This window comes from Kineococcus gynurae (assembly GCF_042433995.1).
In the GTDB taxonomy this organism is placed as follows: domain Bacteria; phylum Actinomycetota; class Actinomycetes; order Actinomycetales; family Kineococcaceae; genus Kineococcus; species Kineococcus gynurae.
Genome location: NZ_JBHLUI010000008.1, coordinates 111,820 through 203,640, shown reverse-complemented (window position 1 = coordinate 203,640; position 91,821 = coordinate 111,820). Strand labels below are relative to the sequence as shown.

Below are 91,821 nucleotides of genomic sequence, written 5' to 3'. Positions count from 1 at the left end.
CCCCCGCACCCCACCCCCGCACCCCACCCCCGCACCCCACCCCCGCCCCCCACCCCACCCTCCTCCTCCCCCCTCTCCTCCCGTGATCAAGGAATCCATTCCTTGATCACGGGGAGGTGGGGGGGTGGAGGAGGGCCGGAGGGGGGAGGGCGGGGTCGCCCAGGTGGGCGTGGACCCGGGTGGCGTCGGGCGCTCCGGCGACGGCGAGCCGGAACGCGTCGACGGCCCACCGCCGTTCCTCCCGGTCGGCCCCGCGCAGCGGCAGCGGTCGGGGCAGCGCGGGTTCGTCCACCCGGACCACGGCCGACCCGGTAGCCGCGCGCGCGGCGATCTCGTCGCGCAGGGCGAGGGCGACCTGGGCGGCCGTGTCGGCCACCGGCAGGTCGTCGCGGACGAAGGAGCGGGCCAGCATCGTCACGGGACCGGTCAGCCACTCCTCCACCGGTCGCTCCGCGGGCCCGGACGCGGGCGCGGGTCGCGCGACGTCGCCGAACAGGATCGGCGGGCGGACGTCGTCAGAGCCGTGGCCGCGGACCCATCCGTGCTCGGTGAGCGCGACCCCGTCGAGGCTCGCGGCGGTGCGACGGACGCGCTCGTCCACCCCGGCCTCCCCGGCCACCCCGGCCTCCCCGGGCACGACCGCGTCGATCCCCAGGTGCTCCCGCAGCCACCGGTCCGGCCCCGGGTCCGCGGCGATGCGCCGCAGCGCCCCCACCCCCCGCCGCCGTGCGTCGGGACCGAGCCCGGCGACCCGCGCGCGGACCTCAGGACGGTGACCGCCGGCGCCGGTGGCGCGGTCGGCCCGGGCGGCGGCGGAGGCCTCGAGGGCGGCCGCGGCCGACCCGCGGTCGCGCAACGCCTCCCCCAGCAGCACCACCTCCGACACCTTCTGGTCGGCGAAGGCCAGCCGGCGACGCAGCTGCGGGTCCAGGTCGACCTCGTCGGCCACGTCGTGCGGGACGTGGAGCAACGAGGTCGAGGTGCCCGCGACGACCCGGGGGTGCCCGGTCGGCTGCAACGCGGCGAGGGCCTGCAGCCCCCGCAGGGCGGGGCCGAGGTCGGTGGTCCAGACGTTCTCCCCGTCCACGACCCCGCCGACCAGGACCTTGTCGGCGAGGCCCGCGAGGTCCCCGGCCGGGGCCGGGACCGACCCGCGCACGAGGTCGAGCGCGACGCCCGCGACCCCGGTGGCGGCGAGGTCGGCCAGGGAACCGCCGGGGTCACCGTGGGGGACGGCGACCAGGAGCTGCACCCCGCCCGTGGCGGCGAGCCGGTCGTAGGTCGCCCGGACCGCGGCGGAGAGCTCGGCGGCGTCCGTCCCGGCGGTGGCGGGGGCGGCGAGCCCGGGTTCGTCCAGCTGCACCCAGTCCGCCCCGGCCGCCGCGAACGACTGCAGCGCGACGGCGTAGGCCTCGACCAGTTCGGGCAGCCGTTCCCACGGCCGGCGGTCCCCCGCGGGAGCGCCCGCCGGGGCACCGGCCCGGGCCAGCAGCAGGAACGTGAGCGGCCCGACGAGGACGGGCCGGGTCAGGTACCCGTCGGTCAGGGCCTCGGCGAACTCCCGGACCGCGCGGTCGTCGACGAAGCGGAACCGGGTCGCCGGGGTGATCTCGGGCACGACGTGACGCCGGCCCCGGCCGGCCCCCGGGACCGTCCGCAGCGGGGTCCTGACCCCGCGACCGCGGGCGAGGACGTCGAGGCCGACCAGGTCGACCGACCCGTCCGAGGCGAGCACGTCGGCGCAGCGGGCGGGGACGGCACCGAACGCGACCACGGCGTCCAGCACGGGGTCGTGGCTGGAGAACGCCTGCGGGATCGAGGAGTCGTGGGCGGGCAGCCCCCGGGCGTTCATCCGGCGCCGGGCCCGGGCGCGCACCGCGGCGAGCGCGGCCTCGGTCGCGGCGACGTCGGCCCGCCCAGCGCGCAGCGCGGCCAGCGCGGCCGTGGTCTCGCGGCGGGCCCCGATGCTCGGGTAGCCGAGCACGGTGGCTCGCCACGGGCGGGCGGCGGGACCCGGGACGGGCCCGCCCCTCACCGGACGCCGGCCAGGCGGGCGGAACCGGAACGGATCCGTTCGACCAGGGCGACGGCCGTGGCCGAGGAGTTCGAGGGGTAGACGTGCAGCCCCGGGGCCCCGGCGTCGAGCAGCTCGCGGGCGAGCTCGGCGGCCACCCGCACGGCCAGGCGGCGCCGTCGCGCCGGGGAGGGGTCGTCCCCCAGCCGGGCCAGCAGCCCCGCGGGGGCGGGGACCCCGGTGAGCTGCTGCAGGCGCAGCAACCGCGCCGGGTCGTCCACGGCGGTGATGCCGGGCAGCACGGGGATGGTGACGCCGGCCAGCCGGGCCCGGTCCACGAAGGCCGTCCACTCCTCGGCCCGGTAACCGACCTGGGCGACGGCGAACCGGGCCCCCGCCTCCTGCTTGGCCCGCAACGCGGCCAGGTCTCCCGGGCGGCGCGAGGAGGGGAAGGCCGGGACGGCGATGCTGAGCGGTCCCTCGTCCACCGGTCGCGAACCCCCGCGCAGCGCCAGCCGCCGCCGCTCGACCACCTGCAGGACCTCGACGAGGTCGCAGCCGCGCAGCACCGGGTCGGACGGCTCGCCGAGGGGCGCACCCGCCGGGTCGCCGCGCAGGACGAGGACGTCCCGGATCCCGCTCTCGAGGATCTCCGCCCCGGCCGCCACGACCTGCGCGCGGCTGGAGCCGACGCAGGTGAGGTGGGCCATCGCCGTGACGGGGGTGCTGCGCCGGACGTGGCGGAGCAACCCCGCCGCCGCGGCCCGGGTCGCACCCCCCGCCCGGCAGGTCACCGAGAAGAAGTCCGGGGACGTGGCGGCGAGCTCGGAGACCGTGCGGCCCAACGCCTCGGCCGCGGCCTGCGACCGGGGCGGGAAGAGTTCGAAACTGATGGTCGGGCGCGGCCCGCCGACCCGGGCGGCCAGCGTCATCGCGCGGCCCCCGAAGGGTTCCGGGAAGGACGGGGTGCAGCACGCATCGTGAACTCCATCGGCCTGGCGTTAGCACCCTCGCCCGGGCTCGGGGGGTTGCTGCGGCGTCGTCGAGCCAGGACTCTCGGCCGCTCTGGATGGTGCGCCGACCCTAGCCGCCGTCCCGGGCATCCGACAACCGTGATCGCGCCCCGCGAAGGAACCCGACCGACCGGCCCGTCGCCCGGGCGCTCGGCGCCCGCCCGACTATCCTCACAACCCTCACAGCTACGACCCAGGTTCACCCGGGTCGCACCCGACGAGGAGGTCACGTGAGCAGTTCCTGGTCCGGCACCGGCGATCCGCCCCCCGGCACGGGCCCCGGGCCCGAACCCGCCCCCGCGTCCCCGTCCGGGGCGCTCGAGGGGGCCCGCAGCTACGAGGAGGTCCAGGCCTCCCCCGAGTTCGCCGCCCTGCGCCGTCGCTTCCGGCGGGTCGTCTTCCCGCTCTCGGCGTTGTTCCTGGCCTGGTACGCGGCCTACGTCCTGCTGGCCGACTACGCCCACGACTTCATGGGGATCCGCCTCGGCGGCAGCAACATCACCGTCGGGCTGCTGTTCGGCTTCGGCCAGTTCGCCTCGACGTTCATCATCACGACGATCTACGTGCGCTGGGCCAACAAGCGCTTCGACCCCGCCGCCGACGAGCTGCGCCACCGCATCGAGGGGACCCCGTGACCAGCAGCAGCCTCGTGACCAGCGCCCTGGCCACCGCGACCGTCCCCGCCGGCGGCGACGTCGGGGAACCGGTCGTCAACATCGCCATCTTCGGCGCGTTCGTCGCCATCACCCTGACCGTGGTGCTGCGGGCCAGCCGCAACAACCGCAGCGCGGCCGACTTCTACGCCGGGGGACGCGCGTTCAGCGGCCGGCAGAACGGCATCGCCATCGCCGGGGACTACCTCTCGGCCGCGAGTTTCCTCGGCATCGCCGGGGCCATCGCGATCTACGGCTACGACGGCTTCCTCTACTCGATCGGGTTCCTGGTCGCCTGGTTGGTGGCCCTGCTCCTGGTCGCGGAACTGCTGCGCAACACCGGGCGGTTCACGATGGCCGACGTCCTGAGCTTCCGGCTCAAGGAACGGCCGGTCCGGATGGCCGCGGCGATCTCGACGCTCACCGTGTCCTTCTTCTACCTGCTGGCCCAGATGGCCGGCGCGGGCGGCCTGGTCGCCCTGCTGCTGGGCATCGACGGGCGGGCCGGGCAGAACCTGGTGATCGCGATCGTGGGCGCGCTCATGGTCGTCTACGTGCTGATCGGCGGGATGAAGGGCACCACCTGGGTGCAGATCATCAAGGCGGTCATGCTGGTGACCGGGGCCGGCGTGATGACCGTCTGGGTGCTGGCCCAGTACGGGTTCAACCTCTCCGACCTGATCGGCGCCGCCGTCGCCGCCCCGGGTTCGGCCGGCGAGGCGCTGGTGGAACCGGGCGGGCAGTACGGGGCCACCGAGATCTCGAAGCTGAACTTCCTGTCCCTGGCGCTGGCCCTGGTCCTGGGGACGGCGGGGCTGCCGCACGTGCTCATGCGGTTCTACACCGTGCCGAGCTCGCGCGAGGCCCGCCGCAGCGTGGTCTGGGCGATCTGGATCATCGGGATCTTCTACCTGTTCACGCTCGTCATCGGCTACGGCGCCGGCGCGATCGTGGGTCCGGACGCGATCCGGGGCGCACCGGGCCGGGTGAACTCCGCGGCCCCGCTGCTCGCCTACCAGCTCGGCGGGCCGGTCCTGCTGGGCATCATCGCCGCCGTCGCGTTCGCGACCATCCTCGCCGTGGTCGCGGGGCTGGCCATCACGGCCAGCGCCTCCTTCGCCCACGACATCTACGCCAGCGTCATCAAGAAGGGTGAGGTCTCGGCCAACGCCGAGGTGCGGATCGCGCGCATCACGATCGTGGTGATCGGGGCCGTCGCCATCGTCGGGGGGATGCTGGCCAACGGGCAGAACGTGGCCTTCCTCGTCGCCCTGGCGTTCGCGGTGGCGGCGAGCGCGAACCTGCCGACGATCCTCTACTCGCTGTTCTGGCGCCGGTTCACCACCCGCGGCGCCCTGTGGAGCATCTACGGCGGGTTGATCTCCTGCATCACCCTGATCGCGTTCTCCCCCGTCGTCTCCGGCAAGGTCGACCCGGCGACGGGGGCGAGCCTGTCGATGATCACCGACCCCTCGGTGGACTTCTCCTGGTTCCCGCTGGAGAACCCGGGGCTGGTCTCGATCCCGCTGGCCTTCCTGCTGGGGTGGTTGGGATCGGTGACGTCCAAGGAGACCGGCAACGAGAAGCGGGCCGCCGAGATGGAGGTCCGCAGCCTGACCGGGGCCGGGGCCGAGAAGGCCGTCGAGCACTGAATCGGGCCGGCCCCGACGGCCGGACGCGACGGAGGGCCGGGTGACCCGCACGGGTCACCCGGCCCTCCCGCGTCCGGCGGCGGTTGCGCTCAGTTGCAGCGCGAGACGGGGATCGCGGTCGCGGTGTCGGCGAAGGTGTTCGTCGCGAAGCTCACCGAACGCGGCGCCAGGGCCGGGCCGTACTTGGCCGTGTGGCCGAACTTGTTGCCGGTGAAGGTCACCGAACCCAGGTTCGCGCTGCACTTGATGTTGACGGTGTACATGCCGCCGTCGAAGTAGTTCCCCTCGATGACGACCTTGTCCAGCAGCTGCTGGCCGGTCTCGGTGCCGAACTGCAGGGCCGAGTTCGCGTTGACCAGGCCGTCGGCCGGGTCGGGCATGAAGGTGTTGCGCCGCAGCACGATGCCGACCCCGGAGGTGGACTGGGCCGCGTCGGTGTGGACGGAGTCGTCCCGCACGAGGCTGTGGACGTAGCTGTCCTCGATCAGCACGTCGTTGCCCAGCCGGGGCCCGTCGAAGGTGCCGTGGACGTTCACGCGGCGCAGGGTGTAGTCCGACCAGCCGATCGCGATGGTGGTGCTGGCCCGGCCGTCGATCTCGGAGTCCTCGAGGACGAACCGGGGCGCGTCGCGCAGGGTGACGGCGAGAGGGGCTCCGGCGCAGCGGATCCGGGACTTGCGGATGGTCACGTCGGCCGCCGTGACGGTGACGCAGCCGGTGATGTCGAGGTTCTGCACGACCGTCCCCGGGGTGGAGACGACCAGGTCGCCGCTGGGGGTGAGGGTGGTGCCGACCGGGACGCCGGTGGTGTTCAGGGTCGGGAACCCGGCCGGGATGCCGGTGTCCAACGGGACGACCTTGAAGGACTTGTAGACCGTCTGCACGAGGTACTTGCCGCGGTACAGCCTGGCGGTCAACGTGATCGAGCCGGACAGGCCGCGCAGGTCGACCTCGCCGGTCCCGCGGTAGGTCGCGTCGTTCCCGGTGGTGATGGTGCCGATCTGCCCGCGGACGACGTCGCTCACCAGGTAGGTGCCGCGGTCGAACGCGACGGAGGTGATCGTGGTGATGTCCTCGCCGTCGGCGGGGATGCTGGCCTTGTTGACCGTGACGCCGTTCCAGGACATCCAGGGACTGATGGCGGCCTGGGCGGGGACCGCGACCAGGACCGAGACCAGGAGAGCGGCGAGCGCGGCCACGACGGCGGCGAACGCGGGGACCGCCGGGACACGGGCGGGGCGGATGGCGGTGGGGGGGACCGTCGACGCGCGCATCGGGAACCTCCAGGTCGGGAACGGAACGGGTCTGTCTCCCTACCTGCATCGGTGCGGACCACCCGGCTACTGTCTGCGCCCCGCGGGTACTGGCGAACGGGTGAGGCCGGACTACGGACCGCGAGCCCCTCCCCCGCAGCCGGACCGGGAACGTCACGGGGGGACCCTGGTCCCGGTCAACGAGCGCAGGGTCCCCCGGTGCCGTTCCCCCGGTGCCGTTCCCCCGGTCCCGTTCCCCCGGTTGGGGGCCGCTCAGCGCCGGGCGGCGAGGACCGCCTCGTAGAGCTCGCGGCGCGACACCCCGGTGGCCGCGGCCACCTCGGCGGTGGCGTCCTTGAGCCGGGTCCCGGCGGCGGCGAGCTCCTGCACCCGGGCCACCAGGTCGGCGACCGCCGGGACGGGGGCCTCGGGCGCTCCGCCGACGACGAGGCACACCTCCCCGCGCACCTCCTGCCCGCGCACGCGCTCCGCGAGCGCCCCCAACGGTTCGCGGACGACCTCCTCGTAGGTCTTGGTGAGCTCCCGGCAGAGCGCGGCGGGACGGTCGGCGCCGAACGCCTCGGCCATCGCGGCCAGGGTCGCCGCGGTCCGGTGCGGGGACTCGAAGAAGACCATGGTCCGCCGTTCCCCGGCGAGGGCCGCGAAGGTGCGGGTGCGCTCGCCGGGCCGACGCGGGCAGAACCCCTCGAAGGTGAACCGGTCGCTCGGCAGCGCCGAGAGGGCCAGGGCGGTCAGCACGGCGGACGGGCCCGGGACGGCGGTGACCCGCAGCCCGGCCTCGGCGCAGGCCCGCACCAGGCGGTAGCCCGGGTCGGAGACCGAGGGCATCCCCGCGTCGGTGACGAGCAGGACCGTGCGCCCGGCGGCGATCTCGGCCGTGAGGTCGGCGACGCGCGCCTCCTCGTTGTGCTCGTGGCAGCTCATGACCCGTCCGCGCGGGGCCACCCCGACGGCGGCGCAGAGCCGGCGCAGCCGACGGGTGTCCTCGGCCGCCACGACGTCGGCCGTGGCCAGCAGCTCGACCAGCCGGGGCGAGGCGTCGCGGACGTTCCCGATCGGGGTGCCGGCCAGGACCAGGGCCGCGCCGACCCCCGCGCCGGCCGGAGCCGCGTCCTCGGGATCCTCGGGCCGGTCGTCGGGCGCGTCGGGGTGGTGCAGGTCGGGGTCGTCGGGGTGGTCGGGCACCCGCCCACCCTGCCGTACTCCCCGCTCCCTCCGCCCCTCCCGCCCGCCACCTCCGCCCCCGGCGGGGACCCCCCACCTACGATGCGCGGGTGAGCGTCACTCCTCGGAACCCTGCGTGAGCGCCGCGCTCGCCCCCGCGAGCCGGGGGGCCGACCCCTGGCGCGTGCGGCTGCTCGGGCCCCGCAGCGAGATCGACGTGGAGGGGCGGTTGCGGGGGTGGGTGCCCCTGCTCGTCGTGACCGCGGTGGCCGGTGTCCTGCGCTTCTGGCACCTCGGGCGCCCGCACCAGCTCGTCTTCGACGAGACCTACTACGTCAAGCAGGCCTACTCGCTCCTGCTGCACGGCGTCGAGCGGCGCAACGACGGTGCCCTGTCGAGTCCGGACGCGCTGTTCACCGCGGGCACCCCGGACGTCTTCGGCACGACCGGCGACTTCGTCGTCCACCCCTCGGTCGGCAAGTGGATGATCGCCGTCGGGGAGTGGTTGTTCGGCATCGACTCCTCCTTCGGCTGGCGCTTCAGCGCCGCGCTCGTCGGGACGCTGTCCGTGCTGCTGCTGGGCCGCGTCGCCCGTCGGCTGTTCCGCTCCACGCTGCTCGGGGTGACCGCGGCCGTGCTGCTGACCTTCGAGGGGCAGCACCTGGTCGAGAGCCGCACGAGCCTGCTCGACATCTTCCTCATGTGGTGGGTGCTGGTGGCCTTCGCCTGCCTGCTGATCGACCGTGACCAGGCCCGCGACCGGTTGGCCCGGCGGCTCGCCGCGGCCGGACCGCGCGGGACGGGCGGTTTCGGGCCGCGGCTGGGGATGCGGTGGTGGCGGCTGGCCGCCGGGGTGTCGCTGGGGCTGGCCTGCGGGGTGAAGTGGTCGGGCGTCTACGTGCTCGCCGTGTTCGGGATCATGACCGTGCTCTGGGACGCCTCCGCGCGCCGGGCGGTCGGCATCCGGGCCTGGCCCGGGGCGACGGTCGAACGCGACGGGATCGGCGCGTTCCTGGTCATGGTCCCGGTGGCCGTGGCGGTCTACGTGTCGACCTGGGCCGGCTGGTTCGCCAGCCGGGAGGGGTACCTGCGCCAGTGGGGGGCCGAGCACCCGGCCTCGGGCGTCGCCGGTCTCGTCCCGGACGCGCTGCGCAGCCTCTGGCACTACCACGCCGAGGCCTACGCCTTCCACGTCGGGCTGTCCTCACCGCACCCCTACTCCGCGAACCCCTGGACGTGGCTGGTCCAGGGCCGCCCGACCTCGTTCTTCTACGAGAAGAAGGTCGAGGGCCAGGACGGCTGCCTCGTCCAGGAATGCTCCAAGGCGATCACATCGCTCGGCACCCCCCTGCTCTGGTGGGCGGCGGTGCTCGCCCTCGTCCTGGTGGTCTTCTGCTGGGCCTTCCGCCGCGACTGGCGCGCCGGCGCGATCCTGGCCGGGCTCGGCGCCTGCTACCTGCCCTGGTTCCAGTACCAGCACCGGACGATCTTCACCTTCTACGCGGTCGTCTTCGTCCCGTTCGTGGTGCTGGCCCTGACCTACGCGATCGGCGTCCTGCTCGGCCCCGACCCGCGCACCGCCCTGGGCGGGCCCGCGACGACGGACGGGGGCATCCCGGTGGCGGGCCTGCGGGGGGCGGCCTACCGCGCCGCGGTGCGCCGGCGACGCTGGGGCGCGGCGGGCGCCGGTCTCCTCCTGGTCGCCATCGTGGCCTGCTTCTGGTTCTTCTGGCCGATCTGGACCGCGCAGGTCATCCCGCACGCCGACTGGTCGCGGCGGATGTGGTTGCCGAGCTGGGTCTGAGCGGGTCCCGGCCCGGTCCGTGGGACCGGTCCACCGGGCCCGCGGCGGAGCCGGTCGCGGCCGCACGAAGCGGCTGGTCACGGCGGCGCGGAGGTGTCGAGACCGCCGGGCACCCGGTCCGACGGACGAGCACGTCCGTGCCGGATGTCCCCGCGTTCACCACCCTTCGTGACGACTTCGCGCAGGGTCGGTGACCTCGGTGTGACATTCCGCGCGTGACAGCTACGTACCGCGTTCAGTACAGTGCTCGCTGTCACAGGTTGCTCCCTTCGGGCGGCCGCGAAAGACGAGGACGGCTCATGACCGCATTGCTCGTTGCCAATGACGGCGGCCATCTCATGCAACTCAAGACCCTGGCCTCCCGCCTGCCCCTGGGCGACGGGTTCCACTGGGTGACCGTGCCGACCCCGCAGTCGGAGTCGCTGCTCGCGGGCGAGGACGTCACCTGGGTCCACCCCGGGCCGACCCGCGACCTGCGCGCCGCCGCCCGCAACGCCCTCCTCGCCGCCCCCCTCTTCCGCCGCCGCCGGATCTCCGCGGTGGTCAGCACCGGTTCCAGCCTCGCGGTCTCGGTCATCCCCCAGGCCCGGCTGCGGGGGCTGCCCGCCTACTACATCGAGAGCGCCACCCGGACCCACGGTCCGTCGCTGTCCGGACGGATGCTGGCCGCCGTCCCCGGCGTCGAGCTCTACACCCAGAACGCCGCCTGGCAGTCGAAGAAGTGGAAGTACGCGGGGTCGGTCTTCGACGGCTGGCAGTCGCGCGCCGAGGAGTCCGGCCCGCCGGTCAAGAAGGTCGTCGTCACCCTCGGCACGTCGCGCACCTACGGCTTCCGCCGCCTCGTCGAGCGGCTCGCGCCCCTGCTGGCCGACACCGGCGCCGAGGTCCTGTGGCAGACCGGGGTGACCGACGTCTCCGGCCTCCCCATCCAGCAGGCCCGCAAGGCCGTCCCCGCCGCGGAGCTGTCGGCCGCCATGCGCGAGGCCGACGTCGTCATCGCCCACGCCGGCACCGGCGCGGCGCTCGAGGCCCTCCAGGCGGGCAAACTGCCCATCCTCGTCCCGCGGCGCGTCGAGCACGACGAGCACGTCGACGACCACCAGGACCAGATCGCGACCATGCTCCGCTCGCGGGGCCTGGCCATCGTGCGCGAGGCCGACACCATCGACCTGCGCGACCTGGACCGGGCGGCCAGCAACGTCGTCGAACTGCGCGGCGACGCCCTCCCGCTCGCGCTCTGAACCCGGCCGGGGACGACCCGGAACCGGCCGCACCGACGCGAGGAGGCCGGCCACCGGAGGGGAGCCGGCCTCCTCGGCGGGCCTCTCCGGTGCGTGACCCCCACCGGGGAACCGTCGTCTTCCGACCAGCAGGTCCTCGCCACCGACGAAGAACGCCCCCCGGGAGACCCGGGGGGCGTTCCTTCGCGGGGCCGGAACTCAGGCCAGCGCGGCCCGCTGCAGCAGCGGGCGCCACCAGGACTCGTTCTCCCGGTACCAGGTGATCGTCTCGGCCAGGCCCTCCTCGAACGTGTGCCGCGGCGCGTACCCGAGTTCGGCGGAGATCTTGCCGATGTCGACCGAGTACCGGCGGTCGTGACCCTTGCGGTCCTCGACCGGACGGACGCGTTCCCACCCGACCCCGAACGCCTCGAGGATCTTGGCGGTCAGTTCCTTGTTGGTCAGTTCCGTTCCGCCACCGATGTTGTAGATCTCCCCCGGGCGCCCGCCCTCGACGACCAGCTGGATACCCCGGCAGTGGTCGTCGACGTGCAGCCAGTCGCGGATGTTCCCGCCGTCGCCGTAGAGGGGGACGGTGCCCCCCTGCATCAACGAGGTGATGAACAGCGGCATCACCTTCTCGGGGAACTGGTAGGGCCCGTAGTTGTTGGAGCAGCGCGTGATGCACACCGGCAACCCGTGGGTGCGGTGGAACGCCCGGGCCAGCAGGTCGCTGGAGGCCTTCGACGCGGAGTAGGGGCTGTTCGGCTCCAGCGGACGGTCCTCGGTCCAGCTGCCCTCGTCGATCGATCCGTAGACCTCGTCGGTGCTGACGTGGACGAACTTCGAGACACCCTGCCGCAGAGCGGAATCCAGCAGGACCTGGGTACCCAGCACGTTCGTCGTGACGAAACCGCCGGCCCCGGCGATCGACCGGTCGACGTGGGACTCCGCGGCGAAGTGGACGACCACGTCGGCCTCCGCGACCAGGGGTTCGACGTCGCCCGGCTCGCAGATGTCACCCTGGACGAAGCGCAGCCGCGGGTCGTCGGCGACCGGGTCGAGGTTGGCCCGGTTGCCCGCGTAGGTCAGTGCGTCCAGGACCGTGAGCGAGTCGACCTCGGCGGTCCCGATCGAGGAGTCCAGGACGGACCGCACGTAATGACTGCCGATGAAACCCGCTCCACCCGTGACCAGAAGTCTCATGGGGCAGAAGTTTAGTGGTCTTTGCGGTAGAACGGGGCCATGCGTGGAATCATCCTGGCCGGCGGTTCCGGGACCCGACTGCACCCCATCACCCGGGGCATCAGCAAGCAGCTCGTCCCGGTCTACGACAAGCCGATGATCTACTACCCGCTCTCCACCCTCATGCTGGCCGGCATCCGCGAGGTGCTCGTCATCACCACGCCCCACGACGCCCCCGGTTTCGAACGGCTGCTGGGCGACGGGTCCCAGCTCGGGGTCTCGCTGTCCTGGGCCCAGCAACCCTCCCCCGACGGGTTGGCCCAGGCGTTCGTCATCGGCAAGGACTTCATCGGCGACGAACCCGTGGCCCTGGTGCTCGGCGACAACATCTTCTACGGCCCCGGGCTCGGCACCCGGCTGCGCCGGTTCCAGAACCTGAGCGGCGGGGCCGTCTTCGCCTACTGGGTGGCGAACCCGGGTGACTACGGGGTCGTCGAGTTCGACGCCGACGGCCGGGCGCTGTCCCTGGAGGAGAAGCCCACCCACCCCAAGAGCTCCTACGCCGTGCCGGGTCTCTACTTCTACGACAACGACGTGGTGGACATCGCGGCCGGGTTGCGCCCGTCCCCGCGGGGCGAGCTCGAGATCACCGACGTCAACTCGACCTACCTGGCGCGCGGTGACCTGCACGTCGAGGTGCTGCCCCGGGGCACGGCCTGGCTGGACACCGGGACCTTCGACCAGATGCTCGCGGCCGGCAACTACGTCAGCACCCTCGAGGCGCGACAGGGGCTCAAGATCGGCTGCCCGGAGGAGATCGCCTGGCGCCAGGGCTGGCTGAGCGACGAGGAGCTCGAGGAGCGAGCGGCGACGCTGGCCAAGTCCGGCTACGGGCAGTACCTGCGCACCATCCTGAGCCAGCCCCGCTGACCCGCCCCCGGGTCGGGACGCCGGCGTCGGGTCGGCGGGCGTCGAGTCAGCGGGCGTCGGCGAGCACCGCCGGTGCGGCCGCCGCCCAGCGCTCCCGCCAGTCGCCGACCGGGTCGACGCCCGCCGCGCGCAGCGAACCGTGGTCGAGCACCGAGTAGGCCGGGCGCGGGGCGGGGCGGACGAACTCCGCGCTCGTCGTCGCCGACAGCTCGACCGCGTCCAACCCCGCGGCGGCGAGCACGGCCCCGGCGAACTCGAACCAGCTCGCCGCCCCCCCCGAGGTCGCGTGGTAGGCCCCGGACGGCGCCGACCGGTCGACGAGGTCGGTGAGGATGCGGGCGACGTCGACCGTCCAGGTGGGCTGACCGAACTGGTCGTCGACCACCGAGAGCGCCCCGCGCTGCCCGCCGGCCCGGGCGATGGTCTTGGGGAAGCAACCGCCGTGCTCGCCGTAGAGCCAGGCCGTGCGCACGACGAGGGCGTCGGCCCCGGAGGCGCGCACCGCCCACTCCCCGGCCGCCTTGGTGCGGCCGTAGGCGCTGCGCGGGGCCTGGGGGGCCTCGGCGTCGTAGGGACGGTCGGCCGCGCCGTCGAAGACGTAGTCGGTGGAGACGTGCAGCAGGCGGGCCCCGGCCGCCGCCGCGCCCAGCGCCACGTTCCACGCCCCCTGGGCGTTGACCGCGAACGCGGCCGCCTCCTCGGTCTCGGCCGCGTCGACCGCGGTGTGGGCGGCGCAGTTCACGACGACGTCGCTGCCCCGCAGTCGCTCCCGGCAGTCCGCGAGCGACGTGACGTCGAGGTCGGCCCGGCCGAGCGCCGCCACGTCGTCCCCCCGCGCGGCGAGCCGGGCCACGACGTCACGACCGAGCATCCCGCCCGCACCCACGACCGACCAGCGCATCCGAACTCCCCCGTCGTCCCCACGTCTGTCCCGCCGGGACCACCCGTCGCGGTCCCCTCGGCACCACCGTAGGACCTGCGTCACGCCCCTTGTGTCCGTTCCGTCGCGCACCGCTACCGTCGAGTCATGCACGAACTCCCCGTCGAAGGCGCCTTCGAGTTCACCCCCCGGCAGTTCGGGGACGACCGCGGCATGTTCCTGGAGTGGTTCCGGGGTGGGCAGTTCCTCGACGCCACCGGCCAGCACCTCGCCCTGGCCCAGGCGAACTGCTCGGTGTCGGCCGCCGGCGTCCTGCGCGGTGTGCACTTCGCCGACGTCCCGCCGGGACAGGCCAAGTACGTGACCTGCGTGGCCGGCGCGGTGCTCGACGTCGTCGTCGACCTCCGGGTCGGCTCACCCACCTTCGGGCGCACCGAGTCGGTGCTGCTGGACGACGTGGACCGCCGGACCGTGTACCTCTCCGAGGGCCTGGGGCACGCGTTCCTCTCCCTGGCCGACGGGTCGACCGTCGTCTACCTGTGCAGCGAGGGCTACGCCCCGGAGCGTGAGCACGGCATCCATCCGCTGGACCCGGAGCTCGGCATCGAGTGGCCGACCGTGGGTCGCGACGGGCAGAAGCTGGAGTACGAGCTGTCGGCCAAGGACGCGGAGGCGCCGACCCTGGCCCAGGCCCAGGCCGACGGGCTGCTGCCGGACTACGCGGCCTGCCTGGCCTACCGGCGTTCGCTGCGCAACACCCCCTCGCCCCGGCACTGACCCGGGCCCCGGCCGCCGCACGGGCCGCCGACGGCGGGGTCGAAGCCAGCCACGGGGAGTCACCGATGGCCTACCCTCGGCCCATGCCGTTGCGCCTGGCCGTGCTCTTCGCCGGTGACCTCACCGACCCGACCGTCCGCTCCGGCACCCCCTACGGGGTCGTCCAGGGGCTGCGGTCGTGGGACGTGGACGTCGTCACCGTCGACACGACCCTCGACCCGCGACTGGAGAAGGGCCTGGCCCTCGGCCTGTCCCCGCTGCACCGCGGCCCGGGCCGGACCGGGTCGTTCACGAGCCGGGTGAAGAACGGCTACAGCGCCGCGCACGCGGGCGCCCACCTGGCCCAATTGCACAGCCGGGTCGGGCAGCGCCGGCTCGACGCGGCGGTCCGGGCGGGCGCGTCGGGTGCGGGTCCGATCGACGGGGTGGTCGTGCTGGGGGCGGGCTACCGGGTCCGGACCGACCTGCCGCACGTGGTCTACGACGACATGACCGTCGCCCAGGCGACCCGCTACCCCTACCGCAACTGGTCCTCGATGCGGCCCGCCGACGTCGCGGCCCGGCTGCGGATGCAGCGCGAGGTGTACCGGGCGGCGACGACGTGCTGCATGACCAGCAGCTGGGCCGCGGACTCCGCCGAGCAGGACTTCGGGGTGCCCGGCGAGCGGGTCGTGGTGGTGGGGGCCGGGACGCACGAGACCCCGCGCACCCCCGAACGCGACTTCTCCACCCCGCGGTTCCTGTTCGTGGGCCTGGACTTCGCGCGCAAGAACGGTCCGCGGGTCCTGGAGTGCTTCGCCCGCGTCCGCGAGCAGTTCCCCGACGCCACCCTCGACGTCGTCGGCGGGCACCCCCCCATCTCGGCCCCCGGGGTCCGCACCCACGGCCGCATCCCGCGCAGCACCCCCGAGGGCCGCGCGAAGCTGCAGGCGATCTACGACGCCTCCACCTGCTTCGTCATGCCGTCGCTGTACGAGCCCGCCGGGGTCGTGTTCACCGAGGCCGCCGCGTCGGGGCTGCCGAGCATCGGCGGGTCCAACGGGGGGTCGGCCGACTTCATCGGCGACGGCGGGGTCGTCGTCGACCCGACGTCCACCGAGGCCGTGCTGGCCGCCATGCTGCGCTTCTGCGACCCCGCGACGGCCCGCGCGACCGGGGCCCGGGCCGCCGCCCGCTCCCCCCTGTTCACCTGGACCGCGCTGGCGGGACGGTTGCTGCGCGGTCTGCACCTGGACCCGGGCACGGGTTCCGCCCCCGCGGTGGACCTCGCCCACGGCCCCGCGTCCGCCGCCACCCACGACGCCGCCCACGACCCCGCCCACGACCCCGCCCACGACGCCGCTTCCGCCGGCCTCCCGGCCTACCTCCCCCGCCACCCCCGCACCGGCACCCCCGCCCCCGTCACCACCTGACCCGAGACACCCCGCCCCCCAGCCCGCGAGTCCCGTCCCTCCCTCCTCGCTCCCCGTGATCAAGGAATTTCGCCCTCCCGTCCTGCACCGGGCGCGCCGCACGAGCGGGACGACCGCGACGAATTCCTTGATCACGGGGAAGAGGCGGGCGGGCGGGAAGCGGGTGGGAGAGCAGGGGCAGGTCGGCGGACGGGGTAGCGGACGGGGTAGCGGACGGGGTCAGGGGGTGGGGGCGGCGAGGGCCAGCAGCTCGGCGGCCCGGTGGTCCCAGGTGTTGGCGGCGGCGTAGGCGGTGCGCCGGGCGCGGTGCTCCGCCGGTTCGGCGAGGGCCTCCTCGACGGCCTCGGCGAGTTCGCGCGAGGGCAGACGGAAGTGCACCAGCCCCGCGGGGAACTCCCCGAGGGCCGGGCACCCGGTCGCGGCGATCGGGGTGCCGGCCCGGAAGTAGTCCCAGATCTTCAGGGGTGAGGCGAACTCCTGCCACGGGTCGTCGACGTAGGGGACGAGGGTGACGTCCATCGCCTCCGTCCAGGCGCCGAGCTCGGTGTTCGCGACGGCGGGCAGCAGGTGCACGTTGGGGCGGGCGGCCAGGGCGTCCAGCGCGACGCGGGCCGGCCCCTGCAGGCGCGGGCTGACCGGGCCGATGAGCAACAACGACCCCTCGGGGTGCTGCTCGGCCACCGCGGCCAGGGCGGCGAGGTCCCAGCGGGCGTCGATCCGCCCGACCGCCCCCAGCAGCGGACGCGGCAGCCCGGCCAGCGGCGCCGGGACCGGCGCGGTCCCCGGCACCGGGCCCGCGGCGCGCAGCGAGCCGTGGCGCAGCAGGCGCGCGTCCACCCCCTCCTCGGCCACCCGTCGCTGCAGGCGCGTGGAGATGGCGCAGACCACGTCGGCGCGGGCCCAGGTGCGGCGCTGCCGTTCCAGGATCGTCTCGGCCGACAGGCCCGTGAGGTGGGCCCCGGCGGCGAGCCAGTCCTTGACGACGGCGACCGTGCGGGCCCCCACCGGGATCTCGGTCGACTCGTCGAAGGCCGCGCACGTCACCACCAGTCCGATGTCGTACCCGCCGGCCCGGATCGCCCGCCGCACCTGCAACCGCCGCCAGGGGGCCGAGACCCGGCGCGCCCACCGGTTCTCCTTGGGCGGCAACGAGGTCGTGCGCAGGACGGTGACGTCGCCCCCGCCCTCGACGCGACGGCGGGGGTCGAGCACGAGACCCACCGCGCTGCGCAGGGCCGCGAGCCCCGAGGCCCGCCGGAACGGCGTGAGCAGGCTGAAGGCCGGGTCGACGAACAGCACCCGGACGCGCCGTCCGTCCACCTCGACCCGACCCAGCGCGTCGCTGAGGAAGTGCTCGGTGAGCCAGGTCTCGTCCCACGGACTGCTGCCGTAGACGAGGACATCCCGGGTCGGCGACGAAGAGTGACTCGGCACGCGCGCAGTGTCGCACGGTGCCTCCGAGCGGGTGGGCCGCTGTGCGACGATGCCGCCATGCCCCGGTCCGTGGACGTCATCGTGCCGGTCAAGGACGACCCCCGGGTCGCCGACTGCGTCCGCGCCCTGCTGGCCCAGGACCACCCGGCGGACCTGGTGACCATCTACGTCGCCGACAACGGTTCGGCCGCCCCGCCGCGGCACCTGGAGTCGTTGTCCCCCCGCGTCGTGGTGCTCGAGGAGCCCCGTCCGGGTTCCTACGCCGCCCGCAACGCGGCCCTGCGCACGGCGGACGGGGACGTGGTCGCGTTCACCGACTCCGACTGCCTGCCCGACCCGTCCTGGCTCTCCGAGGCCGTGCGGGCGCTGGACTCCGGGGTGGACGTGGTGGCCGGCCACGTCGAGGTCTACCCCCGCGACGCCCGTCGACCCCACCCCGTCGAGGCGTTCGAGATGCTCAACGCGTTCCGCCAGGACCGCAGCGCCGCCCAGGGGTGGGCCGTCACGGCCAACGTGGTCGTCCCCCGCACCGTGCTGGACGAGGTCGGGGAGTTCAACGCCGACCTGCCCTCGGGGGGCGACGCCGAGTGGTGCCACCGGGCGGTCGCGGCCGGGCACCCCCCGGTCTACGTCCCCTCCGCGGTCGTCCGCCACCCCGCCCGCGGGTCCTACACCGAGGCCTGGACGAAACTCCGCCGGGTCGCCGACGGTCGCCGACGCCGGGTCGCCCTGGGGGAGAACCCGCCCGGGGGCCTGTCCGTGCGCAGTTTCACCCCGCCCCTCGGTTCGGCGGCCCGCGCCGTGCGGACGGCGAAACTCCGCACGCCGCGGGCCAAGGCGGCCTACGTGGTCGGGGCGTTCTGGATGACCTACGCCCGCGTGGGCGCCGCCCTGCACCGGGGCTGACGTGCCCGGCGCGGACGTGCTCGACCTGCACCGCGAGCGCCACCGGCGCCGGCGCGACCTGCGGGCGCTGCCCGCCCTGCTCGTCGAGGCCGTCCGGTTGTGCCGACGGGCCGCACCCCGGGAGTTCGCCCTCACGCTCGGGCTGCAACTGCTGGGGGCCACGTTGCTCGGGGTGCAGGTCCTCGTCGGACGCTGGGCGCTGCAGGAGATCCTGGCCGGCGACGGCAAGGCGGGGACGGACCTGCGCGGCGCGGTCGCGCCGTTGGCCCTGCTCGCCGCGGTCGCGCTGGTCGGCAGTTTCTCCGGCGCGATCCGGCAGCAACGGCTGCGGTTGCTCGGTGAACTCGTGCAACGCGCCATCTGGGCCCGGCTGCTGGACGTCAGCACGACGGTGGACCTGACCACCTATGAGGACGCCCGGTTCTACGACCGGCTGCAACGCGTGACCACGAACGCGATCTCGCGTCCCCTGGCGGTCGCGCAGGGACTGGTCGGGATCGTGGGCGGTTCCGTCGGGGCGGTCGGTCTCGGCGTCTCCCTGTGGATCATCTCCCCCGTGCTGCTGCCGCTGCTCGTGCTCGCCGCGGTCCCGCTGTTCCTCCTCTCAAGGAGGGGTGGGCGCACCGAGTTCGCGTTCGCACTGGCCCAGACCCCGGCCTTCCGGGTCCGCGACTATCTGCGCCAGACCCTGACCGGGCGCGACGACGCCAAGGAGGTCCGCGCCTACGGCCTCGAGGAACCCCTCCGCCGTCGCTACGACGGCCTCTACGACGACTACGTGGGTGCCCTGCGCGCCCAGGTCCGCACCCGCATCCGGTTGGCCCTGCTCGGCAACGGCCTGACCGCGCTGACGGTCGCCCTCACCCTCGGCGGGTTGTTGCTGCTGGTCGGCCGGGGAACCCTCGACCTGGCCGACGCGGGGGCGGCCGGGGTTGCGATCCCGTTGCTGGGCAGCCGGTTGCAGCAGCTCGTCACCGGGGCCGGGAACGTCGCCGAATCCGGGTTGTTCCTCGAGGACCTGCAGGCGTTCCTGGCCATCGCCCCGGCCGCGGCCGCCCGTCGCCCCACCGACCCCGCCCCCGAGGGTTTCTCCGTGCTGCGCGCCGAGGGGGTGGGTTTCCGCTACCCGCAGGCCACGACGGATTCCCTGACCGGGATCGACGTGGAGATCCGGCGCGGGCAGGTGGTGGCCCTGGTCGGGGAGAACGGCTCGGGGAAGACGACGCTGGCCAAGGTCCTGGCCGGTCTGCACACCCCGACGGCGGGGGTGATCCGGTGGGACGCGACGGTCGTCGCGGGTGCCGCCGCGTCCGGACCGGAAGGATCCGGACCGGGAGGGACCGGGGTGGACCCGGTCGGGCTGCGCGCGCAGGTCGCGGTCCTGTTCCAGGACTTCGCGCACTACCACCTCAGCGCGCACGACAACATCGCCCTGGGCCGCGCCGATCGACCCTCCTCCCGCGAGGAGGTGCGCGCCGCGGCGGTCCGGGCGGGCGCCGACGGTTTCCTGCAGCGGTTGCCCGCGGGCTACGACACCCCGCTCACGACCGAGCTGCACGGGGGCAGCGATCTCTCCCTGGGGCAGTGGCAACGGGTGGCCCTGGCCCGGGCGTTCCGCCGCGACGCCCCGTTCGTGATCCTCGACGAACCGACCGCGTCGCTCGACGCACGGGCCGAGGCGGACCTGTTCGCCGGGATCGGCGACCTCATGGCCGGGAGCACCGTGCTGCTGATCTCGCACCGGTTCTCCAGCGTGCGGTACGCCGACCGCATCTTCGTCCTGCGCGAGGGACGGCTCGACGACAGCGGGACGCACGACGAGCTGCTCGCCCGCGGCGGGCACTACGCGGAGCTGTACACCCTGCAGGCCGCGGCCTACCGCGACGACGCCTGAGCGGGCCCCGCCGGGCCGCGCCCGGGGCGGACACTCCTTAGACTGCGACGCGTCGCAAGGATGCGACGGAGGAGGCAGGAACGATGGCGACGACAGCCGGGACCCCGCCCGAGCACCGGGGCGCCGGGGCCGAGGCGTCGGGGCGGGTGGCCCTGCGCGCGGACGACCTGGTCTGGAACGAGGTCGACGGTCAGATCGTGGTGCTGGACACCACGCGCTCCACCTATCTCGCGATCACCGGGGCCGGGGTGAGCCTCTGGCCGCTGCTGGTCGCGGGGACCACGCGTCACGACCTGGTCGAGCACCTCCTTGCCGTCTACGCCGTGGACCGGGCGACGGCCGAGGCCGACGTCGCCGAGTTCCTCACCGACGCGGCCGGGCTGCTCCGGCCATGACCGTCCTCCCGCCCCAGCACCCGCCCCAGCACCCGCCCGAGCGGCTGGTCCGGGGTCGCCCCCGGCGTCGGAGCCGAGCACGGACCCGGTGGACCCGGTGGGCCCGGCGGTGGGTGGCGCGGCGGGCGCACCTGACCCCGTCCGCCCCCGTGGCCGCCTGGTGGGCCGACCGGGCGCTGCGCACGGTCCGCCGGGAGCTGCCGACCGGAGGGACCGCCGTGCGGGCCCCCGCTCCCCCGCCCGGCCTGCCCGAGAGCGCCCTGGTGACCGTCGAGGCCGTGCTGCGCCGGCGGCGGGCGACCTGCCTGCAGCGCTGCCTGGTCGTGCAGGCCTGGCTGGGCGCGCACGGCCGGGACCACGACGTGGTCGTCGCCGTCCACGCCCGGGACGGTTTCGGGGCGCACGCCTGGCTGGCCGACCACGACGAGGACCAGAGCTCGTCCTGGCAGGAACTCACCCGGCTCCCCGCCCGCGCGCCCCGGGTGCGACCGTGACCGGGCCGGTGCTGCGTCCGCTGGAGGTGGCGTGGACGGTCCCCTTCGGCCCGGCCGAGGGCGTCGACCCGTTGCCCCGGGGGCGCACCGGGTTGCGGCGGGCCTTCGAGGACGTCGTGCGTCCGGCGCTGGAGCGCGGACCGTGCGTCGTCAGCTTCTCGGGCGGTCGCGACTCCTCGGTCGTCCTGGCCCTGGCCGCGCACGTGGCCCGTCGCGAGGGCCTCCCCCTGCCGATCCCCCTCACCCACCGCTTCCCGGGGTTGCCCGAGAGCGCCGAGGACGCCGAGCAGGAGCTCGTCGTGCGTCACCTCGGCCTGACCGACTGGTCCCGCCCGACCTGGGACGCGGAGTTCGACCTCACCGGGCCGCTGGCCCGTACCGTCCTGGCGCGCCACGGGGTGCTGCCCCCGTTCAACCTGCACTTCCACGAGCCCGTCGTCGAGGCCGCCGCGGGGGGTTCCGTGCTCACCGGGGTGGGGGGCGACGAGCTGTTCGTCCCGGTCCGTCGCTCCGTCCCGGCCCGCGTCGCCGCCGGGCGCAGGGCGCTGCGCGTCGGCGAGGTCCCGGCCCTGCTGGCCTCGATCGCGACCCCGGACCCGGTGCGGGCCGTGAAGATCGCCGCGACGCTGCCGGTGGGCTACCCCTGGTTGACCCCGGAGGGCGCCCGGTCGCTGCGCCGGGCGCTGGCCCGGGAGGCGGCCGCGGAACCACTGAGCTGGTCCCGGTCGGTGCGCACCCGGATCTGGCCCGGGCGTCGCCTGCAGCTGCACCGGGGCGCGTTGACGGCGCTGGGCCGGGCCCACGACGTCATGGTCGAGAACCCGTTCTGCGCGGGCCCGGTGCTGGCCGCCGCCGCGGGCGACCTCGGCGCGGCCGGGCCCCGCTCGCGGGCCCGCGAGCTCGACGCCCTCGTCGGGGACCTGCTGCCCCCGGCCGTGCTGCACCGGACCGGCAAGGCCACGTTCGACGGGGCCTTCTGGACGGGGGCGGCCCGGGAGTTCGTGGAGGGCTGGGACGGTCGCCTGCCCGCCGAGTTCGACGGGATCGTCGACCCGGAGGCGCTGCACCGGGAGTGGGCTCGCCCGCGCCCCGACGCCCACTCCTTCGCCCTGCTGCAGACCGTCCTGCTGCGCACCCTGGCGGTCACGCCCCCGGCACCCGGGCCCGGAGGGCGCCCAGCAGGTCGGTGACGGCGGCGGGCAGGGCCGTGAAGTCGCGCGGGCGGCGCCAGCGGAGGAAGGGCAGGGCCAGCAGCCGCAGCAGGGCCCCCGGGTCGGCCGGGGCGACCCGCAGGGCCAGGGCCCCGGCCAGCAGGGCCAGCCGTTCGGGCACGGGGACGTCCTCCACGGCCGGCTCCCCCCAGACCGGCTCGACGACCGCGGCGAGGTGCAACCGGGCCGGCAGCTCCCCGTCCCCCGCCGCCACCCGCCACCGCTCCCGCCGACCGACCACCCCGAGCGCTTCACCGACCTCGAAGTGCCCGGCCGCCCCGGCGCGCAGGTCGACGCAGCCCGGTCCCGGCCAGACCCGGTGCCCGTGCGGGTCGAGCACGAGGACGTCGTCGGTGACGAGCGGGCACCCCGCCTGCCGCAGCGCCCAGGTCGTGGTGCTCTTGCCCGCGTCGCGGGCGCCCAGGACGGCCACCACCGCGCCCGTCGACCCCACCGAGAGCAGGACCGCACCCGCGTGCAGGGCCAGTCGCCCCTGCCAGTGCGCGACGACGACCGCGGTCGAGGCGAGGTAGGGGTGGACGACCTCGGCGTCCCTCACCGGGCGCGGCGTCCACAGCGTCGTGGTGGCCGAGCGCCGGTCCACGACGGCCCACCCCCCGTCGGCGAGCGGGTGCCGGGCCTGCTCGGGCCCGACCACATCCTCCGCCCCGTCCTCCGCGTCGTCCAGATCCGGGTCCGGAGCCGGGTCGAGCACGCGGCGGACGGTCCAGGCCGTCTCGTCGCCCACGGGTGCCCCCAGCAGGTGGGCCGCGCCGGGGACGTCGCCCAGGCGCAGGCCGTACGCCGCCCCCACGCCGGGGATGCCGGCGGGAACGTCGGCGGGGACGCCAGCGGGCATGGCGCCGAGGACGACGGCGTCCGGGTCGTGGGCCACGGCCCATCTCACCACCGGCCCCCCCACCCTCCCCACCCCCGCCCCCACCTCTCCCGTGATCAAGGAATTCGTGGGCCACCGCGAACCCGGATGATCGGATTCCTTGATCACGGGAGGGGGTGGGAGGGGTGGTGAAGGCGGGTTCTGGGAAAGGCCGCCACTCAGAGCAATCTGACGTAGTCTTTCCGTCACGACGACTCACCGTGGAGGCATCATGTCCGCTCCGTACGAAAAGCCCCGTGTCACCGTGCTCGGCTCCTTCGGTGAGCTGACGCTCGCCACCCCGAAGGACCTCGGAAGCCCCAACGACGGGTTCTCCTTCCGCGGCCAGGACCTCTTCACCGTCTCCTGAGCCCGACCGCCTGACCTCGCGGTCCCACCAGCGGCACCGTCCATGATCAGCACCGGTACGGCGACCGGCGTCGACGCGCCCGGCGTCGTCTCCGTCGTGGACGGTCCCCGCGCGACGCCCGCCCGGCGGCGCGCGGGGGCCCTCCTCGTCGATCTCCTCGCCGCCCGCCCCGGGCCGGACGGGACCAGCCGGACGACCGGCCGGTGCCCGGTCGTCCCCCGCGACGTCGAGCCCGAGGAGTTCCGCCGACTCCTGCAGGCCCACCGCGTCGGCCCCACCGTGCACGGCCGGCTCCTCGGGCGCGACGGGAGCGGGGACGCCCCCGAGGACGCCGACGCCTGGGCGGCCCTGCGCGCCGCGGCCGCGACCACCCTCCTGCCGCACACCGCCCGCCGGCTCGCGGTCACCGCCGACCTGCGCCTGCTCGCCCGCACGCTGCAGCACGAGGACTGCCGCTGGGCCGTCGTCAAGGGCCCCGTCACGGCGCTGCGCTACCCCGACCCCGCCCATCGCGAGTTCCACGACCTCGACGTCCTGGTCGACGGTCGCGACCTGGGCCCGGCGCTGCGGTCCCTGGAGGCGGCGGGGGCCCGGATCCTCGAGGACGACTTCTCGGCGGTCCTCTCCCGCGGTCAGGGCGAGATCGCCCTGCTCCTGCCGCAGGGCACCTTCCTCGACCTGCACTGGCACCTGGTCAACCGGCCCGAACGACGCGACGCCTTCGCCCTCGACGTCACCGGCATCATCGCCCGCCGCCGGGAGGCCGAGGTCCTCGGGACGCGCTGCCCCGTGCTGGACCCGGTCGACGAGCTGCACCACCTCGCGCTGCACATGACCCTGGCGGGCGGGTGGCGGCTGCTCTGGTCGCACGACCTCACCGTCGTGCTGGCGCAGACGCCCCGGCACGACCTCGACGTCCTGCGCCGCCGCGCCCGCTCCGCGGGGACGGCGCTCGCGGTCGCGGTCGCACTGACCCGGGCCCGCGACGTGCTCGGCGCCCCCGTGGAGGAGACGCTGCTGCGCGACCTCGCGGCGGCGGGACCGCTCTGGTGGGCGGGCTCGCGACTGCTGACCCGGACCCGTCCGCCGCAGGAGCTGCTGGGACCGGAGGGCTCGGGCCGCTTCGTCATCGCCTCCACCCGGCGCAGCACCGCCGCCAGCCTGGCCGCGCTGCTCACCGCCCGCCGGGCCCCCCGCCGCGGGGACGGCAGCACGGGGCGGCAGGGCTACCTCGACCTGGCGGCCGCCAGCTCGGCGTAGAACCCGCGGTGCTCGGCGGCGATCCGCGACCAGTCGTGGTCGTGCAGGTCCGGGGCACCCGTCGCCGGGGGTTCGGCCAGCGCGGCCCGCAGCGTGCCCGCCCCGAGCGGTCCGTCGAACAGGCGCAACCACGCCTCCCCGACCTCGGCGGCGGTCTCGGCGAACACGTCGGTCCGCGGGGCGAGCACCCGCCGGCCCGCGGACAGGCAGAGCAGCAGCGAACCGGAGTTGAAGACCGAGGCGAAGGGCAGGACGACGAGGTCGGCCGCGGCCAGCACGGCGTCGAGCTGCTCCTGCGGGACCCGGCGCAGGACGGGCCGGAAACGCGGGTCGGCCGCGGCCGCCGCCTCCAGCCGTCCGCGCAACCCGGGGTCCTCGCACCCGCCGGCGACGACGAGGCGGGCGTCGGGGTCGGGCAGCTCGGCGAAGGCCCGGACCAGCTCCTCGACGCCCTTGTAGGGCTTCACCCGTCCGACCATGGCCAGCACCGGACCGGGGGTGTCCAGATCGAGGTCGCGCCGGGCCGCGGCCCGGTCGGGCCGGGTGGTCACCGAGTGGTAGTCGCCGTGGTGGACGACGATCGACCGGGCCCGCCGCAGCGCCGGGAACTCCGCCCGCGCGGCCGCGACCCCCGTGCGCGACAGGGAGATCCAGCCGTCGACCAGGCGAGGGAACGTGGCCCAGAGGAGCTTCTGCAAGCCGGGGCGGGCCCCGTCGTGGGCGCGCAGGTTGTGCACCGTCCACACCACGGGGACCCCGCGCACGCGGGCCAGGAGCACCTGGGCCGCCAGCCGTCCGAACCGCTTCAGCATGCGGCCGGTGTCGGGGTCGTGCAGCGGCATCTCGGGCCAGTGCACGTGCAGGACGCTGCCGCGGCGCAGCCGCCGCAACGACACCCCGCGCACCGTCGACCCGGCCTCGCGCAGGGCCCCCGCGAGCAGCGACTGGTACGGGTTGACCGAGTCCCGGGCCGGGTCGGGGAACATGAGGACCGTCGGCGGGCTGGTCCGATCGGTCGTGGGACGGTCGCTCACGCGGACATCTCAGCACACGGACGGCGCAGTGCGTCACATTCTTGGCACAGACCGCCACGGTCCGTAGGGTGGGCTCGCACAATGCTGGGGTTGTGCGCGGGAGCGCACCTGCCCTTCCGCACAGCCTCGTCCTGTGGGAGGACCCGAGCGTGACGACCGGATCGATCGTCCGATGAGCGACGACGTCACCCCCGCCGGGGCCTCGCTGCGGGGACGGGCCGCCACCGGCGTGCTGTGGACCGCGCTGCAGACGTGGTCGGTCCGCGCGACCACCGCCCTGGCCTTCATCGTCATCAGTCGCCAGCTGCAGCCCGCCGAGTTCGGGCTGGTCGCCCTGGCCATGGCCGTGATCGCGGTCCTGACCCTGCTGTCCGACACGGGCATGGCGACCTACCTGATCCGCACCCGCGAGATCGACGAGCGCGTCCGCAGCACGGCCTTCTTCACCAGCATGCTGTTCGCCTTCGTGCTGGCCGGACTGCTGCTGCTGCTCGCCCACCCCGTCTCGGGCCTCTTCGGCGAGGACGACCTCGCCCCGGTCCTGCAGGTGCTCAGCATCACCCTGGTGATCACCGGCCTGACCAGCGTCCCCTCGGCCCTCCTCAAGCGCCGGATGGAGTTCCGGGCGATCGCGGTCCGCACCACGTCGGCCACCCTGGTCGGCTCGGTCGTCGCGATCACCCTGGCCCTGCTCGGGGCCGGCGCCTGGGCCCTGGTCGTCCAGGCGATCGTGCGCGCCGTCGTCGCCCTGGCCCTGACCTGGGCCGCGGTCCGCTGGCGGCCCCACCTGGTCTTCGACCGGCACGCGGCCCGGGAGATGCTGACCTTCGGCTCGAAGCTGCTCAGCATCGACCTGCTGATCCAGGTCCGCGACCGCGGTGAGGAGTTCATCCTCGCCGCCGTCGCCGGGGCCACCACGCTGGGCTTCTGGTCGGTCGCCACCCGCCTCATCAAGATCGTGCAGGAGACCGGCTCCTCGGTCGTCAACCAGGTCGCGACCCCCGCGTTCGCCAAGCTCCAGGACGACCGGACGCGGCTCTACCGGGCCTACGAGACGGCCCTGTTCTCGGCGGGCGCGGTCATGTTCCCGGCCATGCTGTTCCTGGCCGTCACCAGCAAGGACCTCGTCCCGTTCCTGCTCGGGCAGCAGTGGGCGACCACGGCCGCGGTCGCCCAGGTCACCTCGCTGACCGCCGCGCTGGCGGTCTTCAGCTACTTCGACCGCAGCGTGTTCGTCGCGGTGGGCAAGCTGCGGCCGGAGATCTTCCTGGTGTCCACCATCGTCGCCACCCACGTCGTGGTCACGCTGCTGGCCGCCCCGCACGGGCTGCTGGTGCTGGCCGTGGCGCTGGGGATCCGGGCCGCGGTCACCTTCCCGTTGCGCCAGGTCGTCCTGCACAAGACCGTCGGGGTGCCCTACCGCTGCCTGCTCAAGGCCTTCCGGGTGCTGCTGGCCGCGATCGTCATGGCCGGCGCCTGCTGGGGGGTCATGCACCTCCTGCCCGACGCGCCGCAGTGGGGCCGCCTGCTCGCCGCCGCCGGGGCCGCCGCCGTCGTCTACCCCGCCGCGCTGCTGCTGACCGCCCGGCCGGTGGCCGCGGAACTCCTGGCCGACCTCCGCCGCCTGCTCGCCGGTCGCCGGGCCAGGCGGGTCGTCACGGTCCCCGCCGAGGAGACGCATGTCTGAGCCCGACGTCTCCGTCGTCATCCCCTGCCGCGACGTGGTCGACGTCGTCGAGGACCAGTTGCGCGCCCTGCAGGCGCAGGACTTCCCCGGCCGTTTCGAGGTCGTCCTCAGCGACAACGGCAGCCGCGACGGTCTGGCCGACCACGTCGAGGCGTGGGCCCGGGAGTTCGGGCTCGACCTGCGCCGGGTCGACTCCTCCGCCGTGGGCGGGGTCTCCCACGCCCGCAACGTGGGCCTGCGGGCCGCCCGGGCCCCCGTCGTCGCGATCTGCGACGCCGACGACCTGGTCGTCCCCGGATGGCTGCGGGCCCTGGCCGAGGCCGCCCGCGGGGCCGAGCTGGTCGGGGGCGTCATGGACGTCATCAGCCTGAACGACGAGGTCCGGCGCGCCTGGCGGCCGGGTCCCCCGGCGGACGGGTTGCCGCAGAAGTTCGGGTTCCTGCCGTACGCGATGGGGTGCAACCTGGCCGTGCACCGCGACGTCGCCCTGGGGCTCGGCGGCTGGGACGAGACCTACGTCGCGGGCGGCGACGACGTGGACTTCGCCTGGCGTCTGCAGCTCGCCGGGCACCGGCTCGCGGTCGCCACCGACGCCGTCGTGCAGTACCGCTACCGCACCGACCTGCCCGGGACGGCCCGGCAGTTCCGGGCCTACGCCCGCTGCGAGGACCGGTTGCTGCGGCAGTTCGCCCCCGCCGGCGCCCGACCGGAGAAACCCTCCCGGTTCCGCCGCGACCTCAGCTGGCTGGTCCGCAACGTGCGCGACGTCCGCGGTGACGAGGCCGCGCGCGGACGCTGGGTCTGCCGGTTCGCGACCTTCCGCGGCCGTACCGCCGGGAACCTGCGCGGGGCCCTCGGCCGCTGACCGTCTCCCGGCGGCCTGCCCCCGCGGGTCAGCCGACGCGCAGGTCCTCGGCCATCGCGAACGCCTCGTCCCAGTTCGCCGCGAACCGCGAGAGGTCGCTGGCGTGGGTCCAGGTGTCGTACAACGCCTTCACCTTGCCGAACTTGTCGTTGACCACGACGTGCGGGATCCCGGCCAGGGTGCTGATCAGATGCCCGTGCAGGCGGTCGGTGATCACCGTCTCGCCCCGCGAGAGCAGGCTCACGGCCCGGTCGAGGCTGGTCCGGGCCAGGCTGCGGCACAGGCGGTTCGTCAGCGTGGCGACGGGTGCGGCGGCCGTCCGCCGCTGCTGGGCGTTCACCCTGCGGGTCGCCGCCAGGAGCAACCCGGTCCGGGAGAACGGCTCCACCTGCAACCAGTCGAAGGTCTCCTCCGCCCCGCCGGTCCGGCTGGCCTCCCGGTCGGTGCGCCGCTGGACGACGCGCGCCACCGTGGCCGGGCGGCGGGTCAGCGGACCGAGGGAGAAGGCGAGGTCCGGCACCAGACGGACCTCGCAGTCGTAGTCGGCCCGGGCGAGCTCGAAACTCCGTCGGTCGCGCACCAGGAGGACGAAACGTCCGTGCTCGCCGACCGCCCGGCGCAGTTCCTCGCGTCGGGACTCGTCGGCGTACTCGATCGACTGGGGCATCTGCACCGCGGGTCGGCCCTTGGTCTCGGCCAGGAACCGCATCCGCAGCTGGTGGTGGGTGGGGTAGAGCCCGCCCCAGTTCCCGCCGGCCTGGAACACCGCCAGGGTGTCGGGGCGCAGCAGGTGGCGGCGGAAGGACACCCGGTCCAGGTTGCGCACGACCCTGGCCCCGACGTGGGCCGCGGCCGCCTCCAACCCCAGGTACAGGGCGGCGTCCCCGCAGTTCTCGTGCATGGGGTAGTCGAGCGCGGTCCACTCGGCGGACGGGGGAAGGACCTCGGCCAGGCTGTTCAGCAGCGTCTGGCGGGTCTGCTCGACGAAGGTCACCGGGTCTCCGTGACGAGGGGGCGGACCGCCCCCGGGATCGGGGGCGGGGCGGCCAGCAGACCGACGACGACCATGAGCACCACGGTGGCCTGCTGGAACGAGAACATGTCGCTGGTGGCCGTGGTCAGCAGGACCACGGCGAGGGCGGCGAGCAGGGTGCGGGAGAAGCTCCGGTCCACCTCGTCCTCGGCGACGACCCCGGCGTCCCAGGCCTGGGCCGCGGGCAGCAGGAACAGCAGGGCCAGCACCACGCAGCCGACGATCCCGCCGCCCACCAGCGTGCCGAGCCAGGTGTTGTCCAGGAACACGCCCCCGGTCTCCGGCCGGTAGACCCCGGCACCCAGGCCGAGCCACGGGTGCTCGCGGAACAGCTCGTCCACCACGGCGTAGTCGTCGAGGCGGCCGGTGACGGAGTTGTCCTCCTGGGCCAGGGTGAACGCGTCCACGACCGCGGCGATCGTGGTCGGGAACGCGAGCCAGGCGGCGACCGACCCGAGGACGGCGACGAGGAGGACCCCCAGCTTCTCGGCGGGGCGCCAGGCCGAGACGGCGACGGCCAGACCGACCGCGAGGCCGAGGACGCCCGAGCGCGACACCGCCAGCGGGATGCCGACCACGATGAGCACCGTGGCCAGGACGGCCAGGACCCGCCCGGAGCGGGTCAACGAGTGCCGGGCCAGGTGCAGCGCGAAGGGCAGGGCGAGGGCCAGTCCCACCGAGTACTCGATGGGGTGCTCGGCGGTGCCGCGGGAGCGCAGCACGTCGAAGCGGACGACCTCGCGCAGCGTCCGGGTGTTCTCGACCAGACCGAGACCGCGGACGACGTCGACCCACCCGGGCAGCAGCCCGACGAGGCCGAGCATCGAGACCACGGCCGAGAACGCGCCGCCGGCCACGATGCACGCGGCCAGCCGGTGCCGGTCGGCCCGGGTGCGGACCAGGGCCCACACGTAGAGCGCCACCCCGGCGGCCCCGAAGACGCTCACCAGCGACCGCAGCGCGCCCGCCGTCTCGTCCCGGGTGAGGGGGCCGGCGAGGGCGACGCCGTAGAGGACGACGGCTCCGGCCAGGTAGAGCAGCAACCCGACGCCGGCCGCGGGCAGCCGGAGCGACCCGGTCGGGGCCTCCGCGGTCGCGGGCGCGGGGGCCGCCCGTCGGGTCCACCGCCGGTCGAGGAAGAGGCCGGCGACCGCGAGGCCGAGGCAGACCAGGGAGACCAGGTTCGCGGGCGCCCCGTTCGACTTCAGCGGACCGGGCAGCACGATGTTGCCCGGCACCAGGAACGCCAGCAGGATCACCGCGCCCGGTAGGGCCCAGGTCCGCGGACCCGCGTCAGCCCCGGTCCCGTCAGCCGCGCCGGTCCCGGGGGCCGCGATCACCCCCGCGGGGGTGGTCGTCGGTGCGGTCACGGTCAGCGGGCGTCGGCGTGCTCGCCGGCGCGGTGCCCGGCGGACCCGCGCGTCGCCTCCGCGGTCCGCACGTCGACCGTGCCGGGCGCGGTCTCCCGGGTGCCCGGGGTGGGGGTCCCCGACGACGGGGCGGCGTCGGTGGCCGTGGCCTCGGCGGCGTCGGAGCGAGAACGGCTCCGTCGCCGGGCGAGGAGACCGATGAGGGCGTCGAGGACGAGGATCAGCACGACCCCGGCCCCGAGGACGCCGAGCGCGACGGCGCCGACCGCCCGGTTGCGGTCGGGGTACAGCTCGCGCGGCCCGTCGATCGGGGTCGACTGCACGGCGATGAAGAGCCCGTTGTCGGGGGCCCCGACGGCGCGCTGCAGGTTGGTCAGCTCGGTGTTGGTCGCGGCGACGACGGCCTGCAGCAGCGGGGTGCCCTGCTCGGGGGTCGCGGTCTGCGCCGACACCGTGAAGTAGGTGCGGTTGGTGCCGCCCGAGGAGGGGCTGCCGATGGTGATCTCCGCGTCGGGAGCGCTCGCCAGCAGCCCGGCCTGGACCGGGGAGGTCTGCAGGGCGGAGGAGACGTTCGCGGCCAGCGTCGAGGCCCCACCCGCGAGGGAGAAGGGGTTGCGGCTGCCCGGCTGGGTCCCCGGCGCCTGGTCGGGCAGCGGGGTCGAGAGGGCGACGCTCGGCAGGACCATGACGTTGGTGCTGACCTGGTACTGCGGGACGGCGTCGTTCCACACGGATCGGGCGGCGAAGAACACGCCGACCAGCAGCAGCACGGTGAGGTACCACCGGCGGGCGAGCACGCGCATCAGCGAGCCGATCGTCATGGGGCGGGGGCTCCTCGTCTCGGGCGTCGCACCGTCCGGTTCAGTCCTTCGGCGGTGCATTCACGACGGAGAGCATGACACAGCTACGTCCCGTGATGGGACGAACGAGCATCACAGCCGGTGAAGATGGTGTGCGCCACCGCCACCCGTCCGTGACCAGGGTCATCCTCCCGTCGGAGGAGTCCTCACCTACTGTGGAGGGCGACCCCCGACCGGCTCCTGCCCGACGCCGACCGACGTCCCCCGCTCCCGAGTCCCACGACGGACGACAGCCGTGAGGTGCCTGTGCGACCTGGTCGTACCGTCCCCCCGACCGCCCCGACCCCGTACCGCCCGCGCCCGACCGCCGGGTCCGCCCCGCGCCCCCGGGCCGGCGCCGTCCTCACCGCCGCCCTCACCCTCGTGCTCGCCCTGGCCGGCTGCTCCTCGCCCCCCGAGGACCCCCTGGACCAGCAGCGCGAACGGCTGGAGCAGCTCGGCGTGAGCCTCGGCATCCCGGCCGGCTTCCCGGGGCCGGCGAGCACCGGCGTCCCGCTCGGCACGAAGCTCGAGAAGTCCGGGTCCGTCACCGTGTCCGAGGACGGGACCGTGCTGGAGAACCTCGACATCGAGGGCTGCGTCAAGATCCGCGCCGACGACGTGACCATCCGCAACTCCCGCATCCGCTGCGCCGACAACCAGCGGGTGATCGCCATCGACGGCGAACGGAAGAACATCGTCGTCGAGGACTCCGAGATCGACGGCCGCGGCAGCACCCAGATCGCGATCGGCTGGGCCGGGTACACGCTGCGCCGGGTCGACGTCCACGACGTCCTCGACGGCCCCCGGCTGGGCAGCGACGTCGTGGTCGAGGACAGCTGGATCCACGACATCGTGCGGCAGGGGAAACTCCACCCCGACACCATGCAGTCCACCGGCGGGACGGGGATCGTCGTGCGCCGCAACACCCTCGTGGTCACCGACCGGGTGACCGGGGACCTGATGAACTCGGCGATCCAGCTCGGGGCCGAGAACGACTCCGGCGTGCTGCGCGACGTGCTCATCGAGGACAACTACCTCGACGGCGGCAACTACACGGTCAACATCCGGACCGACGACGGGATCGAGGACGTCGTGGTGCGGGACAACGTGTTCGGGGGGCACGCCCGCTACGGCCAGATCATCGCCGGGGAATCGGTGACCATCGAGGGCAACAGCCTCGCCCGGCCCGGCACCACGGGCTCGACGGGTTCCACCGGCTCGACGGGCTTCCCCGGCCCCACGAGCTCGACCGAACCCGACGCCACCTCGATCACCGTCGAGCGCAAGCCCGACTGACCCTCACCGATCCGGCCGAGAGCCTTCGACGCTGAGTTCCGCGCTGCTACTGTGCGCCACGTGTCCATGGCGAGCGTCGTGATTCCCGCCCACGACGAGGCGGCGGTCGTCGCGCGCTGCCTCGAGGCCCTCGACCCGGCCCGCGGGGACCTGGTCGTGGTCGTGGTCGCCAACGCCTGCACCGACGCGACCGCCGAGATCGCACGGGGGTTCGGGGTCGAGGTCGTCGAGACCGACGTGCCCGGCAAGGCCCACGCGCTCAACCTGGGCGACCGCACCCTCGACGCCCTCGGAGCGGGCGGGCTGCCGCGCATCTACCTCGACGCCGACGTCCGCCTCGGTGCCGAGGACGCCCGCCGGGTCGCCGAGCACCTGCGGGCCGGGACCTCACCCGCCGCCGCTCCGCGGCTGCGCGTCGACCTGACCGGCTGCTCCTGGCCGGTCCGGGCCTGGTACCGCGTCTGGACGGCCCTGCCCTACGTCACCCACGGGATGATCGGCTCCGGCGTGTACGCGCTCTCCCCGACCGGCCGCGCCCGGTTCGGCACCTTCCCCGAGGCCACCGGCGACGACACCTTCGTGCGGGCCCTCTTCGCGGAGTCCGAGCGCCAGACCGTGCCGGGGGCGGAGTTCACCGTCTACCCCCCGCGCACCCTCGACGCCCTCGTCCGGATCAAGACCCGGGTCCGCTACGGCAACGTCGAGCACGCCGCGCTGAGCGACGCGGGCACCGACGCGAGCAATGACTCGGGTCCGGGCACCGCCGGCCCGCCGGGTCGCGCACCGGAGCCGGGCACCGCCCCCTCCCCCGTGCAGGCCCTGCTGCGCCGCCCCGACGTGTGGCCCGCCGTCCCGGTCTACGCGGCCGTCACCGTCCTGACGCGCCTGCGCGCGGCGCGACGCCCCGCCGGTTCCGCCGGCTGGGACCGCGACGCCACCTCGCGCACCCCCGTCCCCGACCCGGGTCCCCGGGCCTCCACGCCCCGCTGACGCCGGGAGGGCACGTGCTGACGTCGTTGAACCAGCTGCGCTGGGTGCGGCACCGGGTGGTCGACACCTACCGCTTCGTCTACACGAAGGTCTGGGGGATGGACATCGACCCCACCGCGACGTTCAGCCTCTCCGCGACCTTCGACAAGACCCACCCCCGCGGCGTCCACGTGGGCGCCCGCAGCTACGTCGCCCTGAAGACCATCGTGCTGGCCCACGACATGGTCCGCGGGATCAAGCCGCACACCCGCATCGGGGAGAACTGCTTCATCGGCGCGGGGTCGATCATCCTGCCCGGCATCACCATCGGTGACGGTTCGATCGTCGCGGCCGGGTCGGTGGTCACGAAGGACGTCCCCGCCGCCTCCATCGTCGCCGGGTCCCCGGCCCGGGTGATCCGCAGCGGCATCGTGGTGGGCCCCTACGGGAAGCTGGCCAAGGAGCAGCCGTCGACCTCGACGGCCGTGGCCCCGCTCACCCCGCGCTGACCGGTCCCCACCGCCTCCCCGCTCCCGCCCGGCACCGGGCCCGCCCCGTCCCGCCCACCCCACCTTCATCGCCGTGATCGAGGAATTCCCCGGGCGGGATTCCTTGATCACGGGGGGTGTGGGGGCGGCGGATCGGGCCGGCCGACGTCTCCCCCGGGGGATTCGCCCGACCTCCCCGTGACCGACGGACCGGCCCCGGCATGCACCCGAACGGGCGTCCATGACCCGGTCGGGGGGCCCGGAACGGGGCCCTGCCCACTCACGGTGACGAAACCGGCCCGCGCGCCCCCGTCCGCCTCCACACGATCAGGGGATGGTGCCACCGGACCTCCCGGGCCGATGCATCAGGTGTCCCCACGAACGACACCTGATCCGCCAAGGAGGCGACCATGGCCACCACCCTGCGACACCGGCTCTTCGGAGCGCTGGCCGCCACCACCATCGCCGGCACCCTGCTCACCGGCCTGGCCGGCACCGCGATGGCCGCCTCCAGCAACCCCTGGATCGCCTACGGCGGCGACAGCATCAACAACGCCCGGGTCCCGGCCCGCGGTGTGGACATCACCACCAACTCCCCCAAGCAGTTCCAGACCCTGCGCTACACGATCGGCGGGCAGGTCCGCAGCACCACCGCGACCGCCACGCTGAACAGCAACGGGGACTGGACCGCCACCGCGCGGGTCGACCTGGGCGGACTGGCCGGCCGGCAGTCGATCACCGCCGAGATGATCACGGGGAACAAGACCTCCCGCGTCGCGAAGTCCATCCGCGTCGTCGACCCGGCCACCGTCGCCGACAACGGGGCCAACCGCCCCGGCCGCTTCGTCACCCCGGCCATCCCGGCGGGCTTCCCGAACATGTCGACCACCGGTGTCCGCACCGCCACCCCGCTGCGCGTCGTCCAGGGCGACCTGATCATCACCCAGCCCGGCGTGGTCGAGAACCTCGACGTCCGCGGTTGCCTCGTGGTGAAGGCCTCGGACGTGACCGTCCGCAACACGAAGATCACCTGCGTCCCCGGCCGGGCCCTGGCCGTGACCGTCGACGGCGCGGCCCGCAACGTCGTCCTGGAGGACTCCGAGATCGACGGCAACGGCGCCCAGGTCGCGATCGGCTGGGGCAACTACACCCTGCGCCGCGTCGACGTCCACTCCACCGCCGACGGCCCCCGCCTGGGCTACAACGTCCTCATCGAGGACAGCTGGATCCACGACAACGTCCGCTACGGCGACCTGCACAACGACGGCATGCAGACCACGTCGGGCACCAACATCGTCGTGCGGCACAACTCGATCGACCCCAGCCGCGGGGCGGACCCGATGAACTCGGCCATCATGGTCGGCTCGGAGACCGGCTCCCGGCTGGTCAAGGACATGCTGGTCGAGAACAACTACCTCGGCGGCGGCTCGTTCACCGTCAACATCCGCTGCGACGTCAACGCGCAGAACGTCGTGTTCCGCAACAACACGTTCGCCGACAACTCCCGCTACGGCCAGGTCCAGGCCCCCGCCGCGAAGATCACCTTCGCCGGGAAGAACCTGCTGAACTGGTCCAAGCAGGCCGCGTCCTTCCAGTCCTGCTCCTGAGCGGTCGCCGCCGGACCGCGGCGGGTCGCGGGGTCAGTAGGCCCCGCGACCCCCGAAGACCGCCTGGACGGTCTTGACCAGGATCATCGCGTCGAACGTGGGCGACCAGTTCTCGACGTACTGCAGGTCCAGCCGGGTCGACTCGTCCAGGCTCAGGTCGGAGCGACCGCTCACCTGCCAGAGCCCGGTGAGCCCCGGCTTGACCAGCAACCGACGGCGCAGGTCGACCCCGTAGCCCGCGACCTCGCTGGGCAGCGGCGGACGGGGACCGACGAGCGACATGTCGCCCCGCAGCACGTTCACCAGCTGGGGCAGCTCGTCGAGGGAGTAGCGACGCAGCCGGGCACCCACCCGGGTCACCCGCGGGTCCACCCGCATCTTGAACAGCAGGCCGTTGCCCTCGCTCTGCTCGCGCAGGTCGATGAGGCGCCGCTCGGCGTCGGTGCTCATCGAGCGGAACTTCAGCATGGTGAACTCCACGCCGTCCCGGCCGACCCGACGCTGCCGGAAGAAGGCCGGCCCCGGGGAGTCGAGCCGGACCGCGACCGCGATCGCGGCGAAGGCCGGGGCCAGCAGGAACAGGGCCAGCGCGGCCGACCCACGGTCGAACAGCGCCTTGCCGATGTGCCGCAGCCCGCGCAGCTCGGGTCGGTCGACGTGCAGCAGGGGCAGTCCGGAGACCGGGCGGATGACCACGCGCGGCCCGACGATGTCGGTCAGCGCGGGCGCCACGATGAGGTCGGCCCGGGTGCCCTCCAGCTCCCAGCCCAGCTTGCGCAGCACCGGACCGTCCAGCTCGGGGCACGTGAGGGTGGCGACGACGTCCACGTCCATCCGGCGGGCGACCTGGGCGACCTGCTCCAGGGTCCCGACGACGGGGACCTCGAGCTGCTCCAGGACGGGGTGCGGGCGTCCGTCGGGGGTGCAGACGGCGTCGACGCGCAGCCCGTGGTCGGTGTTGCGCCGCACCTGCCCGACCAGGCGGGCGACCGCGGCGGGGTGCCCGGCGACCAGGGTCGACTGCATGGCCTGCCCGGCGCGCCGGCGCCGGTGCAGGCGGCGGCGCGCGATCAGCCGGAAGACCACGGTGAGCAGGCCCGCCAGGGGCAGCGCGACGATGACGAAGCCGCGGGCCACGTCGAGCGCGAGGGCCCAGGACAGCGTCGCGACCCCGGCGGCGACCGTGGTCCCGGCGAGCAGGACCCGCTGGAACTCGTCGGAGCCGACCCCGAGGAAGCGCGGTTCGTAGGCCCGGAACATGAGCATGGTGGCCACCCACAGCGGGGGCAGCAGCGAGCCGGCCCAGAGGACGGCGGTCGCCGAGGACGACGTCAGGTGCAGCGGGTCGCCCGCGCCGAAGCGGAGCGCGAAGCCGCTGGCGGCCCCGACGACGGCGGCGAGGAGGTCGGTGAGGGCGATCGTGCGGACGTACCCGCGCTGCCAACCGGGGGTCCGGTGACGGCTCGGGCTGGTGCGGGTCATGACACGCGTCACGGCCCCCTCGAAGCGACCGGGGTCGTTCACGCCGGCCACGACGCGCCTCGTCTGGACAGGAAGATGTCCCCGTTCCTCGCTGGCCACGTGTCTCCCCCGTCGCGGATGGTGTCGTTCCACGGCGTCGTGGCGTGTCCGGCCCCCGCCGGCCTGCGTCCGTCCGGGTGAACGGGCCATGGGCCGTGCGGGGGATGTGCTGAGACGGAGTGTAGTGGGCGAGGGCCCGGTGATCCGCTGAACGGACGAAAAAAGGACGGACCCCGCAGGGTCCGTCCATGGGTGGAGCTGAGGGGATTCGAACCCCTGACCCCCTCGTTGCGAACGAGGTGCGCTACCAGCTGCGCCACAGCCCCGGATGCTCGAACGGGCCCGGAGGACCGCGTTGCGGAGCGGCTACGACCTTACCAGCCGTCGCACCCCGCGCCGGACAGGGTGACGGCGGCGCTCAGGCGTTGACCGCGCGGGCGGGCTCGCGCAGGTCGATCACCACGGTCTCCTCGACGGCCGCCGGCGGCGCGGGCGCGACCGGGGCGAGGACCGGCTCGGCCTTGGGCTTGAGCAGGTAGGTCGGCAGCGGGACGGGGACCGGGGCCCAGCCGGCGACGGCCGGGTCGAGGGTCGGCGCGGGGGTCGGCGCGGACGCCGGGTCGGGCTCCCCGGTCGCGCCGGGGCCGCCCGCCGCACCCGCCGCACCCGCGGTGGCACCCGGGTGCTCGCGCTGCGCGGGCACGACCGACCCCGCCACGGGCGGCGTCACGACGGGCGCGGTCGCGGCCAGGGGTTCGCGGACCACCGGGACGGTCCGTGCGGTCGGGGTGGCCGGGACGACCGCGGGTCGGGCGCCCGCCCGGACGGCGGGCTGGCGGACGAACAGGACCAGCAGCGCGAGGGGGGCCGCCACGGTCGCCACGCCGACGACCCAGGGCAGCAGACCGGCTGCGGCGCAACCGAGACCGGCCGGGACCAGCAGCGAGACGAGGGCCAGCAGCCGGCGGCGGCGACGCACGACGGACGCACCGGACGGTCGGGCACGGTGGCGCACCCGAGGCTCGCCGGGCCGGGCCGTCGCGCGCGCAGCGACCCCGACGGCCGACGAGACCCGCTGCGTCGCAGCGGGAGTCGGACCGGAGGTCAGCATCGGACGACTCGACGGGGCGACCAGGGCGGCTCGTCCCCCGGCGACGGCGGCGGGTTCCGGACGCGCGGCGGCCGCGCGCGCTACCACGACCCGGATGCTCCCGGAGTTCCGGTCGCCCACCCGCGCCGAGGCGACCGCCTTGCGGTGCCGGAGCGCCGCCGGTACCAGGTAGGCGCCGCACAGCACGACGATGGCGAGGAAGATCACGCTGCTGGCGGGCACACCGGAAGGTTAGGTGCGCCAACGGGTGCGTCGGGGGACGTCCCCGGCGAGTTCGGCGGTGTGTCGCCCGGGAGTTCCCCGTACGCCGGCTGCGTCCGGCTCAGCCGGCGGGACGCCCCGTGCGCAGTCGCGTCAGCATCCCGTCCGGGACCTCCTCGGCCGTGACGGCGAAGGTGCGGTGGTCGCGCCAGCGGCCGTCGATGTGCAGGTAGCGCACGCGCAAACCCTCGTCGCGCAGGCCGAGTTTCTCGGCCACCCGCAGGCTGGCCGCGTTCTCGGGCCGGATGTTGACCTCGATCCGGTGCAGCCGAAGGGTTCTGAAGCAGTGGTCGATCACCAGGGCGAGCGCGGTGGGGATGGTGCCGCGCCCGGCCACCCGGGAGTCGATCCAGTAGCCGACGTGGGCCGAGCGCAACGATCCCCAGGTCACCCCCGACACGGTGATCTGCCCGACCAGGTTCCCGTCGAGCTCCACGACGAAGGGCAGCATGCGCCCGGCGCGGGCCTCGCGCGCGAAACCCCGGACCATCTGCCGGAACGTGGGCGGGGGCACCACCGGTTCGGGGCTGGTGGCCTCCCACGGCCGCAGCCAGGACGCGTTCGCCGCGCGCACCGCCCGCCAGGGCTTCGCGTCCCGGGTGCGCAACGGGCGCAGCGTCACCGCGCCGTCGCGGAGTTCGACCGGCCAGACGGGATTCACCCGTGCGCCCCCGCCGGGGGTTGCGGGTGGTCGCCCCCGTGCAGCTGGTCGACGGCGTGGGTCAGGAACCCGGCGAGGACGGCGACCCCGTCGCGGGCCCCACCGCGCGAGCCCGGGAGGTTGACGATCAGGGTCCGCCCGGCGACCCCGGCCAGACCGCGGCTGAGCACCGCGGTCGGCACCCCCGCCGCGACCCCGGCGGCGCGGATCGCCTCGGCCACCCCGGGGATCTCCCGGTCCAGCACCGCGGCGGTTCGCTCCGGGGTGAGGTCGGCCGCGGTCAGACCGGTGCCCCCGTTGGTCACCACGACGTCGTAGCCGGCGGCCACCGCGTCGCGCAAGGTCGCCTCGACCGGGTCGCCGTCGGGCACGACGAGCGGACCGTCGACGACGAAACCGAGACCGGCCAGCCCCTCGACCACGACGGGGCCCGACGTGTCGGCGTAGACCCCGGCCGAGGCCCGGTTGGACACGGTCACGACGAGGGCGGAGCGGTGCCGCCCACCCCGGTCAGGCATCGTCGGCCCCCGTCTCGTCCCGGGGCAGCACCCAGTCGCCCGAGCGGCCACCGCTCTTGGCCGTGACCCGGACGTCGGTGACGACGGTGTGCTTGTCGACGGCCTTGACCATGTCGACGAAGGTGAGCGCGGCGACGCTCACGCAGGTCAGGGCCTCCATCTCGATCCCGGTGCGGTCGGCGGTGCCGACCCGGGCCCGGATCCGGACGCCGGGGCGGGGGTGGTCGGGCTCCACGTCGATGTCCACCTCGACCGAGTGGACCGCGACCGGGTGGGCCAGCGGGATGAGGTCGGGCGTCCGCTTGGCGGCCTGCAGCCCGGCGATCCGGGCCACGGCCAGCGCGTCGCCCTTGGGCAGCCCCCCGTCGGCCAGCAGGGCCAGCACCGCCGGGGAGCAGAGCACCCGGCCCTCGGCGGTGGCCGACCGGGCGGTCACCGGCTTGGCCGACACGTCGACCATCCGGGCCCGTCCCGCGTCGTCGAGGTGGGTCAGACGTTGCGTCACAGGGACCCGTTTATCACGAGACGCCCGCCGGTGCGGGGCCCAGCAGGACGCAGTCCACCTCGTCCCCGACCTCCACGCGCCCCACCCCGACCGGCACGACGGCCAGGCAGTCGGTCCGGGCCAGCGCGGTGACCAGGTGCGAACCGTGCCCGCCGACGGGACGGACCAGCAACCGCCCCCCCTCGAGCCGGGTGGCGGCCCGCACGTACTGGGCCTTGGCCGGGGCCGAGGTCCAGGCCTCCTCCGCGACCGCCCGCACCCGGGGGCGCAGCGGGTCGGGCCCCTCCTCGCCGAGCATGCGGCGCAGCGCGGGGCGGACGAACACCTCGAAGGAGACGAAGGCGCTGACGGGGTTGCCGGGCAGGGTGAGGATGGGCGTGCCGTCCTCCCCCAGCACCCCGGCGCCCTGCGGCATCCCGGGCTGCATGGCGACCTTCACGAAGCGACCCGTGAAGGCCGGGGAGGCCTGCAGCACCTCCTTGACCGTGTCGTAGGCCCCCTCACTGACCCCGCCGGAGGTGATGATGACGTCGGCGCGCACGAGCTGGTCGTCGAGGACGGCGCTCAGCTCGGCGGCGTCGTCGGGGACCCCGGCGACGCGGTAGGCGATGGCCCCGAGCTCCTGCACCGCCGAGGCGAGCAGGAAGCCGTTGGCGTCGTGCAGCTGCCCGTGCTCGAGGCCCAGGCCCGGCTCGACGATCTCGCTGCCGGTCGAGAGCACCACGACGCGCGGGCGGGGGCGCACGCGCACCCGGGCCCGCCCGACGGCGGCGAGCACCCCGATGTGGCGGGCCTGCAACCGGGTCCCCGCCTCGAGGACGACGTCACCGGCCCGGACGTCCTCGCCGGCCCGGCGCACGTGCTGGCCCGGCTCGGGGCAGCGGCGGATCCGGACGTGGGACACCCCGCGGTCGGTCCACTCGACCGGGACCACGGCCTCGGCCCCGGGCGGGACGGGGGCCCCGGTCATGATCCGGACCGTCGTCCCCCCGGCCAGGCGCAGCGCCCCCGTGTGGCCCGCGGCCACGTCGGCGACCACCGGCAACCCGACCGGGGAGTCCTCGCGGGCCTCGGCGACGTCGCGCACCCGGACCGCGTAGCCGTCCATGGCGGAGTTGTCGAAGGCCGGCAGCGGCCGCGGCGAGACCACGTCCTCGGCCAGCACGCAGCCGAGCGCGTCGCGCAGCGCGAGCTCCAGCGGCGGCAGCGGTCGGACCAGCGCCAGGCAGTCCGCGAGGTGCGCCTGGACGCTGATCGGTTCGGGGGCGCCCACGGTCACGAGGAGGCGCCGGCCCCGTCCTGGACGAACTCCTGCAGCCAGCTGCGCAGCTCGGCGCCGATGTCCTCGCGCTCGCTCGCGAGCCGGACGACCGCCTTGATGTAGTCGAGCTTGTCCCCGGTGTCGTACCGGCGACCGCGGAAGACGACCCCGTGCACCCCGTGGCCGGGCTTGTCGGGGCTCGCCGCGAGCGTCTGCAGCGCGTCGGTCAGCTGGATCTCGCCGCCCTTGCCCGGCGGGGTGTCGCGCAGCACGTCGAAGACCGCGGGGTCGAGCAGGTAGCGACCGATGATCGCCAGGTTGCTCGGGGCCTCCTCGCGCCTGGGCTTCTCGACCAGGCCCGAGACCGTCACGACGTCGGTCTGCCCGGTGGGCTCGGCCACCGCGCAGCCGTAGAGGTGGATCTGGTCGGCCGGGACCTCCATGAAGGCCACGACGCTGCCGCCGAACTCCTCGCGCACCTTGATCATGGTGTCCAGCAGGGGGTCGCGCGGGTCGACGATGTCGTCGCCCAGGAGGACGACGAAGGGCTCGTCGCCGACGTGCTGCTCGGCGACGGACACCGCGTGCCCCAGCCCCTTGGGGTCGCCCTGGCGGACGTAGTGGACCTGGGCCAGGTCGGTGGACTCCTGGACGCGGGCCAGCTTGCCCGCGTCACCCTTGGCCTCGAGCCCGACCTCGAGCTCGACGTTGCGGTCGAAGTGGTCCTCCAGCGAGCGCTTGTTGCGCCCGGTGATCATCAGGACGTCGTCGAGACCGGCCCGGACGGCCTCCTCGACGATGTACTGGATGGCCGGGGTGTCGACCACCGGCAGCATCTCCTTGGGCATGGCCTTGGTGGCGGGCAGGAACCTCGTGCCCTGACCCGCCGCCGGGATCACGGCCTTGCGCACGGGGCGGCTGTCGCGTTCGCTCATGCCCGGAAGGCTATCGGCGCGGTCGCGCCCGCCGTCACGCTTCGCTGCCGATCGCCCCGGCACGTGACCTGCTTCACGCACCCGGGTGAGGCCGTCACCGCCCGGCGGGGCCGTCCCGTCGCTCGCGGTCCTCCCCGGGTCGCAGGCGTCCCGCGCGTCCCGTCCGCCTCGTCCGTCCCGTCGACCGTGCGCCGTGGCCGACCCGGTCGGGCTGCACCGCCCACCCCGGGCCGGCCGACCCTGGCGCACGGCGCGTCGCCGTTGCACACTCGGAGCAGCGCGCCGCCGCGGGTGGCGCCGGCGGACAAGGAGCCTCCGTGCCAGGTCGTCCCGGACAGCGCACCACCCCCGATCTGGAGCTCGTGCACCACGGCCCCGACGCAGGTCCCGAGGCAGGTCCCGACGCAGGCCCCGGCCCGAGCGGGACGGCCGACCTGCAGGTCGTCCACGACCCGACGACGCGAACCGACGAGGAGACGACGGTGCCGGTCGCCGCGGTGGACGAGGGGCGGGTCGAGCACAAGCGCCGGTTGCGCAGGGACGTGCGCAGTGCGCGCCGCGAGCGCCAGGCCCAGGCCGGACGGGCCGAGGAGGTCGACCGTGACCTCGCGCGCGTCGTGCTCGGGAGCGCGCCCGTGGCCGGGGCCCGTCGGGTCGCCTGCTACACCTCGCTGCCGGGTGAGCCGGGGACCCGGACCCTGCTGAACGAGCTGCGCCGCGCGGGGATCACCGTCCTGCTGCCGGTGCTGCTGCCCGACAACGACCTGGACTGGGAGCAGCGGCCCGCCCCCACCGGGGCCAGCGCCGGGCGCGGTCCGGGCCCCCTCGGTCCGCACGCCATCGCCGACGTCGACCTGGTCATCGTCCCGGCGCTCTCGGTGGACACCACCGGCGCCCGGCTGGGTCAGGGCGGCGGCAGCTACGACCGGGCCCTGGCCCGCGTCCCGCACCGCGTCCCGGTGATGGCCCTCGTCCACGACGAGGAGCTGCAGGACGCCGCCGTCAGCCCGCTGCCGGTCGAGGTCCACGACCGGCGCGTGCAGGCCGTGGCCACCCCGACCCGCTGGTTGTGGCTCAGCGCGTGACGCCGCCGTCGGCCGTGGCGGCCGGGTCCACGGCGGACGGCGCACCGTCCGCGGCCGGTTCGCGCCAGCCGATGACCCTGGCCGGCACCCCGCCGGCGATGCAGCCCGAGGGCAGGTCCTTGGTCACCACCGCCCCGGCGGCGACCACCACCTCGTCGCCGATGCGGACCCCGGGCATGACCAGGACCCGGGCCCCGAGCCAGACGTCGCGGCCGACGACGACCTCGGCCTCCCGCTTGGCCTGGTACATGATGGGCTCGCCCCGGCGGGTCCCGTAGTTGCTGGCCGTGATGAACACCTCGGGGGCCAGCAGCACGTTGTCGCCCAGGGTGATCCGGCCGCTGGAGTCCCCCGCCCACAGGCAGCAGCGCTCCCCGACGTGGACCTCGGTCCCGAGCGTGATCCGCTCCCCGTTGCGCAGGCTCGCCGACGGCGACATCCGCAGCCCCGGCCCGGCCCGCAACGCGCGGACCTGGGCGACGTGGTTGGCCGCGTAGAAGTCGACCATCCGCAGGGCGTGCAGCCAGCTGCGCGGGTCGAGCAGTCGACGGACCCGGTCGGGCACCGCACCAGCCATGACGTTTCCTCCCAGCTCGGAGCCCCGCGAGGCCCGACTCCACCCACATCGTTTGCTGTGCGTGGTTGACTATGCCCGCATTGTCATGGATCCGGGGCCGATCGGGTGCACGGAGCCGTCAGCCCCTGACCGTCCGGTCGAAGGGACAGCAGTGACCGTCGAACTCTCGGTGATCATCGTCACGTACAACGCCCCGGAGTGGGTGGAACGCTGCCTCACCCACCTGACCGGGCCGGGGGCCCCGTCGGTCGCCTACGAGATCGTCGTCGTCGACAACGCCTCGGGGCCGCAGACCCGGGACCTGCTGCAGCGCTGGGCGGAGCGCGAACCGCGGTTGCGGCTGCACCTGTCCGCGGAGAACCTCGGCTTCGGCCGGGGGTGCAACCTGGCGGTCGCGCGCAGCACCGGGCGGACCGTCGTCCTGCTCAACCCCGACGCCGAGGCCCTCCCGGGGACGCTCGACGCGCTGCTGGCCTTCCACGACGCCGACCCCCGCCGGGGCCTGGTGGGCGGGCGCGTGCTGGACCCGCAGGGCGTCGTCCAGCCCGAGAGCTGCTGGGGCGCACCGACCCTGTGGAGCTGGTTCTGCTCGGCGGTCTTCCTCACCGCCGCGTTCCCGCGCCACCCGCTCTTCGACCCCGAGTCCCTCGGCCGCTGGGCCCGTGACAGCGTGCGCGAGGTCGACATCATCACCGGCTGCCTGCTCCTCACGGCGCGGACGACGTGGGACGAGCTGGGGGGTTTCGACGAGTCCTTCTTCATGTACGGCGAGGACGCCGACCTCGGCCGGCGCGCCGCCGACGCGGGGTACCACCCCTCGATCACGCCCGCGGCGACGATCGTCCACGCGGGCGGCGCCTCCTCGGCCAACCGGACCGCCAAGCAGCGACTCCTGCTGCGCGGCAAGGCGACCTACGCCCGCAAGCACTGGGCGCCGCGCCGGGCCGCGATCGGGGTGGGGTTGCTGCAGACGGGCGTCGCGCTGCGGACCGTCGCCGAACGCGTCCTGCGCCGCGGGACGGTCTGGGCGCCGCTGTGGGCCGAACGGCGCGACTGGGCGGCGGGCTGGGCGACGAGCCCGGACCGCGCCGCGGACCTCCGCGGGACCCGTTCGGGCAGCTCCGTCTGACGTCCCCGCCCGACGTCGCGGGGCCCGCTTCCCGGCGCGGTCCCGTTCCGGCGGAGCCGTTCTCGCCCTCGGACCGTGAGACCGGTCACGACGTCGCGGCACCCCCGCGGATCACCCCCCGGGGGCCGCGTCCCGCCCGGTACGGTGCGGCATGACCCCGGAGGAGTTCAGCACCGTGCTGCTGGTCGCCTCCGGCGTCCTGCTGCTGGCGGTGCTCGCCGTCCGCCTCTCGGTCCGGACCGGGCTCCCCTCGCTGCTGCTCTACCTCGGCCTCGGTCTGCTGCTGGGCCAGGACGGGCTCGGCGTGGGTTTCGACGACGCGCAGGTCGTGCAGACGCTGGGCTACGCGGCCCTCGTGCTCATCCTGGCCGAGGGTGGTCTGACCACCCGCTGGCAGACCATCAGGCCCGCGTTCGGGCCGGCCGCCGTCCTGGCCACCCTGGGGACCGTCGTCTCCATCGCCGTGACCGGGTACGCGGCGCACTGGTTGCTCGGGGTGGACTGGGTCGTCGCCATGCTGATCGGCGCGGTCGTCTCCTCGACCGACGCGGCCGCCGTCTTCTCGGTGCTCCGGCAGGTGCCGCTCCCCCGCCGCCTGGCCGGGATGCTGGAGGCGGAGTCCGGGCTGAACGACGCCCCCGTGGTCATCGCGGTCCTCGCCCTCACCGAGGTCGCCGCCGGGGAGAGCTCGCACCCGTGGTGGTTCTACGCGCTGGAGGCGGTCGCGGAACTGGCCGGGGGGACGGTCGTCGGGGTGGGGGTGGGTTTCGCGGGCGTGTTCCTGCTGCGCCGCAGCGCTCTGCCGTCCTCGGGGTTGTACCCCGTGGCCGTGCTCGCCCTGGCGGTCGGCGCCTTCGCCGTCGCCGACGTGGCGCACGCGTCGGGTTTCATCGCGACCTACCTGTGCGGCCTCGTGCTGGGCAACGCCCGCCTCCCCCACCGGCAGGCCACCCGGGGTTTCGCCGAGGCGTTCGGCTGGCTCGCCCAGATCGGCCTGTTCGTCATGCTCGGCCTGCTGGCCGACCCCTCGCGCCTCCCCGCCGCCCTCGGCGACGCCCTGCTCGTCGGGCTCGCCCTGACGCTGCTGGCCCGGCCGCTGTCGGTGCTGCTGAGCCTGACCCCCTTCCGGCTGCCCGGGCGCGACCTGGCCTTCCTGTCCTGGGCCGGCCTGCGCGGAGCGGTCCCGGTCGTGCTGGCCACGGTGCCGGTGGTGGCCGGGGTGCCGAACTCCCAGCGCCTGTTCGACGTGGTCCTCGTGCTGGTCGTCGTCTTCACCCTCGTGCAGGCCCCGGTCCTGCCCTGGCTCGCCCGACGGCTGGGCCTGGCGCTGGACGAGACCCGTGACCTCGACGTGGAGGTGTCCCCGCTGGGCACCCTCTCGGCCGACGTGCTGCGCGTCCGGGTCGTCCCCGGTTCCCGCCTGGCCGGGGTGGAGATCTTCGAGCTGCGCCTGCCCCGTGGCAGCAACGTCACCCTCGTCGCCCGGGACGGGGGCACGTTCGTCCCCCAGCAGCGGACCGTGCTGCGCGCGGCCGACGAGATCCTCGTGGTCACCGCGGCCTCGGAACGGGCCCGGGTCGAGGAACGGCTGCAGCAGATCAGCCGGCACGGCAAGCTCGCGGGCTGGCGGCGCTGAGGCGGGTATGATTGGCACTCGGTACCAGCGAGTGCCAGACGCGACCCGGTCGCGGCCAGTCAGTGCCAGGTCTTCGTGCAGAGCCGGAGGAGCCCCCGTGCCCACCTACGCGTACGCGTGCCAGCAGTGCGAGCACACGTTCGAGGTCCGTCAGTCCTTCACCGACGACTCCCTCACCACCTGCCCCGAGTGCACCGGGTCGCTGCGCAAGCTGTTCAACTCCGTCGGGGTCGTCTTCAAGGGATCCGGCTTCTACCGCAACGACTCCCGCGCCAAGAACGGTGGCGGGTCGAATTCGACGGGTTCGACCCCGTCCGCCGGGTCGTCCTCCGGCTCCTCCTCGAGCACGGGGGCGTCCGGCGCGGGGTCCTCGGGTTCCGGGTCCTCGGGTTCGGGCTCCTCGAACTCCGGCTCGTCGAGCTCCGGGTCCTCGAACTCCGGCTCATCGAGCTCCGGCTCGTCGAGCTCCGCCAGCCCGGCGGGGTCCTCGACCTCGTCCTGATCCCCGGGCCTCCCGGCCCGCCCGCTCGTCCACAGGTCGACGCTCGCTCCGGCCCCGTCCACACCCGTCCCGCCGACGGGGTGGCGGGGCCGTCGTCGTCCCTAGCCTCGCCCCGTGCTGCCGACCCACCACACCCCCTCCGCCGGGCCCGTCGTCCCCACCGGTGCCGCGACGCCGGCCGGGCCCGCTCCGTACCGTCCGGGGCCGCGCGGGCCCGCGCAGCGGCGGCGCACCCGGCGACTGCGGCGGCTCCTGGCCGCGGGTCTGGTCGCCGGGGCCGGGGGCGGCGCGGTGCTCCTGGTGGCCCCGCCGCGGACGCCGACGCGCAGCGTGCCGGTGGCGGCGCTCGACCTGCCCGCCGGGACGACGCTCGCCCCGGGCGACGTCCGGTCGGCGTCGTGGCCGCTGGAGCTGGTCCCCGACGGCACCCGGACCGAGGTCGTGGGGGCCGTGCTGGCCGGCCCGGTGCGTCGGGGGGAACCCCTGACCGACGCGCGGGTCCTGGGCGCGGGGGTGCTCACGGGTCAGCCGACCGGCACCCTGGCCGTCCTGGTGCCCCTCGACCCGGCCGCGACCGCGGCGGGCGTGGCCGCCGGCGCCCGCGTGGACGTCCTCGTCCCCACCGAGGACCCGGTGACCGGAGCCGCCGCCGGGGCCCGTCGGATCGGACGCGACCTGGTGGTCCTGGCCGTGACCCCGTCGACGACCGCCGCGTTCGGGACCACCGCACCGGGGTCACCCACCGCCCTGGTGGCGGCCGACCCGGCGACGGCCGAGGCGCTCACCGCGGCCGGTGACCGCGCCCGGCTCGCCCTGCGCGCACCGTGACGCCCGTGCGGTCGGAGCGGATCACCCCCAGTGCGGGGGCCGTTCGCGCAGGTAGCGGTCGTCGTCGTCGCGGCCCGGGGACTCTCCCCATCCCTCGTCGGAGTCGTCCCGGGACCGCTCGTCCTCGACCGGTACCTCCCGCCGGATCGGGGACGGCGGTCGCGGGGTCGCCGCCCCGGGCCGGGACGGCTGCGCGCCGGAGTCGGCCGCCCCGGACGGTCGGGGGGTGGACGGGGGCGTCGTCACCGGGTCTCCTCGGCGGGACTGCGGGTCTCCAGCGCGGTGACGTCGATCCGGGCGACCGGCCCGACGGCGGGGTCGACGGCGGGGTCGGCGGCGGGGGCGGCGGCGGGGTCCGCGGCGGGGGCGGGGTCGCGCAGGTCCACGACCCGGGGAGCGGGCGTCGGGTCGGGAGCCGGGGCGGGCGCGGTCGGTCGCAGGCCCACCGCGGCCAGCTCCTCGCGCCAGATCCGCCCGATGCGGGCGGCCTCGCCGGCCGCATCGGCCGCGACGTCGTGCGCGGAGGCGCGCACGTAGCGCCATCCGGTCCGCTCCCACCGCGCGGGGCGCTCCACCTCGCGCTCGAGCACGTCCAGGCCGGCCCAGGCAGGGGTGTCCACCTCGACGGCCAGTCCCTGCCCGCCGTGGTGCCACCCCACGGCGATCGGCACCGGCAGCCCGGTCCCGGCCCCCACGGTGACCTCGAGGCCCTCCGCGCGCAGCGCGTCGGCGAGCCTGGCCACCAGGGCGTCGTCGGCCCCGGCGGCGCCCGCCGCGGCCGGGCCGACCCCGGGAACGGTCACCCCCAGGCCGTCGTCGGCCGTCGGACCGGGCTCGGCACCCCGGGCGGCCTCCCAGCTCAGGGCCACCCGCAGCAGGGCCCGCCGGACCGGGGTGGTGACCGGTTCGACCCCACTGGTCACCGAGTCGTCCAGCACGATCGTCGTGCGGACCCGGGACCGGCTCAGCAGCAGCCGCACCCGGGCGTCGGCGCCGCTCGCGGCGGCGGCTCCCCGGGGCTCGGCCGACCCCTCGGCGAGGGTGTCGGCCAGGGAGTCGGCGAGGACCAGCACGTGGTCGCGGCGGCGACCGACCCAGCGGGTGGGCTCGCCGATGAGGAGGGGTTCCACCGCAGCGCGGCCGACGCTGCGCGTCCCGGGCGCGGCGGGTCGGGGCCGCAGGACCGGCAGGCGGCGACGGACCGCGTCCAGGACGAGCAGCTCCGTCTCCGCGTCCGGCGTGACGATGCCCACGGAGTCGGCCGGGCGTTCCCGCGTCGCCTCGGCCACCTGCTCGACCAGCAGGTCCAGCAGCGCGTCCCGGCCGCGCCGGGTGCCGATGGGCCGGGTCGACGTGCGCCGCACCTGCCGGCCCTCGTGCGCGGCCGCCGGCGCGGCGACACCGGATCCGTCCGACGTGGTGCCGCCCCGCTGGAGGACGCCCGGTCCGAGGACGGCCGTCGGCAGCAGCGCGGCGTCCCGGCAGGCGTACTGGCGACCGAGGGTGACGCGCCGGGTGGCGCCCCGGGCGGCGGTGAGCACCCCGCCCGCCGGCACCCCGGTCCGGGACAGACCCGCGGTGTCCAGCGGGTGCGGGCCCGGCAGTCCCTCGTCACCGAGCAGGACGAGGCGTTCGACGCCGGCCAGCAGCGGGAGCAGGGTCGTGGTGGGGACGCGGTGCGCCCCCACCACGACGAGCACGTCGCGGGCGCCGAGGAGTTCGGGGGCGTCGCGCAGCAGCCCGACCAGCGCGGACGGGGCACCGGCCACGACGGGCAGCGCCGCCGTCGGCCCCCGGTCGGACGTCGCCGCGTCGAGCCGGGCCCGCAACCGCTCGGCCACCAGGGCGTGCGCGGCCGCCTCGACCAGCAGCAGGTGGTGCCGGGTCCGTCGCAGGGCCTCGGTGTCCACGGCCCCGACCAGGGGGTCGGCCAGCGCGCACGCCTCCAGGACCCCGGACCACCAGGCCGCCTCGACCTCGGCGTCCAGCGGGACGCTGCCGGGACCGCGCCACCGGGCACCCAGGTCGTCGAGCAGCGGCTGCCAGCCGCCCTCGTCGAGCTCGGTCAGCAGCCGGGTGCGTTCGGGGAGGGTGTCGAGGGCGGGCAGGTCGGCGATCAACGTGCGCAGCCGCGCGGACAGCTCGGGCAGGTGCAGCGACCGGAGGCCCTCGGCCTCGGCGTCGGCGCGCCGGTGCTCGTGGACCACGCGGACGGGCAGGACGGCTTCCAGCGCGTCGAGGTCCTCGACGAGGTCGTCCAGCGCCTGCCGTGCCTCCGCGAGTCCCGCCGGGACGTGCGGGTCGCGGTCGCGACGCGTGTCGAGCTTCTGCCAGGCCAACCGTTGGGCGCGGGCGGCCAGCAACCACGCGTGCAGCTGGTCCACCCCACCGTCGGTGGGGTCGACGAGCAGGGCCCGGGCCTGCCGGCGCAACCGGTAACGGCTCCACCACCCGAGCCGGATCCCGTTCTCGCGCCGCCACTCGGGGCTGCCGCAGGCCGCCGTGACGTCGCCCAACGACTGCGACCAGATGCGCGGGCCGAAGCGGGTGATGGTGTCGCTGACCCCGAGCAGCAGCGTGAGCAACCGGTCGGCCTCGGCGACGGAGGCCGGCCCGCGCAGGCCGGCGGCGTCCGACAGCGTCGCCAACCGGGCCCGGGCCGCGGGCAGTCGTTCGGTCCCGGCCCGGCGCACGCGCTCGGCGACGTCGGCGGCGAGCTCCTCGGTGCTGATCCGCGCCCCGGCCCACGGGGTCGTCTCCGGGCTGACGTCGAAGGCGCCCAGCTCCACGGCGCGCCGCAGCCGTCCCTGCCACCCGGGCAGGTCACCCGGGAGGCACGCCTCCAGGGCCGCCCCGCGCAACCGGCGCGAGGTCGCCGGGGCCGGCGAGCTGCGGGCGAGACGGGCGAGCGCCTCCAGGCCGGCGTAGACGGAGACCCCCCACGGTTCGCGGGGACGGTGCAGCGCCCGGGCGTGCTCGTCGAGACTGCGGCTCGGCCCCTCGACGTCGGGCAGGGCCGGGGCCGGCTCGACCGCCGCCGCGTCCCGTTCCCCGATCCGCTCCCAGGCCCGCTCCTGCTGCTCGCGGAGCTCGCGGCGGGTGGCGGCGGGGTCGAGCCCGCTGCGCACGTGCAGCAGCAGCTCGCCCAGACCCGCCTCGTGGAGGCGCTCGTCCAGGGCCGCCACCTCGGCGGCGTCCCCCACGAGCAGGGGGCGGGCCCCCCGGGCGAGCAGTTCGGCGAGCAGCACCGCGGCCACCTGGGTCGCCCCGGTGCCGGTCGGCGCCTGGATCGTGACGTCGTCGCTGCCGAGGGCGGCGGCGACCGCCGCCCGCTGCTCGACGTCGAGGGGCAGCAGCGTCGGGGCGGTGAGCGGGACGTCCGCGCCGTCGCTCGCGCCGCGGGCCGGCCGCCCCTGCTCCAGCGCCCGGACCAACGGGGTCTGCCGGATGGTGGACCCGTTGCGCCGCAACTGGTTCAGCAGGTCCCCGGCCGGGTCGGCGAACACCCCCACGACCAGCCGACGCTCGACGCGGAGCCCCTCGGCGTGCCGCAGGACCTCGCGCACCCGCGCGAGCGCCGGGTCGGGGTCGAAACCGACCCGGTGCACGACGGACCCGGCCAGCGCCGGGGCGTCGAGCTCGACGCCGAGCTCCTCCGACACCAGGGACAGCAGGACGGGGTTGACCAGGACGCCCCGGTCCAGCTGGAGCGTGAAGTCGTCCTGGGCGGACGAGACCGGCGTCAGGGAGCAGCGGCGCAGCAGCAACGGCGTCCGCCGCGGGCGGCGCCCTCCCGGGCCGTTCCACCCGACCAGTCCGGCGGCCAGGGCGAGACCGGACAGGCCCAGGTCCTCCTCGACGACCTGCGCGCGGCGGTGGATCAGCCGGGCCCGGCGCTGCGCCTCGGCGAACGCGACCGATTCGCGCACCAGAGACGACAGCGCGGCGGGTCGACCGGCGAGCAGCTGGGCCAGGCCCGAGGGGTGCGCGGTGGTGAGGTCGAGGGCCCCCGGACCGGCCTCGGGACCGTCGCGCAGCGCACTGGTGCCGCCCAGGGCGGCGGCCTCGGCCCACCAGGTGCGGCGGGCCGCGTCCCCGCGGTCCTCGTCGCTGCGCCCCGCCACCGCGTCGTGGGTCGGCGCGTCGTGGGTCGGCGGCCCGTCCGGCCCGGCGGTGGCCGGTCCGCCCGGGGAACCGCCGACGGGACCCGGGGCACCGGCTCGGGGGCCGGGTTCCAGGGTCGTGGGGGTCGCCTCGCCGTTCGGGGCTCCGGGCTCACTCACCCGACCACCCTACGCAGCCGCGGGGGCCGTCCAGGTCCTCACGCGAGGGGCAGGACGGGCGCGTCGACGTCGTCACCCGTCCGGGTGAGAGGGGTCGCGCGGCGCCCGCCGTCCCGGGCCACCGCGACCAGGGTGATGTCGTCGCGCACCCGACCGCCGGAGAACCGCCGGGCCTCCTCCAGCGACTCGGCGACGATGGCCTCGGGGCTGAGCTCGTCCAGGCGGCCGAGGGCGTGCAGCACCCCGTCCATCCCCAGTTCCTCGCTGCTGCCCACCGGCCGGGCCTCCGTGAGCCCGTCGGTGTAGCTGAACAGGACCGATCCCGGGGCCATCGACAGGGTCCGGGTCTCCCAGGGAGCGGGCATGTCCAGGGTCAGCCAGGACAGCAGCGGACCGGTCGGATCGAGGGTCGAGACGACCCGCACGTCGAGGTCGCGGTCGGGGTCGCGGCGGACGACGACGGGGGCCGGGTGACCGGCGTTCGCGTAGGTGATGACGCCGGAGTCGGGGTCCACCACGACCACGACGCAGCTGGCGAACCGCTCCTGCTCGTCGCCGAACAACCGCCCGGCCATGGCCAGTGCGAGGTCGGGGTCCGGGGACAGGTGCAACGCGGCCTCGAGCAGACGTTTCAGCTGGATCGCCACGATCCCGGCCCGGGCGCCGTGACCGGAGACGTCGGCCAGCACCACCGCGAAGCGTCCGCCCGCCACCGGGAGGACGTCGTACCAGTCCCCCGCCAGCAGTCCCTCGGCCGGGCGGAGCACCGCCGCGGCCGACCACCCGGGGATGACCGGCATCTCGTGGGCGGCGAGCTGGTCGCGGACCTCGACCACGAGGGGCTGCGCCTGCTGCAGCGCCTCCTGCGCCGACAGCGCCCGTTCCAGCTCGTCCTTGATCTGGCGCCGCATGCCCTCGGCCGAGGCGGCGACGGCGCTGAGCTCGGGCGGACCGGGCAGCTCGATCGGACTCTCCAGGTCCCCCGCCCCCGCCTGGCGGAGCTGCCCCGACAGGTGGTCGAGGGGGTAGAGGACCCAGCGCCGGACGAGCAGGAGCACAGCGGGGACGAGGGGCAGCAGCAGGAGGATGACCAGGAGCTGGGTGACGACGAGCCGGTCGCGCACGGCCTGAGCCTCGTCCTGGGCCGCCAGACGCTCGTCGTCGATGGCTCTGGTCAGCGCCTGAACGGCGGCGAAGGCCTGCCCGAACTCCGCCGGCCGGGCGCTCGCGGTGTCGACCCCCGCCGCCCGCTGCGCCACCAGCGGGTCGACCCGCTGCTGCCAGAAGTCCACCGCCCGCAGGGCGTTCTCGACGAGCGCGTCGAGATCGACGTCGGCGGAGGCCGGGGTGGTCTCGGCCACCGTCGACTGCAACCGCTGACCGTCGGCCGCCAGAGCGGTCTTCCGGGCCGCGATGTCACCGGCGTAGTAGGTCGACCCGGCCAGGTAGCCGTTCTGCGCGTTCTGCAGCAGGACGAGGTCGCCCTGGAAGGTGCGGACCTCGTCGGAGGCGGCACCCCATTCCGCAGGGGAGGTTCCGCCGGTGCGCCCGTTGGACCAGGCCACGAACACCACGACGATGAGCAGGGCGGCCAGCGCACTGAAGACGCCGGCGACGATCGCCACCCGCTGCTGCAGCGACAGGCGCGACACCCGGTGCCGGGCGAGCAGGACGAGGCGACGCAGGGCTCCCAAGCCCGTCACCCCCCTCGTCCGGCCCGTCCGGGCAGGCCTCGAAGGGTCGATCATGCCTCACGTGCCCGTGGGCGGGGACCGCCGCGGGGGGGCCTGCGGGCGGGACGAGGATCAGACCAGCAGGGCCGCGGCCACCGGGACCAGGTCGGCCTGGGGGACCTCGAGGTACCAGCTGGTGCTCGAACGGGTGCTCGCCCGCGCCGGGTCGCCGTCGGGACCCAGCCACTGGTTGGCGACCGCCGTCACGCTCCACGCGGACCCGCCGCGCTGGCGGGCCCGTCCGGCCAGCTCGCCGTCCCCGGCCCGGGTCGCGGCGGTCGCGATGACCTCGACGGCGCGGTGCAGGGATCGGATGTCGTAGAAGGCGATCGAGCACCCGGCCGCGGACGGCGCCGCGCCGACGAGGATGCAGCCGGACTCCTCCAGGGAGGTGCGGATGGTCGCGGTCGCGGCGGCGGCACGGACGGGGGACGCGGTGGCGGTCCGGGCGCGACGGGGGGTGGGCAGGGCGACGCCCTGCTCGGTCATGACGGCCATGCTGAGAACTCCTCGCGAGACGACGTCAGAAGGTGTCGGAGTCCCCGTCGACTTCACCCGGAACCCGCAGACGTCATCGGTCGGTGTGTCTTACGGCTTGAGTCTAGGCACGTCCCAGGGGTGCGGCGCACCACGGCCCCGGCCACCGAGCACGGGAGTTCGCCTGCAGCGCAACCCCTTGGCCGAGCCGGTCAACGACGCGGCGTCGTAGACGGCGGGGTGGTCGTCCCGGTCCGCCGGGGCCCGTCCGCCGCAACCGTCCCGAGCCCCTCGTCGTCCCGGGGGGACGCCCCGCCGGGCCGACGGACGCGCCGATCCGGGTGGTGGATCGCCGCATGGGAACTCCGTGGGGCACGGCCGGGGCGGTCCGGGTCCCGGTCGAGTCCCGGCAGGCAGGCCCTAGACTCCGCGACGGGGTCGACCACCCCGTGCCGCCCCCGTAGCTCAGGGGATAGAGCATCGGTTTCCTAAACCGTGTGTCGCAGGTTCGAATCCTGCCGGGGGCACCGTCGCGGTCTGCCGCTCCGGATCAGCGCTGCTCGCCCGGACGGCCCGCCGCCCGGGCCCGTCGGTAGAGCAGGATCCAGACGACCGCGCAGAACAGACCGACGCCGCCCGCCGCCCCCATCACCCAGTCCGGGGCGATCGGGTCCCCGCCTCGCCCGCCCATGGCCACGACCCCGACGGCGAGGCAGACGAACGTCGCGATCGCCCACACCCGCGTCCCCCGGGTGGGCGTGTGCCGATCGGTGGTGAGGTCGACCGGTCGGAGCTCGGTCTGCGCGCCCCGCCGCGCCGTGCGCCAGGCCCGCTTCAGCTGTGCCGCCGTCATGCCGGTGATCATGGGGTGGAGCCCGCCACCGCGCCACCCGGGCCGGCGGGCGGCGATGATCCGCCGCAGACTGGGGCCATGAGCCCTCGCTCCATCGCCACCAACCGCCGCGTCGACCGCGACGAGCTGCTCGACTTCGTCCGCGAACGGCACGACGTCATCCTGCTCACCTACCGCCGGGACGGGTCGCCCCAGATGTCCCCGGTCACCGCCGGGGTGGACCCGGAGGGCCGCATCGTCGTCTCGACCTACCCCGAGCGGGCCAAGACGGCCAACGCCCGCCGCACGCCCAAGGCGAGCGTCATGGTGCTGTCGGAGAACTTCGGGGACGCCTGGGTCCAGGTCGACGGCGACGTCGAGGTGCTCGACCTGCCGGAAGCGCTGGAACCCCTGGTGGACTACTTCCGCTGCATCTCCGGGGAGCACTCCGACTGGGACGAGTACCGCGAGGCCATGACGAAGCAGGGCAAGTCCTTGCTGCGCATCACCCCCACCCGGTGGGGACCGATCGCCACCGGCGGGTTCCCGGCGCGCCTGGCCTGAGCGGTCCGCGGCGAGGCCGCTTCTGACCGGATGCACAGGTCCCGCCGGGGTGGTTCCGGGGATCCCCGTCGACGGTGAGGGAGAACCCGTCACCAGGAGGAACCGTGAACGACCGGACCGGCACCACCAGCACCCTCTGGACGGCCCCGGTGGCCGACCGCGGACCCGGCGACCCCGCCGGGGGATCCCGAGCCGGCACCGCCGCACCGGACGGACCCGCCGACCCGTGGCCGGCCGCGGCGCCCGAGCGGACGGAGGACGTCCCGGTCCGGCCCTCGACCCGGCGGCGGCAGGCCGGTGCGGTCGGAGCCGCCCTCGCCCTCGTCCTGATCGGCGGGGCCGGGGGGTTCGCGGTCGGGCACGCGACCGCCGGGACCACGACCGGGGCGGTCGCCGACCAGGGATTCCCCGGTGGGCAGGGTGGTCCCCAGGGTGGGGGCCAGGGCTTCCCCGGCGGACAGGGTTTCCCCGGCGGGCAGGGCGTCCCCGGGGGCCAGACCGGGCAGTCGGGCCAGACCGGGCAGTCGGGCCAGACCGGGCAGTCGGGCCAGACCGGGCAGTCGGGCCAGACCCTCCCCGGTCAGCAGTCCGACCCGGCCGGTGCGCCGGACAGCTCGGGCTCCACCGACGGAACCACTCCCGGCACCACCACCACCACCAACAGCACCACCACCGCCACGACCTGACCTGACCCGGAACCCACCCATCCCCCCGTGATCAAGGAATCCATCGACGGGAATTCCTTGATCACGGGGGGCCGGTCGTCAGCGGACGGGCCGACGCGTCAGCCGGGGAACGTGGGGTCGTTCCAGGCCGCGCCGACCGTCATCGGGTCGTGCGGGTCGGCCTTGTCGTCCACGTCGCCGACCTTGAACTGCTGCATCATGTCGTGGTCCTCGTGCGGCAGGTTGTGGCAGTGGACCATGTACCGCCCCGTCTGGTTGGTGGGCGAGGAGAACTTGATGAGCAGCCGGACGGTCTCCCCCTCCCCCACGTAGACGACGTCCTTGGGGCCGTTCTCGTGCGGCAGGACCCGACCGCTGCCCCCGGTCCGCCCGATCACCTTGAAGTCGATCAGGTGGATGTGGACGGGGTGGAACCAGCCCCCGGAGCGGTTCTCGATCTCCCACACCTGGACCTCGTTCAGCGCCGGGTTCGCGACCGTCTCGCGGTACTCCGAGGCGATGACGTTCTCCCAGGTCTTGCCGTTGATGGTCCACAACCCGTTGGCCCGCTCGACCCGGAGGCGGACCCGACGTTCGGCCCCGGTCTCCACCAGCGACATCGTCTCGCTGGGCGCCAGGGGGAACCCGTCGTAGTTGCGGTTCCAGGTGGGGTCGGAGGTGTCGACGGGTTCGTCCGAGAGGTCGAAGGCCATCACCTTGTTGGTGAAGTCGTAGTCGACGTTGTTCGGGTTGGACATGTTGAGCAGTTCCACGCGCTTGGTCGTCGCGGGGACGCGCGAGAAGTCGACGACCACCTCATAGCGTTCGGCGCCGCCGTGCCGCATGGTCGAGACGGCGACCCCCTGGGGCATGAGTCCCCCGTCGGTGGCCACGACCTGCAGGGGCATGCCGTTGTCCAGCCGCCACCGGTAGGACCGGGCGATCGAGGCGTCGAGGATGCGGAACCGGTAGGTGCGCCGCTTCACCTTCATGGTCGGCCAGGGCGTCCCGTTGACGAGGATGACGTCGCCCCACAAACCGGAATGGCTGGAGTCGTCGTACTTCAACCGACCGTCGGCCAGGAAGATGGCGTCGGTCACGGTGAGCGGGACGTCGAACTCCCCCTGCGGCAGCAGCGCCCGCTCGGTGTCGTCGTGCAGGTGGTACTGGGCCGCGAGCCCCGAGTAGGCGTTCTGCGCGGTCCAGTGCTGGCCGTGGTCGTGGTACCAGAGCGTGCGGGCCGGCTGCAGGTTCGGGTACTCGTAGGCCTTCATCTGCCCGACCTTGGTGACGTCGGAGGCGTAGCCGTCGAACTCGGGGTTCGAGGCCGAACCGTGCAGATGGGTGGAGATCTCGTAGTTCCCACCCCAGGGGCCGTTCCGCGGCAACCGGTTGCGCATGATGACGCGCGACGGGGTGCCCCGGTTCACCTTGATGACCGGGCCCGGGACCTCACCGTTGTAGGCGTACACGGGCGTGGTCAGGCCCGGGATGATCTGCGCCGTGCTCTGCCGGGCGGTGATGTCGTAGACGGCGGTGCCGTCGACCATCTGCGGCGTGAGCACGGTCGGCAGACGCAGGGCCTGCGCGTAGCGCTTGGGGAAGTTCTTGCTGGACAGCGTGCTGATGCTCTTCGCCTGGGTGGTCGAACCCAGCGGGAGGGCCAGGCCGGCCGCCCCGACCAGGGACAGGCCACCCAGGCCGAGGAGATGACGTCGACTGATGCTCATGCGAGGCTCCGGAGGTCGTGAGGGAGGACGTGGGGGTCCGCCCCGACGCGACGGGACGGTGCGGGGTGCGGACGGCGAAGGAGGTGCGGCAGGGGTCGGCTCACGGGATCGGGACCTCCTGGTCGACGGGCTCGGTCTCGGGTGCCTCGTCGCCCTGCAGGTCGGTCTCCGGGAGCTCCAGGGCCTGGTCCTCGGGGGTCTCGGGCGTGGGGGGTGCCTCGACGTCGGCGACCAGGTCGTAGCGGGCGCCGACGTAGCGCACGAGCCGACCCATGCCCCAGCCCTTCTTCACCGGCTTGAACCACGGCACCTGGAAGTAGGAGGTGCTGTCGAGGGCCATCAGGCCGAGGAACGTCTCGGCGACGATCCGGCCGCCGACCGGCCCCAACCGCCGGCCGCGCCCCCGCAGCTCCGCCTCGCGCAGCACGTAGAACCACAGCGGGGCGTTGCCGGCGAACTCCGGGCCGAGACCGAGCTCGGCGTCGCTGAGCGGGGCCAGACCCATCGCGGTCGCCACCGCCTGTCCGCTGGCCATTCCGTACCGTTTGCCCCGCAGCAGGTTGCGGACCGCGAGGTCGGTGAGTCCGGCGGCCTGCCCGGGCAGGTCGTGCAGCGGCATGGCGAGCAGGGTGTCGATCCGCCGGGTCATGTTGCGGTCGTCGGGGCGCTGCACCCCCGGGATGCGGAAGAAGTAGTTCCAGTCGACCTCCGCGGCCGGCGGCAGCGGCCGCCCCCCGGAGAGGTCGTCCTGCGGGCTGCCGAAGATGCGTCGGATGTTGCCCTGGCTGACCTCGTACTCGGGGCGGATGATGCTGTGCCCGAACCGGTAGGCCGCCCCCGAGTACTCGACCGGGATCATCGGCCTGGACTTGTTCTTCGGCTTGTAGAAGGTGCCGCGGAAGACCAGTCGTCCCTTGGCGTTGCGGCCGAGGCAGGCGGCGACGGTGTCGCGTCCGACGAAGCGCACGAGGAAGTCGTTGACGACGAGGTGCTGGTAGTGCCAGCGGGTCAGCTGACGGGCCTTGTCGAAGTCCCCGGTCTTGGCCAGGAACCGGTTGTGCAGCTTGATGAAGAGCAGGTGCACCTGGGCGACGAGCAGGTTCTCGTCGTTGCGGGCGTCGCCGATGATCGCCTGGCCCGACGCGGTGCGGGGCAGGTCGTCGATGCCGTCGTGGTGGCCCACCAGGAGCTTGCCGTGGACGGTGGGGTCGTAGAGCTGCGGATCGCGGGCCGGGCCACGCCCGTAGACCGAGCGCAGGTCCAACCACGGCGAGTCGAAGTTCTTCGTCGCGGTCGGGTCCTGCTGCTGCTCGGTCAGCGGCGTCTGGTCCGACGTCAGGTCGTGATCGACGAACTGGCCGAAGAACGTGTAGCCGGACGGGATCCCGTCGTTGTCGAGACCGTCCCGGACGCTCGGGTCCGTCCCGGGCACCCGCAGGTCGGTCATCGCCCGCCCGAGACCGGTGAGGGCGTCGTCGCTCGGCGCCGAGGGCGCGAGCCCCGGGAACAGGAACCCGAACCGGCCCTGCAGCGCCCGGGCGTCCCGGGCGGTGTCGATGCCCCGGAGGGCGGTGGCGTGCCGGGCCCGGACCGCGCTGCTCGCGGCGGAGGCCGGAGCCGCGAACGGGCACCCCACCCCCAGGGCCACCCCGGCCCCGACCGCCGAGCCGAGGACGGCGCGCCGGCTCACCCCGGCCGGACGCTCCGGCACCCGGCGGTCCGCGAACCGGGCGAACGATCGGACCCGCTGCGCCGGAACCGGTCCGGCGGACGTGCTGCTGTCGGGCGTCGACATGACGTTCCTCCCCCCCTGGGGCTGCTGCGCCCCGGGCAGAACGTTGCCCGGGGACCGTGATGTGGATGTGACGAGAGCGTGAAACGCGCCCCCGGCCCCGGTGGGGCCGGGGAGACGCAGGAAGCGGGCCCCCGCCGTCGGAGGGGTGACGGGGGCCCGCTCGTTCGAGGGTGTCGTCAGCGGGTGGTGACGGCGCTCGTGATGCTGCCGCCCCGCGAGGACTGCACCAGGATCGAGGTGACCTGGCGGGTCGGCCCCGGCTTCTGCCGCAGGGAGAACGCCCCCAGGGTGTCCACGGTCGCCGTGCCCAGCTTCGTCACCGGCGAACCGGGCGTAGTGTCCCAGACGACGAGCTGGGTGGCCGGCTGCAGCACCCGCGCCTGACCGCCGAAGAGCCCCGTCCCGTCGATCCGCAGCTCGCTCCCCAACCGGTGCCGCGCCGCCGTGACCGTCAGCTGGTCGACGTCCGGTGCCACCGTGACCTCGGCGGTCGAGGTCGGCGCCGTTCCGCCCTCGGTGGCGGGAGCCCCGGTCACCGTGACCCGGTACACCAGCGGGGGGTTGGTGATGGTGAGGGGTGACGTCGCCGATCCCGTGGCCAGGAGGGGCAGCGTGACCGTCGGCTTCGCCGTCGTCGTGCTGCTCAGCGCGGTCGCCGGGCCGCCGATCTGCTCCCACGAGAAGGACTTCGCCCCGGTCGACGGGCTGGCGTCCAACGTGACGGTGGCCCCGCGGACCGCGGTGACGGTGGTGGCGGCGACGGTCGCCACCGGCGCGGGGACCGCGGGGGTCGTGGGCGACGGCGTGACCGTCCCCCCGGTGCTGGTCGAGGGTTCCCCGGCGGGGTCCACGTCGATGGTCGTGGACGGGGGCACCGGCGCCAGCGGGATGGTTGCCTCGCCACCGGTCACGTCCACCGATCGCGTCGCGGTCGAACCTCCCTGCTTGGCGACGACGTTCGCGGGCGGGGCGAGGACGGTGAACGTCGCGGCCTGTCCCGGTTGCACGTCGCCCAGCCCCTCGAGGGTGACGGTCCCCGCTTCCGGCGAGGTGACCGTGACGTGCAGGACGCTGCCGTCGTAACTGGCCTGGTCGATCTTGAGGTCGCGGGCGCCGACCGCGACATCGCTGGTCGAGGCCGGGTTGTCGCTGAGGTTGCGGACCTTGACCGAGCCGGGGGCCGCCCCGTCCAGCTTGACCCGGGCGTACCACCGACCGCTGCCGGGGTCGGTGTGCATGCCGGTGGTGGCGTACCCGCTGCCGCCGACGACCTCGACGGCGGAGCCCTCCGAGGTCGCCCACACGTCGACGTACCCGTTGCGCTGCACCACGGCCGCGTCGGCGTGGACCCCGACGTTGGTGGCGATCCGGCCCATGAGGGTGAACTGGTCGGTCGAGGCGTTGCCGCGCGGGGAGACGACGCTGAAGGCGTTGTAGCCGTTCAGCCCCCCGGTGACCGTGGTGAGCTGGTCGGGGTTCCCGACGTACTTGGCTCCGTCGGGGCCGGTGACCGGCCCCCCGGTCGCGACGAGGAACGGGGCCACGTTGCTCTTGAGCACCGCGTCGAACGCCCCGACCGAGGCGCCGATGTCCTCGACCAGGCGACCGTTGCCGCGCGCGTCGGTGTCGATCTGGGCGGCACCGTAGGGGTGCTGGAAGCTCAGGGTGCTGTTCGGAGCCGCGCCCTGCACGACGATCCGGACCCGGCCGAAGACCATCTGGTCGCCGTGCTGGACGGCGTTGGCGAAGGCGGCCTCGACCCCGGTGGTGAGGACCGCGCGACCTCCCCCGGGAAGGTTCAGCGTCGAACCGGCGAGGAAGTAGAAGGCCTCGTCCGGGAAGTTCCCCGGGAACTCGATGGGCTGGGACTCGTCCGGGATGTCACCGGGGAGGAACCCGCAGAACGGGTTGGTCCCGTCCAGGCACAACGACAACCGGGTCCCCCGGCTGTCCTGGTACCAGGTCGGGAAACCGTTGGTGGTGTCGACCGCGCCCCGGGCGACGAGTTTGACGCTGTTGGCCTGGGTCACCCCGGTGACCGCCGCGGCCGACAACGTCGTCGCCAGCGGCAGGCTGAGCGCGGCCAGCACCGCGACGGTGCGACGCCGGGTGCGGCGTCGACCGGACGGTTCGCGGTGTCCGAGTTCTCCCCGGTCGCGCTCGGCGCGGTGCCGTCCCCCGGACCTGTTGGTACGAGCGATGATCACGATCTCCCCCTCTGCGGTCCTCCGGAGCAGTTCCCCTGCTCCGATCCGGGGAGGAGCCTCGGCGGGGGTAGTCACGCCAACGTCAACGGATCATCAACACCGGTTGCGAGTCAGCTGAGAGGCAGGCCGAGGAGGACCCGCCCGCGGACCGACGCGGTGGGCACGGACCCGAACTCGCGGGAGTCGACGGAACTGCGCCGGTCGTCGCCGAGCACGAAGACGTGCCCGGCCGGCACCCGCACCGGTCCGAAGTAGAGACCGTCGATCAGGCGGTGGTCGATCTCGGGTTCGGGGCGGACGACGCCGTCCACGACCAGCACCGCGTCGTCGATCGCGACGGTCTGCCCGGCGGTGGCCACGACCCGTTTCACGGTGGGCACCCCGTCCTGGGGGTCGTCGAAGACCACGACGTCCCCGGTGCGGGGGGCCCGCCACCCCGTCTCGTCGACCAGGAGCGCGGTCCCGTCGGGGTAGGTGGGGTTCATGCTCGTCCCGGAGACCCGGGTCGCCCCGAGCACCTGCCAGCGCAGGACCCCGACCAGGACGAGGAAGACCAGCATCCCGACCAGGACGCGCCGGTCCGGCCGGGTCCGGGCCGCCCGGTGCCGGGCGGGACGCTCGGGGGGCGGGGTCGGGCGCGGGGCCGGGGTCGCGGTGGCGCTCACGGGCCCGGGGTCGTGGCCAGGGCCACCGCGGCGGCCAGGGCCAGGACCAGCACGACCATCTCGGCCGTGGCCCAGCGCAGGAAGGCCCGCGGCGATCCGGCCCGCAGGGCCGGCAACGTCCACCGCCGGTGGACGAGACCGGCCCCGACCGCCGGGACGAGCAGCCCCACCTTGACCAGGAGCAGGGCCCCCCAGGCGCTCCCGAGCGCGGCCGGGACGTCGTCCACGGTCACGAGCAGCGAGACCAGCCCGCTGAGCACCAGGGCGAGGACGGCCGCCGCGGCCCACCCGCTGAACCGTCCGGCGGTCCAGACCGCCCCGGTTCCCAGCTCGCGGCGGTGCCGCAGGACGGCGGCCAGGCCACCGACCCAGGTGGTCGCGGCCAGGACGTGCACGGTGAGGGCGAGCGCGGCCAGGCGCGGGTTCGCGGCGTGCGCCGAGTGCCCGGCGAGCGTCTGCGGCAGCACCGCGAGGACGAGAGGGGCCAGCAGCAGCGCGGCCCGTCCGTGCGCGACGGGGGCGATCGCGCCGGACGGACCCGTCCGGAGGAGCAGCAGCAGACCCGCGAGCAGCAGGAGCACCACGGCCGCGGTCTCGAGGTCGCTCCGGGCCCCGACCTGGTCCCACCATCCCGTGGGGCCCGTCCGCAGCAGCGCGACGGGCCCGAGACCGGTCAGGTCGTGCAGGCGGAGACCGACGGCGGCCACCGCCGCGACCGTCCAGAGGACGGCCCAGCCCCGCGCGCCGCGCAGGACCGCCAGCGCCGGGGCGGACAGGACCGTGCCGGGGTTCGGGATCCAGCAGACCGCGAGCAGGATCGTGCCGCTGCACATCACCGCGGCCACCCGGGCGGTCCAGCCGACCACCGGTTGCGCCCAGTAGGCGACCCGCCCGCCCGCGGCCGCGGCGTCGGCCGGGGTGAGCCCCCCACCGAGCAGCCCGAACCCGACGACCGCGACCAGCCCGACCGTGACCAGTGCAGCGACCCGACGCCGGTCGGGCCGGAAGTCGGACGACGGGCTCGTCGGCGCGGGCGCGGGGCGCACGGCCACCCCGGGAAGGTTCACCGTCCGGAGACCGGGTCCGCGACCCGGTCGTCGGACCCGCGGGCGGTCTCGAGGGGGGCCGGGTCGACCGGCGCGCCCCCCTGGTCGCGACGCGACCGGGCGCGTCCGACCACCCGGACCATCAGCACCACCAGCCCGGCCGCGAGGGCGATGAGCGCGCCGACGACCCCGACGGGCCAGCTCCGCGCGTCCTCACCGACCGCAGCGACCGGGGCGGTCGCCACCGGGGCGACGGAGGCGGTGGCCGGGGCGGCGGAGGCGGTGGCCGGGGCGGCGGTGGCCGGGGCGGCGGTGGCCGGGGCGGCGGAGGCGGTGGCCGGGGCGGCGGGGCTGCTCACGGCAGCGGGCGAGGTCGGCGCCGGTGCCGGCGCGGCGACGACGGGCGCCGCCTCGACCCGGAAGGTCCACCCACCGTGCACGGCGTGGCCGTCGGCCCCGGCGACGCGGTACTCCAATCGGTACTCACCGGCGGGGCCGGGACTCAGCTCGGCGGACAGGCCCGTCCCGCTCGTCGTGGCGTCCGCGGCGTGCTCGGCCCCGGTCGCGTCGAGGACGCTCAGCTGCACGGGGGCCGGGGCCAGCGGGTCGTCGAACACGACGTCGACGACCGCGGGGAGCTGCTGGAGCACCGCCCCCTCGGCGGGGTCGGCGAACGTCGGTCGGGTGTGGGCCGAGGCCGACGTGGCCGGACCGAGCACCCCCGCCCCCGTCAGCAGCACCAGCAGACCCACCCCGGCCAGCCGGGTCCCCGCCGGTCGATCCGATCGCACCATGACCGTCCTCCCCCACCGATTCGTCACTCTCCGACAGGGGACCGGAGCGCTGTGAAACGGACGTGAAACACGGAGCCCCCGAACACCGGAAAAGGTGGGTCCGCACGGCGGTGGACGGCGGAAAAACCGCTCCGGCAGCTGTACATCCGGCTAATCTTCAGTCGGCTGATCGCGGGTCCAGGGGGGTGGCTCGGAGCGGCCGGGGGCGCGAGGGAGCGTGACGGTGTCGATGCATGAGGCGCCGACGACGGTGCTGGCCGATCCGGGCACCACCGCGCCCTCCTCCCTGCCCCGGGTCGAGATCCGCCTGCTGTCCCCCTTCCAGGTCCGGCGGGCCGACGGCAGCCGCGTCGCCGAACGCGAGTGGCGCACGAGCAAGACCCTCGACCTGGTCCGTTGGCTGGCCGTCCGGGCGGGCAACCCGCTCCCGGTCGAGGACGCGCTGGACCAGCTGTGGTCCGCGTCGGACCCGGCGCACGCGCGGGCCAGCCTGCGCACCGCCCTCTCCCACGTCCGCCGCATCCTGGGCCCCGACGCCGTCGAGCGTCGCCGCACCGGCCTCGTCCTCAACGGCGCCTGGGTGGACACCCTGGCCTTCACGACGCTCGCCCAGGAGGTCGACCGGCGGGCCCGGGCCGGGCAGGACGCGGCCGCCCTGGCCACCGCGCGGGAGGCGCTGGCGCTCTACCTGCAGCCGTTGCGCGCCGTCGACGACGAGGCCGACTGGGTCCGCGACGAGCGCGAGGACCTGGAGTCGACGCGGCGCGAGGTCCAGCTGAGCGCCGCCGAGGCCGCCCTGCGGCTCGGCCTCATGGTCGACGCCGTGCAGCTGGCCCGGCCGGCGTCCACGGCCGACCCGCTGTCGGAGCGGGCTTCACGGGCCCTGGCCGCCGGCCTGGCCGGGCTGGGCGAGGTCGATGCGGCCCTGCGCGAGCTCGACCGCTGCCGTCGCGACGTGGCCGAGAGCACCGGGGCCGACCTCTCGAGCCAGACCCGGGCGCTGCACCTGCACCTGCTGACCGGTCCCGCCCACGACGGGGGACCGCAGACGCCGGAGACCACGTTCGTGGGCCGCTCCGAGGACGTCGACGTCGTGCGAGCCGCGCTGGCCCCACCGAGCGCGGACGGCGCCGACCCCCGGGCCGCGCGGGTGGTCGTCCTGCGTGGCCAGGAGGGCAGCGGTCGCCGACGGCTGCTGGCCGAGGCCGCCGGGAGCCGGCCGCTGGTGACGCTCGTCCCGGGGGCGCTCGCCGCGCAACTGTCGGCCCTGGCGCCCGGTGCGGTCGCCGTTCTGGAGACCCGGCCCGGGGCCGGGCCCGCCGACCTGCGTCAGGCGCTGGTCGGCGAGGCTCGGCTGGTGGTCGTCGCCGGACCGGAGGACCCCGAACCGCTGCTGCCGCCGACCGGCCCGGTCGAGGTGGTCCGGGTTGAGGTCGAGCCGCTGATCGCCGAGGACGTGGTCCGGCTGGCCTCCCTGGTCCTCGCGGGCGCACCGGGGGCAGCCCTGGTCACGGAGCTCCGCGCCGCCGCCTGCGACCTGGCCGGGCGGGTGGTCCGGACGCTGCGGCAGTGGCTGGGCGAGCACCGCGTCGTCGCCACGTCCGCCGGGTTGGCCTGCGCCCCCGAGGCGGGCGAGGCGGCGGCCGGGTCGGCGGTGCTGCCCGGGCACCTGCTGAGCGTGCTGACGGAGGGGCAGTGGGAGGTCCTGCAGCTGGCCGCCCTCGTGGACCGTCCGGTGACGGTCGCCTGGTTGGGTCCGCTGACCCACCTGCTCACCCCCGCCCAGGCCGCCGACGCGCTGGCCGCCCTGGTCGAGCACCGCATCCTGCGGCACGACCCCGAGGGGTGCCGGTTCCGCGATCCGCAGCTCAAGGACGCCGTCGCCTGCTGGTTGCGCCCGGTCGTCCGGTCGTCCCTGGAACGGCGGATCGTCGAACGTGCCCACCTCGACCCCGATCAACGCATCGACCTCTGGCTGCGGGTGGGCGAACCTCGGATGGCCTGCGCGGCGGCGATGGAGGCGGCCGCCGCGGCGACCGTGGTGGCCGACTGGGGCGAGGCCCGCAGCGCGCTGCTCAAGGTCGGGATCCTCGGCGACCTCGCCTCGGCAGCCCCCGCCGACCTGGCCGAGCTGCAGGAACGCCTGGGTGACGTGTGCCTGCTGCTGCGTCGGCGGGACGAGGCCGAGCGGGCGCTGCGGGCCGCCCTGCGCATCGTCACCGAGCACGGGCTGCCCGGGTCGGAGCGGCTGCAGGCGAAGATCGCCGGTGTCACCGAACCGCCCGGCGGGCCGGACGTCCTGCGGTTGTTCACCGGCCCGGCCGCCCTGCTGCCGACGATCCCCGCGCGCCGCCTGCCCGACCGCTCGGAGCTGTCGGGCCAGCACCCCCGGACCTCGGCCCGCCAGCTGGGGGCCATCGTGCGGGCGGCCGACGCGCACGGGGACACGGCACTCTCCGTGGACGCCAGCCTGGAACTGTGCCTGCTCGTGCACCTGCCCGCACGGGACTTCGCCGCGGCCCGCCGGGCCACGTTCGAGGTCATGACCCGCAGCGCCGACCCGAACGTCCGGCACCGCGCGATCTTCTACGACCTGATGCCGGACATGCTGCTGGGCAACGCACTCCGGGCCGAGCACACCGTGCGGGAGGTCCTCGAGGAGGCCGTGGGCCGCGACGCCGAACTCGTCCGCAACCGGTTCCTCGGGTTCCAGCTGCTCATCGCCCACGACCTCGGTCGGCCGGAGGCCGCGGACCTGCTCGACGAGGCGGAGGCCGGGGTCCGGTCGGGGCTCGCGGCGGCCCCGGGATGGTCCGGTTCGGAGGGCCAGGTGGAGATCTGCGCGCGGGTGGCGATGGAGCGCGGGGAGCTGGACCGGGCCGCCGCCCTGCTGAACGACCACCCCTTGAGTCCCGCGACGATGCCGGCCACCCGGCAGATGCGTCAGGTGCTCGCGGCCGGTCTGCTCCGGGTCGAGGGCCGGTCGGGGGAGGCGGCGGCGCTCCTGCGTCAGGAACTGCTCGCGGCCCGGGCCGCAGGGGTGCGGTTCTTCGTCCCCGAACTGGTCATGAAACTGGTCCTGCTCTGCGTGGACCGCGACCGCGCCGAGGCCTTGAACCTCTTCGACCAGTGGGACGAGGTCCTCGACGACGGCGCCACGATGCCGCGCGAGCAGGTGCTGCGGATGCTCGCCCGGGCGGCCGTGCGCCAGGCGGGCGGCGACCCCCGACGGGCCGCCACCGCGCGCCGGGCCGCCGAGGCGGCGGCGGGTGTCGCCCAGCTGCACCACCTGCCCGGGGCCATCTGGAACGGCCCGCCCCGCTGAACCGGGTCCGGCCGGTCAGCCCGCGCGGGAGAGGCCCGAGCGTCGCCGGGACCCCGCGGCGAGGGGCAATCCGCCCCGGCGCACGCGCGCGCCCGCGACGGGGACCACGGGCGCGGCCCCCTCCGGAACCTCGGCCCGCCCGATGCGGGCCTCGACCAGGATCGGCAGGTGGTCGGAGCCCCCCTGGGCCAGCGTCGAGACGCGGTCGACCTGCATCCCCTCGGAGATCGCGAAGTCGAAGTGGCCGCGGAAGCGACGGCGGACGTAGGTGGGCAGGTCGCTGCGGGAGACCTCGTAGCCGTGCTGCTGCAGGTGACGGCCGAGCGAGGAGTGGAACCAGGGGTAGTTGAAGTCCCCGACGACGAGGGCCGACGTGCCGTGCGCGGTCTCGCGGATGGCGTGCAACGCCCCGGCGATCTGCGAGCGACGCATCGCGTTCGTGGCCGACAGGGGTGCGGTGTGGATCGAGGCGAGCGTGAACGGGATCCCGCCGCCGGCGTCGTCCACGACGCGCACCGCGAGCAACCGCTCGTGCGCCGGGCTCAGGAAGCGGTCGTGCATCGAGCGACGCAGCGGCACCGTCGCGAAGCCCTGCAGGTGCAGGCGCTCGGGACGGTAGTAGAGGGCGAGACCCAGCCGGTTGCGCTGGGTGGCCCCGGCCAGCCGGAGACCCGCGACCTCGTCCGGCAGCAGCGCCGTGTCGCACTCCTGCAGGCACAGGGCGTCGACGTCGTGGGCGGTCGCCAGCTCGAGCAGCTCGGACCGGGCCCGGCCCTCGTGCAGGTTGTAGCTGATGACCCGCAGCGCACGGCCGATCATGCGTCGAGCTCCATGCCCCGATCCTGTCCCCGTCCGGGCCGGTTGTCATCTCCTCCGCGCCGTGCGGCACGACGAGATCCGTGAGCGAGCTCGCCGGATACCTCTTGACACGAGTCAGGTCAGTGCCGCACGCTGACCTGACACGAGCCAGGTGGCAGGTCACCCGGCGAGCATCGGAACGAAGGAGCTTCGATGGTGGACATCTCCCGTCGGGTCACCCTGGGCGCCGCGGGCCTCGGGGCGCTCGGCGTCGGCGCCTCCTGGCCCCGGCTGACCGGCGCCGACATCCCCGGGCGCCACGACGACGCCCTCACGGTGGCCATCCTGGGCACGGCGCAGGACGCCGAGGCGCGCGCCGGGCTGCTGGACGCCTTCCGCGCCCAGCACCCCGACATCCCGGTGCGGCTCCTGGCCGTCCAGGGGCAGGACTGGACCCAGTTCTTCACCAAGATCCTCACCATGGTGGCCGCGGGGACCCCGCCCGACGTCTGCCTCGTCGCCACCGAGGGTGCGCAGCTGTTCGCCGAGCGACTGGCGGCCCCGCTCGACGACTACGTCCGCCGCGACGCCGCCGAGATGCAGGACTACTTCTCCGACGTGCACCCGGCCCTCGTGGACGCGTTCATGTACCGGGGCAGCCTGTTCCAGCTCCCGATCGACTTCAACGCCGCCAACATGTACTACAACTCCGCGGCGCTCGAGCGGGCCGGGTTGCAGCGGCCGGCCGACGACTGGAGCACCGACGACTTCCTCGTCGTGGCCCGGGAGATGCGCCGGGCCGGCGGCCCGGGTTTCCGTCCCTTCTTCTGGACGAACCGGCTCTGGGGCGGGGTGGTCCCCTGGCTCTACGTCAACGGGACGAGTTTCCTGTCCGAGGAGAAGGCAACCGGCGGCCGGTGGCTCTGGGACTCCTTCTACGCCGACGACCCGGCGGCCGCCGGACGCGACGGGGGGACGCTGTGGCTGCGGCCCAACGCGCTCGACCCCGCGGTCGAGGAGACCTTCGAGTGGTTGCGCGAGCTCACGGCCGAGGGGCTCGGCTCCTCCCCCGCGGCCGGCGGGGGCAACGAACTGGTGGCGCGCTTCGCCGAGGGGGTCATCGGCATGACCCCGGCCGGCGGCTTCTGGGCCCAGGGGCTCTCCGAGGGCGGCATGGGGCCGGACGACTTCGACGTGTCGTTCTTCCCCCGGGGCCGTACCCAGCGGCACCAGTTCGGTTCGGCCGGCTACGCCATCCTGGAGACCTCGCAGCGCAAGGACGAGGCCTGGGAATGGGTCAAGTTCTGCACCTCGGTGGAGGGCATGAAGCTGTCCATCCCCACCCCGAACACGACCCCGGTTCGCCGCTCGCTGGTGAACGACGCCTTCTACGCGAGCACCGGCCCCCGGCACTGGTCGGTGTTCTACGACACCCTCGACCGGTTCTCCGACACCGCGCCCATCCCCGCCCCGCCGCAGCAGGCGGCGGTCGAGACGGCGCTCATCAAGAACGTGCTCGGCGCCGTGACCGCCCCGCCCGGCGGGGTGCGCCCGGCTCTGGAGCTGCTGCAGCGCGACCTCACCCTGGCCCTGCGCACCGACACGACGAGGAGTTGACGATGGCCACCTCGCTACCCACGACGCCACCGGTCGAGACGGCGGCCCCGGCCGCGGCCCGACCGGTCGTCGACCGGCGCGCCCGACGCGCGCACCGCCTGCTGGTGATGGGGTTCCTGGCCCCGACCGTGGTCGGGATCGCCCTGTTCACGCTGGTGCCGATCCTGGCCTCGGTGCTGCTGGCGTTCTTCCGCTGGGACATCATCTCCTCGCCGGAGTTCGTCGGACTGGACAACTTCGCCGCCATCGGGGCCGACCCGACCGTGCGGATCGCCTTCCTGAACACGTTCGCCTTCGTGGTCGTCGCGGTCGCCCTGCAACTCGGCGTGGCCCTGCTGCTCGCGGTGCTCGTGCAGTCGAAGATGCCGAACTGGCTGCGCTCGTTCTTCCGGTCGACGCTGTTCTTCCCGCTGATCCTCTCGGCCGCCTCGGTGTCCCTGGTCATGGCCTACCTGTTCAACGAGGACTTCGGACTGGTGAACGCCGTCCTGACCGGGGTCGGGCTCCCGGACGTCCCCTGGCTGACGTCGACCTCGGGCGCGGCGGTCGTCGTGGTCCTGGTCTACGTGTGGCAGAACTTCGGGTTCTCGTTCCTGCTGTTCGTCGGCGGGCTCGCCTCGATCCCCCGCGACGTCTACGAGGCGTCCTCGATCGACGGGATCACCGGCTGGGCGCAGTTCCGCCACATCACCCTGCCGCTGCTCTCCCCGACCATGCTCGTCGCCTCGGTCATGGCGATCATCTCGGCGCTGCAGATCTTCGACCAGCCCTACGTCCTGACCAAGGGCGGTCCCGGGGACTCCACCCGGACCGCCGTCATGGTCATCTTCGAGTCGGCTTTCCAGCAGCTGGAGTTCGGCCGCGCCTCCGCGGTCGGGATCGTCCTCACGCTCCTCATCATCGGCGTGACCGCGTTGCAGTTCCGTCTCGGCCGCCGCTTCGTCTTCTACCAGTGAGGGTTCCGATGTCCACCACCGCCACCGTCGGACCCCGCGTCGTCGCCGGTCCCGCCGCCCCCGCCCCCCGCCCGCCCCGTCGCCGCCTGCGACCCGGAACCATCGGCCGCATCGCGATCCTGGCCGTGGCCGTCTTCCTCACCCTCGGTCCGGTCGTCTGGACCGTCTGGACCTCGTTCCGCCCGCAGGTCGCGGGGCTCGGTATCGACCCCGGGTTCGGCGCCTACGTCGACGTGTTCGCCCAGGTCGACGTCTGGCTCCTGGTGTGGAACTCGGTCCTGGTCACGGCCCTGTGCGCGTTCGGCCAGATGGCCACCGCCGCGCTGGCCGGCTACGTGTTCGCCCGCGTCCCGTTCCGGGGTTCCGGGCTGGTCTTCGGCGTGGTCCTGGCGACGATGATGGTGCCGTTGCAGGTCACCATCGTCCCGGTCTTCATGCTGATCCGCGGGATGGGTCTCTCCGACACCCTGCTCGCGCTGATCCTGCCGGCCATCCCCACCGCGTTCGGCACCTTCCTGATGCGGCAGTACTTCCTGGGCCTGCCCGGGGAGCTCGCCGAGGCGGCCGCCATCGACGGGGCCGGCCCGCTGCGCACCTTCACCTCGGTGTACGCGCCGCTGGCCGCACCGGGTCTGGCCATCGTCGGGATCCTGGCGTTCAACTACCACTGGAACGAGTTCTTCCGACCGCTGATCCTCACGATCTCGGAGGAGAACTTCACCCTGCCCCTGGGACTGGTGTCCCTGCAGGGCAACCTCGGCACCGGCAGCATGGCCACGGTCCTCGCCGGTGTCGTCATCTCGATGATCCCCGCCCTCCTCGTCTTCGTGATCGGCCAGCGGCCGCTGCGCGAGGGCCTGACCGCCGGAGCCGGAAAGTGACCCACCCCGACCCCTCCTTCCCCGCCCTGCACGGGCGCCCCGACCACGGCTGGGTCAACGACCCGAACGGCCTGGCCCACGTCGACGGCGTCTGGCACGTCTTCTTCCAGCACAACCCGGCCGCCCCGGTGCACGCCGACATCCGTTGGGGGCACAGCAGTTCGCCGGACCTGCTCACCTGGACCACCGAACCCGACGCCCTGCTCCCCCGGCCCGGGACCCCGGACAGCCACGGGTGCTGGACGGGGTGCGTGGTCGACGACCACGGGGTGCCGACCGCGGTCTACAGCGGGGTGAGCGGGACGCCGGGGGCGGCCGAGGTCGTCCTCGCCCGCAGCGACCGCACCCTGCGCACGTGGGTCCAGGAACCGACCCCCGTCATGGGGATGCCCGCCGACCCCGCGCTCACCGACGTCCGCGACCCGTTCGTGTTCGAGCTGGACGGGCACCGGTACGCGATCCAGGGCGCCGGGTCGAAACTCGGCGGCGCCCGGATCCTGCTCTACGGCTGCGACCGGTTGGACGAGTGGGAGTTCCTCGGCGACCTGCTCACCGACGCCGACGAGACCGCCCGCCGCGTCGCCCCCGCCGAGATCTGGGAGTGCCCCAACCTCGTGCGGTTCGGCGAGGACTGGGTGCTCGTCGTGTCGTTGTGGCGCTGGACCGGGCAGACCCACGACCTCGCCGGCGTCCGTTATCTCGTCGGCAGCCTGGAACCCGAGGGACGGGGACTGCGGTTCCGGCCCCGGGCCGGGGGCGAGGTGGACTCGGGCCCGATGTTCTACGCGCCGCAGCTCCTGCGCGCCGAGGACCGCACCCTGCTCTGGGGCTGGGCCAAGGAGGAGCAGCGCGACCCCGCCGACGTGCTCGCGCACGGCTGGTCCGGCGCGCTCACCTTCGCCCGCGAACTCTCCCTGGACGGCGACGTCCTGGTGAGTTCCCCCGCCCGGGAACTGACCGGGCTGCGTCGCGAGACCGTCCCCTCCGACGCGATCGCGCGGGCCCGTTCCTTCGAGGTCGTCGCCGAGGGCGAGGTGAGTCTGCTGCTGGACGGGGTCGAGGTCTGCTCGGTCCCCGCCACCCCCGGCTCCCCCGCCCGCGTCCTGGTGGACGGCAGCCTCGTCGAGGTCTTCGCCGGGCCCGTCCCGGCGACCCTGCGGGCCTACCCCACCCCCACCAGCACCTGGACCCTCAAGGCCTCCGGCCCCACCACCGTCCACCGCCTCGCCACCCCCTGACCCACCCCTGACCCACCCACTCCCCCAGCACCATTCCCCAGCAGCATCCCTCCGTGATCAAGGAATCGTGCTCTCCCGCCCCCAGCGACGCTCCGCACGAGGCCGCTGGGACCGGCGTGCGAATTCCTTGATCACGGGGGGCGGTGCGGGGGGCGGTGCGGGGGGTGGTGCGGGGGCGGTACGCGGGGCGCGGGGGGGGGTGCGGGGTCAGCGGGGGGAGGGTGGGGCGACGGAGTCGCGGACGACCGGGGGGCAGGGAACGAGGACGGTGGCGTCCTGGGGTGCCGGTCCCGCGGAGGGCGAGACGTCGCCCCGCACCCGGTCGAGGAGGTGCCGGACCGCCGACTCCCCCATCTCCCGGTGCGGCAGCGCGACCGTGGTGAGGCCCGGGACCATGCGGCCGGCGACGTTCTCGTCGTCGTCGTAGCCGACCAGCGAGAGGTCCCCGGGGACGTCGAGGCCGAGCCGGGCGGCGGCCAGCGCCACCCCGATCGCGACCCGGTCGTTGGCGCAGAGGATCCCGGTGGGGCGGTCCGGGGCGGCGAGGACCTGCATCGCCGCCGCGTAGCCGTGGTCGATCTGCCACCCGGTCTCGACCACCCGGCCGGGGGGCAGGCCGCGTTCCCGCCGTTCGAGCTGGAACCCCTCGGCCCGCAGCGCCCCGGCCATCGCGTCCGGGGTCCCGGCCAGCAGGACGACGTCGCGGTGCCCGGCGTCGAGCAGCAGCGAGGCCGCCGTGCGGCCCCCGGCCACCTCCGCGGGGACGTAACCCCGGACCCGACCCCCGGAGTCGAAACAGTTCGCCAGGACCGAGGTGACCTCGGACATCGCGGCGGGTGGTTCGTAGGTCCGCAGACTCATCGCCGCGAACAGCACCGCGTCGACCCGCCGGTCCAGCAGGGTCCGGTAGGCGTCGGCCTCGCGCTCGGGGTGGTCGTGGGTGTCGACGAGGACGATCGCGTACCCCGCCGCCGCCGCGGCCTCGCTCGCCCCCTGCAGCAGCAACCCCCCGAACGCGGAACTGGCGATGGCGTCGGTCACCAGGCCGAGCGTGTGGGTCCGCTGCGTGCGCAGGCTGCGCGCCACCGAGTTCGGGGTGTACTCGAGTTCGGCGGCGGCGGCCAGGATGGCGGCTTGCTTGTCGGCGGCGATGTTCCCGTCGCCCTTGCCGTTGAGGACCATCGAGACCGCGCTGCGCGAAACTCCCGCGCGCACGGCGACGTCCCGCGAGGTGGCCCTCTTCACCTCGACACCGTACCTGACGCGTGACAGGCCGGGTCATGTCCCGCGGTCGTGGTTCTCGTCGGGAACGACGGCGATGATCCGGGCAGGATGGACGGGTGAGCGAGAACCACGACGTCGTCCGCGTCATGACCGTCTGCACCGGCAACATCTGCCGTTCCCCGATGGCCGAGGTGGTGCTGCGCGCCCGACTGGCGGAGGCCGGTCTGGCCGACCGCGTGGTCGTGGACTCCAGCGGCATCAGCGACGAGGAGCACGGCAACCCCGTCGACCCGCGCGCCGCGTCGGTCCTGCGCGAGCACGGCTACGAGGTCCCTCGCCACCGGGCCCACCAGGCCACCCGGGACGAGCTCGGTGCCCGCGACCTGCTGCTGGCGATGACGGCCCGGCACGCCCGCTGGTTGCGGACCCAGGCCCCCGACGCCGACGCGGCGGCCCGGGTCCGGCTGTACCGCTCCTTCGACCCGGAGGCGCCGCAGGCCGAGGAGGTGGACGAGGCGGTGCTGGACATCGCAGACCCCTGGTACGGCGACCGGGACGACTTCGTGCTCACCCTGCGCGAGGTGGAGGCCGCGGCCGACGGCGTCGTGGAGCACGTCCGCGGCCTGCTGGCGTCGGGGAGCGCGGAAGACCCGGGACGTTCCGGGCGCGCCTGACGCGGGCGGCCAACGGCCGACCCTCAGAACAACCGGGCCGCCTCGGCCGCGTCCGGTTCCTCCAGCGACAGCAGGAACCGCTTGCGCCACAGCCCTCCGGCGTAGCCGGTCAGCGCGCCGGCCGTGCCGACGACCCGGTGGCAGGGCACCACGATCGAGAGGGGGTTGCGGCCGTTGGCCGCCCCGACGGCCTGGGCGTGACCGATGCCCCCGAGCTCGCGGGCGAGGTCGCCGTAGCTGCGGGTGGCTCCGTAGGGGATCTCCCGCAGGGCGGCCCACACCCGCAGTTCGAACGGCGACCCGACCGGGTCGAGGGGCAACCGGAACTCCCGACGAGCACCGGCGAAGTACTCCCGCAGCTGTCCGCCCAGGTCGTCCAGGACGGGGTCGGCACCGGGCTCCGTCCGGGTCCCGAGAACCGTCGGGAATCCGCCCCGGTGGTCGGCGAACCAGACTCCGCGCAGCCCCCGCTCCGTCCGGGCCGCGACGAGGTCACCCAGCGGCGAGTCCAACCGGACCCACACCCGGGTCTCCTCGACCGCGTCCGGCACCGACGGCGCCCCGTGCCTCGGTGGGCTCAGTGCGTGAGCTGCAGCGCCTCGGCCGTGCCGGCGAACGTCTCCTTGGCCAGCTGGGGATCCTCGCCGAGCTGACGGCCGTAGGAGGGCACCATCTCCTGCAGCTTCGGCCGCCAGGCGTCCTGGTGGGCGGGGAAGCACTTCGCGACCAGGCGCAGCATGACCTCGACGGCGGTCGAGGCCCCCGGCGAGGCACCCAGCAGCGCGGCGATCGACCCGTCGCCGGCGGCGACCAGTTCGGTGCCGAACTGCAGCACACCGCCACGGGGGCCCTTCTTGATGACCTGGACCCGCTGACCGGCCTTGAGGAGTTCCCAGTCCGCGGCCTGAGCGTCGGGGAAGAAGACCCGCAGGGCCTCCATCCGGGCGTCCATCGACTGCAGGACCTGCTTCACCAGGTAGGTCGTCAGCGGGACGTTGTCACGCGCCACGGCCAGCATCGGCAGCAGGTTGTGCGGTCGGATCGAACGCGGCAGGTCGGTGAGGTGACCGGTCTTGAGGAACCGCGGCGACCACCCGGCGTAGGGTCCGAACATCAGGGACTGCTCACCGTGCATGATCCGGGTGTCCAGGTGCGGCACCGACATCGGCGGGGCCCCCACCTCGGCCTGGCCGTAGACCTTCGCGTGGTGGCGCCGGACGATCTCGGGGTTGGTGCAGCGGAGCCATTCCCCGCTCACCGGGAAACCACCGAAACCCTGACCCTCGGGGATCCCGCTGCGCTGCAGCAGGTGCAGCGCCCCACCACCGGAACCGACGAACACGAACGGGGTCGCGATCTCCGCCGAATGACCGTCGTCGGCCTTGACCGAGAGGGACCAGCCGGAACCACGACGGGTGACGTCCTTGACCTCGTGGCCGGTCAGCACCTCGGCCCCGCGCCGCGCGGCCGCGGCCAGCAGGGTCCGGGTCAGGGAACCGAAGTCGACGTCGGTCCCGGCGTCGGAGCGGGTCGCCGCGATCTTCTCGCCCGGCGCCCGGCCCTGCAGCAGCAACGGCGCCCAGTCGACGATGGTCGCCGCGTCCTCGGCCCACTGCATGCCGCTGAACAGCGGGTGGTCGGCCAAGGCGTGGTAGCGCTTGCGCAGGTACTCGACGTTCTTGCCCCGGACGAAACTCATGTGGGGGACGCTGTTGATGAAACTGCGCGGGTCCTCGATGAGCCCGCTGCGCACCAGGAACGACCAGAACTGCCGACTGAGCTGGAACTGCTCGTTGACCTGGACGGCCTTGCTGATGTCGATGCTGCCGTCGGCCTTCTCCGGCGTGTAGTTCAGCTCGCAGAGCGCGGAGTGCCCCGTCCCGGCGTTGTTCCAGGCCGAGGAGCTCTCCTCCCCCAGGGAGTCCAACCGCTCGAGCACCAGCACCGACCAGTCCGGTTCGAGCTCGGTGAGCATCGTGGCCAGGGTGGCACTCATGATCCCGCCGCCGATCAGGACGGCGTCGTAGCGGGTCGATGCGGGCATCGTCCATCCCTCGTCTCGGGCAGCGTCGCGGACCGAAGCAGGCTACGGCCTGCGACGGACTGGTGCGGCCCGGGGGCGGCGTCGGTTGCATCACACGCCGCCCCGCCGCCGCGCCCGCCACCCCGCCGCCGGGTTCCGCTCAGGCGGCGTCGCCGCCGCCCACCGGCCGGGTGAGGTCGTAGACCGTGTACCCGTCGACGGTGCTCGAGGCGAAGGTCTGCGCCACCCAGGTCGTCACCTCGCTCACCGTGCCGTCGCCGCCGCGACCTCCCGTGCCCGTGCCACCGCCGCCCGCGACCAGGTAGTGCACCTCCCCCGCGGCCACGTAGGCCTGGAACTGCGCGAGCGTCGGCGTCGGGTCGTCGCTCCAGCCGCCCATGGCCATGACGGCCGTGCCGCTGGACAGCATCAGGGAGGCGGCGCTCTGCGACCCGGACACCGCCGCCGACCAGCGGGTGCCGGCCCCCTGCAGCAGCTCGGTCAGGGCAGCGGTCGAGCCCTCGGAACCTTCGGTCCGGCCCGCGGCACCGGGCATCCCGGACATGCCGCCGAACCCGCCCCCGGCCCCCGCAGCGGCCGGCCCCACCGTGGGGATGGACCCGCTGTGCGGGGTGGCGGCGGTCGCGACGGCGTAGGACGCGGTCCCCGCCCCGCCGGCCAGGACGCCGCTCAGCACCAGCAGGACGGCCACGCGCCGCATCCGCACCGGCGTGATGACCAGGCCGGCCGCCGCGAGCACGCCGACGAGAAGGACGAGCCACGAGAGGACGAGGTAGGTGTCGTTGCGCTGCAGCAGGACGAAGCCCCAGACCGTCGCCGCGGTGACCAGCAGACCGAGCCCCACCCGGCCGGACAGGCGGTCGCGGCGGGTCCACAGGAGCTGTCCCCCGATCGCGACCAGCGCCGCGACCGCCGGGGCCAGGGCCACCGTGTAGTAGGGGTGGACCGTCCCCTCCATGTAGGCGAACACTCCCCCGGAGACCAGCAGCCAGCCGCCCCAGAGGACGAAGGAGGCACGGGTGCGGTCGGTGCGCGGCGCCCGCCACGTCAGGGCGAGCCCGAAGACCAGGGCCACGAGGGCCGCGGGCAGCAGCCAGGAGATCTCGTTGCCGAACTCCGAGGAGAACAACCGCTGCCAGGTGGCGGCGCCGCCGAAGCTCGACCCGGTGGCCCCGCCGGACATCCCGCCGCCCCCACCGCCGCCCCCGCCCAGGATCCGACCCAGGCCGTTGTAGCCGAGGACGAGGTCCATGACGCTGCCGTCGGTCGACCCCCCGATGTAGGGGGCGGTGCCCGGCCAGAACGTCACGAGCAGCACCCACCACCCGGCGGCCACGACCACCGCCGCGGCGGCGCCCAGCAGGTGCAGCACCCGACGCCCCAGGCCCGTCGGGGCGGCCAGCAGGTAGACCAGCCCGAAGGCGGGCAGCACCAGGAAGCCCTGCAGCATCTTGGTGAGGAAGGCGAACCCGATCGCCACCCCGGCGAGCGCCAGCCAGCGCCAGGACGCGTGTTCCAGGGCCCGGACCACGAGGTAGGCCGCGACCGTCATGAGCAGGACGAGCAGGGCGTCGGGGTTGTCGAAGCGGAACATGAGCGCCGCGGCCGGCGTCAGGGCCAGCGCGGCCCCGGCGAGCAGCCCGGCCCGGGGTCCGTGCCAGCGCCGGACGGCGGCGTACAGGGTCCCGACCGCGAGCACCCCCTCCAGCGCCTGGGGCGCGAGCAGGCTCCAGCTGGAGAACCCGAAGAGGCGGGCGCTGAGCCCCATGACCCACAACGAGGCGGGGGGCTTGTCGACGGTGATGAAGCTCTCGGGGTCCAGGGACCCGAAGAACCACGCGGTCCAGCTCTCCGAACCGGCCTTGACCGCGGCCGCGTAGAAGCTGTTGGCCCACCCCGAGGCCGACAGGTCCCACAGGTAGAGCGCGGCGGTGGCCGCGAGCAGGACGGCCAGGGCCGGGAGCTCGCCCCGGGCCCGGCCCGCCCCCGCTCCGGGTCCACGCCGGGCGGTCCGACCACGCCGCCCGGGCCGACCGGGCCGGTCGGGGTCGAGGGCGGTCGGCCCGGACGCCGGGGCGGAACCGCGGGCCAGGGCCGCGGCGGGCACCAGGTGGGCGGGACGGGTCATCGACGGCTCGCTTCCGGGTCGTGCGCCCCGCTCCGGTCCGTCGGGGTCACCCCGGAACTGTCGGGCCGGAGCCTTCGACGGGACCGGGCGCGAGCTGTGCGTCGGCGATGCGTGTCGGCGCTGCGTGCGTCGCCGCTGCGTGAATCAGAGTCGGGTGCGCGGATCGGCCCCGTGCAGGAGCGCGACCGCGACCGCCCGGGCCGCCGCGAGGCGGTGCAGGTCGGCGAGCTCGGCCGCCGGGACGGCGCCCACGACCCCGCGGGCGACCCGGTCGCGGCGGAACGCGAGGTCGGTGGCGGTCTCGGCGAAGTCGCGGACCGCGAGCGCCGCGGTGCGTCCACCGACCCGGCGGGCCGAGGCGACGGCCTCCCGGCGCCGGGCCGGGGAGGAGAGCATGTGGACCTCCTCGCCGCTGATCCAACCGGCCCGGACGTAGACCTGCAGGTGGCGCGACACCACCCGGGACTCCCGGACCCGGGCCGCGAGCGCGACCCCCACGGCGCAGACGAAGACCGGCAGCTGCAGCAGCAGGTAGAACTCGATGAAGGTGGCGGCCGCCCCGGAGGCGGAGAGGTTCCACAGCGCGTGCAGACCGATCGCGACGAGCAGGCCCAGCACGGGGGCGCCCACCCGGCGCAGCGGGCCGCGGCCCCGGACGGCCAGGCCGAGGCCGACCCCGACGGCCATCGTGAACAGCGGGTGCGCGAACGGGGAGACCAGGCAGCGCAGCACGAACACCGCGACCAGGCCGGCCCCGCCGTCGCTGCCCAGCGCCCGGCCGAGGTAGAGGATGTTCTCCAGGAACGCGAACCCCACCCCGACGAAGGCGGCGTACACGATGCCGTCGACGACGCCGTCGAACTGACGACGCTGGGCCAGGACGAGCAGCAGGACGCCGAGGCCCTTGAGGACCTCTTCGACCACGGGCGCGACCACCACCGAGGTGTTGGTGACGTCGCCGACCGCGTCGACCAGCAGGTCGTAGGACAGCGAGTTCAGGACCAGCGCCCCGAGACTGGCGACGCAGGCCCCCCAACCGAAGGCGAAGGCGAGCAGGTGCGGGGGTTCGGCCTCGTACCGGTCGAGCCAGACGACGCAGGCGAGCACCGGGCCGACGGGCACCGCGGCGAGCAGGATGCCGGGGAGCAGCCCGGTGAGCCCGATCTCCATCGTCACCGCGGTCAGGCTGAGCACGCCGCAGACGGTCAGCACCAGGACGGTGACGACGGTCAGGGAGATCCGCCAGGCCCGGGCGGCGGGCGGCGACGGGACGGGCGGACGGTCCTGACCGGCGTCGCCGGGCGCGTCCACCGCCATGGCGGCGACCCTACCGCCGGGGTGCGGGCCCGGCCGTCCGGTCGGAGCCGGGCCGTAGGCTGCCGGGCGTGAGCGACGAGGTGGGCAAGGGTGACGAGGTGGGCAAGGGCGACGCCGGCAGGCAGGGGCGCGACCGGGTGCAGGACCGGATCGTCTGGATCGACTGCGAGATGACCGGTCTGGACCTGGAGAAGGACGCGTTGGTCGAGGTGGCGGCGCTGGTCACCGACGCCGACCTGAACGTGCTCGGCGACGGGGTGGACGTCGTCATCAAGCCGCCGGCCGCCGCGCTGGAGGACATGGACCCGGTCGTCGTGGACATGCACACGTCCTCGGGGCTGCTGGCCGAGCTGGAGCACGGCGTGACGCTGCGCGAGGCCGAGGAGGCCGTCCTGGCCTACGTGCGTGAGTGGGTCCCGGACCGGCGCAAGGCCCCGCTGGCCGGGTCCTCGGTGCACACCGACCGTGCCTTCCTGGCCCGGGACATGGACGAGCTCACCGAGCACCTGCACTACCGGATCGTCGACGTGTCCTCGTTGAAGGAACTGGCCCGTCGGTGGTTCCCCCGCGTCTACTTCCACACTCCGAGGAAGCACGGCGGGCACCGCGCGCTGGCCGACATCCGCGAGAGCATCCAGGAGCTGAAGTACTACCGCGAGGTGCTGCTGGTGGCCCAGCCCGGCCCGGACTCCGAGACCGCCAGGGCGGCCGGCGAGAAGTTCGAGCTTCGCCCGTCCTGAGGGACGGCCCGGACCGTCCGGCTCCCCGGGCCGGGGCGTCGGGAACTGGTCCGGAGCAGCGCCCCGGGGACGGTATGCTCGTCCCGTCGCACTCGCGTTCGCGCGGGTCTGACGCTTGGTGGGTGTAGCTCAGCTGGTAGAGCACCTGGTTGTGGTCCAGGAAGTCGCGGGTTCAAGTCCCGTCACTCACCCCGCACCGAAGGCCCGGTCCGACGCGGACCGGGCCTTCGTCGTCCCCGGGTCCGTCGTCAACGCTCCTCGGGGCTGGGCCGCGGGTGCCGTTCGGCGGCCAGCTCCAGCAGTCGCCGCCGCAACCAGTCCAGGTAGGCGTCGCGATCCCCGCGCAGGGCGAGCGACACGACGTCGGTCCCCCCGATCCGCCAGGCGTCCTTGCCGCGCACCGGGAGCAGCACCACCGGCAGCGAGAAGGGTCGGATCGAGCGGCCCAGACGCGACTCGAGGTCGGCCAGCAGGTTGGTCTCGGCGAGCGCCGTGGGGAACATCCGCAGCACCCCCTCGGCGCGGGCGCGGGCCCCGACCGCCCACTCCAGCGCGTCGTCGAGCAGCAGGTGGGCGATGCCCTGCAGCTCCGGGCACCCGTGCCAGGCGGGGAAGGACGGCGGCAGGATCCCGGTGAGGGCGGCCGCCTCGCCGGGCCAGGCGCCGCGCCACCACCGGGCCCACTGCCGGCTCGCCGCCCCGATCCCGGCCAGCGGCTCCCCACCGGGGCGCAGCGGCGCGATGCTCGGCGTCAGCGGTGGCAGCTCGGGTCGGTCGTCCTCCGCGGGGGGACGCAGCCCCCCGGCGTCGCGGAGGTAGAGGCCGAGCAGCAGCGCCTGGGGCACGGACGTGCGCACCCCGTCCCGCCCGCCCCGGCTCTGCATCTCCCCACTCTGCGCCCGCCCGGGGGCACCGTCCAGCGATTCCGCGGCCCACCGGGGTCACCACCGCGCTCCGGTGGCGGGACGCACCCGCTCACCCGTCCGGCCCCACCCGACCCACCCGTCCGGCCCTGTCATTCCGGACCAGGCGGTGACAGTCCGAACCCGCCCGCCGGGCCCGTGCGCCGGGCGGGTCGCCCTGCCCGGGAAGACCTCAAGGAACACGGCGCCACCGACGACAACTTCAGGAGCACCCACCCCCCGGGTGCGGCACGCGACAGATCAGGAGGCCCCCTTGACCGCTCCCGACCCCACCCCCACCGCAGCGCAGCCGGTGCGGGACATGCTGTCCGAGCACATCCCCCTCTCCCTGATCATGGATCTCGCCGCGCCCGACGGCCCCCACTCGGCCGAGCTGCTGGCCAGCGAGGGCCTGCCGACCGAGGAGTGGTGGGTCGCCCGCTGAGGCGTCCCGTCCCTCGGTCCGCCGGGTGCTCGACCCGGTCCTGGTGTCCGGGGGCGCCCAGCGCCCCCGGACACCCTCGGAGGCAGTCGATTTCACGATGAGGCGGAGCGGCTGCTACCGTTCCATCTCGTTGCGCCAATAGCTCAATGGGTAGAGCAGCTGACTCTTAATCAGCGGGTTCGGGGTTCGAGTCCCTGTTGGCGCACTTCACGAAGCCCCTCGTCCGGTCCTGCCGGGCGGGGGGCTTCTCCGTTCTGCAGCCACTGCGCGTCGACGCCCGTCTTCAGCGCCCACTGCTTCACGTAGATCGGCCGGATCGGGGACTTGTCGCCCATCCACCGGCTCAGCGTCTGCCGACTGACGCCCAGCTCGTCGGCCATCTCGCCTGCGCTGACGTCCGCGAACGCGAGTGCGCGCTGCAACCGCCACCCCAGCGTCCAAGCAGGCACCCCCGGCGCGGTCTCCACCTCGACTGTCATGGCCCCATCGTGCGTTCATGTCGCTTGTCCGTCAAGCGACTCACCACGACGGAGTAAGGCGCAGCGCGGCGCTTGACCGCCATGCGGCATTGCCGCATGCTGAGGTCATGCCCACGGACCCTGAGCTCATCACCAGCCCCGAGGTGGCCCACCTCCTGGGCAAGAGCATGCGGACGGTGCAGCGCATGGCTGACGCCGGCGAGCTGCCCGTGGCCCAGAAGCTTCCCGGCCCGAACGGAGCGCGCCTGTTCCGCCGTGTCGAGATCGAGGCTCTCGTCGCTGCTGGCCGCACCGAGCAGGTCGCGTGATGGCCGCCGTCATGCGTGAGCGCGCCGTACCGTGCGTCCGCTGCCGCAAGGGCGAGTCCTGGACCCTCGACCGGGTCTGCCGTGGCTGCGCCGACGTCAGCGACCGTCAGGTGGCCGACGACTCCGCGCCGTACGCCGTGCTGGAGCTCGACGACCGCGGCCGCCGCCTGCACCCCCTCCCCCTCGCCGAGACCACGCCCGGGCAGCCGGACTGGCTCGACGAGGTCCTTGCCGCGCTGGCCGAGGACCAGCTGGCCGTCGCGTGAGCACCGCGACCGGGCGGCAGAAGCTCACCGAGCGCCTGGCTGACGTCCTCGTCGTCGCCGTCGACGAGGCCGACGACGTGTTCCCCGCCGACGCCGGGCCCGAGGGGCCGTCCCTGCTGCGCCTGGTGCTCGCCGTGCACAAGGCCGCCGACGCCGCCGGCATCGACATGACCGACGTGTTCCGCGCCTACGGCCACCGGATGACCCCGTGAGCGAGGCGACCCGCGAGTTCCTCGCCCTCCTCGTGTTCCTGGCCGGCTCCCTCGCGCTCCTCATCGTCCTGACCGCCTGACCCCTCCCGCAGACCTCTGGAGCCCTGATGCCCACCCCCCTCACCGAGATCCCTCGGGAGACCGCCGCCGCGGTCGACGCCGGCGCCGCGGCCCTGCGCCGCCACGAGCTCGCCGCCCGGCAGGGCCGCCGCGTCTACGGCGTCGTCACCGTCATCACCCCCGACGAGAACTGGTTGGCCCCGTTCGAGCTGCTCCCCCGCGAGCAGCAGGCGGAGTACCGCCACGTCGCGCAGATCGTCCTGGCCGGCGCTCGCGGGCAGTCCCTGCAGGACGACCTGCACTGGGTCCTCGCCCGGTTACAGGCCCGCCACGTCTCCACCCTCGACCTGTTCGGCCGCCGCAAGGTCCAGGCCGCCATCGAGGAGCTGACCCGCGTCGCCCGCGAGGTCATCACCCTGCGCCGCAGCAAGACCGACGCCTGGGACCCCTTCACCACCGAGGCGAGGACCTGACCATGGACGCCAGCATCACCCCCGAACGCACCCTCGCCCGCGTCTGCCACGGCTGCGGGCACACCCTCGCCGCGCACCTGCACTACCGCGCCCAGCGGGACTGCGCCGCGACCCTCCTCACCGGCGGGTACTGCTCGTGCCCGGAGTTCCGGGCCCCTCGCCCGGTCCGCACCGCGGCGGGCCGGGTCCGCGCCGCGTTCCGGGCCCGGGTGCACCGCTTCGTCGTGCAGATGTCGGGAGGACCGGCATGAACCGGCCCCTCGGCGCTCGCGACAAGCACCTCGAGCGGCGCGCGAACCTCGGGCTGTCGTTCGCCGCCCCCGAACCGGATTGCCGCTGCCTGGAGCGGGCGGTGCGCGCCGAGCTTGGCCAGCGCGAGGTCATCTGCCTTGCGCACGCCACCGACGAGGAGCTCGACGCCTACCGCCGGCAGCGGGCGAGCAAGGTCCTCGTGGCCCTCGGCCTGGCCGTGGCCGCGGCGTTCCTGGCCTGGATCGGGAGCACCTGGTGACGGAGGAGACGTCCGGCCAGGACGATGCCGGCCATGAGGTTCCGTTCGTCGCGATCGGAGCCGGCGAGCGCGCCCCGTGGGCCGACCTGGACCTGAACTGCCCCAGGTGCGGGGAAGGACCGCTGCCCCTGCACGACTCCAAGAACGGGCTGCTCTCGTTCATCTACCACTGCGGCCAGTCCTGGGCGCGAGGGGACATCCGGTGGTGAGCCCGTCCCCGCCGCCGCCCGCACCGCCGACCGCAGGCCAGACGCAGGTCCCCCTCTGGTCACGGGCCACCGGGACCTCGGTCCGCGACACCGATCCCGACGTCGAGCTGTGCATCCGGGTGGCCGGGCGCCCGGCCCCGCAGGGGTCGAAGAACCCCCTGCCGAACGGGCGGATGAAGGAATCCTCGGCGTGGCTGCGGCCCTGGCGTGACGCCGTGGGGTGGGCCGCCTGGGAACGGCTGCGCGAGCTCGGGCACACCCCGGCCACCTGGGTCCCGCTGACCGGGGCGCTGGTGCTCGAGGCGACGTTCAGCCTGCAGCGCCCCGCCCGCCCGAAGGCCGCCCGTCCCATCGTCCCCCCGGACCTGTCCAAGCTGCTGCGCGCCACCGAGGACGCCCTCACCGACGCCCGGGTGTGGAAGGACGACGCGCTCGTCGTCACCGCCATCGTCCACAAGGCCTACGCCTGCGAGGGCCGCTCCCCGGTCATCGCCGACACCCTCGACCTGCCCGGCGCCGTCATCCGCATCCGCCGCGTCGACCGCCAGGCCCTCCTGCCCCCGACGCCGGCGCAACTCCCGGGCCCGGGAGCCGGTCAACGCCCGGGCGAGGCGCTCCCAAACCACGCCCGGGCGGGTCATGCCCCCACGAGAGAGGGACCACGCATGACCGGCGCACCCTCGCACGCCCCTCCGACACGACCCGCGCCCCAGCCCGGGGCGCAGCCCCAGCACCAGCAGCTCGACCCGCTCGACCGCACGACAGCCCGCTCCTGATCCACCCAGCTGCCCGTGCCCGCCACCGCCGGCGGCCGAGCGGCGCTCGCTCCAAGGAGGACCGACCGATGGCTCGCGACTTCGCGACGATCCGGCTCGACCTGTGGGCCGAGGACACGTTCCTGGCCCTGTCCGTCCCCGCCCAGTGGCTCTACCTCCGCCTCCTGGCCCACCCCTCGACGTCGTTCTGCGGGGTCGCCGACTTCCGGCCCCGCCGCCTGGCCGTGTCCTCGGAGACGGCGAGCGCAGACGCCGTCACCGCGGCCGCCCACGAGCTCGTCGAAGCCGGCTGGGCGGCCCTCGACGAGGACACCGAGGAGATCCTGCTGCGCCGCTTCCTGCGCGACGACGGGGTCCTGACCAACCCGAACCTGTCCGTGGCGGCCGGGAAGGACTTCTTCGACATCGCCTCCCGCTGGCTGCGCGGCATCGTCGTCCACGACCTGCGCAACCTGCACGCCGCCCGCCCCCACCTCGCCGGGTGGGCCCGCCTGCAGGACGTCCTGCGCCGTGACGGCATCAACCCCGACACCGGCCACAGCACCGGTCCCGACACCGCCCTCGACAGCCCCCGCCCTGGCCCCGACTCGACGGCGCTCGCGGACGACGCGAACCCCTCCGGAAGCCCCTCCGGAGGGGGCTCGCGAAGGCCCTCCGGAAGGGGCTCCGCAAGGGGGTCGACCAGCCCTTCGGGGAGCCCCTCGGTAAGGGGGTCCGGAAGGGGCTCGGTCAGCCCCTTCACCACGGTCTCCACGACCCCCTCCGGAAGGGCCTCCGGGACCCCCTCGGCAAGCCCCTCGGCAAACCCCTCCCGAACAACAGGCACCCTGCAACAGGCACCTGGCACCCCTCATCAGCACCCCGCCTCGACTTCGTCTGCGGCGGTCGCGGGCGCGGGCGAGCGCCCGGACGCGGGTGGGCGGGCGGGCACGCGCGAGGCCCCCGACCTCGACGCGGGTCCCGGACCGGACGCGGGGCAGGCTCCCGGCGCGGGCCCCGACCCCGAGGAGCGCGGGGACTCCCGGCACCCGACCGACCCAGCCGACCTGGTCGACCCGGCCGATCTCGGGGACCTGGGCGAGCTCGTCGACGAGCTCGTCGCGTCCCTGGCCGGCGCGGGCCTCACCGCCCGCTGGGACCGCCTCGACCCCGCCCAGCTGCGCGAGGTCGCCGACCTCGCCGACCACCACGGCGTCCAGGCCCTCACCGACGCCGCGGTCTCCGCCCACCGGCCCAGCTCCCCCGCCGGGTTCGCCCAGGCCTGGCTCGGCATCTGGCGGAGACTCACCACCCCCACCACCACCCCCAGGGCCCAGACCACGACCAGCCCCGACGGCGGCCCGCACGCCTCACCCACCGTGCCCGCCTCACCGGCCTGTCCCGAGCACTCCGACCAGCCCGCCGGACGCTGCCTGCGCTGTGCCCACGAGCACGTCCCCGCACCCACCTCGCTGCGAGAACTCCGCGACCAGCAACGCGCCACCCAGCGCGCCGACCAGCTCGCCCGGACCGCGTCGTGAACCACAACCCCCGCAACCCCGAACACACCCCGGGCCCCGACCACGTCCGCGCCGCCCTCGCCCTGCGCCGACGCACCCCACCCACCACCCGCCCCGCCCCAGCGGACGCCCGGACCGGGAGCGGACCCGCGCCCGCACCCACCCCCGAGGGCCACGACCAACGCCACGGCGCTCGCGGCCCGCTCACCGCCCGCCAGCTCGCCATCCGCGACCGGCCCTGCCCGCACTGCCACGCCGCCCGAGGCGACCCCTGCACAGCCCTCGGCTCCGGCCTCCCGCTCCCCGACGTCCACCCCTCCCGCCTCGCCGCAGACGACCCCGGCCGGCACCCCTGAACGCTGCCCCCGGCCTGTAGACCCCGCCAACCCCCCTGGCGGTGCGATCGATGGCCGGGGGCAGCCCCCAGCACCCGCGACGCCCACCACCCCATGACCAGCCCGAGAGGAGGACCGGTGCCCCAGCCCGACACCACCGAACTCACCCACTGCCCCGGCCAGCTCCCGCTACCCCTGCCGGACGACCTCGACGTCCTCGATGACGTCTGCGGGTGCAGCTCCGACGAGCACGACGACGCCCGGCCCGTCGAGGACGTCCCCGTCAGCCCCCGGTGGCAGATGTGAGCACGCTGCAGGTCTGCTGGCCGGTCATCGACGAGGCCCTGCTGACCGACCCGACCGCCCTCTGCGACGAGGCCCGCGCCGACCTTCCCGCGGTCGCCGCCCGGCACCACGCCGTCCTCGACCCTGGCGCCCGGCCGCGGGTCCGGCTCGTCCCCGCCGACCAGGCGCCCGTCGACCTGGGCGCGGCGTGGGTCGTCGTCGCCGAGGTCCCCGCCCGCGACGACCGCACCCCCGTCGTCGTCGAGTTCCCGAGCTGGCGGGCGGCGTCATGACCGAGACCCCGATCCAGCTCTGGCACTACTGCTGTGATCACTCCGCTCGCGGCATCCGAGCGACCAGGATCGTCCGCCCCATCTGGCAGCCGCTGCTGCACCTCGAGCTGTCCTGGTGGACCGACCTGACACCGCCGGATCGCCTCGGGCTGGGTCTCACCTCGCAGATCCTCAGCTGCGACCGCATCGCCCACCGCTTCCACCCGACCACGGCATCGCGGGGTCTCGTCGAGCCCTGGTTGACCTGGCTGCAACGACAACCCGCCACCCTGCGACAACTCGGCCGCGAGTTGCACCTTCCCGGAACCCTCCCGCGGCATTGGCACGTCGCTGAGCGACCTGTGCACGTCCAGGCAGGGACCACCTCATGAGCCTGCACCAGAACGCGCACAGCTCCTGGGTCGCCCGCGACGTCCGCCGCCGGCTCCTCGCCCGACAGACGTCCGTCGCCCGCCTCGACCAGGCCATGGCCGACCGGGGCTGGCCCGGCGCTGACCCCGTCAACCCCGTCGGCGCCCTCCACGGCCTGCTCCTCGGCCGCCGCGACCTCATCGAGCGCGAGCACACCGCCCTCGCCGTCGCCCTTCAGCTCCCCAGCGACTTCTACGACCGACGCGAGACCCCACGTCTGTGGACCCTCTGGGCCCGCCTGACCCGACGGAGAACCTCATGAGACTGAACATCGACTGGCAGTGGCCCACCGGGTCCCTCGTCGAGCTGGACCGCAGCGACCTGCAGGCCATGCAGGCCGCGGGCATCGACGTCAACGACCTCGACGCCGTCGGGAACCACGTCCAGGCGCAACTCAAGGACCCCGAGCACCGGAAACTCTGGCTCCGCCGCATCGAGGACGACTGGACCGACCGCTCGGAAGGCGACTTCGACGTCATCAACATCGCCGTCGAGGACAGCCGGTGAGCGCCGCCGAGGAGCGCGCAGCCCTACTGCGCATCGCCGAAACCGAGGCCAACGACGTGGCCGCCGGCGCGGCCTGCCTCATCGGCCACGGGCAACTCCGTGACCCCGGCAACCCCGCCGGGTGGCTGTGCGGGTGCCAGGTCGTCCCCCGCCCCGGGGAGATGCACGCCCGGCACCAGGCCACCGAAATCCTCGCCCTCCTCGACCGGCGCAGGGGCGCACGACGGGCGGCGGGCCCCAATGCGTGACGACTCCTCTGCAGCCCGGGCCGGGAAACTCCGTGCGGCGCTCGCCGACATCGAGACGCTGCACGACGCCACGTACGAGCCGCCCGTCGACCCCGCCCGTGCGCACCGGCCACCAGCGTCCCGACCCCCGGTACCGGTAGGGCCTCTGTCGGCCCGCCAGCACGCCGGCCGCCGCCTCGCCGAGATGGTCTGCCTCGTCTGCGAGCGCCGGGACATCACGACCCGGTCCTCGCTCGACGACGGGGCCCCGCGCCTGGCCCGGTGGGTGTCGCAACACGCCGACTGGATCTGCGAGCAGCCCGACCTGGACTGGCGCGTCGAGGACCTCGAGCTCATCGCCACCGACGTCCGCCGCGCCGCCGAACCCGCGGGCATCCGCCGGGCGAAGGTCGGGCCGTGCCCGCACTGCGCCGGCACCCTCATCGCGTGGATCGACGACCAACGCGCCCTACCCGGCCGGATCGCCTGCGACGGCGCCGGTCACACCTGGGAGCGGGAGCAGTGGCCCCTTCTCGGCCGGATCATCGACCCCACCCCCGACTACCTCACCGCCCACGAGCTCGCCGCGTGGTTGACGCGGCGCCACGGGCTGGGCCGCACCATCACCGTCGAGCGGGTCCGGCAGTGGGTTGCTCGCGGTCACCTCGACCGCATCGACGACGACGAGCTCGGCCGGCCGCGCTACGACAAGCACGAGGCCGCCCGGTTCTGGCAGGACTGGCGGGTCCAACACGTCAGCTAAGCGCCCGGGCTGCGAATGACCGACTTCGCTTGAACGAACGTGAGCTATGCGAAACTGTTTGCATGGTGAAGCCGGTGAAGCAGCATGTTCTATCAAGAACCCTACTAGGTCGGTGGTTCTGGAAAGACCAGATGATCGTCTGTGCAAATTTGTCCTCCGGTAAGACCGCTCACTTCAAGGGCTCGAAGGCATTCGGCTGGGAGGCGAATTTCATCGAGCACGATCCCGAGGCCGCCGAAGAGTTATGGAAAACAGTTGAGAACCGAATGCCGGATGCATTTAAATCGCTAGATCAATGTGACGAACCTATCCCAGCAGAAGAAGCCGACCTGATCCGCGATTGCATGGCTTTGCACTGGGCGCGCTCGCGAGCCATGCGCACGGCCATGCAGAGGGTCGAGACCCGTTTTATGAACCAGGCCGTGGAGGAGATCAAGGATTCCATGAAACAACTCTTCCCAAGTGGCACGTGCTCTGACGAGGCTTTAGGGCTGCTTGAGAGGATCGTTCAGGAGGGGCCGGACGAACTGCGAGACGGCCGCCACTTCTCGAGTCGCGTACCTGAATACTTCGACCTCGCCAAAGCA

The 91,821-nt window shown here is 74.5% G+C and carries 90 protein-coding genes, 4 tRNA genes and 1 riboswitch (1 of these 95 only partly in view); of the genes, 54 read left to right on the top strand and 40 right to left on the bottom strand.

All coding sequences use genetic code 11. From position 1 onward, the window contains the following. Positions 1 to 106 precede the first annotated feature (106 nt). Positions 107 to 1,984, bottom strand: coding sequence for a 5-methyltetrahydropteroyltriglutamate--homocysteine S-methyltransferase (locus tag ACFFKU_RS07395; RefSeq protein WP_380136871.1), 1,878 nt, complete (start codon positions 1,982 to 1,984; stop codon positions 107 to 109). Positions 1,985 to 2,031: 47 nt separating this feature from the next. Beyond that, positions 2,032 to 2,946, bottom strand: a complete 915-nt coding sequence (locus tag ACFFKU_RS07390; RefSeq protein ID WP_380136870.1) for a methylenetetrahydrofolate reductase — start codon at positions 2,944 to 2,946, stop codon at positions 2,032 to 2,034. A 52-nt stretch (positions 2,947 to 2,998) separates the two neighbouring features. Next, a riboswitch (SAM riboswitch) is annotated at positions 2,999 to 3,090 on the bottom strand. 167 nt (positions 3,091 to 3,257) lie between these two features. On the opposite strand from ACFFKU_RS07390, the gene ACFFKU_RS07385 reads away from it, so the two are divergent. Then, the gene (locus ACFFKU_RS07385) at positions 3,258 to 3,662 is read left to right on the top strand and encodes a DUF485 domain-containing protein (protein WP_380136868.1); all 405 of its coding nucleotides are present in this window, start codon (positions 3,258 to 3,260) and stop codon (positions 3,660 to 3,662) included. Next, positions 3,659 to 5,332 (top strand): monocarboxylic acid transporter, encoded by a 1,674-nt coding sequence (locus ACFFKU_RS07380; RefSeq protein ID WP_380136867.1) that lies wholly within the window; start codon positions 3,659 to 3,661, stop codon positions 5,330 to 5,332. Before ACFFKU_RS07385 ends, ACFFKU_RS07380 begins: the two co-directional genes overlap by 4 nt. 89 nt (positions 5,333 to 5,421) lie before the next feature. On the opposite strand, the gene ACFFKU_RS07375 is transcribed toward ACFFKU_RS07380, so the two are convergent. Together ACFFKU_RS07375 and rsmI are read right to left on the bottom strand one after the other, a co-directional pair. Continuing rightward, a complete protein-coding gene (locus ACFFKU_RS07375; RefSeq protein WP_380136866.1) occupies positions 5,422 to 6,606 on the bottom strand; it encodes a right-handed parallel beta-helix repeat-containing protein in 1,185 nt (394 codons plus the stop codon). A 252-nt stretch (positions 6,607 to 6,858) separates the two neighbouring features. Then, positions 6,859 to 7,764: a 16S rRNA (cytidine(1402)-2'-O)-methyltransferase gene (gene rsmI / locus ACFFKU_RS07370; protein WP_380138033.1), complete on the bottom strand. Its 906-nt coding sequence runs from the start codon at positions 7,762 to 7,764 to the stop codon at positions 6,859 to 6,861. A 142-nt stretch (positions 7,765 to 7,906) separates the two neighbouring features. Between rsmI and ACFFKU_RS07365 the strand changes: the two genes are divergently transcribed. Together ACFFKU_RS07365 and ACFFKU_RS07360 are read left to right on the top strand one after the other, a co-directional pair. Further along, positions 7,907 to 9,574, top strand: coding sequence for a dolichyl-phosphate-mannose--protein mannosyltransferase (locus ACFFKU_RS07365; RefSeq protein WP_380136864.1), 1,668 nt, complete (start codon positions 7,907 to 7,909; stop codon positions 9,572 to 9,574). Between the two features lie 338 nt (positions 9,575 to 9,912). Next, on the top strand, positions 9,913 to 10,815 hold the full coding sequence (locus ACFFKU_RS07360) for a glycosyltransferase (RefSeq protein ID WP_380136862.1): 903 nt from the start codon (positions 9,913 to 9,915) through the stop codon (positions 10,813 to 10,815). A gap of 198 nt (positions 10,816 to 11,013) precedes the next feature. On the opposite strand, the gene rfbB is transcribed toward ACFFKU_RS07360, so the two are convergent. Next, positions 11,014 to 12,000: a dTDP-glucose 4,6-dehydratase gene (gene rfbB, locus ACFFKU_RS07355; RefSeq protein ID WP_380136861.1), complete on the bottom strand. Its 987-nt coding sequence runs from the start codon at positions 11,998 to 12,000 to the stop codon at positions 11,014 to 11,016. Between the two features lie 39 nt (positions 12,001 to 12,039). Between rfbB and rfbA the strand changes: the two genes are divergently transcribed. Beyond that, positions 12,040 to 12,909, top strand: coding sequence for a glucose-1-phosphate thymidylyltransferase RfbA (rfbA, locus tag ACFFKU_RS07350; protein WP_380136859.1), 870 nt, complete (start codon positions 12,040 to 12,042; stop codon positions 12,907 to 12,909). A 46-nt stretch (positions 12,910 to 12,955) separates the two neighbouring features. Here the strand turns inward: rfbA and rfbD are convergent, their stop codons facing one another. After that, positions 12,956 to 13,810 (bottom strand): dTDP-4-dehydrorhamnose reductase, encoded by an 855-nt coding sequence (gene rfbD, locus ACFFKU_RS07345; RefSeq protein WP_380136857.1) that lies wholly within the window; start codon positions 13,808 to 13,810, stop codon positions 12,956 to 12,958. Between the two features lie 126 nt (positions 13,811 to 13,936). Here rfbD and ACFFKU_RS07340 point away from each other — a divergent pair, with 126 nt between their 5' ends. Both ACFFKU_RS07340 and ACFFKU_RS07335 read left to right on the top strand, forming a co-directional pair. Further along, positions 13,937 to 14,566, top strand: a complete 630-nt coding sequence (locus tag ACFFKU_RS07340; protein WP_380136855.1) for a dTDP-4-dehydrorhamnose 3,5-epimerase family protein — start codon at positions 13,937 to 13,939, stop codon at positions 14,564 to 14,566. A gap of 83 nt (positions 14,567 to 14,649) precedes the next feature. Next, the gene (locus tag ACFFKU_RS07335) at positions 14,650 to 15,978 is read left to right on the top strand and encodes a glycosyltransferase family 4 protein (protein WP_380136853.1); all 1,329 of its coding nucleotides are present in this window, start codon (positions 14,650 to 14,652) and stop codon (positions 15,976 to 15,978) included. Positions 15,979 to 16,197: 219 nt separating this feature from the next. On the opposite strand, the gene ACFFKU_RS07330 is transcribed toward ACFFKU_RS07335, so the two are convergent. Next, positions 16,198 to 17,412 carry a glycosyltransferase gene (locus ACFFKU_RS07330; RefSeq protein WP_380136852.1) on the bottom strand — a complete coding sequence of 405 codons (1,215 nt, stop codon included), beginning with the start codon at positions 17,410 to 17,412 and terminating at the stop codon, positions 16,198 to 16,200. 57 nt (positions 17,413 to 17,469) lie between these two features. Between ACFFKU_RS07330 and ACFFKU_RS07325 the strand changes: the two genes are divergently transcribed. From ACFFKU_RS07325 to ACFFKU_RS07305, 5 genes are all read left to right on the top strand, one after another. Continuing rightward, positions 17,470 to 18,318 (top strand): glycosyltransferase family 2 protein, encoded by an 849-nt coding sequence (locus ACFFKU_RS07325; RefSeq protein ID WP_380136850.1) that lies wholly within the window; start codon positions 17,470 to 17,472, stop codon positions 18,316 to 18,318. Position 18,319: 1 nt separating this feature from the next. Next, a complete protein-coding gene (locus tag ACFFKU_RS07320) occupies positions 18,320 to 20,212 on the top strand; it encodes an ABC transporter ATP-binding protein (protein ID WP_380136848.1) in 1,893 nt (630 codons plus the stop codon). 83 nt (positions 20,213 to 20,295) lie between these two features. Beyond that, positions 20,296 to 20,607, top strand: a complete 312-nt coding sequence (locus ACFFKU_RS07315; protein ID WP_380136846.1) for a PqqD family protein — start codon at positions 20,296 to 20,298, stop codon at positions 20,605 to 20,607. Continuing rightward, the gene (locus ACFFKU_RS07310) at positions 20,604 to 21,101 is read left to right on the top strand and encodes a transglutaminase-like domain-containing protein (protein ID WP_380136845.1); all 498 of its coding nucleotides are present in this window, start codon (positions 20,604 to 20,606) and stop codon (positions 21,099 to 21,101) included. The genes ACFFKU_RS07315 and ACFFKU_RS07310 overlap by 4 nt, the downstream gene beginning before the upstream one ends. Continuing rightward, positions 21,098 to 22,291 (top strand): asparagine synthase-related protein, encoded by a 1,194-nt coding sequence (locus tag ACFFKU_RS07305; protein ID WP_380136844.1) that lies wholly within the window; start codon positions 21,098 to 21,100, stop codon positions 22,289 to 22,291. The genes ACFFKU_RS07310 and ACFFKU_RS07305 overlap by 4 nt, the downstream gene beginning before the upstream one ends. On the opposite strand, the gene ACFFKU_RS07300 is transcribed toward ACFFKU_RS07305, so the two are convergent. Beyond that, positions 22,245 to 23,207 (bottom strand): phosphoenolpyruvate carboxykinase (ATP), encoded by a 963-nt coding sequence (locus tag ACFFKU_RS07300; protein WP_380136842.1) that lies wholly within the window; start codon positions 23,205 to 23,207, stop codon positions 22,245 to 22,247. The genes ACFFKU_RS07305 and ACFFKU_RS07300 overlap by 47 nt on opposite strands. A gap of 214 nt (positions 23,208 to 23,421) precedes the next feature. On the opposite strand from ACFFKU_RS07300, the gene ACFFKU_RS07295 reads away from it, so the two are divergent. After that, entirely contained in the window at positions 23,422 to 23,559 is a 138-nt protein-coding gene (locus tag ACFFKU_RS07295; protein WP_380136840.1) for a lasso RiPP family leader peptide-containing protein, read from the top strand. Positions 23,560 to 23,601: 42 nt separating this feature from the next. Then, the gene (locus tag ACFFKU_RS07290) at positions 23,602 to 24,819 is read left to right on the top strand and encodes a nucleotidyltransferase family protein (RefSeq protein ID WP_380136838.1); all 1,218 of its coding nucleotides are present in this window, start codon (positions 23,602 to 23,604) and stop codon (positions 24,817 to 24,819) included. Here the strand turns inward: ACFFKU_RS07290 and ACFFKU_RS07285 are convergent. After that, entirely contained in the window at positions 24,786 to 25,853 is a 1,068-nt protein-coding gene (locus ACFFKU_RS07285) for a glycosyltransferase family 4 protein (protein WP_380136836.1), read from the bottom strand. The two genes, ACFFKU_RS07290 and ACFFKU_RS07285, sit on opposite strands and share 34 nt — an antisense overlap. Before the next feature lie 172 nt (positions 25,854 to 26,025). Between ACFFKU_RS07285 and ACFFKU_RS07280 the strand changes: the two genes are divergently transcribed. After that, on the top strand, positions 26,026 to 27,540 hold the full coding sequence (locus ACFFKU_RS07280) for a lipopolysaccharide biosynthesis protein (RefSeq protein WP_380136835.1): 1,515 nt from the start codon (positions 26,026 to 26,028) through the stop codon (positions 27,538 to 27,540). Continuing rightward, the gene (locus tag ACFFKU_RS07275) at positions 27,533 to 28,405 is read left to right on the top strand and encodes a glycosyltransferase family 2 protein (RefSeq protein ID WP_380136834.1); all 873 of its coding nucleotides are present in this window, start codon (positions 27,533 to 27,535) and stop codon (positions 28,403 to 28,405) included. Before ACFFKU_RS07280 ends, ACFFKU_RS07275 begins: the two co-directional genes overlap by 8 nt. A gap of 28 nt (positions 28,406 to 28,433) precedes the next feature. Here the strand turns inward: ACFFKU_RS07275 and ACFFKU_RS07270 are convergent, their stop codons facing one another. The 3 genes from ACFFKU_RS07270 to ACFFKU_RS07260 form a co-directional block, all read right to left on the bottom strand. Then, positions 28,434 to 29,399, bottom strand: a complete 966-nt coding sequence (locus ACFFKU_RS07270; RefSeq protein WP_380136833.1) for a polysaccharide pyruvyl transferase family protein — start codon at positions 29,397 to 29,399, stop codon at positions 28,434 to 28,436. Continuing rightward, positions 29,396 to 30,697 carry an O-antigen ligase family protein gene (locus ACFFKU_RS07265; protein WP_380136831.1) on the bottom strand — a complete coding sequence of 434 codons (1,302 nt, stop codon included), beginning with the start codon at positions 30,695 to 30,697 and terminating at the stop codon, positions 29,396 to 29,398. Before ACFFKU_RS07265 ends, ACFFKU_RS07270 begins: the two co-directional genes overlap by 4 nt. Positions 30,698 to 30,810: 113 nt before the next feature. Beyond that, the gene (locus ACFFKU_RS07260; RefSeq protein WP_380136830.1) at positions 30,811 to 31,629 is read right to left on the bottom strand and encodes a hypothetical protein; all 819 of its coding nucleotides are present in this window, start codon (positions 31,627 to 31,629) and stop codon (positions 30,811 to 30,813) included. Positions 31,630 to 31,908: 279 nt separating this feature from the next. Between ACFFKU_RS07260 and ACFFKU_RS07255 the strand changes: the two genes are divergently transcribed. The 4 genes from ACFFKU_RS07255 (at position 31,909) to ACFFKU_RS07240 (ending at position 36,010) form a co-directional block, all read left to right on the top strand. Continuing rightward, positions 31,909 to 32,946 (top strand): right-handed parallel beta-helix repeat-containing protein, encoded by a 1,038-nt coding sequence (locus tag ACFFKU_RS07255; protein ID WP_380136829.1) that lies wholly within the window; start codon positions 31,909 to 31,911, stop codon positions 32,944 to 32,946. A gap of 66 nt (positions 32,947 to 33,012) precedes the next feature. After that, positions 33,013 to 33,936: a glycosyltransferase gene (locus ACFFKU_RS07250; RefSeq protein ID WP_380138032.1), complete on the top strand. Its 924-nt coding sequence runs from the start codon at positions 33,013 to 33,015 to the stop codon at positions 33,934 to 33,936. A 17-nt stretch (positions 33,937 to 33,953) separates the two neighbouring features. After that, on the top strand, positions 33,954 to 34,424 hold the full coding sequence (locus ACFFKU_RS07245) for an acyltransferase (RefSeq protein ID WP_380138031.1): 471 nt from the start codon (positions 33,954 to 33,956) through the stop codon (positions 34,422 to 34,424). A gap of 389 nt (positions 34,425 to 34,813) precedes the next feature. After that, positions 34,814 to 36,010 carry a right-handed parallel beta-helix repeat-containing protein gene (locus tag ACFFKU_RS07240; protein ID WP_380136827.1) on the top strand — a complete coding sequence of 399 codons (1,197 nt, stop codon included), beginning with the start codon at positions 34,814 to 34,816 and terminating at the stop codon, positions 36,008 to 36,010. Positions 36,011 to 36,043: 33 nt separating this feature from the next. Here the strand turns inward: ACFFKU_RS07240 and ACFFKU_RS07235 are convergent, their stop codons facing one another. From ACFFKU_RS07235 to galU, 8 genes are all read right to left on the bottom strand, one after another. Continuing rightward, positions 36,044 to 37,492 (bottom strand): sugar transferase, encoded by a 1,449-nt coding sequence (locus ACFFKU_RS07235; RefSeq protein WP_380136826.1) that lies wholly within the window; start codon positions 37,490 to 37,492, stop codon positions 36,044 to 36,046. 292 nt (positions 37,493 to 37,784) lie between these two features. Continuing rightward, positions 37,785 to 37,857 (bottom strand) — tRNA-Ala (locus ACFFKU_RS07230). 92 nt (positions 37,858 to 37,949) lie between these two features. Further along, positions 37,950 to 38,864: a hypothetical protein gene (locus ACFFKU_RS07225; protein WP_380136825.1), complete on the bottom strand. Its 915-nt coding sequence runs from the start codon at positions 38,862 to 38,864 to the stop codon at positions 37,950 to 37,952. A 100-nt stretch (positions 38,865 to 38,964) separates the two neighbouring features. Beyond that, on the bottom strand, positions 38,965 to 39,564 hold the full coding sequence (locus ACFFKU_RS07220) for a GNAT family N-acetyltransferase (protein WP_380136824.1): 600 nt from the start codon (positions 39,562 to 39,564) through the stop codon (positions 38,965 to 38,967). Then, positions 39,561 to 40,082, bottom strand: coding sequence for a MogA/MoaB family molybdenum cofactor biosynthesis protein (locus ACFFKU_RS07215; protein WP_380136823.1), 522 nt, complete (start codon positions 40,080 to 40,082; stop codon positions 39,561 to 39,563). Before ACFFKU_RS07215 ends, ACFFKU_RS07220 begins: the two co-directional genes overlap by 4 nt. Further along, the gene (moaC, locus tag ACFFKU_RS07210; protein WP_380138029.1) at positions 40,075 to 40,542 is read right to left on the bottom strand and encodes a cyclic pyranopterin monophosphate synthase MoaC; all 468 of its coding nucleotides are present in this window, start codon (positions 40,540 to 40,542) and stop codon (positions 40,075 to 40,077) included. Before moaC ends, ACFFKU_RS07215 begins: the two co-directional genes overlap by 8 nt. A 58-nt stretch (positions 40,543 to 40,600) precedes the next feature. Next, entirely contained in the window at positions 40,601 to 41,860 is a 1,260-nt protein-coding gene (glp, locus tag ACFFKU_RS07205) for a molybdotransferase-like divisome protein Glp (protein ID WP_380136822.1), read from the bottom strand. Positions 41,861 to 41,862: 2 nt separating this feature from the next. After that, positions 41,863 to 42,783: a UTP--glucose-1-phosphate uridylyltransferase GalU gene (gene galU, locus ACFFKU_RS07200; protein WP_380136820.1), complete on the bottom strand. Its 921-nt coding sequence runs from the start codon at positions 42,781 to 42,783 to the stop codon at positions 41,863 to 41,865. A 317-nt stretch (positions 42,784 to 43,100) separates the two neighbouring features. Between galU and ACFFKU_RS07195 the strand changes: the two genes are divergently transcribed. Further along, positions 43,101 to 43,868, top strand: a complete 768-nt coding sequence (locus ACFFKU_RS07195) for a 5-formyltetrahydrofolate cyclo-ligase (RefSeq protein ID WP_380136818.1) — start codon at positions 43,101 to 43,103, stop codon at positions 43,866 to 43,868. Here the strand turns inward: ACFFKU_RS07195 and ACFFKU_RS07190 are convergent. Then, positions 43,858 to 44,445 (bottom strand): acyltransferase, encoded by a 588-nt coding sequence (locus ACFFKU_RS07190; protein WP_380136817.1) that lies wholly within the window; start codon positions 44,443 to 44,445, stop codon positions 43,858 to 43,860. The genes ACFFKU_RS07195 and ACFFKU_RS07190 overlap by 11 nt on opposite strands. A gap of 151 nt (positions 44,446 to 44,596) precedes the next feature. Between ACFFKU_RS07190 and ACFFKU_RS07185 the strand changes: the two genes are divergently transcribed. The 4 genes from ACFFKU_RS07185 (at position 44,597) to ACFFKU_RS07170 (ending at position 48,540) form a co-directional block, all read left to right on the top strand. Further along, positions 44,597 to 45,574: a glycosyltransferase family 2 protein gene (locus ACFFKU_RS07185; protein ID WP_380136816.1), complete on the top strand. Its 978-nt coding sequence runs from the start codon at positions 44,597 to 44,599 to the stop codon at positions 45,572 to 45,574. A 151-nt stretch (positions 45,575 to 45,725) separates the two neighbouring features. Continuing rightward, positions 45,726 to 47,210 carry a potassium/proton antiporter gene (locus ACFFKU_RS07180; RefSeq protein ID WP_380136815.1) on the top strand — a complete coding sequence of 495 codons (1,485 nt, stop codon included), beginning with the start codon at positions 45,726 to 45,728 and terminating at the stop codon, positions 47,208 to 47,210. 97 nt (positions 47,211 to 47,307) lie between these two features. Beyond that, the gene (locus ACFFKU_RS07175; protein ID WP_380136814.1) at positions 47,308 to 47,712 is read left to right on the top strand and encodes an FmdB family zinc ribbon protein; all 405 of its coding nucleotides are present in this window, start codon (positions 47,308 to 47,310) and stop codon (positions 47,710 to 47,712) included. A gap of 114 nt (positions 47,713 to 47,826) precedes the next feature. Beyond that, positions 47,827 to 48,540 (top strand): SAF domain-containing protein, encoded by a 714-nt coding sequence (locus tag ACFFKU_RS07170; RefSeq protein WP_380136812.1) that lies wholly within the window; start codon positions 47,827 to 47,829, stop codon positions 48,538 to 48,540. Positions 48,541 to 48,561: 21 nt separating this feature from the next. Here ACFFKU_RS07170 and ACFFKU_RS07165 read toward each other — a convergent pair whose 3' ends face one another. The 4 genes from ACFFKU_RS07165 to ACFFKU_RS07150 all read right to left on the bottom strand — a co-directional run bounded on the left by ACFFKU_RS07165 (position 48,562) and on the right by ACFFKU_RS07150 (position 55,054). Beyond that, positions 48,562 to 48,786 carry a hypothetical protein gene (locus ACFFKU_RS07165; RefSeq protein WP_380136810.1) on the bottom strand — a complete coding sequence of 75 codons (225 nt, stop codon included), beginning with the start codon at positions 48,784 to 48,786 and terminating at the stop codon, positions 48,562 to 48,564. Further along, on the bottom strand, positions 48,783 to 52,823 hold the full coding sequence (locus tag ACFFKU_RS07160) for a DUF4011 domain-containing protein (RefSeq protein ID WP_380136809.1): 4,041 nt from the start codon (positions 52,821 to 52,823) through the stop codon (positions 48,783 to 48,785). The genes ACFFKU_RS07165 and ACFFKU_RS07160 overlap by 4 nt, the downstream gene beginning before the upstream one ends. Positions 52,824 to 52,861: 38 nt before the next feature. Continuing rightward, entirely contained in the window at positions 52,862 to 54,517 is a 1,656-nt protein-coding gene (locus ACFFKU_RS07155; RefSeq protein ID WP_380136807.1) for a PP2C family protein-serine/threonine phosphatase, read from the bottom strand. Between the two features lie 111 nt (positions 54,518 to 54,628). Continuing rightward, positions 54,629 to 55,054, bottom strand: coding sequence for a hypothetical protein (locus ACFFKU_RS07150; protein ID WP_380136805.1), 426 nt, complete (start codon positions 55,052 to 55,054; stop codon positions 54,629 to 54,631). A 433-nt stretch (positions 55,055 to 55,487) separates the two neighbouring features. Between ACFFKU_RS07150 and ACFFKU_RS07145 the strand changes: the two genes are divergently transcribed. Continuing rightward, positions 55,488 to 55,560: transfer RNA gene (locus ACFFKU_RS07145), tRNA-Arg, on the top strand. Between the two features lie 23 nt (positions 55,561 to 55,583). Here the strand turns inward: ACFFKU_RS07145 and ACFFKU_RS07140 are convergent. Then, positions 55,584 to 55,886 (bottom strand): hypothetical protein, encoded by a 303-nt coding sequence (locus tag ACFFKU_RS07140; RefSeq protein WP_380136803.1) that lies wholly within the window; start codon positions 55,884 to 55,886, stop codon positions 55,584 to 55,586. Positions 55,887 to 55,964: 78 nt separating this feature from the next. On the opposite strand from ACFFKU_RS07140, the gene ACFFKU_RS07135 reads away from it, so the two are divergent. Both ACFFKU_RS07135 and ACFFKU_RS07130 read left to right on the top strand, forming a co-directional pair. Then, positions 55,965 to 56,429 (top strand): PPOX class F420-dependent oxidoreductase, encoded by a 465-nt coding sequence (locus ACFFKU_RS07135; protein ID WP_380136801.1) that lies wholly within the window; start codon positions 55,965 to 55,967, stop codon positions 56,427 to 56,429. 104 nt (positions 56,430 to 56,533) lie between these two features. Next, positions 56,534 to 57,115: a hypothetical protein gene (locus ACFFKU_RS07130; RefSeq protein ID WP_380136799.1), complete on the top strand. Its 582-nt coding sequence runs from the start codon at positions 56,534 to 56,536 to the stop codon at positions 57,113 to 57,115. A 98-nt stretch (positions 57,116 to 57,213) separates the two neighbouring features. Here ACFFKU_RS07130 and ACFFKU_RS07125 read toward each other — a convergent pair whose 3' ends face one another. From ACFFKU_RS07125 to ACFFKU_RS07100, 6 genes are all read right to left on the bottom strand, one after another. Further along, positions 57,214 to 58,824 carry a multicopper oxidase family protein gene (locus tag ACFFKU_RS07125; RefSeq protein ID WP_380136797.1) on the bottom strand — a complete coding sequence of 537 codons (1,611 nt, stop codon included), beginning with the start codon at positions 58,822 to 58,824 and terminating at the stop codon, positions 57,214 to 57,216. A gap of 100 nt (positions 58,825 to 58,924) precedes the next feature. Then, positions 58,925 to 60,619, bottom strand: coding sequence for a peroxidase family protein (locus tag ACFFKU_RS07120; protein WP_380136795.1), 1,695 nt, complete (start codon positions 60,617 to 60,619; stop codon positions 58,925 to 58,927). 176 nt (positions 60,620 to 60,795) lie between these two features. Further along, positions 60,796 to 62,826, bottom strand: a complete 2,031-nt coding sequence (locus ACFFKU_RS07115) for a hypothetical protein (RefSeq protein ID WP_380136794.1) — start codon at positions 62,824 to 62,826, stop codon at positions 60,796 to 60,798. 110 nt (positions 62,827 to 62,936) lie between these two features. Beyond that, positions 62,937 to 63,491, bottom strand: coding sequence for a signal peptidase I (lepB, locus tag ACFFKU_RS07110; protein WP_380136793.1), 555 nt, complete (start codon positions 63,489 to 63,491; stop codon positions 62,937 to 62,939). Continuing rightward, a complete protein-coding gene (locus tag ACFFKU_RS07105; RefSeq protein ID WP_380136792.1) occupies positions 63,488 to 64,543 on the bottom strand; it encodes a CopD family protein in 1,056 nt (351 codons plus the stop codon). Before ACFFKU_RS07105 ends, lepB begins: the two co-directional genes overlap by 4 nt. An 11-nt stretch (positions 64,544 to 64,554) precedes the next feature. Further along, positions 64,555 to 65,331, bottom strand: a complete 777-nt coding sequence (locus ACFFKU_RS07100) for a copper resistance CopC family protein (RefSeq protein ID WP_380136791.1) — start codon at positions 65,329 to 65,331, stop codon at positions 64,555 to 64,557. Between the two features lie 229 nt (positions 65,332 to 65,560). Between ACFFKU_RS07100 and ACFFKU_RS07095 the strand changes: the two genes are divergently transcribed. Then, positions 65,561 to 68,656 (top strand): AfsR/SARP family transcriptional regulator, encoded by a 3,096-nt coding sequence (locus ACFFKU_RS07095; protein ID WP_380138028.1) that lies wholly within the window; start codon positions 65,561 to 65,563, stop codon positions 68,654 to 68,656. 15 nt (positions 68,657 to 68,671) lie between these two features. Here ACFFKU_RS07095 and ACFFKU_RS07090 read toward each other — a convergent pair whose 3' ends face one another. Further along, entirely contained in the window at positions 68,672 to 69,475 is an 804-nt protein-coding gene (locus ACFFKU_RS07090; protein WP_380136789.1) for an endonuclease/exonuclease/phosphatase family protein, read from the bottom strand. Between the two features lie 192 nt (positions 69,476 to 69,667). On the opposite strand from ACFFKU_RS07090, the gene ACFFKU_RS07085 reads away from it, so the two are divergent. The 4 genes from ACFFKU_RS07085 to ACFFKU_RS07070 are packed head-to-tail and all read left to right on the top strand — an operon-like array spanning position 69,668 to position 74,146. After that, positions 69,668 to 71,071 (top strand): extracellular solute-binding protein, encoded by a 1,404-nt coding sequence (locus tag ACFFKU_RS07085; RefSeq protein ID WP_380136787.1) that lies wholly within the window; start codon positions 69,668 to 69,670, stop codon positions 71,069 to 71,071. A gap of 2 nt (positions 71,072 to 71,073) precedes the next feature. Further along, on the top strand, positions 71,074 to 72,027 hold the full coding sequence (locus tag ACFFKU_RS07080; RefSeq protein WP_380136786.1) for a carbohydrate ABC transporter permease: 954 nt from the start codon (positions 71,074 to 71,076) through the stop codon (positions 72,025 to 72,027). A gap of 8 nt (positions 72,028 to 72,035) precedes the next feature. Further along, entirely contained in the window at positions 72,036 to 72,908 is an 873-nt protein-coding gene (locus tag ACFFKU_RS07075; protein WP_380136784.1) for a carbohydrate ABC transporter permease, read from the top strand. Further along, the gene (locus tag ACFFKU_RS07070) at positions 72,905 to 74,146 is read left to right on the top strand and encodes a glycoside hydrolase family 32 protein (protein ID WP_380136783.1); all 1,242 of its coding nucleotides are present in this window, start codon (positions 72,905 to 72,907) and stop codon (positions 74,144 to 74,146) included. The genes ACFFKU_RS07075 and ACFFKU_RS07070 overlap by 4 nt, the downstream gene beginning before the upstream one ends. 207 nt (positions 74,147 to 74,353) lie before the next feature. On the opposite strand, the gene ACFFKU_RS07065 is transcribed toward ACFFKU_RS07070, so the two are convergent. Continuing rightward, the gene (locus ACFFKU_RS07065; protein WP_380136781.1) at positions 74,354 to 75,391 is read right to left on the bottom strand and encodes a LacI family DNA-binding transcriptional regulator; all 1,038 of its coding nucleotides are present in this window, start codon (positions 75,389 to 75,391) and stop codon (positions 74,354 to 74,356) included. 125 nt (positions 75,392 to 75,516) lie between these two features. On the opposite strand from ACFFKU_RS07065, the gene ACFFKU_RS07060 reads away from it, so the two are divergent. Further along, on the top strand, positions 75,517 to 76,044 hold the full coding sequence (locus ACFFKU_RS07060; RefSeq protein WP_380138027.1) for a low molecular weight protein-tyrosine-phosphatase: 528 nt from the start codon (positions 75,517 to 75,519) through the stop codon (positions 76,042 to 76,044). A gap of 23 nt (positions 76,045 to 76,067) precedes the next feature. Here ACFFKU_RS07060 and ACFFKU_RS07055 read toward each other — a convergent pair whose 3' ends face one another. The 4 genes from ACFFKU_RS07055 to ACFFKU_RS07040 all read right to left on the bottom strand — a co-directional run bounded on the left by ACFFKU_RS07055 (position 76,068) and on the right by ACFFKU_RS07040 (position 81,533). Next, positions 76,068 to 76,595: a methylated-DNA--[protein]-cysteine S-methyltransferase gene (locus tag ACFFKU_RS07055; RefSeq protein ID WP_380136780.1), complete on the bottom strand. Its 528-nt coding sequence runs from the start codon at positions 76,593 to 76,595 to the stop codon at positions 76,068 to 76,070. A 26-nt stretch (positions 76,596 to 76,621) separates the two neighbouring features. Beyond that, positions 76,622 to 78,088 (bottom strand): malate:quinone oxidoreductase, encoded by a 1,467-nt coding sequence (locus ACFFKU_RS07050; protein ID WP_380136778.1) that lies wholly within the window; start codon positions 78,086 to 78,088, stop codon positions 76,622 to 76,624. A gap of 139 nt (positions 78,089 to 78,227) precedes the next feature. Beyond that, the gene (locus ACFFKU_RS07045) at positions 78,228 to 80,216 is read right to left on the bottom strand and encodes a glycosyltransferase family 39 protein (protein WP_380136777.1); all 1,989 of its coding nucleotides are present in this window, start codon (positions 80,214 to 80,216) and stop codon (positions 78,228 to 78,230) included. Between the two features lie 144 nt (positions 80,217 to 80,360). Next, complete coding sequence (locus tag ACFFKU_RS07040; RefSeq protein WP_380136776.1) at positions 80,361 to 81,533, bottom strand: PrsW family intramembrane metalloprotease; 1,173 nt, start codon at positions 81,531 to 81,533, stop codon at positions 80,361 to 80,363. Positions 81,534 to 81,670: 137 nt separating this feature from the next. Here ACFFKU_RS07040 and orn point away from each other — a divergent pair, with 137 nt between their 5' ends. Beyond that, positions 81,671 to 82,273 carry an oligoribonuclease gene (gene orn, locus ACFFKU_RS07035; protein WP_380138025.1) on the top strand — a complete coding sequence of 201 codons (603 nt, stop codon included), beginning with the start codon at positions 81,671 to 81,673 and terminating at the stop codon, positions 82,271 to 82,273. Positions 82,274 to 82,391: 118 nt separating this feature from the next. Beyond that, positions 82,392 to 82,464 (top strand) — tRNA-His (locus ACFFKU_RS07030). A 57-nt stretch (positions 82,465 to 82,521) separates the two neighbouring features. On the opposite strand, the gene ACFFKU_RS07025 is transcribed toward ACFFKU_RS07030, so the two are convergent. Next, positions 82,522 to 83,157 (bottom strand): hypothetical protein, encoded by a 636-nt coding sequence (locus ACFFKU_RS07025; RefSeq protein ID WP_380136775.1) that lies wholly within the window; start codon positions 83,155 to 83,157, stop codon positions 82,522 to 82,524. Between the two features lie 292 nt (positions 83,158 to 83,449). On the opposite strand from ACFFKU_RS07025, the gene ACFFKU_RS07020 reads away from it, so the two are divergent. Both ACFFKU_RS07020 and ACFFKU_RS07015 read left to right on the top strand, forming a co-directional pair. Continuing rightward, on the top strand, positions 83,450 to 83,620 hold the full coding sequence (locus ACFFKU_RS07020; RefSeq protein ID WP_380136774.1) for a hypothetical protein: 171 nt from the start codon (positions 83,450 to 83,452) through the stop codon (positions 83,618 to 83,620). A 132-nt stretch (positions 83,621 to 83,752) separates the two neighbouring features. Next, positions 83,753 to 83,825 (top strand) — tRNA-Lys (locus ACFFKU_RS07015). On the opposite strand, the gene ACFFKU_RS07010 is transcribed toward ACFFKU_RS07015, so the two are convergent. Further along, positions 83,791 to 84,099, bottom strand: a complete 309-nt coding sequence (locus ACFFKU_RS07010) for a helix-turn-helix domain-containing protein (RefSeq protein ID WP_380136772.1) — start codon at positions 84,097 to 84,099, stop codon at positions 83,791 to 83,793. The two genes, ACFFKU_RS07015 and ACFFKU_RS07010, sit on opposite strands and share 35 nt — an antisense overlap. A gap of 107 nt (positions 84,100 to 84,206) precedes the next feature. Between ACFFKU_RS07010 and ACFFKU_RS07005 the strand changes: the two genes are divergently transcribed. The 16 genes from ACFFKU_RS07005 to ACFFKU_RS06930 all read left to right on the top strand — a co-directional run. Then, on the top strand, positions 84,207 to 84,407 hold the full coding sequence (locus ACFFKU_RS07005) for a helix-turn-helix transcriptional regulator (protein ID WP_380136770.1): 201 nt from the start codon (positions 84,207 to 84,209) through the stop codon (positions 84,405 to 84,407). Continuing rightward, positions 84,407 to 84,673, top strand: a complete 267-nt coding sequence (locus tag ACFFKU_RS07000; RefSeq protein ID WP_380136769.1) for a hypothetical protein — start codon at positions 84,407 to 84,409, stop codon at positions 84,671 to 84,673. The genes ACFFKU_RS07005 and ACFFKU_RS07000 overlap by 1 nt, the downstream gene beginning before the upstream one ends. Next, positions 84,670 to 84,885, top strand: coding sequence for a hypothetical protein (locus ACFFKU_RS06995; RefSeq protein WP_380136768.1), 216 nt, complete (start codon positions 84,670 to 84,672; stop codon positions 84,883 to 84,885). The genes ACFFKU_RS07000 and ACFFKU_RS06995 overlap by 4 nt, the downstream gene beginning before the upstream one ends. Before the next feature lie 107 nt (positions 84,886 to 84,992). After that, entirely contained in the window at positions 84,993 to 85,418 is a 426-nt protein-coding gene (locus tag ACFFKU_RS06990) for a hypothetical protein (protein ID WP_380136767.1), read from the top strand. A gap of 2 nt (positions 85,419 to 85,420) precedes the next feature. Continuing rightward, positions 85,421 to 85,669: a hypothetical protein gene (locus ACFFKU_RS06985; protein ID WP_380136766.1), complete on the top strand. Its 249-nt coding sequence runs from the start codon at positions 85,421 to 85,423 to the stop codon at positions 85,667 to 85,669. Further along, positions 85,666 to 85,929 (top strand): hypothetical protein, encoded by a 264-nt coding sequence (locus ACFFKU_RS06980; RefSeq protein ID WP_380136765.1) that lies wholly within the window; start codon positions 85,666 to 85,668, stop codon positions 85,927 to 85,929. The genes ACFFKU_RS06985 and ACFFKU_RS06980 overlap by 4 nt, the downstream gene beginning before the upstream one ends. 202 nt (positions 85,930 to 86,131) lie before the next feature. Next, the gene (locus ACFFKU_RS06975) at positions 86,132 to 86,914 is read left to right on the top strand and encodes a RusA family crossover junction endodeoxyribonuclease (RefSeq protein ID WP_380136763.1); all 783 of its coding nucleotides are present in this window, start codon (positions 86,132 to 86,134) and stop codon (positions 86,912 to 86,914) included. Between the two features lie 68 nt (positions 86,915 to 86,982). Next, positions 86,983 to 88,434, top strand: a complete 1,452-nt coding sequence (locus tag ACFFKU_RS06970; protein WP_380136761.1) for a hypothetical protein — start codon at positions 86,983 to 86,985, stop codon at positions 88,432 to 88,434. 452 nt (positions 88,435 to 88,886) lie between these two features. Further along, positions 88,887 to 89,054, top strand: a complete 168-nt coding sequence (locus ACFFKU_RS06965; protein ID WP_380136760.1) for a hypothetical protein — start codon at positions 88,887 to 88,889, stop codon at positions 89,052 to 89,054. Then, positions 89,051 to 89,326, top strand: coding sequence for a hypothetical protein (locus ACFFKU_RS06960; RefSeq protein WP_380136759.1), 276 nt, complete (start codon positions 89,051 to 89,053; stop codon positions 89,324 to 89,326). The genes ACFFKU_RS06965 and ACFFKU_RS06960 overlap by 4 nt, the downstream gene beginning before the upstream one ends. Continuing rightward, a complete protein-coding gene (locus ACFFKU_RS06955; RefSeq protein WP_380136757.1) occupies positions 89,323 to 89,697 on the top strand; it encodes a hypothetical protein in 375 nt (124 codons plus the stop codon). Before ACFFKU_RS06960 ends, ACFFKU_RS06955 begins: the two co-directional genes overlap by 4 nt. Then, the gene (locus tag ACFFKU_RS06950) at positions 89,694 to 89,999 is read left to right on the top strand and encodes a hypothetical protein (protein ID WP_380136755.1); all 306 of its coding nucleotides are present in this window, start codon (positions 89,694 to 89,696) and stop codon (positions 89,997 to 89,999) included. The genes ACFFKU_RS06955 and ACFFKU_RS06950 overlap by 4 nt, the downstream gene beginning before the upstream one ends. After that, positions 89,996 to 90,244 carry a hypothetical protein gene (locus tag ACFFKU_RS06945; protein ID WP_380136754.1) on the top strand — a complete coding sequence of 83 codons (249 nt, stop codon included), beginning with the start codon at positions 89,996 to 89,998 and terminating at the stop codon, positions 90,242 to 90,244. Before ACFFKU_RS06950 ends, ACFFKU_RS06945 begins: the two co-directional genes overlap by 4 nt. After that, positions 90,241 to 90,492, top strand: coding sequence for a hypothetical protein (locus ACFFKU_RS06940; RefSeq protein ID WP_380136752.1), 252 nt, complete (start codon positions 90,241 to 90,243; stop codon positions 90,490 to 90,492). The genes ACFFKU_RS06945 and ACFFKU_RS06940 overlap by 4 nt, the downstream gene beginning before the upstream one ends. A 184-nt stretch (positions 90,493 to 90,676) precedes the next feature. After that, on the top strand, positions 90,677 to 91,234 hold the full coding sequence (locus ACFFKU_RS06935; protein ID WP_380136750.1) for a hypothetical protein: 558 nt from the start codon (positions 90,677 to 90,679) through the stop codon (positions 91,232 to 91,234). Between the two features lie 62 nt (positions 91,235 to 91,296). After that, positions 91,297 to 91,821: the 5' portion of a DUF4238 domain-containing protein gene (locus tag ACFFKU_RS06930; protein WP_380136749.1), read on the top strand. 354 nt of this gene lie beyond the right edge of the window; only the first 525 of its 879 coding nucleotides appear in the window; it begins with the start codon at positions 91,297 to 91,299; its stop codon lies off the right edge, out of view.

Bases quoted from the DNA above. Each gene is read 5' to 3' on its own strand.
- ACFFKU_RS07090 (WP_380136789.1), bottom strand. From the start codon at position 69,475: ATGATCGGCCGTGCGCTGCGGGTCATCAGCTACAACCTGCACGAGGGC.
- ACFFKU_RS07095 (WP_380138028.1), top strand. From the start codon at position 65,561: ATGCATGAGGCGCCGACGACGGTGCTGGCCGATCCGGGCACCACCGCG.
- ACFFKU_RS06985 (WP_380136766.1), top strand. From the start codon at position 85,421: ATGGACGCCAGCATCACCCCCGAACGCACCCTCGCCCGCGTCTGCCAC.
- ACFFKU_RS06950 (WP_380136755.1), top strand. From the start codon at position 89,694: ATGAGCCTGCACCAGAACGCGCACAGCTCCTGGGTCGCCCGCGACGTC.
- ACFFKU_RS07180 (WP_380136815.1), top strand. From the start codon at position 45,726: ATGACCCCGGAGGAGTTCAGCACCGTGCTGCTGGTCGCCTCCGGCGTC.
- ACFFKU_RS07140 (WP_380136803.1), bottom strand. From the start codon at position 55,886: ATGACGGCGGCACAGCTGAAGCGGGCCTGGCGCACGGCGCGGCGGGGC.
- ACFFKU_RS07280 (WP_380136835.1), top strand. From the start codon at position 26,026: ATGAGCGACGACGTCACCCCCGCCGGGGCCTCGCTGCGGGGACGGGCC.
- ACFFKU_RS07010 (WP_380136772.1), bottom strand. From the start codon at position 84,099: ATGACAGTCGAGGTGGAGACCGCGCCGGGGGTGCCTGCTTGGACGCTG.
- ACFFKU_RS07060 (WP_380138027.1), top strand. From the start codon at position 75,517: ATGACCGTCTGCACCGGCAACATCTGCCGTTCCCCGATGGCCGAGGTG.
- ACFFKU_RS07310 (WP_380136845.1), top strand. From the start codon at position 20,604: ATGACCGTCCTCCCGCCCCAGCACCCGCCCCAGCACCCGCCCGAGCGG.
- ACFFKU_RS07000 (WP_380136769.1), top strand. From the start codon at position 84,407: ATGGCCGCCGTCATGCGTGAGCGCGCCGTACCGTGCGTCCGCTGCCGC.
- ACFFKU_RS07315 (WP_380136846.1), top strand. From the start codon at position 20,296: ATGGCGACGACAGCCGGGACCCCGCCCGAGCACCGGGGCGCCGGGGCC.
- ACFFKU_RS06945 (WP_380136754.1), top strand. From the start codon at position 89,996: ATGAGACTGAACATCGACTGGCAGTGGCCCACCGGGTCCCTCGTCGAG.
- galU (WP_380136820.1), bottom strand. From the start codon at position 42,783: ATGAGCGAACGCGACAGCCGCCCCGTGCGCAAGGCCGTGATCCCGGCG.
- ACFFKU_RS07050 (WP_380136778.1), bottom strand. From the start codon at position 78,088: ATGCCCGCATCGACCCGCTACGACGCCGTCCTGATCGGCGGCGGGATC.
- ACFFKU_RS06980 (WP_380136765.1), top strand. From the start codon at position 85,666: ATGAACCGGCCCCTCGGCGCTCGCGACAAGCACCTCGAGCGGCGCGCG.
- ACFFKU_RS07340 (WP_380136855.1), top strand. From the start codon at position 13,937: ATGCACGAACTCCCCGTCGAAGGCGCCTTCGAGTTCACCCCCCGGCAG.
- ACFFKU_RS06955 (WP_380136757.1), top strand. From the start codon at position 89,323: ATGACCGAGACCCCGATCCAGCTCTGGCACTACTGCTGTGATCACTCC.
- ACFFKU_RS07040 (WP_380136776.1), bottom strand. From the start codon at position 81,533: ATGGCGGTGGACGCGCCCGGCGACGCCGGTCAGGACCGTCCGCCCGTC.
- ACFFKU_RS07360 (WP_380136862.1), top strand. From the start codon at position 9,913: ATGCAACTCAAGACCCTGGCCTCCCGCCTGCCCCTGGGCGACGGGTTC.
- ACFFKU_RS07080 (WP_380136786.1), top strand. From the start codon at position 71,074: ATGGCCACCTCGCTACCCACGACGCCACCGGTCGAGACGGCGGCCCCG.
- ACFFKU_RS07045 (WP_380136777.1), bottom strand. From the start codon at position 80,216: ATGACCCGTCCCGCCCACCTGGTGCCCGCCGCGGCCCTGGCCCGCGGT.
- ACFFKU_RS07100 (WP_380136791.1), bottom strand. From the start codon at position 65,331: ATGGTGCGATCGGATCGACCGGCGGGGACCCGGCTGGCCGGGGTGGGT.
- ACFFKU_RS07085 (WP_380136787.1), top strand. From the start codon at position 69,668: ATGGTGGACATCTCCCGTCGGGTCACCCTGGGCGCCGCGGGCCTCGGG.
- ACFFKU_RS06970 (WP_380136761.1), top strand. From the start codon at position 86,983: ATGGCTCGCGACTTCGCGACGATCCGGCTCGACCTGTGGGCCGAGGAC.
- ACFFKU_RS07075 (WP_380136784.1), top strand. From the start codon at position 72,036: ATGTCCACCACCGCCACCGTCGGACCCCGCGTCGTCGCCGGTCCCGCC.
- rfbB (WP_380136861.1), bottom strand. From the start codon at position 12,000: ATGAGACTTCTGGTCACGGGTGGAGCGGGTTTCATCGGCAGTCATTAC.
- ACFFKU_RS07325 (WP_380136850.1), top strand. From the start codon at position 17,470: ATGCCCCGGTCCGTGGACGTCATCGTGCCGGTCAAGGACGACCCCCGG.
- ACFFKU_RS06935 (WP_380136750.1), top strand. From the start codon at position 90,677: ATGGTCTGCCTCGTCTGCGAGCGCCGGGACATCACGACCCGGTCCTCG.
- ACFFKU_RS07295 (WP_380136840.1), top strand. From the start codon at position 23,422: ATGTCCGCTCCGTACGAAAAGCCCCGTGTCACCGTGCTCGGCTCCTTC.
- ACFFKU_RS07275 (WP_380136834.1), top strand. From the start codon at position 27,533: ATGTCTGAGCCCGACGTCTCCGTCGTCATCCCCTGCCGCGACGTGGTC.
- ACFFKU_RS06990 (WP_380136767.1), top strand. From the start codon at position 84,993: ATGCCCACCCCCCTCACCGAGATCCCTCGGGAGACCGCCGCCGCGGTC.
- ACFFKU_RS07135 (WP_380136801.1), top strand. From the start codon at position 55,965: ATGAGCCCTCGCTCCATCGCCACCAACCGCCGCGTCGACCGCGACGAG.
- ACFFKU_RS07375 (WP_380136866.1), bottom strand. From the start codon at position 6,606: ATGCGCGCGTCGACGGTCCCCCCCACCGCCATCCGCCCCGCCCGTGTC.
- ACFFKU_RS07335 (WP_380136853.1), top strand. From the start codon at position 14,650: ATGCCGTTGCGCCTGGCCGTGCTCTTCGCCGGTGACCTCACCGACCCG.
- rfbD (WP_380136857.1), bottom strand. From the start codon at position 13,810: ATGCGCTGGTCGGTCGTGGGTGCGGGCGGGATGCTCGGTCGTGACGTC.
- moaC (WP_380138029.1), bottom strand. From the start codon at position 40,542: ATGGTCGACGTGTCGGCCAAGCCGGTGACCGCCCGGTCGGCCACCGCC.
- ACFFKU_RS07025 (WP_380136775.1), bottom strand. From the start codon at position 83,157: ATGCAGAGCCGGGGCGGGCGGGACGGGGTGCGCACGTCCGTGCCCCAG.
- ACFFKU_RS07240 (WP_380136827.1), top strand. From the start codon at position 34,814: ATGGCCACCACCCTGCGACACCGGCTCTTCGGAGCGCTGGCCGCCACC.
- ACFFKU_RS07215 (WP_380136823.1), bottom strand. From the start codon at position 40,082: ATGCCTGACCGGGGTGGGCGGCACCGCTCCGCCCTCGTCGTGACCGTG.
- ACFFKU_RS07120 (WP_380136795.1), bottom strand. From the start codon at position 60,619: ATGTCGACGCCCGACAGCAGCACGTCCGCCGGACCGGTTCCGGCGCAG.
- ACFFKU_RS07250 (WP_380138032.1), top strand. From the start codon at position 33,013: ATGGCGAGCGTCGTGATTCCCGCCCACGACGAGGCGGCGGTCGTCGCG.
- ACFFKU_RS07235 (WP_380136826.1), bottom strand. From the start codon at position 37,492: ATGACCCGCACCAGCCCGAGCCGTCACCGGACCCCCGGTTGGCAGCGC.
- ACFFKU_RS07150 (WP_380136805.1), bottom strand. From the start codon at position 55,054: ATGGCCGTCATGACCGAGCAGGGCGTCGCCCTGCCCACCCCCCGTCGC.
- ACFFKU_RS07190 (WP_380136817.1), bottom strand. From the start codon at position 44,445: ATGGCTGGTGCGGTGCCCGACCGGGTCCGTCGACTGCTCGACCCGCGC.
- ACFFKU_RS07390 (WP_380136870.1), bottom strand. From the start codon at position 2,946: ATGACGCTGGCCGCCCGGGTCGGCGGGCCGCGCCCGACCATCAGTTTC.
- ACFFKU_RS07260 (WP_380136830.1), bottom strand. From the start codon at position 31,629: ATGACGATCGGCTCGCTGATGCGCGTGCTCGCCCGCCGGTGGTACCTC.
- ACFFKU_RS07005 (WP_380136770.1), top strand. From the start codon at position 84,207: ATGCCCACGGACCCTGAGCTCATCACCAGCCCCGAGGTGGCCCACCTC.
- ACFFKU_RS07125 (WP_380136797.1), bottom strand. From the start codon at position 58,824: ATGAGCATCAGTCGACGTCATCTCCTCGGCCTGGGTGGCCTGTCCCTG.
- ACFFKU_RS07290 (WP_380136838.1), top strand. From the start codon at position 23,602: ATGATCAGCACCGGTACGGCGACCGGCGTCGACGCGCCCGGCGTCGTC.
- rfbA (WP_380136859.1), top strand. From the start codon at position 12,040: ATGCGTGGAATCATCCTGGCCGGCGGTTCCGGGACCCGACTGCACCCC.